94 protein-coding genes, 2 tRNA genes, 1 pseudogene, 1 riboswitch and 1 other annotated feature are annotated in these 115,343 nt (G+C 35.8%); of the genes and pseudogenes, 11 read left to right on the top strand and 86 right to left on the bottom strand.

Features of this window, described 5'->3' with window-relative positions; all coding sequences use genetic code 11:
• Positions 1 to 315: 315 nt before the first annotated feature.
• Together JC2156_RS06600 and JC2156_RS06605 are read left to right on the top strand one after the other, a co-directional pair.
• Positions 316 to 1,506: a restriction endonuclease subunit S gene (locus JC2156_RS06600; RefSeq protein WP_006845851.1), complete on the top strand. Its 1,191-nt coding sequence runs from the start codon at positions 316 to 318 to the stop codon at positions 1,504 to 1,506.
• A 62-nt stretch (positions 1,507 to 1,568) separates the two neighbouring features.
• A complete protein-coding gene (locus JC2156_RS06605; protein WP_006845852.1) occupies positions 1,569 to 2,498 on the top strand; it encodes a site-specific integrase in 930 nt (309 codons plus the stop codon).
• An 83-nt stretch (positions 2,499 to 2,581) separates the two neighbouring features.
• Here the strand turns inward: JC2156_RS06605 and JC2156_RS06610 are convergent, their stop codons facing one another.
• The 33 genes and pseudogenes from JC2156_RS06610 to mreB form a co-directional block, all read right to left on the bottom strand.
• Positions 2,582 to 3,763 carry a restriction endonuclease subunit S gene (locus JC2156_RS06610; RefSeq protein WP_006845853.1) on the bottom strand — a complete coding sequence of 394 codons (1,182 nt, stop codon included), beginning with the start codon at positions 3,761 to 3,763 and terminating at the stop codon, positions 2,582 to 2,584.
• Entirely contained in the window at positions 3,756 to 5,348 is a 1,593-nt protein-coding gene (locus tag JC2156_RS06615; RefSeq protein ID WP_006845854.1) for a type I restriction-modification system subunit M, read from the bottom strand. The genes JC2156_RS06610 and JC2156_RS06615 overlap by 8 nt, the downstream gene beginning before the upstream one ends.
• Before the next feature lie 19 nt (positions 5,349 to 5,367).
• Entirely contained in the window at positions 5,368 to 8,349 is a 2,982-nt protein-coding gene (locus JC2156_RS06620; protein WP_006845855.1) for a type I restriction endonuclease subunit R, read from the bottom strand.
• Positions 8,350 to 8,622: 273 nt separating this feature from the next.
• Positions 8,623 to 10,749, bottom strand: coding sequence for a DUF3329 domain-containing protein (locus JC2156_RS06625; protein WP_006845856.1), 2,127 nt, complete (start codon positions 10,747 to 10,749; stop codon positions 8,623 to 8,625).
• Positions 10,746 to 10,916, bottom strand: coding sequence for a hypothetical protein (locus JC2156_RS08925; protein WP_006845857.1), 171 nt, complete (start codon positions 10,914 to 10,916; stop codon positions 10,746 to 10,748). Before JC2156_RS08925 ends, JC2156_RS06625 begins: the two co-directional genes overlap by 4 nt.
• Positions 10,917 to 11,307: 391 nt before the next feature.
• Positions 11,308 to 12,087, bottom strand: a complete 780-nt coding sequence (gene pnuC / locus JC2156_RS06630) for a nicotinamide riboside transporter PnuC (protein WP_006845858.1) — start codon at positions 12,085 to 12,087, stop codon at positions 11,308 to 11,310.
• 638 nt (positions 12,088 to 12,725) lie between these two features.
• A pseudogene (locus JC2156_RS09135) lies at positions 12,726 to 12,794 on the bottom strand (LPXTG cell wall anchor domain-containing protein); the annotation flags it as partial.
• Between the two features lie 259 nt (positions 12,795 to 13,053).
• Complete coding sequence (locus JC2156_RS09140) at positions 13,054 to 13,140, bottom strand: MucBP domain-containing protein (RefSeq protein ID WP_158664205.1); 87 nt, start codon at positions 13,138 to 13,140, stop codon at positions 13,054 to 13,056.
• A gap of 222 nt (positions 13,141 to 13,362) precedes the next feature.
• On the bottom strand, positions 13,363 to 13,674 hold the full coding sequence (rpmA, locus tag JC2156_RS06635; RefSeq protein ID WP_006845860.1) for a 50S ribosomal protein L27: 312 nt from the start codon (positions 13,672 to 13,674) through the stop codon (positions 13,363 to 13,365).
• Between the two features lie 29 nt (positions 13,675 to 13,703).
• Positions 13,704 to 14,006, bottom strand: a complete 303-nt coding sequence (rplU, locus tag JC2156_RS06640; RefSeq protein ID WP_006845861.1) for a 50S ribosomal protein L21 — start codon at positions 14,004 to 14,006, stop codon at positions 13,704 to 13,706.
• A gap of 27 nt (positions 14,007 to 14,033) precedes the next feature.
• Positions 14,034 to 14,103, bottom strand: a sequence feature (ribosomal protein L21 leader region).
• Positions 14,104 to 14,184: 81 nt separating this feature from the next.
• Positions 14,185 to 15,591 (bottom strand): replicative DNA helicase, encoded by a 1,407-nt coding sequence (gene dnaB, locus JC2156_RS06645; protein ID WP_006845862.1) that lies wholly within the window; start codon positions 15,589 to 15,591, stop codon positions 14,185 to 14,187.
• Between the two features lie 17 nt (positions 15,592 to 15,608).
• On the bottom strand, positions 15,609 to 16,061 hold the full coding sequence (gene rplI / locus JC2156_RS06650; protein ID WP_006845863.1) for a 50S ribosomal protein L9: 453 nt from the start codon (positions 16,059 to 16,061) through the stop codon (positions 15,609 to 15,611).
• A gap of 4 nt (positions 16,062 to 16,065) precedes the next feature.
• Entirely contained in the window at positions 16,066 to 18,087 is a 2,022-nt protein-coding gene (locus tag JC2156_RS06655) for a DHH family phosphoesterase (RefSeq protein WP_006845864.1), read from the bottom strand.
• A gap of 273 nt (positions 18,088 to 18,360) precedes the next feature.
• Positions 18,361 to 19,017: an amino acid ABC transporter permease gene (locus tag JC2156_RS06660; protein WP_013989304.1), complete on the bottom strand. Its 657-nt coding sequence runs from the start codon at positions 19,015 to 19,017 to the stop codon at positions 18,361 to 18,363.
• 5 nt (positions 19,018 to 19,022) lie between these two features.
• On the bottom strand, positions 19,023 to 19,667 hold the full coding sequence (locus tag JC2156_RS06665; RefSeq protein WP_006845866.1) for an amino acid ABC transporter permease: 645 nt from the start codon (positions 19,665 to 19,667) through the stop codon (positions 19,023 to 19,025).
• Positions 19,664 to 20,497, bottom strand: coding sequence for a transporter substrate-binding domain-containing protein (locus tag JC2156_RS06670; protein WP_006845867.1), 834 nt, complete (start codon positions 20,495 to 20,497; stop codon positions 19,664 to 19,666). Before JC2156_RS06670 ends, JC2156_RS06665 begins: the two co-directional genes overlap by 4 nt.
• Before the next feature lie 75 nt (positions 20,498 to 20,572).
• Positions 20,573 to 21,307 carry an amino acid ABC transporter ATP-binding protein gene (locus tag JC2156_RS06675; protein WP_006845868.1) on the bottom strand — a complete coding sequence of 245 codons (735 nt, stop codon included), beginning with the start codon at positions 21,305 to 21,307 and terminating at the stop codon, positions 20,573 to 20,575.
• 113 nt (positions 21,308 to 21,420) lie between these two features.
• The gene (locus tag JC2156_RS06680; RefSeq protein WP_006845869.1) at positions 21,421 to 21,990 is read right to left on the bottom strand and encodes an nSTAND3 domain-containing NTPase; all 570 of its coding nucleotides are present in this window, start codon (positions 21,988 to 21,990) and stop codon (positions 21,421 to 21,423) included.
• Positions 21,991 to 22,102: 112 nt separating this feature from the next.
• Positions 22,103 to 23,533, bottom strand: coding sequence for a dipeptidase PepV (gene pepV, locus JC2156_RS06685; protein ID WP_006845870.1), 1,431 nt, complete (start codon positions 23,531 to 23,533; stop codon positions 22,103 to 22,105).
• Positions 23,534 to 23,749: 216 nt separating this feature from the next.
• The gene (locus tag JC2156_RS06690; protein WP_006845871.1) at positions 23,750 to 25,744 is read right to left on the bottom strand and encodes an ABC transporter ATP-binding protein/permease; all 1,995 of its coding nucleotides are present in this window, start codon (positions 25,742 to 25,744) and stop codon (positions 23,750 to 23,752) included.
• A 304-nt stretch (positions 25,745 to 26,048) separates the two neighbouring features.
• Complete coding sequence (locus JC2156_RS06695) at positions 26,049 to 27,830, bottom strand: ABC transporter ATP-binding protein (protein WP_006845872.1); 1,782 nt, start codon at positions 27,828 to 27,830, stop codon at positions 26,049 to 26,051.
• Positions 27,830 to 29,551: an ABC transporter ATP-binding protein gene (locus JC2156_RS06700; protein ID WP_006845873.1), complete on the bottom strand. Its 1,722-nt coding sequence runs from the start codon at positions 29,549 to 29,551 to the stop codon at positions 27,830 to 27,832. Before JC2156_RS06700 ends, JC2156_RS06695 begins: the two co-directional genes overlap by 1 nt.
• Before the next feature lie 355 nt (positions 29,552 to 29,906).
• Complete coding sequence (gene hflX, locus JC2156_RS06705) at positions 29,907 to 31,190, bottom strand: GTPase HflX (RefSeq protein ID WP_006845874.1); 1,284 nt, start codon at positions 31,188 to 31,190, stop codon at positions 29,907 to 29,909.
• 4 nt (positions 31,191 to 31,194) lie between these two features.
• Positions 31,195 to 31,866, bottom strand: coding sequence for a histidine phosphatase family protein (locus JC2156_RS06710; protein WP_006845875.1), 672 nt, complete (start codon positions 31,864 to 31,866; stop codon positions 31,195 to 31,197).
• Positions 31,867 to 32,129: 263 nt separating this feature from the next.
• A tRNA-Glu gene (locus JC2156_RS06715) sits at positions 32,130 to 32,201 on the bottom strand.
• Between the two features lie 71 nt (positions 32,202 to 32,272).
• Positions 32,273 to 33,091, bottom strand: a complete 819-nt coding sequence (locus JC2156_RS06720; RefSeq protein WP_006845876.1) for an exodeoxyribonuclease III — start codon at positions 33,089 to 33,091, stop codon at positions 32,273 to 32,275.
• Between the two features lie 360 nt (positions 33,092 to 33,451).
• Positions 33,452 to 34,159 (bottom strand): FGGY family carbohydrate kinase, encoded by a 708-nt coding sequence (locus tag JC2156_RS06725; protein ID WP_006845877.1) that lies wholly within the window; start codon positions 34,157 to 34,159, stop codon positions 33,452 to 33,454.
• Between the two features lie 24 nt (positions 34,160 to 34,183).
• A complete protein-coding gene (locus tag JC2156_RS06730; protein WP_006845878.1) occupies positions 34,184 to 34,906 on the bottom strand; it encodes a DUF4811 domain-containing protein in 723 nt (240 codons plus the stop codon).
• 118 nt (positions 34,907 to 35,024) lie between these two features.
• Positions 35,025 to 35,096: transfer RNA gene (locus JC2156_RS06735), tRNA-Glu, on the bottom strand.
• Positions 35,097 to 35,184: 88 nt separating this feature from the next.
• A complete protein-coding gene (locus JC2156_RS06740; protein WP_006845879.1) occupies positions 35,185 to 35,982 on the bottom strand; it encodes a pyrroline-5-carboxylate reductase family protein in 798 nt (265 codons plus the stop codon).
• Positions 35,982 to 37,175: an FtsW/RodA/SpoVE family cell cycle protein gene (locus JC2156_RS06745; protein ID WP_006845880.1), complete on the bottom strand. Its 1,194-nt coding sequence runs from the start codon at positions 37,173 to 37,175 to the stop codon at positions 35,982 to 35,984. Before JC2156_RS06745 ends, JC2156_RS06740 begins: the two co-directional genes overlap by 1 nt.
• A gap of 66 nt (positions 37,176 to 37,241) precedes the next feature.
• Positions 37,242 to 37,454, bottom strand: a complete 213-nt coding sequence (locus JC2156_RS06750) for a DUF2969 domain-containing protein (RefSeq protein ID WP_006845881.1) — start codon at positions 37,452 to 37,454, stop codon at positions 37,242 to 37,244.
• A gap of 33 nt (positions 37,455 to 37,487) precedes the next feature.
• Positions 37,488 to 38,468 (bottom strand): rod shape-determining protein, encoded by a 981-nt coding sequence (mreB, locus tag JC2156_RS06755; protein WP_006845882.1) that lies wholly within the window; start codon positions 38,466 to 38,468, stop codon positions 37,488 to 37,490.
• A gap of 206 nt (positions 38,469 to 38,674) precedes the next feature.
• On the opposite strand from mreB, the gene JC2156_RS06760 reads away from it, so the two are divergent.
• Positions 38,675 to 40,042 (top strand): UDP-N-acetylmuramoyl-tripeptide--D-alanyl-D-alanine ligase, encoded by a 1,368-nt coding sequence (locus tag JC2156_RS06760; RefSeq protein WP_006845883.1) that lies wholly within the window; start codon positions 38,675 to 38,677, stop codon positions 40,040 to 40,042.
• Between the two features lie 158 nt (positions 40,043 to 40,200).
• Here the strand turns inward: JC2156_RS06760 and JC2156_RS06765 are convergent, their stop codons facing one another.
• The 6 genes from JC2156_RS06765 to JC2156_RS06790 all read right to left on the bottom strand — a co-directional run bounded on the left by JC2156_RS06765 (position 40,201) and on the right by JC2156_RS06790 (position 47,943).
• Positions 40,201 to 41,763, bottom strand: a complete 1,563-nt coding sequence (locus tag JC2156_RS06765; RefSeq protein WP_006845884.1) for a bifunctional metallophosphatase/5'-nucleotidase — start codon at positions 41,761 to 41,763, stop codon at positions 40,201 to 40,203.
• Between the two features lie 266 nt (positions 41,764 to 42,029).
• Positions 42,030 to 42,671 (bottom strand): TenA family protein, encoded by a 642-nt coding sequence (locus JC2156_RS06770; protein WP_006845885.1) that lies wholly within the window; start codon positions 42,669 to 42,671, stop codon positions 42,030 to 42,032.
• On the bottom strand, positions 42,661 to 43,308 hold the full coding sequence (thiE, locus tag JC2156_RS06775; protein WP_006845886.1) for a thiamine phosphate synthase: 648 nt from the start codon (positions 43,306 to 43,308) through the stop codon (positions 42,661 to 42,663). Before thiE ends, JC2156_RS06770 begins: the two co-directional genes overlap by 11 nt.
• Complete coding sequence (gene thiD, locus JC2156_RS06780; RefSeq protein WP_006845887.1) at positions 43,305 to 44,105, bottom strand: bifunctional hydroxymethylpyrimidine kinase/phosphomethylpyrimidine kinase; 801 nt, start codon at positions 44,103 to 44,105, stop codon at positions 43,305 to 43,307. Before thiD ends, thiE begins: the two co-directional genes overlap by 4 nt.
• Complete coding sequence (thiM, locus tag JC2156_RS06785; protein ID WP_006845888.1) at positions 44,102 to 44,881, bottom strand: hydroxyethylthiazole kinase; 780 nt, start codon at positions 44,879 to 44,881, stop codon at positions 44,102 to 44,104. Before thiM ends, thiD begins: the two co-directional genes overlap by 4 nt.
• A gap of 115 nt (positions 44,882 to 44,996) precedes the next feature.
• Positions 44,997 to 45,091: riboswitch (TPP riboswitch) on the bottom strand.
• Between the two features lie 143 nt (positions 45,092 to 45,234).
• Positions 45,235 to 47,943, bottom strand: a complete 2,709-nt coding sequence (locus JC2156_RS06790; protein ID WP_006845889.1) for a YhgE/Pip domain-containing protein — start codon at positions 47,941 to 47,943, stop codon at positions 45,235 to 45,237.
• A 497-nt stretch (positions 47,944 to 48,440) separates the two neighbouring features.
• On the opposite strand from JC2156_RS06790, the gene JC2156_RS06795 reads away from it, so the two are divergent.
• Positions 48,441 to 49,199 (top strand): hypothetical protein, encoded by a 759-nt coding sequence (locus tag JC2156_RS06795; protein ID WP_006845890.1) that lies wholly within the window; start codon positions 48,441 to 48,443, stop codon positions 49,197 to 49,199.
• 81 nt (positions 49,200 to 49,280) lie between these two features.
• Here the strand turns inward: JC2156_RS06795 and JC2156_RS06800 are convergent, their stop codons facing one another.
• The 5 genes from JC2156_RS06800 to JC2156_RS06820 all read right to left on the bottom strand — a co-directional run bounded on the left by JC2156_RS06800 (position 49,281) and on the right by JC2156_RS06820 (position 54,998).
• Positions 49,281 to 50,234 (bottom strand): beta-galactosidase small subunit, encoded by a 954-nt coding sequence (locus JC2156_RS06800; protein ID WP_006845891.1) that lies wholly within the window; start codon positions 50,232 to 50,234, stop codon positions 49,281 to 49,283.
• Entirely contained in the window at positions 50,215 to 52,107 is a 1,893-nt protein-coding gene (locus JC2156_RS06805) for a glycoside hydrolase family 2 TIM barrel-domain containing protein (protein ID WP_006845892.1), read from the bottom strand. Before JC2156_RS06805 ends, JC2156_RS06800 begins: the two co-directional genes overlap by 20 nt.
• A 214-nt stretch (positions 52,108 to 52,321) precedes the next feature.
• Positions 52,322 to 53,041 carry a 2,3-diphosphoglycerate-dependent phosphoglycerate mutase gene (gene gpmA / locus JC2156_RS06810; protein ID WP_006845893.1) on the bottom strand — a complete coding sequence of 240 codons (720 nt, stop codon included), beginning with the start codon at positions 53,039 to 53,041 and terminating at the stop codon, positions 52,322 to 52,324.
• Between the two features lie 86 nt (positions 53,042 to 53,127).
• Entirely contained in the window at positions 53,128 to 54,150 is a 1,023-nt protein-coding gene (locus JC2156_RS06815; RefSeq protein WP_006845894.1) for an NAD(P)/FAD-dependent oxidoreductase, read from the bottom strand.
• Positions 54,151 to 54,185: 35 nt separating this feature from the next.
• Positions 54,186 to 54,998 (bottom strand): SseB family protein, encoded by an 813-nt coding sequence (locus JC2156_RS06820; RefSeq protein WP_006845895.1) that lies wholly within the window; start codon positions 54,996 to 54,998, stop codon positions 54,186 to 54,188.
• A 267-nt stretch (positions 54,999 to 55,265) separates the two neighbouring features.
• On the opposite strand from JC2156_RS06820, the gene JC2156_RS06825 reads away from it, so the two are divergent.
• Both JC2156_RS06825 and JC2156_RS06830 read left to right on the top strand, forming a co-directional pair.
• Positions 55,266 to 55,799, top strand: a complete 534-nt coding sequence (locus tag JC2156_RS06825) for a TetR/AcrR family transcriptional regulator C-terminal domain-containing protein (RefSeq protein ID WP_006845896.1) — start codon at positions 55,266 to 55,268, stop codon at positions 55,797 to 55,799.
• A gap of 87 nt (positions 55,800 to 55,886) precedes the next feature.
• Positions 55,887 to 56,711, top strand: a complete 825-nt coding sequence (locus JC2156_RS06830) for an alpha/beta fold hydrolase (protein ID WP_006845897.1) — start codon at positions 55,887 to 55,889, stop codon at positions 56,709 to 56,711.
• Positions 56,712 to 56,883: 172 nt separating this feature from the next.
• Here JC2156_RS06830 and JC2156_RS06835 read toward each other — a convergent pair whose 3' ends face one another.
• From JC2156_RS06835 to JC2156_RS06845, 3 genes are all read right to left on the bottom strand, one after another.
• Entirely contained in the window at positions 56,884 to 57,210 is a 327-nt protein-coding gene (locus JC2156_RS06835; RefSeq protein WP_006845898.1) for a winged helix-turn-helix transcriptional regulator, read from the bottom strand.
• A gap of 35 nt (positions 57,211 to 57,245) precedes the next feature.
• Positions 57,246 to 57,749 (bottom strand): HD domain-containing protein, encoded by a 504-nt coding sequence (locus JC2156_RS06840; protein ID WP_006845899.1) that lies wholly within the window; start codon positions 57,747 to 57,749, stop codon positions 57,246 to 57,248.
• Positions 57,750 to 57,834: 85 nt separating this feature from the next.
• The gene (locus JC2156_RS06845; protein ID WP_006845900.1) at positions 57,835 to 58,602 is read right to left on the bottom strand and encodes a TrmH family RNA methyltransferase; all 768 of its coding nucleotides are present in this window, start codon (positions 58,600 to 58,602) and stop codon (positions 57,835 to 57,837) included.
• Positions 58,603 to 58,829: 227 nt separating this feature from the next.
• Between JC2156_RS06845 and femX the strand changes: the two genes are divergently transcribed.
• Entirely contained in the window at positions 58,830 to 59,843 is a 1,014-nt protein-coding gene (gene femX / locus JC2156_RS06850; RefSeq protein ID WP_006845901.1) for a UDP-N-acetylmuramoylpentapeptide-lysine N(6)-alanyltransferase, read from the top strand.
• A gap of 63 nt (positions 59,844 to 59,906) precedes the next feature.
• Here femX and prfB read toward each other — a convergent pair whose 3' ends face one another.
• Both prfB and secA read right to left on the bottom strand, forming a co-directional pair.
• On the bottom strand, positions 59,907 to 61,022 hold the full coding sequence (gene prfB / locus JC2156_RS06855; protein WP_006845902.1) for a peptide chain release factor 2: 1,116 nt from the start codon (positions 61,020 to 61,022) through the stop codon (positions 59,907 to 59,909).
• A gap of 239 nt (positions 61,023 to 61,261) precedes the next feature.
• A complete protein-coding gene (gene secA / locus JC2156_RS06860; protein ID WP_006845903.1) occupies positions 61,262 to 63,628 on the bottom strand; it encodes a preprotein translocase subunit SecA in 2,367 nt (788 codons plus the stop codon).
• Between the two features lie 297 nt (positions 63,629 to 63,925).
• Here secA and JC2156_RS06865 point away from each other — a divergent pair, with 297 nt between their 5' ends.
• Entirely contained in the window at positions 63,926 to 64,780 is an 855-nt protein-coding gene (locus JC2156_RS06865; RefSeq protein ID WP_006845904.1) for an NAD(P)H-hydrate dehydratase, read from the top strand.
• An 815-nt stretch (positions 64,781 to 65,595) separates the two neighbouring features.
• Here JC2156_RS06865 and JC2156_RS06870 read toward each other — a convergent pair.
• The 19 genes from JC2156_RS06870 to JC2156_RS06960 all read right to left on the bottom strand — a co-directional run bounded on the left by JC2156_RS06870 (position 65,596) and on the right by JC2156_RS06960 (position 88,169).
• Positions 65,596 to 66,534, bottom strand: a complete 939-nt coding sequence (locus JC2156_RS06870) for a Ppx/GppA phosphatase family protein (RefSeq protein WP_006845905.1) — start codon at positions 66,532 to 66,534, stop codon at positions 65,596 to 65,598.
• A 21-nt stretch (positions 66,535 to 66,555) separates the two neighbouring features.
• A complete protein-coding gene (trpS, locus tag JC2156_RS06875) occupies positions 66,556 to 67,572 on the bottom strand; it encodes a tryptophan--tRNA ligase (protein ID WP_006845906.1) in 1,017 nt (338 codons plus the stop codon).
• Between the two features lie 49 nt (positions 67,573 to 67,621).
• Positions 67,622 to 67,999, bottom strand: a complete 378-nt coding sequence (locus JC2156_RS06880) for a type II toxin-antitoxin system PemK/MazF family toxin (RefSeq protein ID WP_006845907.1) — start codon at positions 67,997 to 67,999, stop codon at positions 67,622 to 67,624.
• 19 nt (positions 68,000 to 68,018) lie between these two features.
• Positions 68,019 to 69,512 carry an alanine racemase gene (gene alr, locus JC2156_RS06885; RefSeq protein WP_006845908.1) on the bottom strand — a complete coding sequence of 498 codons (1,494 nt, stop codon included), beginning with the start codon at positions 69,510 to 69,512 and terminating at the stop codon, positions 68,019 to 68,021.
• Between the two features lie 235 nt (positions 69,513 to 69,747).
• Positions 69,748 to 71,361 carry a degradosome RNA helicase CshA gene (gene cshA / locus JC2156_RS06890; protein WP_006845909.1) on the bottom strand — a complete coding sequence of 538 codons (1,614 nt, stop codon included), beginning with the start codon at positions 71,359 to 71,361 and terminating at the stop codon, positions 69,748 to 69,750.
• Between the two features lie 285 nt (positions 71,362 to 71,646).
• Positions 71,647 to 72,924, bottom strand: coding sequence for a UDP-N-acetylglucosamine 1-carboxyvinyltransferase (locus JC2156_RS06895; protein ID WP_006845910.1), 1,278 nt, complete (start codon positions 72,922 to 72,924; stop codon positions 71,647 to 71,649).
• 457 nt (positions 72,925 to 73,381) lie between these two features.
• A complete protein-coding gene (locus JC2156_RS06900; protein WP_006845911.1) occupies positions 73,382 to 74,983 on the bottom strand; it encodes a CTP synthase in 1,602 nt (533 codons plus the stop codon).
• Between the two features lie 185 nt (positions 74,984 to 75,168).
• Entirely contained in the window at positions 75,169 to 75,762 is a 594-nt protein-coding gene (rpoE, locus tag JC2156_RS06905; RefSeq protein ID WP_006845912.1) for a DNA-directed RNA polymerase subunit delta, read from the bottom strand.
• Between the two features lie 115 nt (positions 75,763 to 75,877).
• Positions 75,878 to 76,714 carry a dTDP-4-dehydrorhamnose reductase gene (rfbD, locus tag JC2156_RS06910; RefSeq protein WP_006845913.1) on the bottom strand — a complete coding sequence of 279 codons (837 nt, stop codon included), beginning with the start codon at positions 76,712 to 76,714 and terminating at the stop codon, positions 75,878 to 75,880.
• Between the two features lie 42 nt (positions 76,715 to 76,756).
• Entirely contained in the window at positions 76,757 to 77,794 is a 1,038-nt protein-coding gene (gene rfbB / locus JC2156_RS06915) for a dTDP-glucose 4,6-dehydratase (protein ID WP_006845914.1), read from the bottom strand.
• Positions 77,795 to 77,807: 13 nt separating this feature from the next.
• Positions 77,808 to 78,401, bottom strand: a complete 594-nt coding sequence (locus JC2156_RS08935; protein ID WP_006845915.1) for a dTDP-4-dehydrorhamnose 3,5-epimerase family protein — start codon at positions 78,399 to 78,401, stop codon at positions 77,808 to 77,810.
• 6 nt (positions 78,402 to 78,407) lie between these two features.
• Positions 78,408 to 79,280 (bottom strand): glucose-1-phosphate thymidylyltransferase RfbA, encoded by an 873-nt coding sequence (rfbA, locus tag JC2156_RS08940; RefSeq protein WP_006845916.1) that lies wholly within the window; start codon positions 79,278 to 79,280, stop codon positions 78,408 to 78,410.
• 108 nt (positions 79,281 to 79,388) lie between these two features.
• Positions 79,389 to 80,375 carry a glycosyltransferase family 2 protein gene (locus tag JC2156_RS06930; protein WP_006845917.1) on the bottom strand — a complete coding sequence of 329 codons (987 nt, stop codon included), beginning with the start codon at positions 80,373 to 80,375 and terminating at the stop codon, positions 79,389 to 79,391.
• Between the two features lie 42 nt (positions 80,376 to 80,417).
• Positions 80,418 to 81,407, bottom strand: a complete 990-nt coding sequence (locus JC2156_RS06935) for a glycosyltransferase family 2 protein (protein WP_006845918.1) — start codon at positions 81,405 to 81,407, stop codon at positions 80,418 to 80,420.
• Positions 81,408 to 81,410: 3 nt separating this feature from the next.
• Positions 81,411 to 82,946 carry a lipopolysaccharide biosynthesis protein gene (locus JC2156_RS06940; protein WP_006845919.1) on the bottom strand — a complete coding sequence of 512 codons (1,536 nt, stop codon included), beginning with the start codon at positions 82,944 to 82,946 and terminating at the stop codon, positions 81,411 to 81,413.
• 38 nt (positions 82,947 to 82,984) lie between these two features.
• Entirely contained in the window at positions 82,985 to 84,109 is a 1,125-nt protein-coding gene (locus JC2156_RS06945) for an EpsG family protein (protein ID WP_006845920.1), read from the bottom strand.
• A 54-nt stretch (positions 84,110 to 84,163) separates the two neighbouring features.
• Complete coding sequence (locus JC2156_RS06950; protein WP_006845921.1) at positions 84,164 to 85,168, bottom strand: stealth family protein; 1,005 nt, start codon at positions 85,166 to 85,168, stop codon at positions 84,164 to 84,166.
• A 151-nt stretch (positions 85,169 to 85,319) separates the two neighbouring features.
• A complete protein-coding gene (locus JC2156_RS06955) occupies positions 85,320 to 86,480 on the bottom strand; it encodes a glycosyltransferase (RefSeq protein ID WP_006845922.1) in 1,161 nt (386 codons plus the stop codon).
• A 336-nt stretch (positions 86,481 to 86,816) separates the two neighbouring features.
• On the bottom strand, positions 86,817 to 88,169 hold the full coding sequence (locus JC2156_RS06960) for an HD domain-containing protein (RefSeq protein WP_006845923.1): 1,353 nt from the start codon (positions 88,167 to 88,169) through the stop codon (positions 86,817 to 86,819).
• Between the two features lie 109 nt (positions 88,170 to 88,278).
• Between JC2156_RS06960 and JC2156_RS06965 the strand changes: the two genes are divergently transcribed.
• The gene (locus tag JC2156_RS06965; protein ID WP_006845924.1) at positions 88,279 to 88,680 is read left to right on the top strand and encodes a YwiB family protein; all 402 of its coding nucleotides are present in this window, start codon (positions 88,279 to 88,281) and stop codon (positions 88,678 to 88,680) included.
• A gap of 225 nt (positions 88,681 to 88,905) precedes the next feature.
• On the opposite strand, the gene JC2156_RS06970 is transcribed toward JC2156_RS06965, so the two are convergent.
• The 12 genes from JC2156_RS06970 to purR form a co-directional block, all read right to left on the bottom strand.
• Entirely contained in the window at positions 88,906 to 90,117 is a 1,212-nt protein-coding gene (locus tag JC2156_RS06970) for a S1C family serine protease (RefSeq protein ID WP_006845925.1), read from the bottom strand.
• A 72-nt stretch (positions 90,118 to 90,189) separates the two neighbouring features.
• Complete coding sequence (locus tag JC2156_RS06975; RefSeq protein WP_006845926.1) at positions 90,190 to 90,990, bottom strand: MBL fold metallo-hydrolase; 801 nt, start codon at positions 90,988 to 90,990, stop codon at positions 90,190 to 90,192.
• A 24-nt stretch (positions 90,991 to 91,014) separates the two neighbouring features.
• Complete coding sequence (locus tag JC2156_RS06980) at positions 91,015 to 91,839, bottom strand: two-component system regulatory protein YycI (RefSeq protein WP_006845927.1); 825 nt, start codon at positions 91,837 to 91,839, stop codon at positions 91,015 to 91,017.
• On the bottom strand, positions 91,839 to 93,170 hold the full coding sequence (gene yycH / locus JC2156_RS06985; RefSeq protein ID WP_238530595.1) for a two-component system activity regulator YycH: 1,332 nt from the start codon (positions 93,168 to 93,170) through the stop codon (positions 91,839 to 91,841). Before yycH ends, JC2156_RS06980 begins: the two co-directional genes overlap by 1 nt.
• Positions 93,157 to 95,019, bottom strand: coding sequence for a cell wall metabolism sensor histidine kinase WalK (gene walK / locus JC2156_RS06990; RefSeq protein ID WP_006845929.1), 1,863 nt, complete (start codon positions 95,017 to 95,019; stop codon positions 93,157 to 93,159). Before walK ends, yycH begins: the two co-directional genes overlap by 14 nt.
• 320 nt (positions 95,020 to 95,339) lie before the next feature.
• Complete coding sequence (gene yycF, locus JC2156_RS06995) at positions 95,340 to 96,044, bottom strand: response regulator YycF (RefSeq protein ID WP_006845930.1); 705 nt, start codon at positions 96,042 to 96,044, stop codon at positions 95,340 to 95,342.
• Positions 96,045 to 96,264: 220 nt separating this feature from the next.
• Complete coding sequence (gene rpsR, locus JC2156_RS07000; RefSeq protein WP_006845931.1) at positions 96,265 to 96,510, bottom strand: 30S ribosomal protein S18; 246 nt, start codon at positions 96,508 to 96,510, stop codon at positions 96,265 to 96,267.
• Between the two features lie 38 nt (positions 96,511 to 96,548).
• Positions 96,549 to 97,091: a single-stranded DNA-binding protein gene (gene ssb, locus JC2156_RS07005; protein WP_006845932.1), complete on the bottom strand. Its 543-nt coding sequence runs from the start codon at positions 97,089 to 97,091 to the stop codon at positions 96,549 to 96,551.
• Positions 97,092 to 97,138: 47 nt separating this feature from the next.
• The gene (gene rpsF / locus JC2156_RS07010) at positions 97,139 to 97,438 is read right to left on the bottom strand and encodes a 30S ribosomal protein S6 (protein WP_006845933.1); all 300 of its coding nucleotides are present in this window, start codon (positions 97,436 to 97,438) and stop codon (positions 97,139 to 97,141) included.
• A 276-nt stretch (positions 97,439 to 97,714) separates the two neighbouring features.
• Positions 97,715 to 98,707 carry a ribose-phosphate diphosphokinase gene (locus tag JC2156_RS07015; protein ID WP_006845934.1) on the bottom strand — a complete coding sequence of 331 codons (993 nt, stop codon included), beginning with the start codon at positions 98,705 to 98,707 and terminating at the stop codon, positions 97,715 to 97,717.
• Between the two features lie 89 nt (positions 98,708 to 98,796).
• Positions 98,797 to 100,188 carry a bifunctional UDP-N-acetylglucosamine diphosphorylase/glucosamine-1-phosphate N-acetyltransferase GlmU gene (gene glmU, locus JC2156_RS07020; protein WP_006845935.1) on the bottom strand — a complete coding sequence of 464 codons (1,392 nt, stop codon included), beginning with the start codon at positions 100,186 to 100,188 and terminating at the stop codon, positions 98,797 to 98,799.
• Between the two features lie 40 nt (positions 100,189 to 100,228).
• Positions 100,229 to 101,083: a pur operon repressor gene (gene purR / locus JC2156_RS07025; RefSeq protein ID WP_006845936.1), complete on the bottom strand. Its 855-nt coding sequence runs from the start codon at positions 101,081 to 101,083 to the stop codon at positions 100,229 to 100,231.
• A gap of 462 nt (positions 101,084 to 101,545) precedes the next feature.
• Between purR and glpK the strand changes: the two genes are divergently transcribed.
• Entirely contained in the window at positions 101,546 to 103,072 is a 1,527-nt protein-coding gene (glpK, locus tag JC2156_RS07030) for a glycerol kinase GlpK (RefSeq protein ID WP_006845937.1), read from the top strand.
• Positions 103,073 to 103,177: 105 nt separating this feature from the next.
• Entirely contained in the window at positions 103,178 to 104,638 is a 1,461-nt protein-coding gene (gene zwf / locus JC2156_RS07035) for a glucose-6-phosphate dehydrogenase (RefSeq protein ID WP_006845938.1), read from the top strand.
• Between the two features lie 132 nt (positions 104,639 to 104,770).
• Here zwf and addA read toward each other — a convergent pair whose 3' ends face one another.
• The 6 genes from addA to JC2156_RS07065 all read right to left on the bottom strand — a co-directional run bounded on the left by addA (position 104,771) and on the right by JC2156_RS07065 (position 115,193).
• Complete coding sequence (gene addA, locus JC2156_RS07040) at positions 104,771 to 108,541, bottom strand: helicase-exonuclease AddAB subunit AddA (RefSeq protein WP_006845939.1); 3,771 nt, start codon at positions 108,539 to 108,541, stop codon at positions 104,771 to 104,773.
• Entirely contained in the window at positions 108,542 to 112,087 is a 3,546-nt protein-coding gene (locus JC2156_RS07045; RefSeq protein ID WP_006845940.1) for a PD-(D/E)XK nuclease family protein, read from the bottom strand.
• Between the two features lie 2 nt (positions 112,088 to 112,089).
• Positions 112,090 to 112,599 carry a nucleoside deaminase gene (locus JC2156_RS07050; RefSeq protein ID WP_006845941.1) on the bottom strand — a complete coding sequence of 170 codons (510 nt, stop codon included), beginning with the start codon at positions 112,597 to 112,599 and terminating at the stop codon, positions 112,090 to 112,092.
• 60 nt (positions 112,600 to 112,659) lie between these two features.
• A complete protein-coding gene (locus JC2156_RS07055) occupies positions 112,660 to 113,271 on the bottom strand; it encodes a class I SAM-dependent methyltransferase (RefSeq protein ID WP_006845942.1) in 612 nt (203 codons plus the stop codon).
• A gap of 275 nt (positions 113,272 to 113,546) precedes the next feature.
• Positions 113,547 to 114,473 (bottom strand): site-specific integrase, encoded by a 927-nt coding sequence (locus tag JC2156_RS07060; protein WP_006845943.1) that lies wholly within the window; start codon positions 114,471 to 114,473, stop codon positions 113,547 to 113,549.
• A gap of 252 nt (positions 114,474 to 114,725) precedes the next feature.
• Positions 114,726 to 115,193, bottom strand: coding sequence for a hypothetical protein (locus JC2156_RS07065; protein WP_006845944.1), 468 nt, complete (start codon positions 115,191 to 115,193; stop codon positions 114,726 to 114,728).
• Positions 115,194 to 115,343 lie beyond the last annotated feature (150 nt).

The raw sequence follows: 115,343 nt of genomic DNA on the forward strand, positions 1-115,343 counted from the left end.
TATTTTTTAATCTTTATCTATATATAAAAGATACACTTTTGATTATATAAAACCTAAATAATTACATTATTTATAACGTTCTTTAATACATAATTTAATATAAAATAATCGAGACCTGTAACTCATACCGTAAATAATAATTATCTTCCTCTTCAATAAATTTATTCGTACATCTCAAAAAATGTGTACTTATTAACAAGTTAAATTATATGGAAGTATTTAATAAATAACAAATTATTACATTAATATTATTATTCATCCAAAATACTATTTTTTTAATTAATTACTCCCATAAACGATTGGGAAGAGCGTAAGTTGTCTGATTTTTCGAAAACAACTTATGGTGGTGGGACACCGAAAACGGCAGTTACAGAATACTGGGACGGAAATATTCCGTGGATTCAAAGTTCAAATCTCACAGTTGATGATGTTCAAGAGGTAAATTTGGATAAATTTATTACAGATGATGCCATCAAAAATTCTGCCGCAAAACTTATTCCTGCTAATTCAATTGCAATAGTTACTCGAGTTGGTGTAGGTAAGCTAACCCTTATGAAACAAGAATTTGCGACATCACAAGATTTTCTATCATTGAGTGAGTTACATGTTGACGAGCAATTTGGATTGTATTCAATTTATAAGCTACTTCAAAAAGAATTGAACAATATCCAAGGTACATCAATTAAAGGAATGACTAAGGCTGATTTGCTGACAAAGGATATTATGATACCAGTCGAAAAAGATGAGCAAATCAAAATCGGGTCGTTCTTGAAACAACTTGATCATCTCATCACTCTTCACCAACGCAAGTTAGATCTACTCAAGGAACAGAAAAAAGGCTACTTGCAAAAAATGTTCCCTAAAAATGGGGCCAAAGTTCCTGAATTGCGATTTGCAGGGTTTGCTGACGATTGGGAAGATCGTAAGTTGGGGGAAGTTATAAATTATATAAAAGGTTTTGCTTTTAAATCAAAAGATTATAAGAAAAAAGGAATTAGAATTATAAGAGTTTCAGATTTATCAAGCGACAAAATAACAGAAAGTAAAGATTCTATTTTTGTATCGAATAAAGATTTAGATATTTATGAAAAATATAAAATAAATCATGAAGAAATTATAATTACTACAGTTGGATCAAAAGCGTATATGAAAGATTCAGCAGTAGGTAGACCAATCATAATAAGAGAAAAAGAAACTTATCTACTTAATCAAAATCTAGTTAAAATTACTAGTATAAATAATTACAATAACAATTTTATTTATTATCAATTATTGCAACCAAAATATTCTAATTACATTTCAACAATAGAACGAGGAAATGCTAATCAAGCTAACATAGCTATAAATGATTTATGGGAATATACTTTGCTTATTCCTAAAATTGAAGAACAAGAAAAAATCGGTTCGTTCTTCAAACAACTCGATAACACTATCGCTCTTCATCAACGCCAAATAGACTTACTTAAATTGTCTAAAAAAGGGCTATTACAAAAAATGTTTGTTTAACATTATTTTCTTAGATAATTATTACTGTACATGCAGTAACAATATATCTAGGAGGATTTATTATGAGGAAGAGCAAGAAAACACAACTTTTTTATGAGTATTTTGAAGAATGGATTAATCTATATAAGGTTGACGCAGTAAGGCCAGTCACACTGGATAAATATATGATGACATTAAAATGGGTGAGAAGGTTAGAACCCACGTTAACTTTGGAAAATTTATCCCGTAGAAGCTATCAAGAACTTTTAAACGGTTATGCCATAAGTCATGAAAAACAAACGACACTCGACTTTCATCATCAAGTTAAAGGTACTGTTTTGGATGCTGTTGATGAAGGAATAATAAAAACAAATCCAACACGTAAAGTGATAATCAAAGGACGAACTCCTGGAAAAAAGAAAATAAAATTTCTCAATGAGTATGACAGCCAGCAATTAATTAAACAAATGCAACTAAGTGATACAATCAATTGGGACTGGTTCTTATTACTCATTCTTAAAACTGGGCTTAGATTCTCAGAAGCACTTGCTCTAACCCCCGCTGATTTTGATTTTAATAAACAAATTTTAACAATTGATAAAACGTGGAACTATAAGAATACACATGGTAGTTTTCAAAAAACAAAAAATGAATCATCAGTAAGAAAAGTTCGAATTGATTGGCAATTGGCCATGCAATTTTCTCAATTAATTAAAAATTTGAAGATGAATGAACCAATCTTTGTTGATAAGAACAGAATCTTTAATTCTACTGTCAATAATCATTTAAGAGTTTTATGTGAACAAGCTCAAGTGCCTGTAATTTCAGTTCATGGTCTTAGACATACTCATGCTTCCTTACTATTATTTGCTAATGTTTCAATTGCAACTGTTGCACAACGTCTTGGCCATTCTAGTATGACTACAACCCAAGAAACATATCTTCACATCATTAAAGAATTAGAAGCAAAAGACAGTGAAAAGATCATGCAACAAATGGCTAAATTGGTTTAAGAAATAAATATAAAATAAATAAACGATTGATATATCTTCAAAGACATATCAATCGTTTTTTAATTTATTAATATTTTAATACACTAAAGGAACATTTTTTGAAGCAGTCCTTTTTTCTGTTCTTTGAGCAAGTCTAATTTACGTTGACTAGTAAAGATAAGGTTATCTAGTCCTTTTAGCAAGGAGCCAATTTTATCTTGCTCCTCCAGCACCGGAACGTCAATTGGCATGTCAAAGAAAGTATCAACGTGAATACGTTTTGCTTTTCGTGATCCGTTAGCGATGTTTCCTTGATACAAATAGAAGCTCTTACGCATTACCGTATTCATTAAGAATATGCTGTTTAGGTTGGTAACATCAAATGCTGGAGAATCCAATGTGGACTCATATCCATCAAGATTTTGTGACACAATTCCAAACGCCGCATGAAGAAAATCTAGTTTTCCATACATGAATTGTCCAGATTTTCTAACATAATATTTTGTGGCTTCGCTACCTCCCGTAATGGTTTCTTTAGGTACAACGCCCTTACCCCAAAGCTTAACAGTCAACTTTTTTGAAATGGCACCGTTAGTTCCTGAGATTCGACTCTCGGTTAGAAAATTCCCAATCTTACGCTGTACCCATTCATCATCAAAATTAGCAAATCTTAATTCAGGAGTATTGGATCCATTTTTTGGGAACATCTTCTGTAACAATCCCGTTTTCTGCTTCTTCAGTAAATCTAATTTACGTTGGTGAAGGGTAATAGCATCGTCTAGTTTTTGAAAGAATGATCCAATTTTAGTTTGCTCTATCAAAGATGGGTAAAATGATTTAAAATTTAAAATTTCTTCCTTACTCAAATTTGTTTGACTCACACCATCATCAAATTTTAAAAAGTAACTATTTCTATTCAATATACGTTGAAAAAATAAAGGATTTATATCACTATTTACTTTAAGTGCAGCTATTCGCTGATTTAAAGTATAAATTCCGTCTTCGTTTATAAGAAATGTTTTGGCAATTGCTCGCCCGTTAGGAACGTCGCTTAATACTATTGCAATTTCATTTTTGTACAGTGGTTCTATATCATTATTGCTGTATTTTTTAATTTTACCATTAGTAGAAATGAATTTTGAATTAACTATTATAAATTTCCCTTTATTATCTACATGATTCTCATGAGCTTTTCCATTTCTATAATGTGATATATCCTCCAACTTACGCTGTACCCAATCGTCAGAAAAACCGGAAAATCTAAGCTCTGGTACTAATTTACTCATGAGTACCTCCTAATAAATGCTTCATGGCTTGTATGATTTCTTTACTATCATCTGTAACCGCTAAATCATTAACCATTGCCAATAATTCACTTTCTTGCTGCTTTATTTCGGCCTGAACTGATTCTAAATCAGCACTAACTTGTACTAGATCAACTGGTTCTTCCTCTTCAAATGTATCTACATAACGTGGGATATTTAAGTTAAAATCATTTTCTTTGATTTCATCAAAACTAGCTACATGTGCATATTTTTCTACATCTTCACGCTTCATGTAGGTATCTACAATTAAATCAATATCTTCTTGGCGTAGCTTGTTACTGTTTTTTTGTTTTTCAAAGCCCTTAGATGCATCAATAAATAAGACATCGTCACTAGTCCGGCTCTTTTCTAACACCATAACAATGGTTGGAATTCCTGTATTGGTAAAGATCTTTTCTGGCAAGCCAATTACTGCTGTAATATTATGGTTTTCTAGTAATTGTTGACGGATTCGTCCTTCTGCTGCTCCACGGAACAAGACTCCATGTGGTAATACGATCGCCATGCGACCATCTTGTTTTAGATGATATAATCCATGTTGTAAGAATGCGAAGTCAGCCTTAGACTTAGGAGCTACGCCCTCTTTAAATCGTGGATCATCTTCTCGGCCAGTATTATCCCATTTTAATGAATAAGGGGGATTAGCCATGACGGCATCAAACATCCGTGGATTATCCACACCATTAGTTACACCATCTGGCCAATCTGAACTCAAAGTATCTGCATTATGAATATGAATATCATTATATTCAATTCCATGCATCATTAAATTAATACGACCTAAGTTATAAGTAGTTGTAATAACTTCTTGTCCATAATATTTAACAGCTCCACGGACATTAGAATTTTCCATATATGAAGCAGTAGTTAATAGTAATGAACCAGAGCCCATCGCTGGATCATACAAACTATAATCTGGTTTATTCTCTCGTCCAACAGTTAAAATACGAGCCATAATATCAGAAACTTGGTGTGGTGTATAAAATTCCCCAGCCTTCGCCCCTGAATTAGCCGCAAACATTCCAATTAAATATTCATAAAGGTCACCCAAAACATCAGTATCTTCGTCTAATTCAATTTGATCAATTAAACTAATCCAATCCATCAGCGTCTTAGTCCGAGTTTGCGTATTACTACCTAAACGATTAGAAACCAAATCCATATCATCAAAAATCCCATCAAAATTAGCTTTCGCCCCTTGTTGAATTCCTTGATTAAAATGATTTAGAGCATCAGCAACATTGGTGATATTAAATTGATCAACATTAATAGCATCTTGCCAGTCACTAAACATATCTCCAGGTTGGATTACATAGCCCAATTTATTTTGCATAAAGCTTGCTGCTTTTTCAGGATTTTGTTTCCAAACGTCCTCCCAAGATTCACCACGTAATTGATTATCTAACCATGTTGTCGCCTTCTCAGACAAAAATTTGTAAAACATTAAACCAAAAACATAATTTTTATATTCAGATGGTTCAATCTTTCCACGAGTTTCATTCAATGTTTTCCAAATTAAGTTCTTTTTATCAGCCGTTAGTGCCATTATTTATTCCCAATCCTTACTATTTATAATTAATTTCTGCAAAATAATTCATTAAGTCTTCTTCAAACTCTGCTGTTTCAAAGAAGCCGATATCAAGTTTATTTTCAATTTCTTGTAACATATTATTCAAATTAGGATTATCAACTAATTCAACATTAGGTAAATATAGGCTATAGGCGCCTAAAATATCGTTCCCATTAAAATTATGATCAGCTGCCCATTTATAAATTTTTAGCTCTTGCTTATCATTTCGAATCCTTTTTCGTACAGATTTTAATCTTTCTGTATCAAAATGATTTTGATACTCACCCTGCTCAATGCCATCCAATACTGTATCAATTTCTTCACGACTATTTTGATCTAAAGGTTTGATGTGCTCTTCAACAGCGTTACGATTATCGATGGTAGTGGCATCTATATACTCATTCAATAAATCTACTAACTCATCATAATCAATAATTTCTGTCGCAAATGATTGAATCGCAATTTTTATGTTTGTTAAATCAATTCGTTTTTCTGGTGGTAATAATTCATTTACATCATTCATCCTTGCTTGCAGTGAGCTTAATTCTTCGGAACTTTTAATTCCTAATTGAGCTATAACATCATCTCTTTCAATTACATCCCCAAAATTATAACCTTGTTGAACCAATCTTTGGACCTTTGAATTGACGTCAGCAGCGGTGACCGCAAATTCTAATTTATCTTTTTCAGAACGTGGTACCTGTGAAAAATCATTCCCTGCCAATTCTTGTAACCGATCAATTTTAGGTTGTAAGTCATGAATTTGATCAATCATCTTAGGGGCCAAAATATCATCGTCAAATAATCCCTTTTGATCATCCATACTTGGTAGTTTATCAACATCAGATAATGTATCATTCCCCCCTTTAGTATAAATGACTAAAGCCCTTTTAACGTTCTCCTCCATCAATGCTCCCTTACGATAAAATCGAACTTTCCCATGTGGTTTAGCATTCTTATTAATCGTTCGATTTGTACGTGACATTGCTTGAATTAAGGGACCTTCTGCCATAATTTTATCCATGTAGATTATATTCACAAATTTAGAATCAAATCCTGTTAATAGCTGATCCGAAACGATGATCAAATCCAAGCGATCATTATCATTTCCTTGATTATACGGCTTCTTTCGTGAAATTCTTTTGGTCATATCATTTAAATATGCTCGTTCTGGATCTTTATCTTCTAAGAAATTCCGGGTTCCATAGCGTTCAATATAATCGTGCATACCCTGCTTTAAGGCATATTGAAGGTCTGAGGCTCCTGTACCGTTATCTTCATCACGAGAGTACGTCATCGCTACCCGCAACTCTGGTGCTATCTGTTTGAACAATCCATAATATGCCGCCACAGCTTGTTTACCTGATACGGCAAGCATCCCCTGAAATTGATTCGGTTTACGAACCCCCATCTCAATGGGACCACTGGCATTTGCTTGCCAGTTAGCTTTGATATCTTCTACCACGGCTTCACGGAATGGTAAGCTTGTATAAACTGCTTTTTCTAATTCTTGATCTGTCATCTTTGATTCAGCATTTTTTTCCACAACAGATTCATAATAAGTTACATCAAATCCTAAGACATTACCATCGCCGATAGCATCTTTAATTGTATATCGATGTAGTCTTTCCCCAAAAATATCGTAAGTTGAAACATTCTTGGAAGTTTTAACTTCATTTGTATCATCACTATAAAAATTAGGTGTCCCAGTAAAACCAAACCAAGTTGTTTTCGGTAATGCTTTTTTTATCCGTGTTACTGATTCACCACTAGCTGAACGATGGGCTTCATCCATTAAAATTACCATTCGATTATTTGAGAGAATTCCCGGGTTAAGTGTTTTAGCTACTTTATCAAGTCCTTGAATCGTTATCAAATAAATGTGTGAAGTTTGATTATGTTTTAAGGCTCGTTTCAACTCATTCCCATTCACTACCTTAATTCTATCTTCAAAAGTCTTGTATGCAAAAGATTTAAAATTTTCATATGTTTGATTAACTAGGTCGACCCGATCAACTATAAATAACACATCTTGTACCCGCGGCATTGAAGCAAGTAATTGAGCCACTTTAAATGAAGTTACAGTTTTACCAGACCCTGTAGTATGCCAAATATAACCACCCTCTTTTTCGATCAAATCATTATTACTCATTTCTCGCATTCGATCTAAAATCATCCGCGTTGCTTGAATTTGATAAGATCGCATAACCATTAAGTTGTCATTAGCAGCATCCGGAATCATGTTAACTGTAACTAATCGATGTAATGCTGGAATTCCCATTACAGAATGCATAAATTCCATCGTATTAGTCACATCTTTACCATTTTCATCTCGCCATCCAAAAACAAAGTCACGATTGTAAGATTGAATATCTTTTGGACGAGCAAAATAATGGGCTGAGTGTTGTGAGAGAATAAATTGAACTTGAACGAATGAAAATAATCCGGTATACATTCCGTCCCCATCATATTTTTGAAATTGCTCAAATGCATTCCACTGATTTTGAAGTGACTCATCCTTTTCTTCAATATGTGCCACTGGCAATCCATTGATCAATAAGATCACATCGACCCGTCGTTTTGTACTCAAACTGTTTGTCAAATTATTAAATGTAATTTGATTAACTACTTCATAACGAGAATGACCACCTGCAACTTCATCCCCATAAAATATCTCCAGTTCAATTTGACTACCATCATCTCGCATCAACGGAATAGTCCCAACGCCTCCCGCACCAGCAAGCATCAATTGAGCATCATATGGTGTTTTATTCTTCATCAATTCTAATTTTACTTGCTCGAATTCACCATCAGTTAACATGATTCCATCTAGTCGCTTTATATTATTTTGATTTAAAATATCTCGCCAATGATCGTAAAGCTTAACATCAGTTACTCCTGAATAGTCAGTTAGATAATCCCATCCTTCCACTTTTAGTTTTTCGATGATTGCTTTCTCAAATTTATCTTCTGCCATGCTTTTTATTATCTCTTTCTATGACTATGTTTCATCATTTAAAAGTTATTTTATCATCTAAAATACTATAATTTAAGTTGATAACATCTTCATATTATAGCATTCCTAACTATTGAGAATAAAATTATATAAAGGGGACAAGCTTTAGACCGTCCCATAACTACCGAGCATGAGCATATTTTTATATTATTCTTGAAACAAAAAAACTCATTGGGTCAGCTAGTAACCCAATGAGCCTTATACTTAATAACTTATTAATAACCGTCAGAATAACTACATCCGAAGATGTTGGTCTTTACCCTTAGCAACTGATGGAATAATCAGTAAATCAAACACAAAGAAGATAGTCATCGCAACTAAAGCTACATAAAATAGTTTAAAACGGCCTAAATCATTCCAGAATGGTATCCGCTTCACAGTAACATTCTTATACCATTTACTATTAGTCGAGATATGAATTGTCATCCTATCCTTGCCATCGATCGTATATCCCTTTGGGGCAAGAACTTCTTTACTTTCCCCCGTCACCCCTTTAATTGTTATATTTGATATATCCGTTTTACCCTCAGTTTTAAAATATAAAATAATAGTTTTTGGCTGTGGAGCAACCCTTATATCAATAGTTTGATCATAATCTTGATTGAAGACATAACTTTTCGGATTACCTGCTAAGGTCTTATATCCTGCCGTAGATGCGTTCGAAATATTATATTTTTCATTATAAGGCGAGGTTATCTTCTCGACACCTACAACTTTATTAGAGTCAATATTGATATATCGAATTAACGCATTCCGTAACCACGGTTGTTTGGGTGAAAGATTATCATTATTGGGTTTAATATCATTATGATAAGTTCTTTCATCAATTGGTAAACTTTCATTCCGAATTTTTTTGGACTGTCCGACCTCTTCATTTGGAATTATTTTCTTTTGAAGCTGACCAAAAAATTGTTGATATAAATTCATGATTTCTTCAACAAATGGATTATTTTTTTGTGGAACTTTTCTTAACGGTACGGAATTATCTAAATATGTTTTAGTCAATCCATAGTATTGAGCAAACCAAGTATTAGACCACTGATTTTCTGGATGATCACTAGCCGTTATATATGGCGTCCCATCATACGGATTATATGGATTAGTCGTAGTCTCCATCCCAGGGACACGGGATTCATGCTTCCCCGCAGCTTTCGCTTCTTTTGATATAATTTCATCCGTATAAAAACGCTTATACGAATTTTGCACATCTTTTAAATTAAACGTGTAACTTGCAACACCTGCAAAAATCATCCAAGCAATAAATAAAATGATTGGCAGATATGTCCATTTACTCCAAAGTCTTAGCTCTTGCCAAGCCTCTACAAAAAATAATAAGGCAATTATAAACAAAATATTTGAGGCAAACCACATTCTATTTGGAGTAATTGGTGAAATGATAAGTGCGCCGATTCCAGCAAAACCGGAAAACAAAAAGATCAGCCCTTTAATTGTTAAATCTTGACTTGTTGAATCCAAACTTTTCCGACTAAAGCACAATACAATCAACAACGCTAAAATAATCAGCAGCAGCCAACCAGAATTTTGCATAGTTCCAGTAATTAAATTTTGAATATGAACTAGTAAACTAACTTTTTCTCCATAATTAGAAGTTTCAGAAGATCCAGATGATAAGTTTAGCTGCATTAAAAAGGCAATAAAAACAGCAATCACACCACCTATTTGAGTGAAGATACCAGCATCAGATTCCCTAGCTGTTTTAAAATTATAAATCGTCAACAAAAGAGTAACCAAAATAGCCGTCGACCCTGCAACTTCATTAGTAAATCCTGTTAAAACACCTAAGATAACCAATCCGATCCCCGCAAGTTTGGTAAATCGCATTACCTTGACATTGAAACGATATGGCATAAAAAATAGTAAGACAATAACTGTAGCCCACAAATAGTTAGCCGCCCCACTTACCCAAAGGACTGTGGTTCCAAGACCTGGTAAAAAGAACCACATCATTAAAAATGTCGCACCTAGTTGTAGCGGACGAAATAATACTCTTCGTCCAGAAATCAGCACATTTAACAAAACACCAACTATCACATAAATTAATGAATTTATTATATTAAAAACAGCTTTTGGAACTTGCATCGCCAAAATTTCAAAAATAATGGACGTCATTCTTCCATTCCATATTGTCATATGTGTAATGACTGCGGAAATATAATCAAACAAATGGTGATATTCACTTAATTCAGCAGTTGGCCAGGCTCCACGATAAATAAAATGGTATAAAAAATCATCCCCTGTATAACCAGAAAAATTATTTATATTAAGAATAAAAAGATACGAAATTCCAATTATGACGAAACTTATAATAATAGACAGTAGTTGATTTATCTTTTTACTCATGATTTCAAGGTCCTTACAAAATTATTGACTAAATCTTTGGTATTCTCTTGTATTTCTAAGTCTGAATAGTGCTCTAATTCAGACCTCCAAATGGAAGTGGCGCTACCAATCCATCCCCAATTATTATCACTAAACTGAATATATCCTGGAATAGCTTCATTGCTCATTTTTATTCCTCCTTTAATTCATTAAAATAATTGTGAATAAATTAATTTACATATATATAATACGTTAATGATAGTTATTTTGTAAAATTAAATTATTAATAATATAAAAAACAATTTAACATACTTCTATCTAAATAAAAAACATAGAAGCTCATAAGCATAGCCTTAATATCTTTAAACTGCTTAGTAGAAACAAAAGTACCGCCTAATTGGTATTTAATCTATCCTGCCTATGATAAAAATAAGATTAATGTTAAACCAATCAACTATCATCTCGCTTGATTGCGATACTTATTTTTCTGAAGTATATAAAAATCCCAATATTGGATTTTAGTCCAATATTGGGTTTTAACTTCACTACCATATATAGATAGCTTTTATTTTTAAATGTTTAATCTTTATTCTTATATGACCAAGAGCTGATGGTCAAAGCAAATCCGTCATTCATTAAATACAAAATATAGTTAAAGAATAATACCAAAGAACCAGGATGACCAGATTTCAATGTAATCCCCCATAACACAATCGAAAAGATTCCACTAAAGGTAAACCCAATATAGGCTGACTTATAGCGGAACAAAAGAAGCATTCCTGACATAACTCCCAAGGTTGCTTCAAATGAATCAATCACAGCGCGAGGGCTATGAAAAACATTCATATCCATGAAGAATAAGAAGGCCCATAATAAAATTCCACCAAGTGAGAGCATAGTATATCCAAACTTATCCATATTATGAGTCTCACGTGCTGTCCAACGATCCCCAATCATAAGGGAACCTACATCAAGCGTCATTCCATAAACAAATTGCATAAATGCATTGGCGTAGTTTCCTGTAGCTATAGAAACTGAAGCGATTAACGCTGCAGAAATTAAGCCTGCCAAACCTTGAAGTCGAGAACTGTTCGAAATGGCACATACACAGGTAAATCCAATAATGGATCCCAACCATGACGGAATCGAAAGAGTATTAAATGGCGTCATAACGAATCCGGTATATGTTAATACTGCTAAACCGAAGGCCCAAAAAGCATAGTACGTTTTTGACCATCCAGAAACGCCTCGGACATAAAACTGTGGAGACAATACTTCTTTAAAATTAGCCTTAACTTCTTTCCAAGAAAGGTTACTAAAAATATTGTCTGAAAAATGAGACTTACTTACGTGTTGCATGAAAAAAATTACCTATATCTGCTTCATCTTATATAACGTTCGACTGCAGTTCCTTTTATTGACCATCGCGCAGGCCCGGTTGTTTATTTCTGTCAGAGTTTGACCGTCTGACTTAGCTGCGGTACAGCTAAAGTTCTTTTATTTAATGCGCGCTTACTTCGCCCATAGCTAAGTTTATAGTGACATTCTAGGTCATAATATTATGGGGCACCGTGAAATAAAAATTACCTATCCCTTTATTCTATGATGTCGGTCTTTATTTACCGATCCAAATGATTTATATTCATACCTTTCGAGCATAAGATGATAATTATCGAAAAAAAAAGAATATTATATAATAATGTTTATATATAATATTCAATATATAATATTTAGTTATCTTTAAATTGATACTACTTTTACCTAAGAATTATTAACTGTTTCAGTTTAATAATTGTCTGATTTTACCGTCAAATAAATGCGCAACTAACCCAACATCAAAATAAAATCAACTTAAACTATTATACGCTCGTTTCTGTCTTTTACAACTGAAGTATTCTTCCTATAATTTCAAAAGTATCTAGCCTTCATTCATCACTTAATCGTTGTTTTTTTAATATCACTTAATATCTATAGCTTAAATTTATTTAAAAACATTTTTATTTACGTTTCTTCCAAATTACCAATCCTGCTAATGAAGCAAGGACAGCACTTACAATTCCGGCGAATGTAACTTTTTCTGCTTACGTATTTGGCAAAAATGTTTGAGCACCATTGACTACATTATTGATTGGCGAGTTATTACCATTTGTGTTTGAATTATTATTGGTTCCCGAATTAACTATCATTTGCGCCTGAGTTATTATCATTACCGGAATTATTTGGTTTATCTGGATCAGTAGGAACTACTGGCTTGGTTGGTGTATTTGTTCCAATAGTCTTATACACGTAGGTTACAACTTGGCCATCAGCTGTGTACTTTTCAGTTCATTTACCTTCAACCTTGTCAAAGACATATCCTTGAATATCTTTCTTGTCTGTCTTATATTCTGTTCCAACCTTTCCGATTGTCATAACTGAGTTTGATATTTATTTTCCATAATAGTCTATTGATGGTGTAGCAAAAAAATTTACACAATTTTTCCTTTCAACTTAAATGTTATTCCTGTAACATCATTTTTTTCATTATTAAAAACCATTAAAATAATATCTTCTATATGTTTTCAAAAACAACACAAAAAAGCCCATCAGATCAACTAGTGACCTAATGGGCTTTATTATAATTGATTTTTAGAATTACTTTGCAATAACAGTCTTATACTCTTCACGAGAAATAACTGAAACTTGGCGCTTGTCACGGCCCAAACGACCGAACTTTACCACACCATCAGCTTTGGCATACAAAGTATCATCATTTCCGCGACCAACGTTTGCACCTGGGTAGATGTGTGTTCCACGTTGACGGTAAATGATTGATCCTGCCTTGATGTCTTGTCCATCGGCACGCTTTGTACCTAGGCGACGACCTGCTGAATCACGTCCGTTAGCAGATGAACCTCCACCTTTGTGGTGGGCAAGCATCGTCAAGTTAGTCAAATTCAATTGCATGATTTTATCCTCCTATATTCGATGTACGATTAAGCAATAGTGTCAATGACAACCTTAGTATAAGGTTGGCGATGACCTTGCTTACTGTGTGAGTGCTTCTTTGGCTTGTACTTAAAAGTAACAACCTTCTTTTCCTTACCATGCTTAGCAACAGTTCCAGAAACTGAAGCACCGTCAACGTAAGGTGCACCTACAGTACCATCTGCGTAGACAACTTTGTCAAAGACAACTTTGTCACCTTCTGCAGCGTCCTTCTTTTCGACGTAAATTACGTCACCGGCAGAAACCTTATATTGCTTTCCACCATCCTCAATGATTGCATATGATGCCATGAGTATGAGACCTCCTATTAGATATATTATATAACTTAGACTCACCTTATCCGCAGTCGACGACTTTAAAACGGGGTTCGAGTGGTTGCAGTTTGTGGAAGCCACAAACACAACATTATCATTTTACTTTATTTACTTGAACTTTTCAAGACTTGAATTAATTTTTACATCAAAAATGTTACCTAAATGGATTATCGTCATCATTATGATAGTAATCAAAGTTTGAAAACTTACTATAATTTTTCTGGAATAACATCTTGGCTGTCCCACGTGAACCAGATCGATTCTTTTCAATAATTAATTCAATAGGCCCATCTTCATCTTGTGTACCGGCAGCATTATTATCACCGTTTTCATCTTCTTGGCGATAATAATCTTCACGATACAAGAATCCTACAATGTCCGCATCCTGTTCAATTGATCCAGAATCACGAATGTCGGATAGAACTGGTCGCTTGTCCTGTCGTTGTTCCACTCCACGCGAAAGTTGAGCAAGGGCAATAATTGGCACTTCCAATTCCATCGCCATTTTTTTAATATTCCGAGAAACCGAAGAAACCGCTTGTTGTTGTGATTCGTTCGTAGTTCCTTCAACCAGTTGCAAATAATCGATAATGACTAATCCTAATTGACCAGTTTTCTTTTTTAAGCGCCGTAACTTTGATCGAATCTCTGTAATTTTAATTCCTGCAGTGTCATCGATGTAAAGTTGCGTTCCACTCAAAGAAGCCATAGCAATCGTTAATTTACTCCACTCTTCGTCGGTCAGCGATCCCGTTCGCATATTTTGAGAATTTATGTTACCTTCTGAAGCTAACATCCGATTAACCAAAGAAACAGCTGGCATTTCCAAAGAAAAAATGGCAACCGGTAAGCCGGGATTCATCACCGCCACTTTTTGTGCAACATTTAGAACAAAGGCTGTCTTACCAACTGCTGGACGAGCTGCCACTACCACCATTTCACCAGGATGAAAACCAGTTGTTAAATTATCTAATTCCCGAAATCCAGACGCTAGTCCGGTAATTTTTTCATCCGTCCGTGCATTCCGCTCAATTTGGTCAAAGGATTCGTTGACAACTTGCGAGATAGCTTGAAAATCAGCATCTCCATCATTAATATCAATGTTATCCAATGAACCCGACATCCGAGCAATCAGATCTCCCACTGGCTCAACATCAGAATAACTTGATTCCGTTCCATCAGCTAAAACGTCTAATAATGAACGCCGTAAGGCCTTATCTTTGACAATTTGTGCATAAACAGCCGCATTACTGGCAATCGGTACAATCATTCCCAATTCAGCGAAATAACTAGGTCCCCCTGAATTTTCCAATTGATTCATACTGCTCAACTGATCTTGAAGAACTAATGGATCAATTGGCCGGCCACTATCATCTGCGGCTAACATCGCTTGATAAATCAAACGATTTCTGGTTTGAAAAAAGTCATTAACACTGACAATACTACTAATGGTAGCCAACGTATCGGTGGGATCTGTACTAATTAAAACTGATCCTAAAACAGCCTGCTCCGCAAAACTATCTTGAGGTGCGCTTTTATAATCAACGACTTCATCTGCCATACTTTTAATTCCTATTTTTATTGCTCATCTGTATGAATACGGAGGTTAGCTTCGACGTTCTTATGAAGCTTAACCTTCACATTCCGATACCCTAATGAGCGAATTGGTTCCTTCATGTCCATCTTACGTTTATCCAACTTGATACCTAATTGTTGTTCAGCGGCCACTACAATTTGCTTAGATGAAATTGCACCAAATAAGCGACCATCTGATCCAGCTTTTGCTTTTAATTCAATCACTGAATCTTCTTGTTCTAATTTAGTCTTTAAATCTTGAGCCAGTTTGATTTCTTCTGCAGCTTCTCGATCGGCCGCGCGCTTTTGGCCTTGCAATGCTGAAACATTCGCATTAGTTGCCACTTCTGCTTTTTTATTTTTAATTAAAAAATTATTTGCGTAACCATCTGGGACTTCTTTAACTTCACCCTTTTTTCCACGGCCTTTAACATCTTCTAAGAAAATAACTTTCATCTTTTTACTCCTCCTCATCAAGTGGTGTTTCATCTTTTAAAACAGCATATAATTGTTGTCCAGCTTCGTCAACGGTTACCCCATTAATTTGGGTCGCAGCAAAGCTTAGATGACCACCGCCACCTAACTTTTCCATAATTGTTTGAACATTCTTCTCACCGTTTGAACGAGCCGAAATTCCAATCGTCTTTTCATCCCGACGCGCAACAACGAATGAACGTTCAATGCCTACAATTTGTAATAATGAATCAGCTGCTTGAGCGACCGAAACGGAATCATATGATTTTTTATCATCAGCCACAACAATTGCATCGCTGTCTAAGAATTGAGCGCGCGAAATTAAATCGGCGCGCTGACGATAATCTTCCATTGAATCTTTCATGAAATTTTGAATTAGTTTACCATCAGCACCCACAGAGCGAAGATAACTTGCTGCATCAAAAGTTCTAGTTCCCGAACGGATTGTAAACGACTTGGTATCCAATTGAATTCCCGCTAACAAGGTAGTTGCTTCAATTCTTGATAATCCACGACGATTCTTTGACTGATACTCAAATAATTCAGTTACCAACTCAGAAGTTGATGACGCATATGATTCAATATAAACCAACAAAGATTTCTCAGGAAACTCTTCCCCGCGACGATGATGATCAACAATAACTAAACGTTCCTTCAGCGCATCATAAACTTCTTTACTCTCGGTAATTGAACGTTTAGAGTGATCGACCATGATCAATAATGAGTGACCCGTAGCTCGTGCTATGACATCCGCTGGGCTCATTAAAGCATCCTTAGTTTGTTCATCTTCATGAATTGCATTATATAACATCTGCATATCAGTATGCCGTTTTTCATCTGGATCGCTAACAATCCAAGCTGGCTTATCAACCATCTTTGCAATGCGTCGTACACCTAATGCTGCTCCCATTGAATCTCGGTCACCGCGTGCATGTCCCATGACAAAGACCTGATCTGATGCATTGATTAGTTCACTCAAAGCTTGCGAAATAACTCGGGCCCGTACACGTGTTCGTTTAGCCATTGGATTAGTCGTTCCACCATAGAAACGCGCATCTTGTTGCGGTGATTTAACCACAACTTGATCACCACCACGTCCTAAAGCCAAATCCAATTGCGTTTGCGCAGCTTTCGCCATACTCATGACGTCACCATCATGGTATGAAATCCCAATACTCAAAGTAATTGGCATATTTTGACTTGAAGTATCTTCACGTACACTCTTCAAAATATTGAACTTATCTTTTTCTGCTAAACGCAGTCCTTGATAATAACCAATCAACATGTATTTATCTGGCGATAGCCGTCGCACATAAATTTCATGTTGATCCATCCAATCTGTGAGCATTGTTGTCACGTGTGAACGTAACGTTGATGATTCTGCGTCATTTAAACGTTCTGAAATTTCATCAAAATTATCTAAAGAAACGATTCCCATAAACAACCGACTATTTTCATACTTACGTTGAACTTGTGCAATATCTGTAATATCACGTAAATAAATCGCACGCAAATCAACTTGCACCTGCACTTCAAAAGTCCGACCCAACCAATCAATCGTGCGCCAAGTATCCTGATCTTTACTGGAGGCTGACTTTACGACACGATCCAAAACCGAACTAACTTTATTTAACTTTTGATCCATTAAATTAGCTTGTTCACTAATTCTTTGAATAAAAGGATTCACCCAATCAATTTCAAATTCTTCATTATACAAAATCACCCCTAAAGGCATTTGAATAATGGCTTCCTGTTCACCACGGTTAACCCGGTAAGAAAGCCCTGCAATATATTTTTGTGTATCGCTGCCAATAATTTTTAAAGTGTTAAAGACAAACACCAGGGCACATAAAATAATTATAACCCATACAATCCCAACCACCATATTCGCTTTAAAAGCTAACACCGTTCCAATTACCGCCATCACGGTAACCCAAATTGCTAAGAGTGTTAGACGCTTATTTTGAAAAAAATCTGGCAAAGACTGGAACAGACTAAAATGTTTCATTTTTGGTCTCCTCTTCACAATAATATCTTTATTATTATACCATGAAGCACTAAACATGCGTTTGTTCCCTATAAATAATCGAAATTAATCTTTGAAATGCCAAAACCTTAGCTCCTACACTATTTAGGACTACTTTGCATGTTTAAAGCTAGTTAAAAATTGAATAACCCGTTTGAAATTCAATCATCTTTATCATGAAATAATAAAGAGGCCTAGACATTTCGTCTTAGCCCCTCATATTGATATTTTTAAAATTCAAAATATTTAATTAATTTAAACAATCATTCTTTTATCAATGATTTGACCCGCCTTTGATAGACAGTAATTCAAGATAAAGTACAATAATGCGAGCATTAAGAACATTGGAATGATTTCCGACGGATGCTGAGCGTAAATAATTTGCGCGCGATACATCATTTCGGGCAACATAATAATAGTGGCCAAAGAAGTATCTTTAATTAAAGATACAAACTGCGAAATAATCGGTGGAATCATTTTTTTGTATGCTTGTGGTAACAAAACATGCCAGAGGGCCTGCTTTTTCGTCAAACCATTAGAAAGCGCGCCTTCTAATTGGCCTTTGGGTACCGCCACAATTCCGCCTCGTACAATTTCGGCCAACATTGCTGATTCAAAAATAGTAAGGGCAAAAACCGTACTACCCATGACACTAAATTGAATACCAATCTTTGGCAAAGCAAAATAAGTAAAGAAGATGATCAACAAAAGGGGTAAGTTTCGAATCAGATCAATGATAAATCCTACAACACCTGACAAAATATTAATTTTTGCATAACGAAGCACTCCTAAAATGGATCCAATAACAAAACTTAATATTACAGAAATTACCGCTACTTGGATCGTAACCCACATTCCCTCTAAGAGAAAGCGCATGTTAATCCATGAATACGCTTGAATAAAGTTATCCATCATAATTAGGCCTCCCGTGCAAGTTTATCTTCAAGATAGCGCATATAGTAACTGATAGGCATGGTTATCACTAAGTAGAACAAGCCTACAATAATATATGGATTGAAAGTATCAAAGGTTAATTGTGAAATTTGATTAGCTTGATACATTAGATCAAAACCAGCCACGAACGCCAAAATTGATGAATTCTTAACGAGGTTCACAAATTGATTTCCCAAAGGTGGAATTACATATTTAAACGCCTGAGGCAGAATAATCATCCTCATCGTCTCCCACCAGCTTAATCCATTTGAACGGGCACCTTCATACTGGCCTAGATCAACAGCAAAAATACCGGCTTTGACAGTCTCAGCAATGAAAGCTGATGTGTATAACATCAAGCCAATCGTTCCGGCCATAAAACCATTAATTTTCAAAACACTGGCCATCACAATATAGAAAAACATCGTCACTACCAAAAGTGGTACATTTCGTAAAACTTCGATATATAGGCGTGCTAAGTAATGGGTGATTTTATTAGGAATCACTTCAACAATGGCGAAAAAGGTTCCCAAAATCAATGAACCGATCAAAGCAATGACACTTGATAACAAAGTCCAACCAAAACCAACTAAGAATTCATGACTGTAAGTATTGAATAAATTAATCATAACTTTGCCATCTCCTTCCAATCCATTCCCGGTACATCACTAAACCATTTTTTCATCAAGCGCGCATAAGTGCCATCTTTTTGCATGGCGTCAATCGCTTGATTAACTTTTTTGACTAACTTGGGATTGTTTTTTTCAATAGCGATCCCGTAAGGTTCATTCGTGAAGTTACCACCCACTAATTTCAGACTGGTATCATCTTTAGCCATTCCTGCTAAAATACCAGAATCAGTCGTTAAAACATCCCCTTGCCCAGCTTTTAAAGCTGACAAAGCAGTAGCGTAGTCAGATAAAGCTAATACTCGAGCTTTGGGAGCTTTTTCTTTAACTTCTTCCACCGAAGTAGAACCCTGCACTCCTAATACGGTTACCTTACGATTATTGACGTCAGAAATATTTTTAATATCTGAACCCTTTTTCACCATTAAGGATTGTCCAGCATTAAAATAAGGTTTCGAAAAATCAACGGTTTTAGCCCGCTCCGGTGTAATCGACATTGTCGCAATAATAGCGTCAATATTGTTGTTAATTAACAACGGAATTCGCGTCCCTGAAGTCACTTGTACAAACTCAGTTTTTGCTTGCGGATTAATACGATGGGTAACTTCTTTGGCGACATCAACATCAAAGCCTTCAACTTTTCCAGTCTTAATATTCATCAGACCCATTAAGCTGGTGTCAGCCTTAGTTCCCCAAACCATTTTATTTTTCTGTTCAATCCGATCGAGCACCTGGTTTTTTTGTTGATCAGCAGAAACACTGCTCCCAAACCCTAAACTTAATCCTAAGGCAATTGCCAACGCACTCCCAATTTTTATGAAATTTTTCATAGCCTTCCCCCGGTTAATCTTCCATTAATTAGCTCCTATATCGCTGTTTAAATTATTCTAATACCATTAATTTTATTAATGTTTAATTTGTGACAAGAATTGTTGGGCCCGCTTTTCTTTTGGTTTTTCAAAGAATTGAGCGGTTGGCGTATCTTCTAAAATCTCACCCTCGGCCATGAAAATCACACGATCGGCGACTTCTTTAGCAAATCCCATTTCGTGGGTTACAACTAGCATTGTCATATCAGAATCTTCAGCAATGCTTTTCATCAAATTCAAAACATCATTAATCATTTCCGGATCTAACGCTGAGGTGGGTTCATCGAATAAAAGCGCTTTGGGCTTCATTGCTAACGAACGAGCAATCGCAATTCGTTGTTGTTGTCCACCAGATAATGATGATGGCATTTTTTCAGCTTTATCAACTAATCCGACTTTTTCCAACAGTTTCATCGCATTTTCTTTATTTTCAGCTTCATCCATTTTCAAAACTTTACGCGGTGCTAGCATCAAGTTTTCTAGCACCGTTTTATTGGCATAAAGATTAAAATGTTGAAACACCATTCCGACATCTTTACGAATTTTATTCATATCTGTTTTATTATCAGCTAGATCATAATCATTAACAATTAAGTGACCTTCTTGAATGGGCTCTAATCCATTGATCGTTCGAATCAGAGTTGATTTTCCTGAACCAGATGGCCCGATTAATACAACTGTTTCGCCAGCATCAACTTCTAAATTAATATCCTTCAAGGCATGAAAATCACCATAATACTTACCAACGTGGTTAAATTCAATCATTGACATTATTAAATCCCCCTTAAAATTCATCCATAATACATTGTATAATTTCTCATGAAATTGTTATATTTGTCAAACTTTTCTAAAAAAGCCGAGAACATGCCCCGACTTTACTTACTTTATTTTAGCATATTTTTAATAATTCGGTCGATTTCTTTTTGCGTTTTTACCCAATTATTATTAATAATCATATGCGCATATTGTTTTAATGCATCAGGGACTGATAAATCTCGAATAAATTCAGCACTTTGTATCCGCTTTTGAATCCGCTCTAACTGGTCTCCCCGATCAATCAATCGTTGTGTTAAATCCGCCGCATTCTCAACTGATAGATAGAGCACCTCAACCTTTGATCCTAATTGTTGTGCATAAGCCAAAGCTCCCGCTGTGTCTAAAACAATCGTAATTAATGAGTTTTTCTCCCAAGCCCGATTCAAGCCTTCGTATGAAGAACCATAATGATAATTACTATAGACTACCTGCTCTAAATAATGATTTTTAGGAAAACTAGCCTCCGTCTCAAAATAATAATCTTGTCCATCGACTTCACCTGCTCGTGGTGGTCGTGTAGTGTGCGTTACCACCTGAGGAAAATGATATTTTTCTGCTAAGTACCGTGCTACCGTCGTTTTCCCTGTCCCAGTATTTCCCGTAATTACTAAAACTTTTTGCGCTTCTTCGTTTGTCATACTTTCAATCCTTGACCTTAAATTTTTTCTTAAAAAAGAAACCAAACTAGCCGCAGCGAAACAAAGCTCTACTGACCTAGTCTGATTTCATTCTTTTGATATTTAAACTTAATTATGCTTCATTGGCTAAACGATAAATTGCTTCCGCAAAGATCGCCATAGAACGTGTCAAATCAGCTACTGGGTAAAATTCATCAGGTTGGTGCATTGTATCCGGTACACCTTCAAACATAGCCCCAAACGCAACTCCACGGTCCAACAAACGGCCAAAGGTTCCACCACCGATAACTTGTTCAGCAGCTGGCAAACCAGTATGCTTCCGGTAAACATCCAACAAAGTCGTTACTAGTGGATCTTCTCCTGAAACATAATGTGGGCCTTGAGCATGACCTTCAACAGCCACTGTGGCGTCAAAGTCAGGAGTCAATGCTCCTGTTACGGCCTTTCCAATTTCTTCCGGATTAGTGTTTTGTGGGTAACGGAAGTTCAAGTTAACGAAACCATCTTTATCAGCTTCAAAGCGTTGAATTCCAATATTCATTGATAGATCACCCATCAAATCATCATGCTTCAATGCTCCGATACGGAAAGCAGTTGAATCATCATGAACGGCAGTTCCCAAGAATGTTAAGAATCCCTTAGCATTTCCACCAAAGTCATATTGTTGTAGGAAGTTGGCCAAGAATGTTCCTGCGTTCAAACCAGTTTCAGGTGAAGCCCCATGGACTTGCTTACCATAGAAAGTAATTGTAGCTAAGTGACCTTCTACTTCAATTTCAGCTTTAGCACGCTTTTCACCAGCCAAGTAACGTTCCAATCCAGAAACCAACATTTGTGGATCTTGAACAGTTACATGCGCAACAGCGGTTCCAGGAACCATATTTGGTCGTTGTCCAGCTTTGAAATCGCGTAGTTCAACAGTTCCACCATTGGTTCCGGCAAAACGAACAACTTGTGAAACGTTCCCCTTTTCTCCATTAATAATAGGGAATTCAGCATCAGGTGAGAATCCCATTGTTGGGTAACCCTTGGTGTTGAAGAATTCTTCCATTCCTGTCCATTCAGATTCTTCATCAATTCCCATTACCAAACGTACCCGACGCTTCATAGGAACATTCATATCTTTTAACATCTTCAAAGCATAATAAGCGATCATTGAAGGTCCCTTATCATCAGATGCCCCACGAGCATAAAGGCGTCCATCTTCAATCACTGGAGTGAAAGGTTCTTTAGTCCAGCCTTCTCCTTCAGGCATTACGTCCAAATGCCCAATCACATCAATGGATTCAGCAGTATCTTCATCCCCTAATTCGGCATAACCAACCAAACCTTTGAAATCACCTGTTCGGAAACCATCGCGTTCAGCCATGCTCTCCCAAGTTGTAAGTGCTTCTTTTGTCTTAGGACCAAGTGGTGCATCCGGTGTGGCTGCTTCATCATCACGAACTGATGGGATTGCCAACAATGTCTTTAAATCACGCAATAAGTCATCTTCATATTTAAGCGACTCAGCGAGCCATTCTGATGCATTTTTGTTATTCATTAGTAAGTCTCCTCTAAAATAGATCTTATATTTTATTTTACACTCTTTATGATAATTTTCCAAAAACTTCTTAGAATTAATTCGTTATATTAATAATATTTAATCGTTCTAAAGCCTGTCTAAAAATTAGTACCATACAAATAAGAAAACCCATCTCAGTAAAAAAATTTGACCAAGATAGGTTTAACAAATTAGTTATACATATTTTATTTTAGATTAATCAGCAGACAAAGCATCAATGGGGTTCAAACGTGATGCTCGACGTGCTGGCATCAAAGCGGCTAGGAATGAAATGACCAAAGCTACTACGATGGTAAAGATCACGTTCCCGACACTAACTTGAATCATGTTAAACTTCGCAATCTTATACAAAGCAGCATTCAATGCAAAGCCAAGACCATATGCTATTACTAAGGCCAAGACGGCTGACAACAAACCAATAATAATTGATTCAGATGTAAATAATCGACGAATGTCACGCTTTGATTCACCCAATGCGCGCAAAATTCCGATTTCCTTAGTTCGTTCAGAAACTGACATATACATGGTAACAATAATCATCAAAGCTGAAACAACTAATGAAATTCCAGAGATTGCTGCCAAAACAGTTGTAGCTAAGCTCACAATTGTATTAATTGTGTCTAAGATCGAACCAACTGAGATAGCTAAGAAGGCTTTTTGACCATCTACTTGGATCGCATTAATATCCTTCACCGCAGCCTTAACATTCTTGGTATCATCGATTTTAACTGAAGCATAAGTATAATCAGTATTAGCACCGGATTCTTCCAAAACTTTACGCATGGTTGCTTCGTTGGTTGCAGCCATGGCTCCAGTTTGTGATTCTGCTACACCTGAAACCTTAAAGGTCTTAGTAATTGGCTTAGGAACATTGTTTTGATCATAAGCAATAAAGGTCAAGTTAACATTCTTACCCACAATTGACTTCCAATTATCAGGACTCACCTTTTGCGCAAAGGTCTTCTTATCGACGACAATTTCGCCATCCTTAGGAGTGTGACCGGCCTTAATGATTGAATCACTATAGGCTGGTGTCCAACTCTGATATTGTGGCGTTTGAATATCATTACCATCATATGAAACGGTAACGTTAGTAAACATGTAGCCAGGGTTAACCTTCTTAACATGCTTAACGTCTGCCATCTTGTTCAAGTAATCATTTGACATCGTGGCTTTCTTATAGTCAGTCATCATGGTCTGCATTGTATTTTGCATCAATTCAGATGATTCCTTACCTTTAGCCTCTTTGTTGGTTACAACATTTTTCATAATGGTTGGATAATTTGGATTAGCTAAATCACCCACCTGCTTTTGGATGTAGGCATTAACCCCGTTTCCAATTCCAGAAAAGAGCAAAACGGCAAACAATCCAATCGCCGTTCCAATCATAATCAATGAATTACGCCAGAAATTATGGGCGAAATGCTTCCAAGCGTTTTGAAAACTTGCTGAAAGTGGCATGGCTTTTGATTCAATTTTGGAGGTTCCTTGCCCAACGGGATAAGCATCGTGAATACGGGTATTCCCATCCACTTTTCCATCTGCTAGATGTACAATTCGTGTTCCATGATTAGCAACATCTTGAGAGTGCGTTACAGCAATTACAAGTTTTCCATCTTCCGCAATTTCTTGCAAAAGTGCCAAAACATCTGCTGTATTTTGTGAGTCTAATGCCCCAGTTGGCTCGTCAGCAATAATGACCTCAGGATCAGGAGCTAAAGCTCGCGCAATCGCTACTCGTTGCTTCTGACCACCTGATAATTGATTAGGATGTTTTTTCATTTGGTCGCCCAAGCCAACCCGTTCCAAAAGTTCCTTAGCCCGATCTTCACGTTCGCTATGACTCATAGTTGTCATATCAAGTGAAATCAAAACGTTATCCAAAACCGTTAAATGAGAAATCAAATTATATGATTGATAGATGTAGCCAATGGTTCCCCGACGGTATTCATCTAACATTTTTTCTTTACGGTGATTCAATTTTTGACCAGAAATGGTAACACTTCCATCAAAATTACGATCCAAGCCACCGATGATATTCATCAAAGTTGACTTTCCACCTCCAGATTCACCAAGGACTGAAACAAATTCTCCCAATTCAAAATCTAAATCAATTCCCTTTAAAACTGGAAATTCCTCTTGGCCTAAGAAATATGATTTCTTTATGTCTCTTAGTTCTAAATATGCCATAAACATGCCTCTTTATCTTTATTTTTAATTCAATAAGTTTAGCTTCGTATTATACGTTCTTTTAAAAGCATTGTAAAGTTATCTGCCAAAAACATCGAAATCTTTGTATAATTTTTAGTTGGACTCATTTTAACATTTTTTTATAGTAAAATTACGTTATTTTAAGTAAATAAATTTGTAATTTAGGAATAAATATTGGCTAATTCCAAATTAGTCCCAAACTATGTTTTGACATTGGCTAAATAAAGCGAAAAAGGTCGGGACAAATCGGCTCGACCTTTTCAATTCATTTCAGATTATAATTTTATTCAAATACCATCTGGTTGGTATATAACTCAGCATAGAACCCTTTTTCAGCTAATAGTTCTTGGTGGTTACCTTCTTCGATCACTTCACCATCTTTTAAGACCACAATTTTATCAGCTGACAAAATAGTCTTCAAACGATGCGCAATCACAAAGCTGGTCCGGCCTTGAATCACAGCCTCCATCGCTTTTTGAATTTTAGCTTCCGTCACCGTATCAACGTTTGATGTGGCTTCATCCAAAATTAACAAGTCTGGATTGGTTAAAATAGTCCGAGCAATTGACAATAATTGCTTCTGACCAGTTGAGAAGACTGAATTTTCATCGTCAACCTTCGTATCATAACCATCTGGTAAAGTCTCAATGAATTCATGAATATTAGCTTGTTTAGCTGCACTGATCATTTCTTCATTGGTAGCATTTGGCTTACCAAACACAATGTTATCCCGGATAGTTCCGGAGAACAAAACTGAATCCTGCAAAACAATTCCTACATGATCTCGTAAGCTCTTCAAATCCATATCACGAACATCCACACCATCAAATGAAACTGACCCAGCATCAACGTCATAAAAGCGGTTCAATAAATTCATCACTGTCGTTTTACCTGATCCAGTCGGACCAACTAACGCCACCATCTGACCCTTATCGACCTCAACTGAGACACCATGCAAAATTTCTCGATTAGGTTGGTAACCAAAATGAACATTGTCCAGCTTAACTTGCTTTTCAATTCCTTTTAGCACATGCCCATTTTCAGGTGTAACCTCATCGACTTGGTCAAAGACTTCTGACAAACGATGAGCTCCAGTAATGGCCAATTGTAACATGTTATATGTTGAAGTGATATTGGTGATTGGTTGGTAATATTGTTGTGAAAATGACATGAACATCACAATCAAACCTAGGGCTGTTGCACGTGATAAATCACCATTCAACGCCATAGAACCACCAAAGAAAATTACAATTGCCGTATTAATCAAACTCATTCCAGACATTAATGGGAACAAAATTCCAGACCATACCTGCCCCTTAAAAGTTGCTGTACGGACATTATTATTGTGTTCTGTAAATTGTTCAATTGATTCTTCTTGCAAACCATTGGTAATAATCACGCGTTCCCCATTAATTTGTTCATTAATGTAACCGTTCAAATGCCCAACTTCACTTTGTTGCAAATCAACATATTTTTTAGCTTGGATAATTACCAAAATGGCAATTAATAACGCAACCGGCGTTGATGCCATTGTAACCCAAGCCATTTTAACATTTTGTTGGAACATCATAATAATGATTCCCACCATCAATGCAATCTGTGAAAACAATTGGAAAATAGCTTGATTCATCGCGTTGAAAATATTATCCAAATCGGATGTAAAGCGTGCCAAAATTTCACCGTCTTGGTGTTCATCAAAATAACGAATTGTCATGCGTTGCAACTTAGCAAACAATCCCGTTCGCATATCATTAACAGAATGAGCTGAAATCAGTGATTGAATCACTCCCATGATCAACATTGAAACGGCCATCATCAAAACAAAAGCAATCATCATCCATAATGCATGATGGAATTTGTCTAAACTGGCATTCGCTGCCGTCATTGGATTCAACTTAACAAAGAGATAATTCCCCATCTCTTTAATTGAGTTTCCCATATAAACGGGAGCTTTAACTTGAAGATAGGTTGAAAGGATGGTAAAAACTACCACCAGGAACAAGCCTAACTTAAAGCGCTTGAAATATTGTGCAAAGAACTTAATTGCTTTCCAAAAATCTGCCATTAGTTATTTACCTCCTGCGCCTTTTGTGTTGCGTAAATTTCTTGGTAAACCGCTGAATTCTTAATTAATTCTTGGTGACTTCCCATACCAACTAATTTTCCTTCATCCAAAACTAAGATACGATCAGCATTAATGACAGAAGAAATCTTTTCAGCAATAATAAAGGTCGTTGTGTCCTTTAAATCACGATCCAAAGCTTCTTTAACTAACTTTTCTGACTTAGCATCCAAAGCAGAAGTTGAATCATCTAAAATCAGAATCTTAGGGTCAGCAATAACTCCACGAGCAATCGACAGACGTTGTTTTTGACCACCTGAGAAGTTTGAAGAACGCTCCTCAACCGGATGATCATATACATCTTCATATCGTTCGATAAATTCAGCAGCTTGAGCAATTTCTGTTGCTCGCTTCATGTCATGCTCAGTAGCATCATTCTTACCTTGTCGTAGATTATCGGCAATTTTTCCAGAGAAAAGGGTTGCTCGTTGCAAAACATATGAAACAGTTTGCCGTAATGACTTTTCATTAACCTGCTTTAAATCAACACCCCCAATTTTGACCGTTCCCTTACTAGGGTCAAAAAGACGTGCCATTAATTGAGCTAAGGTAGTTTTACCAGAACCCGTTGCTCCAACAATTCCAATCATTTCACCAGCTTGAGCCTTAAATGAAATATCTTTCAAGACCACCATATCATCATTAGGATAGCTAAATGAAACATCATCAAACTCAACTGATCCAACCAAATCTTGTTCTGGTACATCTTGTTCAAAAGTCATTGTTGGTTCAGTATCAATCACTTCTTTAATTCGCTTAATAGAAACTAATCCACGCGCCGCAAATGACATCACCATTCCACCAATAATCACGGCCATCATAATTTGCATCAAATAATTCGTAAATGATGAAACACTAGCAATCCAAAGTGGGTGTTTACCAACTTGATTTCCAACAAACCAAATTGAACCAGCAATGGCCAATTGGCTAACCATTGTAAATAATGGTGACATTACTGAGAAAAGATAACCAATTTTAACGTTAACATCATTCAATTCACCAGAAGCCGCATCAAAATTTTCTTGGACATTTTTCTCTTGATTAAATGACTTAACCACTCGTACACCTTGGAGATTTTCCTTAGCGAGGTTATTCGTTTTTTCAATCAATCCTTGAATTTTACCAAACAAAGGTCCCATTTTAGCAAAGACAAATGCTGTAATTAAAATTACTGTAATAACCATAATGACAATGATCCACCAAAGATCAGGTAATGTCTTAATGGCTAAATATAAAGCCCCGATAAACAAAATAGGCATTCGAAGCAAAGCTTGAAGTGAGGTCATAACTAATGTTTGAATTTGTTGAATATCATTAGTTAGACGCACAACCAAATTCCCCACGGAAAAACGTTCAATATCCGCAAAAGAGAAGGTCTGAATTTTACGATAAGTTTTTTCACGAACATCTGCTGCAATGTTTTGTGCCACTTTTGCCGCAAAAATTGCATTTACGGTTCCAGCAATTAACCCAATGACAGCGACCACAATTAATTGAATACCAATTGCATTAACACGGCTCATCTTATCTTGAGTGATAGCCGTCATGACTTCTTGTAGTAATCTTGGTTGCCATAAAGCAGCTCCGGCCATAACAATCACTGATATAACAGTGATAGCCAGATCCCCTTTATATTTACCAAGATAAGGTTTTAATAAATCCATCTAATATGCTCCTTATCTAGTTTAGAATAAATAAATAAATAATTGAAAATACACAGTATCGATTAGTCTAACCTTTTTATAAAATTAATTCAAGTTAGTTAGTTATAACCTTTTTGTGAAATTAAATTGCCACCAAATTTTAAATTCACACTCCTTTTTAAATGTAATTAATATAAAAAATGAAGCTCATATAAGGGATTAAATAACGTCCAATATATGAGCTTCATTGTTAACTTTATCAATCCAACCTATATAACGTTTTTAAACGCAAAATTATACATTTACCCTATGCTTCTCGTAAAATTGGTAGCAAAAAACAATGTTCAAGTTTCACTATCGCTTTTGATGCTAAGCACTATTCTTGAATATATTGTGCTAGACGACTCGCTTCTACGGGCGTCAAGATAACATTCATCTGGGTTCCTTCTTCTAAATATTCAGTTGAAGTAACATTTGCGTCATCATTTAATGCGGCAACAATTTGTCCATCAGAAAAAGGAATTAATAATGTGTATTCCTTCAAATCAGCGAATAATTTTTGATGTAAAGTATCAACCAACATATCTAATGATGAAGAATCTAATGCCGACAAAATTAGCGTATCATCAGTACGTTCTGGATATTTAATATCAATCATCCGATCAGCCTTATTATAAACAGTAATCATTGGTAGATCAGTGATTCCAATTTCCTTCAAAGTTTGGGTGGTTGTGTCCATCATCGCTTTGTAATTTGGATCTGAATAGTCCACCACTTGTAGTAATACATCTGCTTGAGCCGCTTCTGCTAATGTTGCTCTAAAGGCCGCCACCAAATTATGCGGTAATTTAGAAACAAATCCTACTGTATCTGATAAGAGGAAAGTTTGGTTATCAGGTAAATTCAATTTACGAACGGATGTTTCCAAAGTTGCAAACAACATGTCAGCTTGGAAAACCGTTTTTTCTTGATTCTCACCATAACGCTTCACAAGCTCATTCATATAAGTGGATTTTCCAGCATTGGTATATCCAACCAAAGCAACACTCTTAATCGCCTGCTTATCGCGATACTTGCGCCGATTTTGATCATCAGCTTCAATCTCAGTAATTTCTTTTTTAATCATTGAAATTTGATGCTCAATTAAACGTCGATTCGTTTCGAGCTTAGTTTCACCAGATCCACGACTGGTAAAACTACCGCCCCCACCACCAGTTTGTTGATCCAACCGTACATTCATACTAGTCCGTAAACGTGGTAGTTGATATTGCAGTTGGGCCATTTCAATTTGCAACTGAGCTAATCGAGTTTTAGCTCGAGAAGCAAAAATATCTAAAATCAAAGCCGTTCGATCTAAGATTGAAGCCCCAGTTTGTGCCTCTAAATTACGAATTTGTGAAGGTGATAGTTCATCATTCGCTACAACCATCGTTACTTCATGAAAAGCAACTGCTTCCTTTAACTCTTCGACTTTACCTTTTCCAAAATAAGTGGCTGCTACAGGACGATCTAACTTTTGAGTTAGCGTAGAAACAACTTCCATCTGATTGGCCTCGGTTAAATTAGCCAATTCCGTCATTTGATAATCAAATTGTGGATCATTTCGATCCAATCCGATTAACAAGACAGCTACACGAGGGTTTTCCTCATTTTCATGCATTCGATCACCATACTTTCTCAATATCGTTAAAAACTTCTAATTTCATCTGGTCGTCATCAATGGCCCATTTTGAAATTGAACCATTATACATACTTGAATAGGTGTACTCCCGACCAGCATACTTTCCAGATAAATTCCGGATAAGCGTTCCATGTGCAACTACTAAAATATTTTCACCATCTTTTGTATGGTCTTTCAAATATTTCAAACCTGCTTCAAGACGTTGCCAGAAAGCTCTGGCATCCTCAGCATCCCCCTCAGCATCAGCCGCCGCAATTGCATCCAGAACTTCTTCTTGTGTCATTGCCTTCATCAAATCCCCATAATCCGCAACATTATCAAGATTGTAACGTTTTTTAATATCAGCCGCTAATTCACTACTTGGTAATCCTTCAAATGATCCGAAAAATTGTTCCCTAAATTCTGGTAATTGTGTAGGAGTCAACTTAGTATCTGTAGCTTTATTGTTCTCCATAATATATTCAGCAGTGTGTACTGCACGTGATAAGTCAGAAGAATAAACATGATCAAACTTCACGTTAGCCAACCGGTTTCCAGCAGCCAAACCATCTGTAATTCCTTTATCAGTCAACGGTGCATCAGACCACCCCTGCATCCGATTATATTTATTTAAATATGTTTGTCCATGTCGGACCAAATAAAGATTAAAGCTCATAATTATTCCCCTAACTGTTACTTTTCTACTATTATATCATGTTCTGATATTCAATCGCATTGTTATACCACAATGCTTAACTATAATTAGTTAAATTCAATATTTTTTACCGATCAAATTTTAAAAAGGTTTTTCGCATTGTTTGGTATATTTTAACAAGTATTCTTTTAGCCAAAGTTTTGAAAAAATTTTTAACCATTAAAATTATAAAAAACCGTTAATCAGAAAGTAATCTGATTAACGGTTTTAAATTATTACTATTATAGCCCAACAGGGAATCGAACCCTGGATTCCGCGCTGAGAACGCGACGTCTTAACCACTTGACCATTGGGCCATTGAGTTGATTACTCAACAACAATATATAAATATACAGGAACATCAAGGTTTAGTCAACACTTTTACCTATTAAAAATCAAAAACAACTTTAATAGGCGCATGGTCTTTCCGTTCACCCGTATCTAGGACTTTAAAGTCTTTTAATTTATCTTGTAATCGATTTGAAGCGAGATAGTAATCAATTCGCCATCCACTATTATTTTGCTTAGACGTCCGACTAATTTGGGCCCACCACGTATACACTTGTTCTACCGTTGGATTCAACGTTCGGAATGTATCAATAAACCCAGCTGCCAAAAGTTCGGTAAAACTAGTCCGTTCTTCATCGGTAAATCCAGCTGAAAGATGATTGCTTTTTGGATTCTTTAAATCAATATCTTGATGTGCAACGTTAAAATCGCCACTAACAATAACAGGCTTTTGTTGGTCCAAAGTCTGTAAGTATTCTTTAAAGGCAAGATCCCATGCCTGACGATCTTCTAGTCGACCTAATTCCGAACCAGAGTTTGGCGTATAAACCGTCGTTACAAAATATTCATCAAATTCCAGAGTGATAATACGTCCTTCTAAATCCATCTCACCTGGTGCACCAATCGTTGGATATTCTACACTTACCGGTTTCTTTTGACTTAACATCATTGTTCCGGCATATCCCGGACGGCCAGTACTAATATTGGCATACTGATAATAACCTGCAAACAATTCTGCCATGATTTCTGTCTGTTTTTTCGTTAATCCCGTTTTTTTGGCCTTAGTTTCTTGAATCGCAAAGACCGCTGGCTTTTGAGCTGCAATTTCTTGCAACACCGCCCACGTCATTTCCCCACGAGCTGATTTATGTTCCACGGCTGCATTTAAACTATCAATATTCCATGATATTAATTCCATAACTATACCTCCTAATTTAACTTTGCATTAAGCATACCAAATTAAATGAGTTGTGCAAGTTAAGTTAATTTAGGCATTAAAAAAAGCACTTCTCACTAAATGAGTGTGTGCTTTTATATAAGATGTCCCCATCTTATTCCACCATATAGTCTAGTTGATCCACCACGACAACTAGACCTTTTTCCATCTGGTCAAGTAATCACACTTGACCATTCTCCCACTAAGCCTGAGTCCTTCACCTCTCAAGCTTAGCCGTTACCGGACAACAGGGCATCGCACCCTTTTGATCGAAATCAAACAATCCTAGGCTCCTTACTTCCTTGACTAATTGCATCCCCGGTAACAATTATATTATACGCTCTACCACTTAATTTTGGTATCCTTATTCAAACCTAATTTTTTAGAAAATTCAGGTATAATCTGATCTTCAAAATCTTCCACTTTCACCACGTCTGGTAACATTTTTTCATTAAATCCAACAAAGGCTAAAGCTTGAGGATCCCATCCATTATGTCTTAAATCATATAAACCAGTCCGTGCCGCTAAATGTGGCATAATTTGATTTTTTCCTGTGAAGAGATAATGTAAATACTCTTGAAAGCTAACAAAATAGGCTAATTTTTCATATTGATCAGCATGCTCATTTTTGAACCAAAGCGCCGCTAACAAAGGCGTATTTACCGAAAATTCAGCGCCTGCTTTACGTTCCAATTGTCCAACAATTCCATTCAAGCGCATCGCTTTTAGATAGCCAGTAAACGTAGGTAATAATTCATTTCTAAAATTAGCACTCTGTAAAGTTTGACCATTTTTATCTAAAAATGCCCACCCATCGATATTATCATGTAACTGTATAGTGGTGATATCAGAACGCTTGGGTAAATGCTTCGTAATTTTCTGAACAAACATTTGAAAGAAACTTCCCATAGCTTTTAAATTCATCTCGTTCAATTGTTCTGACCAAGTCTGTTGATAAAATTCACTAACTTCTTGTTGATTACCATTTTCATCTTCGATAATCCCAACCATCCGTTCGCCGGCCATTCTAATTTCTAATGTGTATTTCATCCTAAGACACTCCCATTTAACTAACTACTTTAAATGCCAATCTTTCAACATATTATTAACATCATTATCAAGATTTTTATCGATATCGCTCGTCACTGATTTAACAATTTCATCTTGGGTCTTTTTTTGGGCCGTCTTATCATTTAAGTAATCCGAATTCTTTTTGACTTCTTCTTTTACAGCTGAAGTAACATCTTCTTTAATTTTATCTTCTAAACCAGATTTTGAATCCTTAACTTTATCTTGGATTTGTTGGTCTTGTTCACTAGAAATGATGTACCAATTATCTGGCAAGACGAACGTATATTTAACATCAGGTTCTGTACTTGTTGGTAATCCAACTAACATGAACTTATCAAAGAAGTTTTTAGCTTGATAATTACTAATATTTTCTTTAATGGCTGCAGTGGAACCCTTCACCACATTAGTAGTGCCCGTTTTAGGCGTAATTCGATAACTTTTATTGTTCCACTTGTAATGATATTCAAACTTTGAATTCTTAGCACTCGTAGTAACAATAAATGATTTATCATTAACGACCGTCTTAGCATCCATCTTAATTGTTTTATTTATAACTTGTTTTTTCATAAACAAATGATGCGAGGGGGCCATGTAAACACCAATCCCACTTGCTACCAATAAAATAATTCCAATAATTAATAAACTCCAACGAATGATTTTACGCCGAAAATACGTAATTCCAGCCAGGACTAGCAAAACAGCCCCAATAAATAATAAAATTAACATTTTTAACCTCTCAGTTTGGGTATGTAGATCTTAATTATAATAATACCATATTATAATTCAATGTATAATTTGTATAAAAAAAACGACATCATTGTTTCCAAAGATGTCGTTTTAATAATAGCTCATCAGGGAGTCGAACCCTGGATGCCGGTGTGAAAAACCGGAGTCTTAACCGCTTGACCAATGAGCCATAATTACTTGTTGTCGCCTTAACAACAAATAATATAATACCAAGAATTCAGACTCATTGCAAGCCTTTTTCCAAAAAAACTTTTATTTTATTCAAATTCGGCATTTTTTTGCATCGTAGCCTGAATCACATCAGAAACTAATCCATTCAAATTACCCTTTTGCATCGTTTCCCAACCAGCAGCAGTTGAACCACCAGGTGTCATTACTAACTGCGCTAATTCATGCGCACTTAGATCAGATTGAACCATTTTATCTAACGTCCCACGGAAAGTTTGTAAACTTAATTTAACAGCTCGCTCTTCGTCCAGGCCAGCAGTCTGACCAGCAGCCGTCAATGCTTCGATGAATCCCGCAACAAACGCCGGTCCTGAACCAGCGACGGCACTAACTGCCCCAAAGTCAGCTTCAGGCATTTCATCAACCCGACCTAATTCAGCCAAAATGGCAAACACAGCGCCTTTTTCTTCAGCAGTAATTTGCGCTCCAGCATGCATTGCAGTATAGCCTTGGCCTACTGCTACGTTGACATTTGGTAAAGCTCGGACAATTTTTGCTTGTTCGCCTAAAGCTGCTTGCAAAGCATCAAGTGAGATTCCACCTAAAACTGAAACAATAATTTTTTGTGGCATCATTTCCAACAGCGGTTTTAAATCTGCACTGATCTTTTCTAAAGCGGTCGGCGGTGTCGCTAAAACTAGCATATCACTGACCATAGCTATTTCAATAGCACTGCCAAATTCCTCAACCTGCCAAGCCTGAGTCGTTTCAGGCAAATGATGTCTAGTATAAGCTCCTTGGCTCACTTGATCAGAATCTAATTTTGACCAACCTTGCATCATGGCCTGCGCCATGTTTCCAGCACCGATAAATCCAATCTTAAGCATTAGGCAAAGCCCTCCCGTTCTGATAAGGTGTATTTTTGATTATGGAAACTCATCGACATAATTAACCCAATCCCAATCATATTTCCAACTAGTGCGGAACCTCCTTGAGAAATAAATGGCAATGGAATTCCAGTCAATGGTACTAATCCAATACTCATTCCAATATTTTCAAAAATGTGGAAAACTAACATCATAATAATTCCAGCTCCAATATACGCATAGAATTGGTTAGAAGTTTCCATCACAACTTGAAAAATACGATAAATCAATAGGAAATACAATAGTAAGACTATTAATGATCCAACAAAGCCAGCATTTTCACCAATGACAGAAAAAATCATATCTGATTCTCGAACTGGTACATTCACGTGGGAAACATTAAATCCAGTCCCAGTTAGCCCCCCAGAACCTATTGCCGTCATTGAATGCCAGAGTTGATAAGCTGAATTAGAGGTATCCCCCTGTGGCTTCAACCAAGCATCAATTCGTGCAAATTGATAAGCTTGGAATCCAAACTTTCCTAGAATCTGACGCCCCGCATCAGAAGCAACTAATGCAATCGCTGCGCCTCCAAGGACCCCAGCTACACCCATCACGCTTCCCAAGATGCGCCATGAAATTCCAGAGACCAAAGTCATCCCAAAAATAATTGCTAAGAAAACCAACATAGTTCCAAAATCGTGCTGTAATAGGACTAAGATAATAATCGGTAAACTCCAAATAATAATTCTACGTAAGAGTAAAAGATCATTCTTTAAAGTGTGTTCACTATATTCAATGTTATGCATCGCAATTACACGCGCCAACATCAAAACAAAAGCCGGTTTCATCACCTCAGACGGTTGAAAAGTTAATGGTCCTAAAGCAAACCAAGATTTACCACCGGTCGTCATGGCATAGGCTCGACTATAAAAGATCAGCACCGCTACCATTAAGAAAACTCCAACAGCAAAAATATAAGGTGAGATGCGCCATAGTCGCTCTGAATCAAACTGCATAATGAATATAACTGCACAAATTCCTAAAATATACCAAATTCCTTGCATTGTAATAATTCGGACAGGATTGGCCCCACTAGAATCGTGGGTAACCGCGACATAAATTGATCCTAACCCAATCAAAGCTAACATCAAAACTACAAAGATTATACTCCAGTCAACCTCACCTTTACCGTCTAAAATTCGTTTGAACATTTCCTTTTACCTCGTATCATCTTCATCTAGCATATGGCACTTAGCTTAAGCCAAGCACAATTCATTTTAGTGATGAAGATTATATTCAGCGATTAAAACTTCAACACCCTCATCAAACGAATTAACAATTTGTTTGTGATTTGGACCTAATTGAACTTGAATTTGTGTACCACTTTCATCAATTTGACCAAGGGTATTTTTATTAATTTTAACTTCACTCAGTTGATCTGTTACAGCTTTAATTTCAACATCGATAGCTTTATTTTTGCGATTTGACATATTATTTTTTCCTTCCTCAATTAAAATGTTATTTTAATTATCATGCATGTGTTCCAACAATTCTCCAGCTCCACGCGCAACATTATCCAAGGGATGATCAGCAATAAAGACTGGCACTCCTAGTTCAGCTGAAATCAATTTATCCATGTTCCGTAGAAGAGCCCCACCACCAGTTAGAACAATTCCACGATCAATGACATCTGCTGCCAATTCTGGTTGAATTTCGGCCAACACATCATGTGCCGCCTTAACAATTTGTTGGAAGGAATCATGCAATGCTACTTCCACTTCATTTGAATTGATTTCAACAGATTTAGGCATTCCATCATAAATATCACGACCACGAATAATCATCGTTTCAGGATCTTCAGATTGAAGAGCATTTCCTAACTGAATCTTAATTTGTTCAGCTGTCCGCTCACCAACTTGCAAACCATGTTGACGCTTAGCAAAACTGGTAATTTCGTTATTCAACTTATCTCCAGCAACACGAATTGAACGGGCTGAAACAATATCACCCAAAGACAAAACGGCAATATCAGAAGTTCCTCCACCCATGTCAATTACCATTGATGAGATTGGTGAGAAAATATCTAGACCCGCTCCAATTGCAGCAACCTTGGGTTCATACTCCAAGTAAACTTTAGCACCACCGACCTTTTCCGCCGCCTGCATAATCGCCTTTTTTTCAATTTCAGTAATATTAGTTGGTGCTGCCACCATAATATTAGGGCGTGACATAACACCCTTCACGTTTAACTTTTTAATAAAGTACGATAGCATTGCTTCAGTCATATCAAAGTCAGAAATAACTCCATCCTTCAACGGACGCACGGCGCGAATATTCCCTGGAGTCCGACCAACCATTTGGTAAGCCTCAGTTCCAACTGCCAAAACTCTATCGGTTTTCATATCAACGGCCACAACAGATGGCTCGTTTAACACAATCCCCTCTCCTTCGACAAAAATCAATACATTTGCAGTTCCTAAATCAATCCCAATTTCTTTAGCCATACCCTTTTTTACCTCTTTAATTTAAAATATATCAATTTTTAGCTGATTAATTCCTATTATAGCAGAATTTACCAGAGTTTTTAGTTATGATCAAAAAGAAACCTGTAAATTATTTATTTTAAATAAATTAGGATCTTTGAAATCTTTTTTAGGCTTTTTTTTGATAAAATAAACTTAATATAAACTACAATCAGGAGATCATTTTAATGAAATATTCTTTAGCCACCATCGCCCAACTCGTGGACGGTGAATTATTAAATTCAACTAGTGAACCAATCACAGAAATTACTTTCGATGGACGTACAGCTAAACCGGGGTCCCTCTTTATTCCCATTACTTGGGGTAATGATGGGCACAATTTCATTCAAGGTGCCATCGATAATGGCGCCAGCGCTACTTTATGGGCAGCAGACCACGTTGAAAATCAGCCTAGTGACTTCCCGATAATTATCGTTCAAGACACCCTCAAAGCTTTTCAGCAATTAGCACAAGCTTATTTAAAAGAAATCGGGCCTAAAGTTATTGCTGTCTCCGGCTCAAACGGTAAAACAACCACGAAAGATTTTATTGCCACAATTGCTAGCACAATGTATCGAACCGTCAAAACACCAAAAAACTTAAATAATGAATTAGGAGTTCCTCTTACGATTTTGAGCATGCCCGCTGATACTGAAGTCTTAGTGATTGAGCTTGGGATGGATCATCCCCATGACTTGGATAGCCTTTCAAAGCTAGTTACCCCCGATATTGCCGTCCTTACCATGATTGGCGAAGCCCACATTGAATTCTTCAAAACGCGTGCTCGAATTGCCGATGGAAAGATGGAAATCATCAATGGCCTAAAATCTAATGGAGTTTTAGTCTATAACGGGGATGAGCCACTCCTGATTGAACGGGCTGCTAACCTTACTTTTCAAACCAAAACTTTTGGTTTATCCACTGATAATCAACTTTTCGCTTCCCAAATAACTTTAACCGACCAAAAGGCTAACTTCACGACCAATCAAATGAAAGAAGCCTTTCAAATTCCTCTCACTGGTAACTATAACGTTAGCAATGCGCTTGCTGCCATTAGTGTCGGACAACTCTTAAAGGTCCCCGCAAATTTGATGAAAACCGCTCTACAAGGAACCATCATCACTGAAAATCGGACGGAATGGATAGCTGGTAACTTTGGGGGGCAAATTTTAAGTGACGTTTATAACTCAAATCCCACTGCCGTTCGAGAAGTATTAAAGAGCTTCTCAGCAATTAAAAAACTCAATCGTAAATTTGTTGTTTTAGGCGATATGTTAGAACTTGGGACAGCTGGTCCTGAACTCCACGCTAGCTTAGCAACAGATGTAATTGATGCTAAACCCGATGCAATCTTCCTCGTCGGGCCATTGATGCAAAACCTAGCAGATAAAATTGCAAATCAAGATTCTCAATTAACTGTACACTCTTTCCTAGAACCAGAAATTGATACACTCATCAAAACGTTACAAGCTCAGTTACAAACTAATGATCAAATTTTAATTAAAGCTTCACACGGTCTTCATTTGGAACGAATCGTTCAAGCACTAACAAAGTAATGCTCAATTCAATTAAACGATTAGGTTCTCTTGAACCTAATTGTTTTTTTATACTTTTCAAGCATCACCGCGCTTTAAGTTATATTAAATTAAATCCTCAAGTCATAAACATTAAAGACGCTCAACATTTTAGAATATTACAAAATATTCGATATAAGCTAACTTAATTTTTGATAGCCGATAATTTTAAGATTATGCGGTTGATCAAAATTCAAAGGTTGATGTTGTTGAATATAATCAGCAATTAAATCGGCCGTTTCAATCTGTACTTCTCGCACAATTTTACTTGCCTGATACATTTTAAAGTTACCGGTTCCATTAGATCGATAACTATTAACCGCTACTTCATATGATTGGTCCAATTTAAGTTGTTTTCCTTGAAACATGACCGCTTTCACCCGTTGATTCATCGGTTTTTGCATATCAATCGTGTAATCAATTCCTGTCCAAAGATCGTAATTATAATGTTGTACTTTAGGAAACAAAAAATGAGGATTGATTGATAAATTATCATTGGCAGTTAGTTTAAAATAGCGAGCACTAACTTCAATGGCATCAATAATTTCTTGTCCCGTTAAGCTTTCCACAACCACTGTATTAGGATAGACATAATTTGTCATAATATCCCGGCGCGTTACATTGTTTTTCAAGCCTCGAACTTCATCATTAAAAATTGTTGTGCTGGCAATTTGCGTCTGACCTGCGTCCATCTGAGCCCGATTAATCAATTCAACAAATGGGTGACTTTGAATTCGGGCTAATTGATGATCAATAATCTCCATCTGATGACCAACTTGACCAATTGATTGATCCATCCACTGATCAACTTTAACTTTTAAAGGAGAAAGGCGCGTAATAATCTTAGAATTTTCGGGAGTAGTTTTAGTAGAAATTAATTTCGCCTCACTATTGATCAATTTTTGTTTTTCGTCAAAAGCAAAGTCCATCACACCCACTGCTTCACCACGATATCCTGGTTGCGTCATCACCAAACCATTGAATTTTTCAGCCAATAACCGATGTTGATGTCCTGTTATCAAAGCATCTACACCTTCCAACTGACTTAATTCATATCCTTGATTTTCACCATTAATGCGTCCCAATGGTTGTCCAGTTTTTAAATCACATTCAAACCCACCATGATAAGCCAAAATCAGTAAATCTACTTGGGGTCGCAGAATTTTAATATATTTTTTTGCGATCATGACGGGATCCGCAAAATATAATCCTTTAATATTTTTTTCTGGTTCCCACTTTGGAATAAATTTAGTGGTTAGCCCAATCACGCCAACTTTTAAATCATTTTTTTGGAAAATACGATACGGACGCCCCAAGAAAGGAGTCTGGCTCTTTTGATCCAGAATATTCGCATTTAAGACATTTTGACTTTGAAGAGCTTTTTCTAAATAGATTCGACCATAATTGAATTCATGATTTCCAATAATTCGAACATCATATCCAGCCAAAGCTGCTAAATCATCATAAAGAGGTAGATCCTTTTGATCAATTTTTTCAATATAATTTGTTAATGGTGAACCTTGAATAAAATCGCCATTTTCAATTTTAAGCACTAAATCTTCATCCGTTAATTTGTCAGTTTCAATTTGCATCACACTCACGGCCCGCGCGAGCCCCATCTCAGTATTATTCAAGGGGCGTCTAAAATCATCTGCATTAAAATATCCGTGTACATCTGACGTCGATAAAACTTTGACTTGCATCAAGTTCCTCCTCATTTACTCCTTAAAAATCTGCTTTGCATCAATTAATATATCTAAGTTAATCCTCAGGAACAAGTTTTTTAATTTGCCACCATTCTATGGATAAATTAAATTATGATCCTTATTTCTTAAAAAACTAAATTAAATTTGTTAATGTTTTGGAAAAATTGTTTTTAAATTTCAATCAAAAATAATTACATGATTTAAAAAAGGCTAAGATAAATCATCTTAGCCTTCAAATAAATATGAAAAAAATTTTAACGACGTTAGTTGAACTCAACTTGATCTAAATCCATTGGCACTGCTTGCCAAAATTTAATTTCATCTTGATATGCCAAATGATAAATGGCTTCCCATTCAGCTAATTGAGTGCTCGATATTTGCTGATATTCAGGAACCAATATATTTAATGATTGCCACAGCCAATTCGTAAAGGCCAAATAATCCGAACTGGTATAATAATCAAACCAAGCCTTAAATTTAGGATCGGCTTGATCCGTAAAATCTCGGGCTAACAAATGATATGATTCTGTACATGGCAATAATGCCAAAATTCCTGCAATAGGATCCGATGTTTTGACAGCATGCTCAATATGTTGTAGATATGCAACATTATGCTCTCCCACTGCAATATTAGATAAATCCGGTGATGGCTTTAAAGCCTCATGTGCCTCAGCCTCAAGTCCATTAGCTTGTGGCTTTTTTATTTGTAATTGTATTGGTAATTTTTGAAAAACTGCTTGAAAAAATTCATCAAATTTATCAACATAAAAATGATCTTGGGCAACATAATAATTACGAGCTTCTTGTGGGAGCGATCCATTGACTAATGCTTGAACAAACTGAGTCTTAGCAATTATTTTTCGTTCATCTTTTGATTGTACTAATAAATATTGATTAAATTCCACGCCAAGCCTCCCTAATTTTTTGAACAGCCTCTGTTGGATTATCAGATCGAGTTAGCATTGATATAATTGCCACTCCATTTAAGCCCAGCTCAGCTAAATCAGATAAAACAGATTCGGTAATCCCCCCAATTCCGACAATTGGTAGATGGTTTTGCGGCAAAATTTCGGCTAATTTAGCCAAACCTAAGGCCGGTGCAGCGTCAGTTTTAGACTGTGTAGCAAAAATGGGACCTATTCCCAAATAGTCGGCCCCGCTATCTTGGGATGCGGCTAATTCGGAGGCATTTGAAACTGAAAGGCCAATCACCATCGGTACAGCTTGGGGTACTTTTAAAGCAGCTTGAATTTGATCACCTTGACCTACATGTAATCCGTCAGCATGAATTTGTTGCGCCAAATCGACATCATCATTAATGATGAACAAAACTTGCCATTTTTTTGCTAAAGATTGTAATTTTAAGACTAAGTCTAAGCGTTCTTCGCAATTTTGGTAATGGGTTCCCTTATCACGAAACTGATAAGCGGTAATCCCCGACTGCATTAATACTTCAATTTTTACGATAAATTCAGTCAAACTCAATTCTGGATAATCTTGTGGTCCGGCGACTAAATAACATTGTAATTGTTCTATTTTCATTTCACACCCGTGACCCAATGATTTAAAGGTCCATGTCCATGCCCGACATTAATCGTGGTTTGAATTGCTTGATTCATAAACTCTTTAGCTGCGGGTATAATTGCTGCTAATTCCTCATTTCGAGCTAAACCGGCTACAATCAAGGCTGCCAAAGTATCACCAGTCCCATGTGTTCGGCTAGTATCAATACGTGGTGCTTCATACCAACTAGTTTGTCCATTTTTAAACAACATCAAATCACGCACCACCATTCCTTGACGATGGCCGCCTTTAATTAAGACATTTTCAGCCCCTAGCCTTTGAAGCTCTTGAGCTGCTTCTATCATTTCAAGGTCTCCTTCAATTGAACGGTGCAAAAGCACTTCAGCTTCACCTAAATTCGGAGTAATCACTTCAGCCAAGGGCAATAATTCATTTTTAAATAATTCAATTGCCGCCGGCTCCAATAATTGGGCCCCACCTTTGGCAACCATTACTGGATCGAGCACTAAATGTTTCACTGGAAATTTTTTCAAGCCATCAATCACGGTCTGAACCCGAACCTCATCAAACAAAGCCCCCGTTTTAGCCGCCGTGATTTTGAGGTCAGTAAAAATCGATTCAAATTGAGCCATAATAATTTCAGGACGCGTTGGTTCAATCGCTTGAACACCAAGGGTATTTTGCGCAGTAATACCGGTAATGACTGTCGCAGCATACACTTTTTGGTTATGAAAAGTTTTTAAATCAGCATTAATTCCCGCACCTCCGCTAGAATCGATGCCAGCAATCGTTAAAACTTGTGGTACTTCAATCATTCTTCATTCACCTCACTGATCTGTTCAATTTGTTTTTCTGTAATGGCATAAAGTTGGTCCATCAATGCGGGCATCAACTGCCCTGGCTGGTTATGCACTTTTGCACTTGCTAATTGCCCCGCTGCTCCCATGAGCATTGTGGCCTCCAGCCCTGCCTGAAGGTAATCTTTCGTCACAGCAGCAAAACTACCGATAATCCCGCTCAATAAATCGCCAGATCCGACATTAACTGCTAATAACGGATTATCATTTTTTACCCGCCAACTTCGTTTTCCATCAGTGATCACATCTGTTGCACCGGTCTGCACGATCACCGCTTCTGTTAATTGGGCGGATCTTTTTGGAATACTAGTCTGAACTTCAATCCGTGTATCTGCATCAATTCCTTGACCCTGACTCGACATTCCGGCAAACCAAGCAATTTCTGCGGCATTACCCCGAATCACATCGAATTTAACTTCCTTCATTAAGCGTTTTACAAAATCACTTCGATATGGCATCGCCACAGCTACCGGATCCAAAATGACCGGAATCTCAGCTTGATTGGCTATTTGTCCCATTAAAATTAACTCTGGCAAAGTCGTTTCCTGTAATGTACCAATATTAATAACGACGGCTTGAGAAATTTTAACCATTTCCGGTATTTCTAGTTGCTCTTGCGACATCAATGGCGATGCCCCTAACATGCTAATTCCATCAGCAACATGTTGCTGAGTGACAGTATTAGCATGGTTTAAAATCAAGGGGTGTTTCTTCCGAATGACTTCCAATAACATTTTTGCTCCTCCTTTTCACTTATAAATTACTAATAACTTTTTCCATATAATTAAAAAGCTCAACTAACCTGCCACGTCGTCGTAACAGATTAATTGAGCTCATTTTGATTTATTCCCAGTTAATATGTCACTTCCCTCCGCAAGTTTTAACTTAATCAGGTTCAAAGGGTCCGAATAAACGTCTCAGCAAAAGCTCCCCTAGTGAATAAATATTTAATTATGCCTTAATTTTAGCACTCCATAGTTCACTTGACAATTTTATCGTTCAAAAAAAGACTGAGATAAAATTATCCCAGTCTTTTTTGAAAACGGATCAAAAATCAATATTTAAACTTTATTATGCCGTTTTATTTTTATTTTTCAACTGCTTGTAAGCTTTGGTTATTATCTAATTGAGATTTACCAGCTTTACCATGCTTTTGCAAGAAGTACATTCCTAACCATGTTAACAGCGTAAATACGACTGCGATGGCAAGTAAGACTCCAACTGAATTCCAGATTTGATCCATTCCTAATCCAGAAGTCATAGCTTGGCGTAATCCAAGAACTGAGTAAGTCATTGGAATGTAAGGATGGATAACATTATAGAAATGATTGGTCATTTCCATTGGGAATGTTCCACCTGAACCACCAAGTTGCAACATCAATAGCAACATTGCAACGAAACGTCCTGGATTATCAAAGACCATTGATAGGAACATAACGATCGCCATCGATGCCAATGAGAAGATAATCGTCATTAGGAATAATTCTGCAGGATGTTCAGCATGCAAACCAGCCAACATCATCAAAACTGGTTCAATGACAGCCATTGCTATTGCTACAATCGCTGCAACAATAGCTTTACTGAAGAACCAAGCCGTAGCTGATTGTCCAGTAGTTGAAATCTTTCGGATTGGGAAAGCAAAGTTAAAGACAATTGCTCCGACATACAAAGCAAGTGACAAAACATATGGTGCCAAGGCATATCCATAGTTTGGTACAGAACTATACTTTGAATGAGATAACTTAGCTGGGGTTACGAATTGCTTGATATTTTTATCAGTAATCTTAATCCCACCAATTTTATCAGATCCAGACTTAAGTCCAGATGCTAAGGTACCGTTTCCGTCCTTCAATTGATTTGCTCCATCAATTAAGGCACCTGAGTTATCAACTAGTTGACTTGTTCCAAGTGCTAATTGATCAACTCCTGAACTCAACGTTGGAATTTGAGCTTGTAATTGGCTTAATCCACCATACAAGATATTTGATCCATCAGCTAATTGACTTACACCTGAAGTCAATGCTGGCACTTGTGAGTTCAATTGACTTGTTCCAGTTGCCAATTGTTGTGATCCGGCAGCCAATTGACTTACACCTGAAGTCAACGCTGGTACTTGTGAGTTCAATTGACTCGTTCCAGCAGCTAATTGTTGAGAACCTGAAGTCAATGCTCCATTGTTAGCAGTCAATTGTGCTGAACCGTTGGTTGCATCTGAAACACCACCAGTATATTGTTGCAAACCAGCTTGCAAGGTAGCAGAACCAGCAGCCGTTTGCTTCAAACCAGCGTTTAATTGATCCATCCCTGCTACTAATCCCTTTTGTTCAAGAGGAGCATTGAAGCTCTGGCTCAAAGTTTGAACCTTAGTCAACAAAGTTTGCGTAGCAGTCAAATCAGCTTGCATTCGTTTTATGTCATCAGAACTGATCTTTGAGTTAAGTTGAGTCTCAACTCCAGTTTTCATGTTATTTCCAACGACTGTTCCATAATCTTTATATGATTGAGCAGCAACTTTTTTAACAGTTACTTTTTGCTCATCAGTCAAAGGCGTTCCCGCCTTTTCCATAGCTGCAACCATTTCATCAACATATGCATCAGGCTTTGCACCAGCTACTGAAATTTTAACTAATCCATTTAGCGTAGTATCAAGATTAGCCAATAGTGGAGTCAATGCATTCAACTTATCTTGCATATACTTAGTTTCACTTGATGATTGGTTATAGTCAACCGCATTTAATTCGCTTTGAATTTTTTTCAAACCGTCATCAAGTTGTTGACTTCCAGCTTGTAATTGAGTTGAACCTTCGCTCAATTGCTTTGCTCCAGAATTCAAAGTCGTGCTGTTAGCATTCAACTTATTGAGGCCACCATTTAAAGTAGAAACACCCTTTGTGTAGCCATCCAAACCTGAATTTAATTGACTAGCACCACCAGCTAATTGATTTGCTCCACTAGCCAGGGTTCCAGTCTTTCCATTCAAGGTTTGTAATCCACTATTCAATTGGTTAGCACCAACAGATAGTTGACTAGCACCACTAGATAGGGCTCCAGTCTTACTATTCAAGGTTTGTAGTCCATTGTTCAAAGTGCTTGACCCACCAGCTAATTGGTTAACACCACTTGCTAATGGAGAAACTCCCATCTTCAAGGTCATAACCCCATCATTAACTTGGGATACTCCGCCAGTATAGACATTCAACCCATCAGAAAGAGCAATTGAACCGTCATTTAACTTTTGAGCTCCAGTAGCAGCCGTCTTGAAGCCTTTTCCAGCTACAGTAACTTGATCAAAGACAACCTTAGTATAGGCCGTTGTGACCGCTTCTTTAACTTGACTGTTCAATGACTCAGCAGCAGTATCACTAACAACTGTAGCGATATAATTCAAAGAATCATTAGTCTTGTATTTGATCTCCATCTTTTTAGGATGAGCATCCAAAACTGTAGCAGCGTTAGCAGAGAAATTCTTTGGTAGAGTCACAACCGTATAATACTTATGATCCTTAATACCTTGTTCTGCTTGCTTCTTAGAAACAAAATGCCAATCCAATTGAGTATTATGCTTCAATTGCTTGACCATATCGGCCCCAGCATGCATCTTTTGACCTTCATAAGTCACTTGTTTATCTTCATTTACCACTGCGATTGGTAAGTTTCCCGTACTTCCATACGGATCCCAAACTGAACGCAAGAAGAACACACTGTATAAAAACGGAATAAACATAATTGCAAACAGTGAAATTCTAATTAATCGGTTTGAGAAGATAAATTTAAATTCATTTTTAATCATCTTCATGATTTATTACACAATCCTTTCCTACACTAAAAATTGATGTTATTTTTCATCATAATCACCAGCTTATTCCATTTTATTACAAATATAAAGTAATAATTATTTGTCTATTATCGTCTCAATTGGTATGACATATATTGAGGTATACCAACCTTTTAAGGATTAAATTGAAACGTTTTATTCGTCGAAATATTTCTTAAAAATACATTTCGATAATAGCATCGTTTTGGTGCAAAAAACGGTGTACTTTTTATGTATTAGCTTAAATGAATGATAAAAAATAACAATAGTTATAATTATAACGCCAAATACCTGAACTTCCTACTAAAAATAAACCTTTTTTTATATATAAATAAGAAGAATATTAATTCTCGTCGATCACAAAACATTAAATAATTATATATTTTTATGAAAAAGATGAGCGCAATGCAGCGAGTACGCTATAATGAAAGTCAGGATTTTAATATTTAATTTAGATTTAAGGTAGCAGGTGATTTGACATGACGGATGAACAATTCCAACAATTAAAAAGGTATAAAGAACTTCTAGATGTTGGGGTCCTTGCCCCTAATGAATACAAACGACTCAAGGATCGATTTTTGCAAGTGGAAATGATTGCCCTCGATGTAGAGCAATCCCAAAAGCCTCAACCCATTACAGAAACTCGAAATAAATCGCAAGCCCGCCAAAAAAGATCATGGAAATGGTTAAAGCCCATACTTTATGTTCTCCTCCTCCTGATCATATTGTCGGGTGGTTATGCTTATTTACAATGGCATCATCAAAATAGTCAAAAAATTATTCAAAAAAATGAGCAGAATGCAATTGTTCAGTCTGACCTTTCATCAACAAAACAACAGACTAAGCAAAGTTCAAGTTCTTCTGAAAAAAATACGAGAACTAATAGTGAAAGTTCCGAAAAGGCAGCCAATTCTACTAATCTAACATCTACTGTAGATGCTTCAAGTGTCCCAGTTGATGATACTGATACGGCTAGCACTAGCACTAGTACCGCAGTAGATGCTTCAAGCGCCGAAAGTGCCCTAACTCAAAATGATTCCACCGGAGTGGCTTGGACTTACCAAAACGCTACTGCTAACGGTTTTGTCTTCGTAGGACCAACAAATGAAGATGGTTCATACGCTAAAGCTTTAGTAACTGACCGATCTGATGGTCAAAATGTCGAAATTAGAACTGGAACTGTTGATACTGATAGTAGTTGGTCAGTTAATGACGATGTTACCGTTCCCTGGCAATAATTAATTTTATATAAAAAAGAGTTTCTCTCGGGCTAATTACTTAGTTACCCGTTTGAAGCTCTTTTTACTAATAATTATTTTTTATTCCAACATAAATTCAAATTCATGATCAATTTCACCCGAAATTCGATAATCAGGTAATACTTCGGCACCCCAGCTATCAATACCCCCAACTCCGCGCACAGATCCCAAAATGCTCAAAACCGTTTTACGTGGTAAAGGCAATTCTTCTTGATGCGTTGCATTTTCTAATTCTGCTGCTGTATATGGTAAACAACTAAAGGCAAATGGCTGTTTAGTTTTTCTGACTGTTAACTCAAATGGATGTACTACCGGCTCCGCATTATTCTTAGTACTCGTTCGTTCTAATGTAACTGTTTGGGTCTCCATATGTACTCCATTATCTTGAGGAATCAAATACGGTGTTACCGGTATTCCTTGGACATGATAAGTTCCGAATTGACCGCCCTGTTTTCGATCAGGATAAGTTTCCCCTGAAAGTCCAGTATAAATAAAACGATTCGTTAAGGTCGGAATCATGAATCGAACTCCAAAAACTGGTAACTCAGGTAACCCTTTTTGTCCAAAATAATGTGCTTTAACTTTTAGCTGACCGATTGCATTCACTTGATATAAAATTTCTACCTTTGTTTGTGGTTGAACTGGTAATTGATATTCATATAAAATTGCAACTTCCTGCGCGCTCTCATCACCATTATATTTATTATTAACAGGTGGTAAGGGTAACTCAAGAATTTGTTGATCAACCCAGATAGTTTTGACACTTCCAGTTTGAAATAAATCGGCCCCCAACCAAGAAGCTACTTTTTGCGGAAACCCTGCTCCTCGATCATTATCAGTCGTAGCTCGCCAAAAAATCGGCTTAACGGGTTCCAACAGCCATTCTCGACCATCAATTCGAATCGATTCCAACCCTTTTTTATCATAACTAAAAAGATACTCATGATCAGGACCATGGACGCCCAAACCCACATCCCCAAAAATTAAATTGAGTTTATTCTGTGTATTTTCCATATTGATAAGCTACCTCCTGCATGGCTGGTTTAACTAGGCGATTTGCAAATAAGAGACCATCTGCACTAAACCCATAATCAGATGGACGATCATCAAAATCGCCACCATAACGTAAGACCTTTTGACCAGATATTTCATCATTGACCCACAGAGCTTGATCAATGTAATCCCAAATAAAGCCACCTGCATAATTATCAAAATCATCAAATAATTGCATATATTCGGCTAATCCGCCCAATGAATTTCCCATATCATGCATGTATTCACAAAGCATGAAGGGCTTTTTCGGATTTTGTTCTAAATATTTTCGCACCTCAGCTGGGCTGGCATACATCCGACTTTCAAAATCAGAAATTTGATCTTCGAACTGACGGTCCCATACAACGCCTTCATAATGAACTAGACGAGTTGAATCGACCTTATGAAAATATTCCTGCATCTCAGATAGATTAATTCCTGCGTATGATTCATTTCCCAAAGACCAAAAAAGAACTGAAGGATGATTTTTGAAAGTTTCATAATTGGTCTTGGCTCGGTCTAATACTGCATCTTTCCAACCAGGTAGACTACCTGGTACATTATATGAAGGTTCAAGTTGACCCATTTTTTGCCATGAACCATGTGATTCCAAATTAGTTTCAGCCATCATATAGATTCCATGCTCATCACAAAGTTGATACCAACTCAACTGGTCCGCGTAATGTGAGGTTCGTACAGCATTGATATGATGTTCTTGAAAAATTTTCAAATCAGTCAACATATCATCTCGTGTAATGACCCGTCCATTTTCAGGATTCCATTCATGCCTGTTTACTCCCAATATTTTTAAACGCTCACCGTTCAATTTCAAAACTTGGTGATCAAGTTCAATTTTACGAAAGCCAAAAGTCGTTGTAGCAACTTCAATTAATTGATGCTCTTGGTTTTTAACTATTAGTTCAATATGATAAAGTTGTGGGTTTTTATGACTCCATAACTGCATATCATAAAATTTAATTTCAGGTAATCTAATTTCGTGATTTAGATTAGGCTGACCTTGGAAGATAATTTCACCTTGCGGATTAATAATTTTGATTTCTAATTCATATTGACTAAATTCTCCCGTTAATTTAAACTCACCTGTCAATTTACCCATCTGATAATCGGCACTGACTTGTGGCTTTAAAGCAATGTCAGTTACATGAACCCCAGGTTGTAGTAAAAGTGTGACATCTCGAAAGATTCCAAAAAAGCGAAAAAAATCTTGGTCTTCTATAAAACTAGCTGTACTATGCTTAAATACCTGAACGATAAGCTCATTTTCACCATTATTTTTTAAGTATGGCGTTAAATCGAATTCCGATGGCGAAAAACTATCTTCGGCATATCCTACGAATTGGCCATTCAACCAAAGATAAAAAGCCCGTTCAACTCCCGCAAAATTAATATGAACCTTTTGATCCTGCCAATCAGGATCTAATTTAAAAATTTTGCGATAAGTGCCAACCGCATTATCATCAGCACGACTAAAAACCCCTGGAATTTGTTCATCCTGATTCGTAAAAGGTGGTCGACGATAGGTTCGCGCATCCCATGGATATTGGGTGTTTACATATTGAATTGGGGCAAAATTAGCTAATTCAATATGTTTTGGCACCTCAATGGTCGTAACTGCTGTATTTTTTTCAAAATCAGGCACCTCAAGTTCTGAATTGAAAGTTTCCATTTGATCGGTATAATAAAAATCCCAAGTCCCATTCAAACTTTTTTCTAGTGAACTTTGTTTTTGATGGGCCTCAATTAAATTACGATAAACTTGATGATCACTATGGGCAGGAAGTTGATTTACCCTAAAAATTTTTGGATCATCTAACCAAGCTAATTGTGGTAGCATTTGGAGCCTCCTCCTAAATTATCTAAATAAATGCATTTGAATAATGTAAGCGCTTACTATCGCTTGCCATTAGTTTAGCACGCTTTTTTACATTTGTATAATTCAGTCTTTAGTTCATTAAACTATCATATTGTTTGAGTAATTAAAAAACATCCCACAGTAGTTTGCCTACTGCGGGATGTTTCTGAATTATTTTTAATACTTTAAGCCTTAATTAGTTTTCACTAGTCAAAACGTTCTTTGAAAGGACCTTCAAATCTTGGTCAAAATCGTAAACCAATGGTTGTCCATTTGCAATTTCAACACCCAAAATATCATCATCTGAGATATTTTCAATATGCTTAACCAAGGCACGTAATGAATTACCATGCGCAGCAATCACAACGTTCTTACCTGCAGCCAAATCCTTTGAAATGTTTGATTCCCAGAATGGCAAAACGCGTTCCAAAGTTACCTTCAAGTTTTCACCAAATGGTAATTGACCTTCAGGAACATCAGCGTAACGACGGTCAAAGGCAGGATAAGTCTTTCCCAAAACTTCAACGGTCTTAGCTTGTTCAGTCAAAAGTGGTGGCAATACATCGTATGAACGACGCCATTGGTGAACTTGTTCATCACCATACTTAGCTGCAGCATCAGCTTTGTTCAAACCTTGAAGAGCACCGTAGTGTCGTTCATTCAAACGCCAAGACTTAGTCTCAGGAATGAACATTTGACCAGCTTCTTCCAATGCATAGTGCAAAGTAGTGATGGCACGTGTCAAAACTGAAGTATATGCTTGATCAAATTCAATGCCTTCTTTGGCCAACATTTCACCAGCTGCTTTAGCTTGTGCAATACCCTTATCTGATAACTTGGTATCAACCCAACCATTGAACAAATTCAATGCATTCCACTCTGATTGACCATGACGAATCAAAACTAACTTAGCCATTATATATTACCCTCTTTCAAAAATTAATATGTGAACATTATAGCAAAATTTCACATCGAATGCGAATTATTACATTTGAAACCCTTTTATTTTTCAGATTGAACTTGACCATCTTTAATTTTGACGCTGGAAGAATGTAACACTCCCTGATGGTTTTGGATATATTGATCAATAATCGTATTAATCGCCACCGGTGCATCCCCAAAGCCAGTTACAATGAGCTCTGCTTTATGCTCAAATTCAGCAGCATCCCCAATCGCAAAAACGCGTGGCACCGAAGTTCTCATATTTTGATCAACCGCAAACTTTTGACGAGACATGGCAGGTTTGATTGACCACCCCTCGACAATCTTATTCTCTGACTTAAAACCATAGCTAACAATGATTGCATCAGTAGTTAAATGCTCAATTTCTTCACCACGAGTGGCTTTAAGTTCTAAATTAAAGGTTTGATCTGAATTTTTATTAATAGCTTGCACCACATAAGGTGTTAATTTTTTGACATTGGATTGCTCTAACGTTAATAATGTATGTTCCAAAGCTCGAAAATTATTTCGACGATGGACCAATTGTACGTCTTTAGCAACTGTTACTAATTGATTCGCTAAATCCACTGCTGAATCCCCACCACCCAAAATGGTAACTCGCTTGTCTTTAAATTGTTGAAGATCTGGCACGAAATAATATAATCCATGATTTTCAAAATCTTGTTCCAATTCATTATCTAATCGACGCGGTTCAAAAGCACCTTTTCCAGTCGCAACTAGAATCGCATCTGCTTCAAAATTAATTGCACGATCGGTTTCAACTAAAACGGCTTCATCGGTATTTTTAACATCGATCACTGTGGTGTCTAGATAAATTTCGGGTTGCAGTTGTTGTAGCTGTTCAACCAAGTTTCCGGTTAACTCGACCCCATTGAGTCCAAGCCATCCTGGAACATCTAAAATTTGCTTTTGTGGATACAAGTTTTGTGGTTGACCTCCTGGAATGGATAAACTTTCTATTAAGACAACATTTAATTCTCGTAAACGAGCATAAAAATCTGCAAATAAACCAACTGGTCCTGCCCCAATGATGACTAAATCAACTTTCTTGGTGGTTACCAATATAGTCACCCCCTTTTATATTTAATCTTAATTTATTACATTTGATATTGGTAGAAAGCCTGGAATTCACTTAAATCCAAGCCCGCAATTTCTTGCTTCAAAACGACTTCACCCATCATTTCTTCACCCATTGTTTCAGGGAAAATAGCTCTAAAATTATCAATTTGAGAATTTAATTGCTCATCATCTCCATCCAAGATAAGCAAGAAGCGTCCTTGTTGTCCACCTGCTCCTTGCATCCAAAGAAGGTACATTTCTGATACTGCTCCATTAGTATCATCAGCTAACCCCATTAAATTAGCTTGTAATTTCGTTGGTATTTCATCAGGGACCCGAATCTCAATCGATTGGTCAGTTTCATTTTCTGTTTCATTCCCATCAACTTTTTGTGGTTCTCCTTGATAATCATAATTTTGCATTAAATATTCAACATTGTCTCGACCAATTTGCAAAGTCTCTTCAGGAATGAAAGGATTCATGATCAAATTTTGCAAATTTTCGTCTTGCTTGAACATTTCAATAAATTGGACAAAGGGGAATTCCACTACCATAATATTTTGGCCCCAATCTTCAGGGTTACTTTGATAATTTTCATTATCGGTAAAGATTGGTAAGAAGTTACTTTCATCTGGTCCAATTAAAGTCACAAAAGCTAATTGTTGGCCTGCGGAAACATTCAAATTACCTTCTGCATCAGGAACCAAATCTTCTGGAACTTGAACTGGAACTAAGAAATTGGCATTTAACAATGCAAGCTCAAATTTAGTTTGTAATTCTTCATTTTGAACAGCTTTAAAGTTAGCCAAATCTTCCTTTAAAACAGTATTATCTATATTAATAACAGTCATTATTATCTCCTAATTTTCGTTTTAAGTTTGTTTGATGTGGAAAATTTCAAATCATTTTTAACCCTTAAAATCTAGGTAATCTTACCATTTTTTTACCTAGTTGATCAATTAATTAAATCCCTTTGCTTTGTTACACCGCTTCTGATAATCAACAATATCAAATTTTAAATTACCAGAAAAAGCATTAACGTTCGCTTACTTTATTGAAAAGGTAATGAGCTATCGTTTATACTCAAGAGAACTACAACTAAAGGCGGAGTAAATTTTATGAATACCCGAGAACAAATTAAAATCGAGTTTTTGAAGTTAATTGCTTCTAGTTCTTTTGATAAAGTCCGTATCAGTACCATCTGTAAAAATGTAAATATCCAAAGAAAATTATTTTATTATTACTTTGAAGATAAATATGCTTTATTAAACGATATTTATCAAGATGATTTATCCTTGAATTTCAACATTTCAGAGACTAACAAAATCAATTGGAAAAATGGAGCAAAACTTTTATTAGAAACTTATAAAAGTCGAGGCGCTTTTTATAAAAATTCCATTACAGTAGACAATAACCAATGGCATAATATTTTTCTAACCCATATGCGAGCACTTTTCATTAGACTCTTCAATGAATTATCCGCCAATGATGATAAAAATTTTTATTTTAATGCCACTTTTTTCTCGAATGGCTGGACTGGAATTATTGAAAACTGGATTATCAATGATTTTGATATTGATATTGCGGTTTTAATTGATCAATTTTATGCTTTAATTCACTTCACGAAGTTTAACATTTCCAAATGGGAATAATTATCTACTACCCAAAAAAGCTATTTTGGGTAATTAAATTTCTTCTGGAAAAAGATATAATTTAATCTTGAAAAGAGGTAATTATTTATGCAACGACTTGAAGTGCAACTATCAAATGTAAAATTATCATATTTTGATGAAGGAACCGGTGCAGTAATTTTCTTACTACATGGTTTCCCTGACTCTGCTGATGTCTGGCGAAATATTATTCCTGGATTAGTTTCCGCCGGATATCGAGTAATCGCGCCTGACTTAAGAGGATTTGGACAATCAGAATTAAAACCAAATAAAGACGATTACAAGATCAAATTTATCATGCAAGATATTTTGGAATTAAAGGCCAGTTTGAATTTAACTCAACCTGTCAAACTAGTGGCTCATGATTGGGGTGCTAATATCGGTTGGATGCTGATCAGCTTTTTCCCAGACCAATTTTCCTCATACTTCCCTATTAGTGTTGGTCACCCTTATGCATATGCTTTAGATGGTGGTTTTGAACAGAAGAAAAAAGGTTGGTACACCATGGCGTTCCAATTCGAAGAAATGGCCGAAAAAATGTTCTCTCAAAATGATTGGGCAGCCTTTAGAATCTTTACTGAAAATAATAGCGAGTTAGATACCAACTGGTTACCAGATTTAAAAAGAGCTGGTCGATTCACAGCCGCCCTTAACTTATATCGCGCAAACCTAGTTCCTAGTGACAATGATTCCAAATTAGCGCCTACTCCTGTACCAGTCCATGGTTTATACGGTAAAAATGATCTATATCTTAGTCAATCCCAGATGGAACAGTCCGGAAAGTATACTTCTGGCCCCTTCAACTTTTCACTGATCGATGGTGGACATTGGCTCCAAATAGAAGCACCTGAACTTGTCTTAAACAGCATTTTAAATTTCTATAAAACTCTATAAGCGGTCATCCCATTTAGTTTTTATGAATAAATTTAAAATATTTTGTTTACCGCAATTCATCCAATTAAGCTTCTCAAACATTTTTAATTAATCAACTCAGTATTTTACTGAATATATAACAAAAAAGACCGGAACAAAAATTGTTCCAGTCTTTTTTTAATAATTTCAATTGTTAATTGTATTGATCTGCCCAGGTGTGAATAGCTGACATCATTGGTCGCATTGCTTCACCACGTTCAGTCAATTGGTAGGCCCGTCGAGATGAATCAGAAACTGGTGTTCGCTCAATAATGTTTGCTTCTTCCAATTCCTTAAGACGCTCTACCAAAACCCGATCAGAACAGGTCTCAATTGTAGCAGCTAGATCTTTAAAACGTTTTGGTCCATCGATAAGAAGGGCCTCCACAATCAGACCATTCCATTTTCGTCCTAATATTTCAAAAGTTGCAATAAATTTCGGGCAAAGACTAGCCGCTGTTTTAATTTCAGTGGATGCCATGCTATTTTCCTCCATGCACTTCATCAAATTATAAGTTACGATTCTCGATTAATCCAATGTAGGGTCTTAAGCGCCTTAAAACTATCCAATACTGGATTAAAGAAATCCATTACTGCTGTTTCATCATCGACCAAGTTCAGCAAAAGGCTTTCCCAGTAATGAGGCATGGCCCAAGTTGATCCCCACATATGTTTTAATATAATGTCTTTCTCCATTTCTGATAACGAGGTGATTTTTTCAGCATTACGTAAGCTTACCCGGGGATGAATAAATGCATGTGTCCCCAATTCAAACTTAGTATCCCGCCAATCATAATAAAATAAATCGTGTAAAATTCCGGCTCTGGCAAGTGCTGTAGCATTTAATCCCAGACGAAGTCCTAAACGATAACTCCAATATGAAACCATAATCGAATGCGTCAAACGATCCGAATGATGGTGTTGAGTGTAATTTGCCAACTCTTGTACGGCCGGCTGCTGTAATAAATCATCGACAATGTCGCGATAAGCGCGATCATTTTTCCAGGCATCTTTTTGCACGGTTTGCCTCCTCGTTACCAATGTTGAAAATCAACATTGTCATCTTAAACTATCATCTTCAATTAAAGTCAACTAATAATATAAATTAATGATTAAGGGTAAACATAGCTACTCCTGCAGCTACCCCTACGTTCAAAGATTCAGCATGTCCCTTCAACGGAATATACAAGTTTTGGTTTGTCATCTCAGCTAAATCCGTAGCCATACCTTGACCTTCATTTCCCATCACCAAAGCAAAGTTTTGAGCTGGGATAATTTCAAAGATATTGGTTGCTTCTGGATTTAATTGAGTTCCATAGACTTGGAATTCATTACGTACGAATTCTGGAATCCATTCGTGCAAGTCTCCATTTGCTAATTGCAAATGGAATTGTGAACCTTGCATTGCACGAACTGCCTTAGGAGAATATGGATCTACAGACCCTTGTCCAAAGACTACTCCAGCAAATCCAGCTGCATCAGCAGTACGAACCATTGTTCCAACATTTCCAGGATCTTGAATCGCATCCAAGAATAGCCATGCTCCTTCATGAATATACTTTGGTGCGCGATTGAAGTTTGGTAATGAAACTTCCGCAAAAATACCTTGCGGGGTAACTAAGTCTGATAACTTTTTAGCGATGTCGTCATAAATTACAAAAACGGGAACTCCTAGAGGCAATTCATCTTGATGTAATTCGTATTGATCTTCAGTTGCGATAATAGCCCGAATTTTTCCATCAGAATGAATTGCTTCTTGAACCAGGTGCCAACCATCTAACAAATATGTTTGACTAGCTTGACGCCCTTTTTTCGTTTGTAACTTGGCCCATGCTTTAACACGAGCATTTTGATTTGAATTTATTTTTTCCATAACTACATTATACGCTATTCCATGGATAAACCCTAGTATTACTTACATTACATTAGTTTTACTATCATTATTAGTTATCAAAAAATAACGTTTTCATTGTCATAACTACCCCAAAATGATCATTAAATATTCGCTATTAATTCTTTCAAAATTTATAAAAAATCCCGACTTAATATTGATATTATGCTAAAATTAACTACTATAAATACAAAAGAAAAGAGATTATCATGCCAGTTTTAGATTTAAATGATAGTACTGCTGTTGAAAAATACCAAAATTTTGTTCAAAATTCTGAATTTGGAAGAATCACGCAAGACGTGCGCTGGTCACATGTTAAAAACAATTGGGAACCTCGCTATGTTTATTTAAAAAATGAAGCTGGTGAAATTACCGCTGCCATGTCAATGCTCTTAAGCACTTTAAAGAATGGTAAAAAATTTGCATACGCCTCAAAAGGACCCGTTGTTGACATCAATAATACAGAAATGCTGATGGCTTTAGTTGATGAAGCTAAAAAGGCTTTGGCTGATGACAATGTCTATCTACTTCGTTTTGATCCAGAAGTCGACTTTTCAGAAGAATTGAATGACACCCTCAAAGCCAATGGCTTTGTAACTCGTAACCGCAACGTTGATGCTTTAGGAATGCACGGGACCATCCAACCTCGTCGTAATATGGTGATTGATCTAACCGAATGGCCCGACGCTAAAGAGACATTTGATCTTTATTCTTCAAAGATGAAGAGTAAGCTTCGCCGTCCAATTCGTGATGGGGTAACTGTTCGCTGGGGAAATACCACCGAAGAACTTGATTCATTCTTCACATCATATTCTGAAATGGCAGAACGTCATGGTATCTCTTATCGCCCAAAGGATTATTTTGAACGCTTATTGGCTTCCTTTGGTGATAGTGATATCATGCGGATCTATTTAGCTGAACGCGAAGGTGAACTATTAGCAACCGGAATTGGTTTCAATTATGGAAATAAAATCTGGTACATGTATGCTGGTTCTGTTGATGGTAATACTTACTTTGCACCTTATGCCGTACAAACAGAAATGATTCAATGGGCTCTAGACAAACACTTAGCTGGTTATGACATGGGTGGTATTGAAGTAGCCGATAATTCCGATGGCTTATATGCCTTCAAACGTAACTTCGTTAAAGCTGATCCACGCGAGTACATTGGCGAGATTGACGTCGTCTTAGATGAAGACACATATCATGAAATGGGCTATTAATTATAAATAGATGAATTAAAAAAAGAGACTAGGGTAACATCCTAGCCTCTTTTTTTAATTCATCTATTCAGGGTTCAATAAACCAAGTTTCCATTGCAAATAGGCATTCATGAAACCATCAAGATTCCCATCCATCACCCCTTGTGGGTTTCCACTTTCAAAATTAGTTCGGTGATCTTTAACCATTCGATATGGTTGAAAAACATATGAACGAATTTGTGAACCCCATCCGTTTTCGAGATGATCACCTGAAATTTCGGCCCGTTCAGCCTCTTTTTTATCCATTTCCAATTGATACAACTTAGCTTTTAACATTCCATAAGCGGTATCCTTATTTTGAAATTGTGAACGTTGTTGCTGTGAAGCTACAACAACCCCCGTAGGCAAGTGCGTCAACCGTACCGCTGAAGAAGTCTTATTAATATGCTGTCCTCCTGCTCCAGAGGCGCGATAAACATCCATTTTAACGTCTGCGGGATTAATATCAATTTCAATTGAATCATCTAATTCAGGCATAATATCAACGGACACAAATGAAGTATGCCGACGACCAGCTGAATCAAATGGTGAGATTCGTACAAATCGGTGGACGCCTCGTTCTGAACGCAAATAACCAAAGGCATTATGTCCTGTAATTTTTAATGTTACTGAATCAATTCCGGCCACATCCCCCGGGTGATAATCTAAAATATCTACCTTAAAGTTATGTTTTTCCGCCCAGCGTGTATACATTCGTTGTAAGTTGGCACCCCAGTCTGCTGACTCCGTTCCCCCTGATCCCGGATGAATTTCCAAAATGGCGTTGTTAGCATCATAGGGTTCATTCAATAATTGTTCAAGTCGGTATTGTTCTAACTTTTCTTGTAGATTTTGAAACTCAACATCAAGTTCAGCTTCCATCTCATCATCGGGCATTTCATTCAACAATTCAAGAGCAGTTTCGACCGATTCGATCCCATTTCTTAACTGTAAATAATTATCCCGCCGTTGCTTTACATCATTGTTTTCATCAATTAAGGCTTGTGCCTTTACATTATCATTCCAAAAATCTGCTTGTCCCATTGCATCTTCATTGGCTGCAATTTGATCATTTAGGGCTTCCAGATCCAAATTTTCTCCAAGATTGGTAACTTCTTTTTCTATTTCTTCCAAATCATGGCGAATTTCAACTAATTCCATTTCAAATATTCCTTTCTTATTACGTAGAGACGATATGATAAGAATTGATTCAATATCCCAAACTATCTTTTTATAATTCATCCTACAAAATTACGTTTCAAATAAGATTAATTCAAAATTGAGTTTTGAAATATGACTTTTTCACAGTAATAGAGAGGCCGGTACAATTTTGTCCCAGCCCCTCTAAATTTGATTTAGTCAGTCTCAACAATTACCATTATCAACTAAATAATCCGAGTTTAAACCGTCAAATTTTGACGAATTTCGGCCTTCATAAAGAGTCGTGTCACTTCATATTCAATACTTGAAATCATTTCTTCAAACATGGCGAAACCTTCATTTTGATATTCAATCAAAGGATTCAATTGACCATAACCTCGTAATTGGATTGCATCACGTAATTGATTCATAGCTTCCATATGATCGGTCCATTGTTCATCAAGTACTCGTAAAATAACAACCCGTGTAAATTGCAATAATTGCTCTTCATCACGTAAGGCACCAACTTTATCAGCGTAAACTGTCAAAGCCTGATTATACAAGTATTCTTTGAGCTCATCTTTACTCTTACCTGCTAACTGATCTTCATTAACCATATCTTCAGGCATCAAGACAGAACGCATGAATTGAGCAAGTACGTCGAGATTCCATTCCTTAGATGGGCCCAGTGTATTAGCATCTATCACTCGATCGATCGTCCGTTGAACCATTGGTAACAAAACAGGTTCTAAGGATTTTTCTTCATCAATCACAATGTTACGATCACGGTAGAATACTTCTCGTTGTTGTGACATTACATCATCATATTGCAAAACATTCTTACGAGCATCATAGTTATTACCTTCAACTCGTTTTTGCGCTGATTCCACTGAACTTGTAATAAATCGGTTTCGAATAACTGCTTCGTCATCTTCAATGTTCAATCGATCCATCATAGCTTTAATCTTTTCACCACCAAAGCGCAGCATCAAATCATCTTCCAAAGACAAAAAGAATTGAGAATAACCTTGATCACCTTGACGGCCTGCACGTCCTCGCAACTGATTATCAATTCGACGAGATTCATGTCGTTCAGTTCCGATCACAGCCAAACCACCTAATTCAGCTACCCCAGGGCCTAATTTAATATCAGTTCCACGACCAGCCATGTTAGTAGCGATTGTCACAGCGCCACGTTGACCAGCATTAGCGATAATTTCCGCTTCTTTGACATGGTTTTTAGCATTCAAAACATTATGTGGCACATTTAACCGATTCAATAATTGTGATAGCAGCTCAGAAGTTTCAACTGCTACGGTTCCAATCAAAATCGGCTGACCCTTCGCATGTAACTTCTGAACTAATTCAATTACAGCCTTAAATTTAGCTTGTAAACTAGGATATAGTAAGTCTGGCTCATCTACTCGAGCATTAGGCCGATTGGTTGGAATGCTGACAATTTCCATATTATAAATTTCGCGGAATTCTTCAGCCTCGGTTTTAGCCGTTCCAGTCATCCCAGAAAGCTTCTTATAACGACGGAACAAATTTTGATAAGTAATCGAAGCCATTGCTCGATTGTCCTCTTGAATTTGAACCTGTTCTTTAGCTTCTAAGGCTTGATGTAATCCATCTGAGAAACGACGACCATCTTGAATTCGACCAGAGAAAGCATCAACTAACATGACTTCTCCATTTCGAACCACATAATCCTTATTATTTTCCATCGTGTAATTTGCACGTAGCGCTTGATCAATATGATGCGTCAGCGCAATGTTATCAGATCCATATAAATTAGGTAAATTGAAGTAACTTTCAGCCTTAGTTATTCCTTCATCGTGCAACAATACTGCCTTAGCTTCTAAGTCCACTTCAAAATCAACGTCCCGAATTAACGATTTAACAAAACGATCAGCTCGCACGTACAATTGGGTTGATTCTTGAGCTGGAGCACCTGAGATAATCAAAGGTGTCCGAGCTTCATCGATCAAAATTGAATCAGTTTCATCGACCAAAGCAAAGTTCAAAGGTCGTTGCACACGATCTTCACGCCGCGAAACCATGTTATCTCGCAAATAATCAAAGCCAATTTCTGAATTAGTTGAGTAAGTAATATCAGCTTGATAGGCAGCTCGTTTTTCGTCAGCTGATTGTTCAGATAAATTAATTCCAACCGTTAGTCCCAACCATTGGTAAAGTTCACCCATTTCAAGCCCATCTCGTTGTGAAAGATACTCATTAACCGTCACAACATGAACCCCTTTTTGTGGCAAAGCATTTAAGTAAACAGCCATTGTCGCTGTCAAAGTCTTTCCTTCACCAGTCTTCATCTCGGCAATATTACCTTGATGTAAGGCAATTGAACCCATAATTTGCACAATAAATGGATACAATCCCAAAATTCGTCGTGCTCCTTCGCGAACAACGGCGAAAGCTTCTGGTAAAATTTCATCTAAACTTTTCCCATTAGCTAATAATTCACGAAAGTAAGGTGTTTTTGCTTGTAATTCTGAATCACTCAATGCTTCCATTTCACTTGCATATGAATCAACTTTAGTTGCGATTCGACGCAAATGGCGGAGAGTTCCCCGATCACTTTCTATCATTTGTCGTACTGGATTTGCCATTTTTTAATTCACCTTTTTTAATTATTTATATTTAGAAAACTTCAATTTAAGGATTCCATAAATTACTATAAAGCCAATTTACGTCCCAATTAATCACTAATTATAGAGTCAATTGTAACACACCACTACATACTTTGACACTGTATCTAGAACCATAAAAAAGTGTAAAATTGAATATTTTCATGGTCAAATATTGTTAATATTCAATTATATAAATTAAAATCGTTAAGACTGAAATTTTATGTGATAAAATTAGATAATAGTTTATTACATTTATGACTTGGGAGGGTTTTGGCAATGGTTACTGAACTTAAAGCTGATATTTTACATGAGGTCATCCAGAAGCGACCGACCGCAACCAATAAAACTAATTTTGGAAAATTACTCTTAATTGGTGGCAATCAACAATATGGTGGTGCAATTCTGATGGCTGCCTCAGCCGCAGTCAACTCAGGAGCTGGATTAGTCACCGTTGCAACCCATGCTGATAATATTACTGCACTTCACGTTCGGAATCCGGAGGCTATGGCCTTAGATTGGAGCGATCAGGGAGCCGTTTTAGATCACGTTCGTAAAAGTTCCGTGGTTTTGATCGGACCAGGTTTAGGCAACTCAGATGCTGCTGTAGAGTTACTTCGATCAACAATGCGTGCAATGCGCGAGAATCAAACGTTAATTTTAGACGCAAGTGCTTTAGGCATCATCGCCGATAAACATATTATGATTCCAAATAACGTCTTTACAATTGCCACCCCACATCAAGGGGAATGGGCAAAACTTTCCAGTGTTATGGTTGCATATCAAGATTCCATGGAATTAAATGATTTACAACGTAAAACTTTGAATATTGATGTTTTAGTTTTAAAAAAGTACCACACAGTAATTCTCAGTGAAAATCGCCAAATGCAATTATTGATTGGTGGTCCATACCAAGCTACTGGTGGAATGGGCGATACACTCGCTGGATTAATTGCCGGTTTTGTTGGTCAATTCGCCGAACCACGTCGTGCAACTGAAGCAGCTGTTTATGCTCATAGTGCGATTGCTCAAGAGCTAGCAGAACATAATTGGGTGGTTCGACCAAGCTTCATTTCCGATTTCGTTCCTAATTATATGGCACGAATTAATACCAACCTACCAGACATTATCTAAATTAAGTATATAATAAAAACCTCCTCTAATTCATAGAAAAGGCATGTTTGCTTTAATTTTTTATGAATCGAAAAACAGCTCGATCAAAGTTCAATAATTATGACATTATGCAATTTTCAAGGCATATCGATAAGAAGCTAGGATTTATTTCCTAGCTTTTTTATTGAACTTAATTTCAAAAAAAAGCACGCCGATACATTGATCCGCGTGCAACTTTAGAAAAACATATTTTCATGTTATTCAAGGAAGGACTATTTACCACCCTATATTCAATTGTCATTTTGTAATATCAAAGGTCTAAGCTGCAGTCTTAAACACCTGTCGTTGATATTACATGAACCAAATCATACTTCAACAAGTCCCACACAGACACATCTTAATTAACAATAATTAAGTCATATCAGGAGCAGTTTATTATCGAAAACATATACTTACATCCATTTCAGCCTAGACTGAATGATTATGATGTTTGGTAATAAATCTGATTGCTAATGACATTAGGTTGGCCTTCTCATGGCCGAAATGTTTATCATCAAAAGATACGCTATATTCCTAAGTCACTACTGTGATATGCTCCTGTGCAAGAATGGTTCAGTTAAAGTAAATTCAGTTAATTTTTTAGATTCTTCCAAATTACTCACCTGCCTTTCTTTTGGAATATCTATATTATAGCACCACATGTAATCGCTTACAAGCGTTATCTCATTTTTATTTTATCGTTTTATCATTTGCTTGTAATTAAACAAAAAGGCAGCCTACATTAGACTGCCTTTAATTAAATGCGATAATATTACATTAAATTTATTATCCCATTTTTAATTATCATTTTGCTCTAAACGATATTCTTGCAAAATTCCTTCACGTACACCAGAAGCTGAAAATATAACTTCCTTGGTCCCTGTGACATCTACTAATTGCATTAGAGGCAATAACCCACTGATAATGATATCAGCTCGGTTAGCTTCGGCGCCTAAGATAGCTGAACGTTCTTGATGACTTAAACTACGTAATTCATCAAATAATGCTTGAACATGTTCAACTGGCATTTGATAACCATGAAAATTACTTAGATCTTCATAAGCTTGTTTACTCCGGTGTAACCGTGCCAAAGTACGATTAGCTCCTCCTAATAGAATAATTGGTTGCTGATCACACTCAAGCCAAGGTAACTCATCATATTCTCGATCAATATATTGTTCTGCTTCCGATAAAGATTCGTCTGTAATCGGATCTGGTCCATTCAAATTAAATCGTTCGGCTAAATTAACCGCACCAAATGGTAAGCTAATAAAATTGACTGCCATTCTATCTTCAATTCCAACTAATTCAATACTTGCACCACCAGTATCTAGAAGCCAGGCGTTATCAATATGATCTAGGGCTGACATTGCGCCCAAGTAATCATAATAGGCTTCTTGATCACCAGTTAAAACACGAACATCAATTTGAAATTTGTCGCTTAATTGTTGGACAAAAGCTGTCTTATTTTTAGCTTCTCGCACTGCAGCAGTTGCAATCCCAATGACTTCCAAGTCTTGATAGGATTGGGCTATTTCTTTAAACTCACTAACCGCTTCAAAAACCCTTTGCATCGCCGTTTCAGTTAAATAACCCTCATTTTTCCCCATTCCTTCAGCTAAACGTGTATCTTTTTTTACCCGCTCAAGTTCTTGAAATGTTCCATCCGCTTGTAATTTTTCAATTACAAAACGAGTTGAGTTTGAACCTAAATCTACAATTGCTAAATAACCCATGATATTACCTCAAAATAAAGTTTAATTCCAGTATTCAATACCCATTGCTTCGCGAATTTCGTGCATTGTCGCCTGAGCTGTTTTTCGAGCATGGGCTGATCCTTCAGCCAACATTTCCAAAACGGCGCCTCGATCAGCAGCAAATTCAGCGCGCCGATCCCGAATTGGTGTTAATTCAGCATCTAAGACTTCAAAAAGATACTTCTTTAACTTCATATCTCCCAAACCACCATGTTGATATTGTGCCTTCAATTCGTCCACTTTATTTTGATCTGAATCAAATATATCAAGATATGTGAAGACCATATTACCTTCAACATGACCTGGATCATCAACTTTTACATGGGTGGGATCTGTATACATTGACTTAATTTTATTCCATAATTCATCTTTTGAATCACTCAAATAAATTGCATTACCCAAAGATTTAGACATCTTAACCCCATCTAATCCAGGAATACGCCCCTGACCCTTTGGTGGGAAAATACCTTGAGGTTCTTTTAAAATATCAACATCATAAACTCGATTAAAAGTTCGAATTAATTCTCGTGTCTGTTCTAACATTGGTTCTTGATCATCCCCAACTGGCACTACTTCACCTTTAAATAATGCGATATCAGCAGCTTGTGACACCGGATAAATAAAGAATCCCGCTGGAATTGATTCACCAAAACCTTTTTGTTGAATCTCAGTCTTAACAGTTGGATTACGTTGCAGACGCGCAATTGAAACCAAATTCAAGAAATATTCCGTCAATTCTGATAATTCTGGAATTGCAGATTGAACAAAAATAGTAGTTTTTTTAGGATCAATTCCAACCGCTAGATAATCCAAAGCTACTTCTAATAATGAATTATGTATTTTTTCTGGATCGCGAGCATTATCCGTAAAGGCTTGCTTATCCGCAATCATAATATATGGGGTATATTCTCCAGAATTTTGCATTGCTACCCGATTTTTAAGTGAGCCCACATAGTGCCCAATATGTAATTTACCTGTGGGACGATCCCCCGTTAACAATACTTTTTGCTCAGTCATATCTTCCTACCCTTCAGACATATTTTATGTCTGCTTTCAATTTTTATTTTTAATCAAAGCCTAAACTAACCGATAAAGCTGAACGAACTTCAACCATTTGCGGCTCAGGCAGACGTCCTAAGCGATCTTGGAGTCTTTTTTTATCAATTACCCGAATTTGTTCCAATAACAATGTAGAATCACGATTAATTCCCGTCCCATCTAATTCAGCATCTAATTTCACATGGGTTGGTAACGTTTTTTTTATCTTTTTGGTCGAAATCGGTATTACGATGGTAGTGGGTGCATAAAGATTACCTACATTATTTTGGACAATCAGGACTGGACGAACGCCGCCCTGCTCAGATCCAATTCTTCCATTCTCTAAATTGGCATACCAAATCTCTCCCCGCCGAATTTCTTTTACTTTCTGCTTATTATCTTGCATTCTATCCCTCATTTATTAATTAATCAACTAAATACCGGGGCAAACGTACAGATAAAGTGGTCGCTACTTCATATGGAATAGTTTCCAAACGTTCAGCTAAATCTTCGAGAGTTACATGTTGCCCACCTGCCGAACCAATTAACGTGATAACCGTTCCAACAGGTATTTCTTCTGGTAACGCTACCATACATTGATCCATGGCGATACGACCTATAATTTCTACATGTCGCCCATCTGGTAAAAGGCCATATCCGCCTTGAAGTTTGCGCAAATATCCATCCGCATATCCCAATGGAATTGTTCCAATCCAGGTTGGCTGATCAGTTGTGTAAGTTGCTCCGTACGAAACTGATACATCAGCCTCTACTTGCTTTACTTGAACCAATTTAGCTTTCAAGCTCAAAACTGGTTGTAAGTCACGTTTTTCCAGAGCCCCTTGAGAAGAATCAATGCCATACATAGCTGCTCCAATTCGAATCGCATCAGTTGAAGGATTCTTATGCCACAGAGCTGTACCTGAATTAGCCAGATGACGCCAAACATCAGCCGAAATTTCTAGCTCATCAGTTAACGTATGCCAACGTTCTAACTGTTGCTCAAAGTATGCTTCATTGTTAGTATCAGCGGTTGCAAAGTGCATGCCAATACTATGTAATTTGAATCGCGGATCCCTATTGATTGCATTAAAGGTCTCTTGCAATTCGTTCTCTGTTCGAATACCAATCCGAGTCATTCCAGTATCAACAGCCAATGCCACTAATAAAGGTTTGTTCGTTGATTCCATCGGAAAAACTTTTTGAGCAGATTTTAGCCAAGCTAAATTTGCAACGGGTACAATAATTTGGTGCTTCCAAGCTAGTTTAACTTGTTCTGCTTCCACAATCCCCAATACTAAAATCGGCTCTTTAACCCCAAAATGGCGTAACCAAATAGCTTCATCTAAAGTTGCAACACCAAAGGCATCTGCTCCACCTTCACGTGCTGCTTCCACCATCTGTGGTAATCCATGACCATAAGCGTTAGCTTTTAAAATAGCCATAAATCGCTTAGCACCACTAAATTCCCGCACAAATTTAATATTATGCGCTACCGCTGACTTTGAAATTTCAATCCAAGCAGGACGATTAACACTAACTGGCATTTCAGTATTTGGCATATTTTCAAGAATAACTTCAGTTTTCACCATATTACCTGAATGTGAAATTGAAATGTGAGCAATGAGATCATTTTGACGGGGATGTTGTTGAAAATATGGTCTACCCTGTTCATCATTTGCAATTTCTAATTGTTGCCAATTTAAATCAGCCCCGAGGCCTGTCCCCAATGCTTTACTATAAGCCTCTTTTGCGGCATAACGACCGGCTAAAAATTCACCTTGATGTTTACCAACCTTTTGGTCATAAGTCTGTTTCTCAGTATTCGTTAAAATTTTAGTAATAAAATTTGGTTGTCTTGCCGCCAAATCCTCTACAGCTGATATTTCTTGAATATCAATTCCATTCCCAAATATCATGAAATACTCCCCTTATTTCTCGTTTTTCACGTGACCATTAAAATGAAATCAGGTCATATAATCAATCGGATTTAATTACTCAATTTTATCATATTTTTAGCGTAATATTAGGCTTGAATTTTTTGTTCAACATTTTAATTATATTATTTAGTTGCAAATAAAAAATGCTCAATCATTTTCAATGTAAAACATTGAAGTGATTGAGCATCTTACTAGTATTTTAGCCTAGTAAATTTTATTTATCATTTTCGCGGATCACAAACTTGCGACGTCCGGCTGGACGTGAACCACGTTGTGAGCGATCCCCTGAACCAGTACGTGCACCACGATCGTATGACTTACGACGTTCTGAATCATGGCCACCACCATGGCTACCATTTTCTTCACGTCGACCACCACGTGCAGCACCACCATTACCAGAACCAGCAGAGCGTGAACCTCCACCACCGTTACCAGAACGTCGGTTTCCACCACGGTAATTACCGCGTGATCCACTACCACCACGTGATCCACCACGACCAAAGTGTTTGTTTGGTAATGGACGTTCGCGGGTCAAATCGAATTCAGCATCGATTTCAGAAATATTAGCTGAAGCAGCCAATGCAGCAGCAGCTAATGTCCGAACATCATACTTTTCTAATAATTCATCAACTTCAGCTGAAACCAAGTTAGCATCTACAGTTTTAACAACTGCATCTACATCTTGGACTGCAGTCTTCATTCGAGCTGCAACAGCTTCTTCGTGTGAGTAAGGCTTTAATGCCAACATACGCTTCTTAGTAAGCTTTTCGATATCTTTTAGATAATCTAGTTCAGCATTTGTTACAAACGTAACTGAAGTTCCGTGAGAACCGGCACGACCTGTCCGACCAATTCGGTGAACATATGATTCGGATTCTTGTGGAATATCAAAGTTATAAACGTGAGTAACTCCTGTAACATCCAATCCACGAGCAGCAACATCAGTTGCCACTAAGATTTGGATTTCACCAGCTTTGAATGACTTCAAAACTTGTGTACGCTTTTGTTGAGTTAAGTCTCCATGAATTCCTGAAGCCTTAAATCCACGCAATTCCAAACCACGAGTTAATTCATCAACTCGGCGCTTAGTACGCCCAAACAAAATTGCTAACTTTGGTTGTTGAACAGCCAAAATGTTAGTCAAAGTATCAAACTTTTCGGGTTCACGAACTCGAACGTAGTATTGATCAACCAAGTCTGTCGTCAATTCTTTGGCGGCTACTTGGATGTGTTCTGGTTCAGTCATGAATTGAACACCAATCCGCTTAATTGCAGATGGCATTGTTGCTGAGAACAATAATGTTTGACGTTCATCTGGAACGGCCTTCAAAATTGACTCAATATCTTCCAAGAATCCCATGTTTAACATTTCATCAGCTTCATCCAAAACTAATGTCCGAACATGTGAAAGGTCAATGGTTCCTCGACGGATGTGGTCAATTAAACGACCAGGTGTTCCAACGACGATATCAACTCCGCGCTTCAAACCATCAATTTGGCGACGAATATCTGCCCCACCAAAGACGGCTTGTACGCGAACGCGCTTATCACGTCCTAATTTAAATAGTTCTTCTTGAGTTTGAATCGCTAATTCACGCGTTGGTGAAACTACCAAAGCTTGAACTTGACGACTGCTATCAATCATCTCTAAAATTGGCAATCCAAACGCAGCTGTTTTACCAGTTCCGGTTTGAGCTTGACCGATGACATCCTTACCGGCAAGCGTTAAGGGAATTGTTTCGGCTTGAATTGGTGTTGCCTCGACATAACCATGTTTTTCAATGGCTGTAAGTAGGTCTTTTGTGAGACCTAATTCTGAAAACTTCAAAATCTTCCTCCAATTGCGATAAATTTCGTATCGCGTACTAAATGAAAATACTTTGAACAAAGCGCCAACCTGGTCACAATCCGGTGACTTAATAACGAATTGACTTCTGGCAAAGTATTTTTTACAACCCATTTAGCTTACCTTTTTTATTAACAAATTACAAGCTATTTTAAAATTTAGACTTAGGATAATAGATCATTTTAAATTGAATATCCAGCCACATTTGCGTTATATACAAAAAGAGACCGTTTCCAAAAATAAACAGCCTCTTTTTTTATTTATTTTTTATTGCATTGGTTCATCTGTTTCTACAATTCGAATATCCCCATTTAATTGAGTTATTTTATGAATCAAACGATCGTAACCACGTAAAATGTGTTCTGAGTTATTAATGACTGTTTCACCTTCTGACATTAATCCGCCAATAACAAGTGCTGCTCCAGCACGAATTTCAGCAGCTGCAACTACATTTCCTGATAATTGTGTACTAGGTCGAATTGCAATCAAACCATGCGCATAATTATCAATATCCATTCCCAACTTGTTCAATTCTGGAATATGACGAGTCCGTTCTGGATAAATCTCTTCCGTAATCAGACTTTCTTCATCAGCTAATGTTAACAAAGGCGTAATTGGTTGTTGCAAATCAGTTGCAAACCCTGGGAAAGGAGTTGTCTTAATTTTAATTGCATTAAACTTTTCCGTCTTAGGAACATAAATACTATCTTCTCTTACATCTAGATCAACCCCTGCTTCAACCATTTTCGCAATAAAAGCCTCTAAATGTTCTGGAATTATATTTTTAACTAAAACTCCATCCCCTTGTGCAGCTGCCATTGAAAGATAAGTCCCTGCCTCGATTCGATCTGGAATAATAGTATGAACGTTGTTCGAAATTAATCGTTCAACTCCTACAATACGAATTGTATCCGTTCCAGCCCCCCTAATTTTAGCACCCATATTATTTAAAAAGGTTACCAAATCAGTAATTTCTGGTTCCTTAGCGGCATTTTCTAGAATCGTAGTTCCTTCAGCTTTAACGGCTGCTAAAATTGTGTTAACCGTAGCTCCTACCGAAACCATATCCATATAGATACGTGTCCCATGCAACCCATTTGGAGCTGTAATACGTACAGTATCATTGTCATATTCGACTTCCGCACCTAGAGCTTCAAATCCCTTAACATGCTGATCAATTGGACGAGGGCCAATATTATCGCCACCAGGGAACGTTACAACGGCACGTCCAAAACGACCTAACAATGATCCCATGAAATAATATGAAGCTCGGAGACTTTTAATCGCCGTTGATGGTAACTCAGCTTCTACAATTCCTGTTGGATCAATCATTAATTCTCCATTAGAAAAACTTGATTGTACATTCATTGAACGCATAATAATTTGGAGATTATAAACATCCAAAATATCTGGTACACTATCAAAATTAACAACTGAATCCGCCAAAATTGATGCCGGAATCAAAGCAACGGTTGAGTTTTTTGCCCCACCAATCGTTACTTCCCCACTTAATCGGCGACCGCCGTGAATAATTAACTTTTTCATTACAAAACCTCAAGACATTTAAATGACTACTACATCAATTAAATAATTCATTATAATTTTTATTTAACTGGCCAGTTTCACTGCGATCCTTAACCATCTTTATTTTAATTCAACTAATAATATTAATGTTGTTATGAAACATGTTGAAAATTATTAACACACATCAGTATTTTAAATAATCACTTTCATTAGAAAAGCGTGTTTTACACTTATCTTATTCAATTACTCGTTTCTTATTTTACAATATAATTACAATAGTAACAACCTGTAACTTAAAAAGTAATATTACAATATTTTCAATCAAAATCTATTAATGTCAATAATAATATTCATTTTATATTAATTAATCTTGTTGTTGCCTTAAATATCTCTGCAAATTCTTGCTATTGAAAATTTTCATATTTATATAAAAAAAGGCGAATCATCAAAATTCATCGCCTTTTTAAAAATTTTAATATTAATGATTATTCAAAGCAGCTTTAATAAATGCTGCATACAATGGCTCAGGTCGATTTGGACGTGAGATAAATTCTGGATGATATTGAGCAGCAATGAAGAAATCATTGCTTGGTAATTCAATAACTTCCATCAAACGATCATCAGGTGAAACCCCCGCAAAAACCATTCCGGCTGCTTCAAATTCAGCACGATATTGCGTGTTGAACTCGAAACGGTGCCGATGACGTTGTTGTACTTCATCAGTACCATAAATTTCCCGAGTTTGAGTTCCTTCCTTCAAAGCAGCTGGATACAATCCCAAACGCAAAGTTCCACCACGTTTTGTGATTTCCTTTTGGTCGTCCATCAAAGCAATAACAGGTGTATCAGTGTTCTCATCAAGCTCAATTGAATTTGCTTGTGAATGTCCTAGTACGTTACGGGCAAATTCAACAGTTGCCAACTGCATACCTAAACATACTCCTAAGAAAGGTACGTTATTTTCACGAGCATATTGAATCGACAAAATCTTTCCTTCAGTTCCACGAGGACCAAATCCCCCAGGTACTATGATTCCATCAGCATCACTCAAAAGCTCTTTAACATTATCTTCATTTACTTTTTCAGAATTCAAAGCGTTGATCTCAACCTCTGTATCAATCGCATATCCACCTGAACGTAAAGCTTCATTTACTGAAATGTAGGCATCCTGCAAATCAGCATACTTACCAACCAAGGTAATTTTGATGTGGTTTGATAAGTTTTTAATCTTATCAATCATTTCCGTCCAATTAGTTAAGTCAGCTGGTGCAGCTTGAAGTCCAAGATGATTCAAAACCACATCATCCATTCCTTGAGCTTGCATATTATTAACAATTTCATACAAAACATCAACGTCCAATGACTCGATTACTGCCTCAGGTGCCACGTCAGTAAACAAAGCCAATTTTTCACGCATTTCTTGTGAAATAGGTTGTTCAGTCCGTACAACCAACATATCAGGTTGAATTCCCAATGAACGCAATTCTGATACAGAATGTTGTGTTGGTTTAGTCTTCATTTCACCAGCTGCTCGCAAGAATGGAATTAATGAAGTATGAATATAAAAGACGTTTTCGGCTCCAACTTCACGCTTCATTTGGCGCAAAGCTTCAATAAATGGAAGTGATTCAATATCACCAACAGTACCACCAACTTCGGTAATCACAATGTCAGCATCTGTTGTTTCAGCAGCACGCATCATTTTTTCCTTCAAAGCATTAGTAATATGTGGAATTACTTGAACCGTAGCTCCATCATAATCACCATTTCGTTCTTTTTCCAAGACTTCAGAATAAATTCGACCTGAAGTAATGTTTGAATATTTATTCAAGTTAATGTCAATAAATCGTTCATAATGACCCAAATCCAAATCAGTTTCAAGACCATCTTCCGTTACGAAGGTTTCACCGTGTTGATATGGTGACATTGTTCCAGGATCAATATTGATATACGGATCAAATTTTTGTACCGCAATTTTGAATCCGCGATTTTTCAATAAGCGTCCTAGTGAAGCTGCTACAATTCCTTTTCCTAGCGATGAAACCACACCACCAGTCACAAAAACATATTTCGTCGCCATAATTCCCTCCGTCTAAACGCAATTTCTACGTACTAATTCGTGTGCCATATTTTTTATTGTTAAATCAATAAAACTCCCGTTGCTATGTTAGCATTAGGAGTCTAATAGTTAATTTAACCGTTCTTGTAAACAAACAAGAGCCCGGGACTTTATTATACATGATAATAAATCAAATGTCAAAGACATTACTTTTCAATGTCCCCTGATCCATAATCATCATCGACGTCTTTGCCAATTCCAGAGATATCGTCACCAATACCATTTGAAACTTCAAATTCATCACTTTTGGCGACCGCGTCGTCATCGTCGTCATCATCTGTCTCAACTTCAACATCAACAGTTGCAACAGTTTCATCAGCTGGTGTTGGTTCTTCTTCGAAGTCATCTTCTTCAGGATCATCATCCCAGCCAACAACATCATCGTCATCGGTATCCAACAAAGCCGCAGCTTTCTTAGTTGCCTTCTTTTTCTTCTTTGTGGCAGCTTCTTCTTCAAGGTCCAAATGGATTTCTTCATTAATTGAATCAAATGGATACCATGAACGAAGTCCCCAAACATTATCACCCAAAGAAATAAAAGATCCGTCGATATTTAAATCTGTATAAAATTGTGATGTTCGCTTTTCGAGCTCATCGGCGCTCTGACCAATATATTCTGATACTTGTTTCAATAAATCATAAAAATCAACAGTCTCATGACGCTCGTGTAGTATCTCACGTGCCACTTCGATCATTGAAAGTTCTGATTTTTTCTGATTGTCAAATTTTGATAATGCCAAATCACGCACATCCTTTCAAGGGTTTACTATTAATTAATAGTACTTTATTTCATTAAATTATTCAATGATTAATCCTAAATTTAAGAATCAATTCCTATCAAAGCACCATTATTATTTATATCTCAGATAAGAAAGTTGCTAATGCATCACGCCAAGTTGGTATCTCAAAACCAGTCAACTTCGCTTTCTCTAAACTCATTACCGAATGCTTTGGGCGATACGCTTTTTGTGGAAACTGATCACTAGTAACCGGCGTAACTTCAACTGGCAAATTTTTCAAAATTTCTTCAGCAAATTCAAACCAAGTGGCAGTATCATCATTTGATAAATTATAAATACCATATTCTGATTTAGAGTTAATCAAATGTAGCATAAATTCTGCTAGTGTCCTTGTCCATGTTGGTCGCCCCAGCTGATCATTTACCACTGTTAATTTAGGATGGTTCTCTGCCAATCTCTTCATTGTATAAACGAAATTAGGCCCAAACTCACCAAATACCCAACTTGTTCGAACTATATAAGACGAAGCACCACTCTCAATAACAGCTAATTCACCAGCTAATTTAGCACGTCCATAAGCGTTTTTGGGATTTACTGAATCCGTCTCTTGATATTCATCATTATTCATTCCATCAAAGACATAATCTGTAGAAACAGCAACCAATTTAGCATTATATTGTTTAGCAGCGTCAGCAATATTTTTTGTACCTTCTACGTTAACTTTCCAATTAAGAGAACGTCCTTCATCTTCTGCCAAATCAACTTTTGTATAAGCAGCAGCATGTAGTACTACATCTGGTTTTTCTGTTTCAAAAACACTCATAACTGCGAGACGATCAGTAATATCTAACTCATTAGAATCAAATGCCACAAATGTCAGGTTTCGCTCCTTCAAAATTTTTTGTAATTCTTGGCCTAGCTGTCCATGAGCTCCTGTAATTAAATACTTCATATTAATTCCTCCGAAAAAAAGTCAGCTTTCGCTGACTTTAAATTATTGATTATTTTGTGCGTATTTAGCCTCAACTTCGGCCTTTTCAGCTTCCCACCATGATCGATTATTTTTATACCAATTGATAGTATCAGATAATCCAGTCTCAAAGTCGGTAAATTTAGGAGCCCACCCTAATTCTTCACGAATTTTAGTAGCATCAATAGCATAACGTAAATCATGTCCTGAACGATCTTGCACGAAATCAAAGTCATTTTCATCTTTGCCCATGTCTTTTAAAATCGTATGTAATACAGTAATGTTATCCTTTTCGCCATCGGCTCCAACCAGATAAGTTTCTCCAATCTTTCCGTTGTTCAAAATGGCCCACACAGCCGTAGCGTGATCATAAGTATGAATCCAATCACGTACATTTTTTCCAGAACCATATAATTTAGGCTTAATTCCTGAAATAATATTTGTCACTTGACGTGGAATGAATTTTTCAATGTGTTGATAAGGTCCATAATTGTTAGAAGTATTAGAGATTGTAGCTTTCAACCCAAACGAGCGAACCCAAGCGCGAACAAGCAAATCTGAGCTAGCTTTTGTTGAGGAATACGGACTTGAGGGCCGATATTGTGATTCAGGAGTGAATTTTTCGCCAACACCTTCTCCTTTACCTGGTAAATCTTCACGCAAAGGTAAATCACCATAAACTTCATCAGTTGAAACATGATGAAAACGTTTATTATATTTCCGTGCTGCTTCAATTAAAGTATAAGTCCCAATAATATTGGTCTGTACGAATGGTGATGGATCTTTCAATGAATTATCATTGTGACTTTCTGCAGCATAATGAATAACTGCATCTGTTTCAGCCACTAATTTATCAACTAATGGTGCATCTGCGATATCCCCAATCACCAATTTAACTCGATCTTCAGGTAATCCAGCAAGATTTTCCTTGTTTCCAGCGTAAGTTAATTTATCAAGAACGGTTACAACCACATCTGGATGCTCCGCTACGATATAACGTACAAAGTTCGCTCCAATAAATCCAGCTCCCCCTGTTACTAAAATATTCTTGTACTCAGTCATCAGTCTTCTCCAATTATAATTGTTCTCTGTTAAGCGGCACAACATCCTTCAATAATGGATGATTCTTATCGGCCTCACTTACTTCAGCATTATCAACATCATCCCATACAATACCAAGTTCAGGATCAGCATAGTTAACAAAGGCATACTTTGGCTTTAATTCTAATGCCCAGTAATCATTGACCAAATAAGCATATGAAACTGTCTCACTTAAAACTTGGAACCCATTAGCGACACCACGGGGAACATAAATTCCCTTACTAGCATCAATTACTGTTTGATATACGTGACCAAATGAGTCTCCTTCACGTAAATCAACCCAAGAACCAAGTACCCGTCCATTATCAGCTATTGAGATATACTTATCCCAAGGTTCAGCATGTAATCCTCTCAACACTCCCTTACGTGATAAAGAAATATTATTTTGAAGTTTATCTTCTTTAAAAAATTTCTTTGGGAACCCTAAAGGTATCATTTTTTCCTTCTGAAAGTTTTCTTTAAACCAACCACGATTATCACCATGGACCGGAATATCAAACTCGATCATACCAGGTATTTCTTCAATTGGATGACCTGCTAATGCTTTTTCAAAAAAGTTGTCAGTCATATATTTCTAACCCTCTTCCTCAACAATTTTTAACAAATATTGTCCATAATCATTTTTCTTTAACGGTTGTGCCAATTTTTCTAATTGAACAATATCAATATAACCCATGCGATAAGCAATCTCTTCAAGTGAAGCCACTTTTAAATTCTGTTGCTTTTGAATCGTTGCAATAAATGATGAAGCTTCTAACAATGAATCATGGGTTCCAGTATCTAACCAAGCATACCCACGCCCCATTACCTGAACTTCTAGGTCACCTCGGTCAAGATAGGCTTGATTAATATCAGAAATTTCAATTTCTCCACGATCTGATGGCTTAACCTCACTAGCAATTTTAACAACGTCATTATCATAGAAATATAGACCAGTCACGGCATAATTAGACTTTGGTTGATCCGGCTTTTCAACAATTGATAAAGCCTTCCCGTTTTCGTCAAAATCTACTACCCCAAACCGTTCTGGGTCTTTAACCTGATATCCAAATACTGTAGCCCCTGATTTTTTAGTAGCTGCTTCTTGTAATTGCTTTGAAAGACCAGCACCATAGAAGATATTGTCTCCTAATACCAAAGCAACATTATCATTACCAATAAAATCTGCTCCAATAATAAAAGCGTCTGCTAAGCCGCGTGGCTCATCTTGAATTGCATACTGAATATCTAAACCGATATTATGACCATCACCGAATAATTCTTGGAACTGGTCAACGTATTCTGGTGTCGAAATTAATAATATCTCTTTAATTCCTGCTAGCATTAACACTGATAGTGGATAATAAATCATTGGTTTGTCATAAATAGGCACAAGTTGTTTACTTGTTGCCTTAGTAATTGGATAAAGACGTGTTCCGGATCCTCCGGCTAGGATAATACCTTTCATCAGTTCTACCTTTCTTAACCTCGTAAGATAATTCTTGTTAGCAATCATCTAAATAAATGACATAAATATACTGAACATAATTTTAATTATGTATGATAGTTTTAATTATCAATTAACCTTTAATTCTTCCTTAGAAAATTTAATTAAAAAAGTACAATTAAGCAAACTTAAATTCGGATTATTACGCGACAATACTTTTCTAATTGGTAATAATACTTTCATTTTTGTTATATAATTTTTACTATTTACATATTTATCAATAATCATCACTAATTTTTTGTTTTTATCTGTCACATTATTTTTAAATAATGTTCCAGCAAGATAAAAGTTTAGTATTTGTTGCTTCTTACTCGTTCTCATTTTATTTAGGTGCAATAATTTATATACTATACTTATAGGTTTAAAATGTGCTCCCACAACATTATTTCCATGTTGTCTATAATTCACTAATGGCTCATCAATAAATTCTAAACTACCAGTCATAGCTACTAACAAACCTATAAATGAATCATGCATATTTACCTTATCAAAAATTTTTTCATTTACTTCATTAACATATTCTACTGTTTTTTTATTTATAGCAAAACTAGCTCCAGTTACCAAATATCGATTTAATAAGTTTGGTAATACGTCTTTATCTTGACCAATAGATGTATTTTCCTTCATTCTCTTACCAATGCTAACACCGTTAGCATCAGCCACCCATAAGTCAGAGTAGACACCGACTGGAATATTATTTTCATGAAGGCTAAATACTTCTAAAAACTTATCCAATTTATTTGGTAGCCATATATCATCTTGATCAGAGAAAAAATAATAATCTCCATCAACTAATTTAAGTAATTTAAAAAAAGACTGTTTAACTCCTATATTAGGATTGTTTTTATCTACTTGATTTACAATATCGGGATAATTATTAACATATTTATCAATAATATCTTGTGTATTATCTTTAGACCCATCATCCCGTATATATATTTTTAAATCAAATTTTTGATTATCAAACTTTTGATTTAAAATACTATCTAATTGATTTTCTAAATAACGATCTCCGTTATAGGTAGACATAACAACAGATACTTTTGATCTATTCATCAACTTAACCTTTCCAATTACCTAATTATTTTATTCGATATATTATTTAATACTTATATCTGATCGATCATCTTCACTTATATTTAATCTTTTGTGTAACATATCACTATATTTATTTATAACTGTGTCTGTTACATAATTTTGATCATGCTCATGAAACGCATCCATATCTCTAGCCAATCTATCAGAACTACCATTATCGGCATATCCACGTTTACTTTTTTTTATAAATTCTTCCAGTGATTTAGAGTAATAATGATTTATTCTAATTTTATTTTTAGAAGCAGGTAAAGCATAAATTTTTGTGTGATAAGGATAGCTCCATATTCGTTTTCCATTTTCATCAATAGTTTTCCCAATTACGTTAGCCCAGTGAGGTAAAACAACATTCATAACTAATCTTGGATTTAAAATGGGTTTATAGTCTGCTATAAAATCTGATCTAGCATGATATTTGAAATTATCAGTTACTAAACCTTCTTGCTTCTTTTTAAAACCATTTGATCCATATATCAACCAACCAACTAAAATTTGGGAAAACGATTTATCCAAGGAATTAATCATGTCTAAAATATTTTCTTTCTCAACAGGAACAATAAATTCATCGGCATCAATAATTGCCAACCATCGAACATCATTTTTATATTGATCAATAGCTTCGTTATAAACAGATAATTGTTTCTTTTTTCCTTTTATAAACTTATATTTTACTAATCCCTGATCAATATACGGTTGCAAAACTTCTATAATGTTATCACTTGATTCGTTATCATATAAATAGAAAACGTCAACACCAACCAATTTATGAAATTCAATCCATTCCTTTAAGTAAGGTGCTTCATTTTTAATTATTGCTACAACGCCTAACTGATTTTCAAATTCTTCAAATCTATTATTCTCACGAACACGTTGATGAACTTTATATAATCCATATTTTTTTAAATGTTTTAAATGACGTAAAAAACCTATACCATCACCTATTCTCTTTAATATAATTCTCTTAACTTTGGGCATTTCTTGTTTATATCTCATACTTTATCGAAACTTCCTCCACATATCAATCATTAATGTTTTAAAGGTATGATTGCCTATATTGATAATAAAAAATATCCCAATTGATGAAATTAAATTTATTAATACTAATATTATTATAAAAATTATACCATTCCCAACCAATGAGTGCGTCACCATCCAAACAACAATAGTTGCAAATATTACGCCCAGTGCTCCTCTGATATAATCAAATATATAGTGATCAACCTTGACTTTTATACCATATTTCAAAACTATATAAGGCTCATACCAGCTAACTGTTATTAATGTTGAAATAATTGTTCCCAATAATATTCCTTTCAAGCCAAAATTAAAGTGAATTAAAAATACCAACGATAGTATCATATTAATGGCAGATTCAAACACAGATTTCCATTTTTGTACCCATTGCAATCCATATGCATCGATGAAAGTTAACGATGGTAGCCGGAAAATTTGAATTGTTAAATTAATAACAATTAACAATGTAACCTCCTGGGAAAGAACGTAATCTTTTCCCAACCACCATTGAATAAATGGACGTAACAAAATAAAAAGTTGAGGTGTTATAAATAATGTTAGAGAGTAAATCACCAAATTGAATTTCTTAAAGAAATCAACTACTTCCTTATTTGAATCCTGTATCATGCTACCAATACTTGCCGTTATTGGTTGTATCATTTTATTAACTAATCCCTTCAAGTTGTTAGTTATCATTGTATAGTTAGAATACAATCCAACAGTAGAAAGGTTAACAAATATAGATAATAAAATATTATCTGAGGCAAAGACTACCATTGAGCCTATCTTATTTGACAAGCCACCAATTGAATTTTTTATTAATATTGTCTTGGTCTCATTGTCTAATTTCAATTCACTTTTTTTATATTTTTTGAAAATAAAAGGATAATATTTTTTAACATTAACATTTATTAAAAAATTAGATATCAACGTTATACAAACCATTATAAACGCATATATAACAGGATTTTCAAAATATATTAAGGTTATAATTTGTAATAAATTACCAATAAAAGTTACCATAAAGGTAATCAATGTTATGACATAGTTACGTTGATCCGAATTTAATATTGTTCTGTTATATGTGAAAAAGTAGCTACCTACTGAGTTTGCTAAAAATAACAAGTATATTAGTAATACATTATCTAAATTGTTACCTTGTTCGCCAATAATGCTAGGTAAAAATGGTATAAGACATAGTCCAATAATTAATACCAAAAAGCCAACAGTTTCATATACTTTTTTAAAGGTTCTGATAATTTTCACTATACCGAATTGGTCATTATGAGCAATAGGTTTATATAAAAGAAATGAAAAAGCTGTCTCCATTCCTAAATCTGTCAAAGATAGCATTTGAATAACACTACTAAATACACCATTTAGTCCCAAATATTGTTCACCTAAATTTTTAACGAAAAAAGTTCTCACAACAAATGAAAGTATTGTAGTTAAAATAAATGTCATTCCAGCAATAGACCCATTTTTGAAAATGTTTTTTGAAACTGATGTATTATTCATTACTTGAAATCGCCTTTACTTTTTATAAAAATTTATTTTTAAAATTTTAAATGCACCAAAAACGGAATACTTTGTGCAATCTGACTGTTTGGTATACCGTAAAATATGAAACTTAGAAATAAGACAAACACGAGGGTAACCAACATACCTATGAATCTATCAACAATTTTAATTTTATGTTCAAAATATAACGCAGTCAGTATAATAACCGTTTCTAGACCAAATCGTGGAAACCTTTGATACTGAAATGACATAAATAGTAACGGTAAACTCAGCATACCAGAGTAAATTAAAGACATTAAGGAATTCACTTTACCAGTTATATTATTATTGTTATTGTTTTCAATTAAACTAACAATATATACTGCCATTTTTTTAGCTAATACAGTTATTAAAGCATATGATAAAATCATCATCAACTTCTTAGTAAATGATCCCTCACCCCCAACAAAGTTGGTAAGTATATTTTCGTTAGCACTTGCATTCCCAGTTAGTGAACCAATGATTTGAGCTATTTTTTGACCAGCAGATGTTGAACCAGTTAAAAATAAAATAATACTATTAACAATAGATATTATAATTATCATTGAATTTATTTTTATATTTTTATGCATCAACAATCTTATACCAATAAAAACAAGATAAAAGTATCCTGAACTATGAAAGCCTGTTGCCAGAAAAATAATTAATGTCGATATTATAATATTTTTTTTATTAACCTTAATAAGAAAACTTGCTGCTAACAATATCAAAGTATACATTGCAAAACTTCTGATTTGATCTATTTCATTAAAAAAAGGGAAAATAGCAAATATCCCTACAAAAAAGGCCAAATTATTAGTGAATCTTCTTACCGCTATTAATAAAACAATAAAAATAATAAAACATAATATTAATCTAAATTGTGCGTATGTCAATCCACTATTATATGCAACTTTAGCTAAAGACAAGTATCCCCATTCAAATCTAGAATTATAGGTTGATGAAAACATTGCATTATAATTTTCTTCATAATTATGATAATCTAGTACCGAAATCGTAACAGGATTTGGTGCACCTCCCAACCACGCTAAGTATAGTAAACTAAGCACAGGAAACACTATTGATTTTTTTTTAATTACCTCTTCAACCCAATTAAAAATTAATATTCCTAAATAAATCATTTTCCCTCACTAAACTATTCTATAATATATATTTCTTCAAAAAAATAAATCATACTATTTTTCGTATTCAGATTTTTTTGAAAGATGAACGTTAAAAGCTTTATACAATTGACTTACCCGTTCTTGAAACAATATACTATCGACGTCACTTGAATCATTAATATCAATCACTTTATGCTTAGAACGCTTAATATCTTGAGTAATTTCTTCAATCTGAGTTAAATTATAAAATTTACCAAAATTAAATTTTCTAGGTTTGAAATTACCTTTAGCAATTTGCGTGTAGCGTACACTCCAAATGCTAATATCTGATGTTGATCTGAACTTATTACTACTTGTTACTTCAAAAAAGTCTTTATTTTCTTTCATTACATTAGTAAATTCAGATTTCAGATTAGAATATGGAATATGTAAATCATAAAACCTAGTAAACCTAGGCAAAAAGAGCAATAATAATGTATATATATTTAAAGGTCCATTTTTTAAGTTGAAAAATTTAAAAAAATTATGTTTAATAACATTCATCTTATTAAATTTTTTATTTATAATAGTTATATTGTTTGCAGTTATATGATCAAAATCTTCAACTGGCATAATAGCATTTAATCCCGCTGTATCTCTGGGCCTACCATCAAACCAAAAAAAGTCTGATGGCTCTACAGGTGCATTCAAAAACATATCATCATTGAATATAACGAAATGTTCTGATAATTTTTTTATTTTAAATAAATTAACTTCTATTGCATTAGAATTAAAAGTTGGAAGATTGTCTTTTTCTATGATATCTTTATGGTCAATTAAAACTAATTTTTCATGATCAACATTTAACCACTCAGGTATTTGATTATCAGTCACTAAATATATTTTATTTACCCAAGGAGCATATTTTTCAACAGCTCTAAACCAGTAATTAAATAGATTATAATCTCTAAACCTAGTCTCACTCTTATCATCCATGTTTCCGTCTTCAAATATATTTCTTTTTTTCAACCATTTTGGATCAGCACCATCAACCCAAGTAACAACAAAATCAATTGGAAATTCCAACTCTTTAGCCACTTTTCATATACCTCCCATGTTATTTTATCAAAATATCCCATCTAAATATCCAAAAAATATCAAGTTTCAATTCATATAAATCGCGCTCAATCTAAATCATTAACAAAAAAAGAGCACTATTGTACTTAATTAAAATAGCATATACTACTTATTATTTATATGCAGCATAAGTGTTTTTCATGACTTCATCAACAACACTCATATCAAACTTATTTAAAAATTTGATATCATCTACACTAACCTTTGGCCTAGTTTCAATACATTTTTCTAATATTTCTTTAAGCTTAATATGATCATGTGGATCAATTAGCTCCCCATTAATACCTTCTTTAACATACTCTGAAACGCCACCTTTATTGGTTCCAATCACATAAGATCTATCAATCGCAGCATTTAGTCCTGCAACACCCAATCCCTCTCTCAAAGAAGGGAAAACAAATAAATCACAAGCATAATTAAGAACATGAACGTCTGTACGATATCCTAATAATTTAAAATTATTTTCAAATCCAAAACTATTTGCTATGTCTAATAATTCTTCACCTTTATTACCAGTCCCTGCAATAATGTAGTATATGTTTTTTTGTAGCTCTGGTGACATCTCTTTTACAGCTTCCAAAACTAATTTATGATTTTTAAGATCACTTACTTCACCAACTGATAGTATAAGAAATGCATTTTCAGGAATATCTAATTCATCCCTAATAGTTTTACGAGCTGTACATATTTCATCATCAGTTGCAACCCCAGCTCCCTTAACATCTACCCCAATACCATTTATTTTTTCTAACTTATTTGCATGCATATGGTGTTTAGCTAAAGCATAGTCAGCATCATTTATTGTAATTAAAGTATCAGTTATAAAGGAAAAGATCCATTCTAAAGGATAAAAAATCATCCAACTACTTTTTGGACCGCCTTTAAAGAAGTGAAAACCATGCGCAGTGTATATGACTGGTACATGAAATTGTTTAGCAACAATGCGTCCCAAAATTCCACCTAAAGGTGAATGTACATGAATAAATGAAAATTTGTTATTACTAAATATTTGTTTTAGTTGTTTAATAGAATGTAAATTACCCTTTAAAGATCCCATTCGTCTTTCAAAATCAACTTGATGAGCAATTACATTATTTTCATCCATCCATATTTTTAAACGCTCATTTTCTTCTGCAGACATTGATCCAAAATCAATCATGTTAGTAGCAACATGAACCTCATACCCCATACTTTGTAATATTTTTATATTTCTATGGTTAAATTGTTGGATCATATTAGCCTTGGCTGCCAGCATCAATACTTTATTACCCATATCACTCCTCTTTTATCGAATTTAATTATTTTAAACAGTTATATAATTAATATTATTTAACAATTCCATTAAAGTGTCCCTAATATATTATATAGAATTACTTTTTATACTATATACATATTTTTTAACAAATCATATAACAAATGTATATAAAAATATAAACATGATAATTTTTATATACTAAATATCTTATTTATTCACAAACTCTAAGTCTACAAATAGTCAAATTATATGTTTGCCTTTTGATTCATACAATATTTTTAACCAAAATATCCTATTAAATATAGGGACATACCAACAAATAATACTACTTTATTTCACTAGTTTATTCAATGATTAATCAGAATTTCTAGGGTAAATTCCAATCAAAGCACCATTATGAACATATTTTTGGAATTCTTGATAAACTGGGGCCATTAAATCACCCGTTGTTTGTTCCATCAACATTTCAGCTGGGAAAAAGTAGCGAGCATTCCCATAACTACGTCCAGTCAGGGCTTTTACCAGTGAACTTTGCGTTGATAACTCTGCCAATGATCCATCTGGTTGTAACATTTCAATTTGTGTTTTTGCATGTTTGGCTTCAGGATGGTATAAATCATAAGCTGTATCAAAACTATCATTTTCCGCCGTATAATATTTAACATTAAAGCCCGCTTCTTCAATTAGTGGCCTTATTTTAGACAGATAGTGCCTAGTTTTAGGACTAATCTCAATGGATTTAAGTGGCTTTCGATCTAAGAAACGCATTGATAACTCTGCCAAAACCTTATCGCTGGAATGACGCCATAAATTAATATTTTCCAAAATTGATGCATCGTCTAAATCTAAATACTGTTCAATACTGACACTATATTCAAAAAGTGGCTTTAGATCAGGCGTTACAAAATTATCAATGGATATTTGCTTCTTCTGTTGATCTTGATACAATTCCATGGCTCGATCTAATAAATGTGTTAAGACGACTTCAATCCCACGTGAGACAGGGTGAAAATAAACTTGCTCATACATTTGATACCTAGAAATAATGTAATCTTCAACAGTAGCCATACCTTTTTGTTCAAATGCAATTCCATCGACCACCGGACGCATTAGATGAATAATTCGTGCTAAGTCAAAGGTTCCATAAGTTGCACCAGAATAATAAGCATCTCTTAATAAATAGTCCATTCGATCTGCATCAATTTGTGAAGAAATCAAAGCCACAACTTGCTTATTATCATAAGTCTTTGCAATTACACTGGCGACTTTTGCCGGTAATTTTTCATCATATTTCATTAAAACTTGATGAACTTCAGTTGTTTTGTTCAAAATAATATCTTGCGTAAACTTTTCATGGTTAGTTTTAAAAATGCTTTCAAAAGTATGTGAATATGGTCCATGGCCTAAATCATGTAGTAATGCGGCCACTAATAAAACACGACGTTCTTCAACTTGCCAACCACCATCACCAGGTGCTTGACTCGCAAAACGTTCTAAGTGATTAGCAATTTGTCGGGAAACTTCATACACCCCTAACGAATGACTAAATCGTGAATGCTCCGCCGTGTGGAAAACCGTATTAGCAACCCCTAGCTGTTTAATTCGCCGCAATCTTTGAAATTCCCGTGTATCAATGAGTTCCAAAATTAAAGGGTCATTCACGTGAATAAAATTATGTACCGGATCCCGAAAAACTTTTTCTCGCACTTTCTCCACATCCTTTTCGTATATTTTTATCAATTATACCGTAAATTAACGGTATAATTGATAAATAAAATCAATCAATTATCAAGGGCCAGACGCCAGAGGATCTATAATGCAACAAAATATTCAAATTAATCTCACAAATATCATTCAACAAGATGACACTTCCGAGACCTTTCATTTCAATGAAACAGGAACATTAGCAACTATCAGAGAGATATCATATATTCGTTTTACCGAAACTACATCAGTTGAAACTCCTGTCACCGTTAAAATAAATACTGATCAAACAATCGTAATCACCCGTAATGGGCAAAGCAAACTGCAACTTTTATTGGACTTAAAAAACGACAGTATAACTCATTATCAAACCCCCATCGGTGTGATTGTAATGACTGTAAAAACTAACCAGCTCAAAATTGATTTATCGAAAGGAATCATCTTAGCAAAGTATCAACTATGGCAAGCCAATACGATTGTCGGTCAATATACTTTCGATTTAAATTTCAAATAACAAAAAAACACGATCGCAAGAGGGGGACGCGACCGTGTTTTTTTGATTACAGCTGTCATTGACAACCATAAAATTAAAAAGAATCTAATTCATAAAACCGATTCTAATTTTTCATGTACTTTGGGGAGTAATGAAGTCCACCATTTCTTGTAAAAAAACACTCCCAATTAATACGCTTTCATTTTTGATATAATCAGGTTTATTTACCTAAATAATCAATCTATTTTAACCGTTATCATTAGCCTTAGCTGTTAGCTTAATTTCTGTTGTATTTTCGTGACCTTTACGATAATAGGTAATATTTATCGTATCACCCACTTTATGTGAATTCAATATTCCTCTTAAATCACCGATATCATCTAGATCTTGTCCATCGGCCTTAGTAATGACATCATACTTTTTCAATCCAGCTCGATCAGCTGGAGTTCCATCTGTCACATTGACAATAATCACACCACCTCTATGATCATCTGATAATTCCAAGACATTTTTTTGGTCATCAATTGAAACTCTTGAAAGATCTACCATTTTAATTCCCAATGCGGGCCGGACCACTTTTCCATCTTTTTCTAATTGATTAATAATATTCACTACCGTATTTGAAGGAATTGAGAATCCCATCCCTTCCACACTAGTTCCACCACTTGAATTGGTTAGCTTCATAGAATTAATTCCAATGACCTGACCACTCAAATTAATCAAAGCACCTCCTGAATTTCCGGGGTTAATGGCCGCGTCAGTTTGAATAACGGTGGCTTTTCCTAATGAATTCCCATCATCATCTTCCGATTCCACTTCACGCTTAGTAGCAGAAACGATTCCTTCTGTGACTGATGTTGCATAGTCTGATCCCAATGGTGATCCAATGGCTAAGACCGATTCTCCTGTTTGAACCTCATTAGAATTAGCAAATTCAGCAACCTGTTTAATTTTACTACTTTTAACTTTTAAAACTGCTATGTCCGAAATTTTGTCAGTCCCAACCAACGTAGCATTTAGCTTGGTTCCATCACTCAATAATACTTGTAACGCCTTAGAACCAGTCACCACATGATTATTAGTCACAATAAAGGCTTCACGACCAGAAGTTTTATAAATAACACCTGAACCTTCAGAAGCAGTTTTAAGATCATCGTCTTGGCCTGCTGTATCAAACAAACTCCAGCCAGAAGACTGCTGTTGTTGTAAATTAATCACTGATACAACCGCAGGTGCTGTTTGTTGGAAGGCCTTAGTAGCAGCACTAGTCCCTTTAACCTTTGTGTCAGAAACCTTCACAGTCTTTTTCGTACCTCCGACTGAAGTCGATATTTCATTGGAATATTTCTGTACGCCCAGAGACCCAACCACTCCGCCAATCAAACCAGCAACCAGTGCTAAAACAATAATCCACCAAGAGACGGAAAAATTTTTATTTTGCTTTCGATTAAATTTCATCGCTCTTACCTCATTATTTATATTTCACTTAAAAATATAGACGATTTAACTTAACATCCACTTAAAGATTTCTTATATCTTTGATAAGGGAGTAGCCCAATCTGGACTAGTATCTAACAAATTAAAATCATGATCAACAGCAAAATCATGATCCTGTAAAATCTGTTCAACAGTTAGATGTGCCAAAGGAATTTGATTATTCTCTTGGCTTAGATGACCGAGATAAATTTTTTTGGTATTACGGCCAATCATCTTACTTAAATTTTCAGCCCCGTCCTCATTAGATAGATGCCCTTCATCTCCCAAAATTCGTTGTTTTAAACTCCATGCATATGAACCATAACGTAACATCTCAACATCATGATTAGCTTCCATTAAAATAGAATCCGCATTAGTTAAAACACTAGCAATATGGTCATTAACATATCCAGTATCGGTTAACATCGCAAAAGTTTTATTATCATGATGAAATGCATAAAATTGAGGATCAGCCGCATCATGTGAAACAGCATAACTTTCGACATCTAAATCACCAAAAAGTTGGGTACTATCACGATCAAAAATATGCTTTTGTGCTATATCAATTTTACCCACCTTACCATCAATGGCATCCCAAGTTTTTTCATTAGCGTATAAATCCATTCCATATTTACGTGCTAATACCCCCACTCCTTTTAAATGATCAGTATGCTCATGAGTAATAAACAATTTGTCCACATCTTTCAATGATTTTCCAATTGATTGCATCAACTCATCAATTTTTTTACCACTTAACCCAGCATCAACTAATATTTTATGCTGAGGGGTCTCGATATAAGTCACATTTCCCGTACTGCCTGAAGCTAACATTGAGACTTTAAAATCATCTGTCATATTGAATTAGTCCTCTTTCATTTATCATTTAGCTTGATCCATTAATTTACCATCTAATGCATTAATCCGTAGTAAATTATAATTATTTCCATTTTTTATTTGTACCAACCAAGTTGGAACTAAAACTACGCTATCATCGACATACATTAGGGAGCTATAACCCAATTTCGTCCATAAAATTTTAGTGTTATTAGGAATTTCATTATATTGATATAACGTTGCCACTGCCATCTGCTCAGAGATCAATGCAGCTGGGTCTCGCAATTTTTGTACATGTTCAATATACGTTTGCGTATAACCGACTAGCTCCCCCGCGTGATTAATTTCTAAAGTCAATTTACCATCAGAACCAACACTTTGATCATTTGCTAATTTTTGTTGATAAATCACATAGGTCGTACTAGTTCCGCCTAAATTAGCCTGTTCTGTCAATTTATCATTATAAATATACTGTTTAGCATGTAGTACATAATTATTCTGATAAATAATTTTTCGCAATTGCGTCTTGCGTTTATTATCGTCATTCACCAACAAGACTGGTTTCTTTAAACGTCCTTTCAATTGCTTCTTACTATCATCCAAAGTCACATTAACCTTGTCTAATTTTTCTATCTGATTATTAGTAGCCCAATTTTTTAAATTGATATTACCACCTAGATAATAACCAGTTAATTGTTCTGTTTGTAATTTATTAAATTCAATATTATCGTCTCTCATATTTGTGACCAAAGTATTGGGCGTAATCTGAGCTTGATTATTTTGTTTATTTTCCGTTAATTGAAAAATCAAGAACACGTTAATTCCAAAAAAAAGATAGATAAAAATCGTTAAAATCTTTTTTAAGTCCATTACGGTGTCCTGCTTTCTATATATTTATCAACGATTTTCCACTTACCATTATCGATTTGAATAAACCATGCTAGTTTTAAGGTTGCCAAGTCATCATTTTCACTAACCCATTGATACCCAATTGTCCAATTAGTGATCTGATTAGTATCAAAATCAGCTTGTTTTAATTGCTTCAAAACCGTAGGCCAAGCTGGTAAAACAATCTTCTTATTATCCGAAATTGGTAATGGCACTTTAAGCGAATCTGATGAAAAATTTAATCTAATATGTTTCTCAGAAGATTGTTTAAACGTTACCACCCCTAACCCTTGATCATTGAAAACTGGAAAATTATCAACATAAGGTTGAAAATAAAGTTCGCGTCCTTCGCCCTTAATTTGCAAATATTCAAGGTTATCATCCCCTGCGTAAACCTCATGAATTAACTTAGTTGCATAATCGATTCTGCGGTTAAAGCTATCCAATTTAAGTCGATTTGGGTAATAATCATACACATATTGATTCTTTGATCCTTTTTGAACTAGTTGTCGCTGGCTTCCATCTGTATAAACGGTTTGTTGATCATTTTGAGTCCGTTGGTTTTGATGATTTCCATCAAATAAGCGTTCTACAATTTCTTCAGCATCCTCGTGCGCGACCACATATGATCTTTGTGACAAAACCATCGGTGCTAACCGTGTGATTTCCAAGTTATCATGTTGATAACCAATTTTAATAGGAATCCGTTTCGTTGATAATTTTATTTTTTTCAAATCCTGATCCGCCTGAATTTGTGGAAAATGATATATCACCCGATGTTTTGTATCAATAAAATTAATTCCTTTAAACTGATTATCTTTGGAAATCTGAACCCAACTAATGCCACTTTCATCTTTAAATTGATATTGCATACCAAAAGTATCCCACAAAACTTGTTTAGAGACAGGATTACCATAACCCAATAAAATTGTATTATTGCGCTTAATTTTTTTTGTGAAATCAGCCTTATTATAAGCAGTGATGGTGGGCTTCCCAACTTGATATTTTTGAACAACTTTGATGATTTGATTTAAATTAGCTCTATTTTCGGTCACTAATTCTGCTTTGTTGTCTGCATTAATAGTTACTAATTGATTTACATTATAATTTATTTGTTGGCTGAGGTTTAAATTATTTTGACTAACATTATTAGATTGACTAATCCCTTGATTTTGAGTTACAACCTGTTGCACAACTAATCCCGTCAGAATCAAACTAGTCAAAACCAAGATTGTTAAGACTAGCGAGCGCCAATCTTGACGAAGACGTTCTGGAAGAAACGATAATAATTTAAGTATCCTATTCTTCATCATCACTCCAATCATCTTCTAAGTCCGCTTCCAAACTATATGGCAAAGAAATTTTAAACGTTGATCCTTGTCCTTCTTTAGACTCAGCCCAAATTCGGCCACCAAATGACTCTACGATCTCTTTAGCAATTGCTAGTCCTAATCCAGTACCACCTTGCGCCCTTGAGCGTGCCTTATCAACTCGGAAGAAACGATCAAAGACATGTTGAACATCCTTTTGGGGGATTCCCAAACCTTGATCCTGAATACTGATAACTACCTTTTGATCAATCAAATTCAAGCGTGCCATAATCGTTCCACCATCAGGGGAATATTTAATTGCATTATTCATAATATTATCAATCACTTGAGTAAATTTAGATGTATCTATTTCAACCCAAACCGGTGTCGGCTCGACTTCCCTAATAATTCGATAATCTTTTTGTCCTGCTTGATCGGAAGAAATAATCATGTCAAATCGATTTAAAATATATTCGAAGAGAGCACCTAAATTCACCCATTCTAATTCAAGATTTCGAACTCCCCGATCCATTCGTGAAAGCTCTAGTAAATCATTGATCATATTAATCATGCGTCCAGTTTCGGCTTGAACGACCGCCAAAAATTGGCCAGTTAACTCTGGATCATCAGTCGCTCCATCTTGAAGCGCATCAATATATGATTTGACTGAAGTCAGAGGCGTTCGTAATTCATGCGAAACATTGGAAACGAATTGCCTTCGTTCTTGATTAATTCGTTGTTCCTCAGTTACATCATGTAAAACTACAACCATTCCCGAAATAAAGCCAGATTCTCGTTGAATTTGTGCACTGTTGACCTTTAATGTTAATTCTTGATCCTCGTTACTAAAATCCAACAATAAATTATCAACATTTCCAAAGAAATTCCTTAGTTGATATCGATCCTCTAACCGTAAAACTTTTAATACATACTGCCCCAAAACTTCATGTTCATCGTCTATTCCTAAGAAACGCAAGGCTGCTGGATTAATCAAATTAATCGAGCCCCGTCGATCAGCTGCAATCACACCATCAGTCATATGTTCCAACACAGAATCCAAACGTTGACGTTCTAATTCTTGAGAGCTGGTTGTCTCTTCAATTCGTTGTGATAACAAATTAACATTCTCTGCTAGTTGACTAATTTCATCATGTCCCCGAACACTAATAACCCCAGAATAATCACCTCCAGCAATCCGCACTGTACGTTCACTAATATCCATAATTGGCTTCGTTAACGTTCGAGACATGATAAAAGCCATAATAATCCCTAGAAAAAGCGCAACTAAGGTCGCTGAGGCGTAAATCAAAGCAACTTCTTTTAGACTATCATAGACGCTTTCCAAGTTCGCTTTGACTTTAACTGCTCCAACCACTTTGTTTTCACCATCAGAAGTATCAATTAGTGGCTTCACTACAATTTGATATCTAGTATGATTATCCTGCTCAATATTATTTTTAACATAATTTTTACTAAGTGCAGCATCTCGAAGATTTTCATCGGTCGTCTTTTGCCCTACTAATTCTTGTTTATTAATATCAACAGTTCCACGAACTACACCTTTAGTATCAATAACTTGAATGTCTGAGATCAAAACATTGTTAATTCTTGATAAAGTGGCGTGAACCTCAGCGTTACTATCAGCTGAACTACCCTCTATTAATTGTTGTGTTAATTGGTCTGAGACATAGGCCGGTAACCCAATTTGTTGTCTAAAAGTCACTAAATTTGATCGTTCCAATTGTTTAATAAAAAAGACTCCAATAATTTCCAACGTTACAAGTAATGTTAAAGCGAAAACGATTGCGTTTTTAAAATAAATTGATGAAAATATATTTTTGTGTTTTTTCAAAATGGGCTCCTCATTCGTGGGATAATTTTACCTATCAAATCAGGATAACCGAATTAATCCATCATTCTTCCATATTAATTTAATTATACCGCCTTATCGATTCAAAGTTTTGCATTTATCTAACATTTTTTGATAATTTATACATGCAATAATTTTCAATTAAAATAATATGAAATACAGTATAACATTTATCAATCACAACGTTTTTTAATCCGCATATCCTCCAAAATATTCTTCAAATATGTTGTTTACAAATTTTTAATTGTAATCAAAAAGAGGCTGAGATTAAATTATCCCAACCCCTCCTTTATAAATAAAAATTATTCTTCTGAATTCTTCAAATAGTAACCAACACCACGACGAGTCATCAATATTTTTGGATGACTTGGTGTGTCTTCAATTTTTTCACGAATTCGACGGACGGTCACATCAACAGTCCGTACATCACCAAAATAATCAAAACCCCAAACCGTCTGTAATAAATCATCACGTGTCATAACTTGGCTAATATGCTTAGCTAAATGCGATAACAATTCAAACTCACGATGAGTCAATTCAATATCCTTACCATTTTTAGTTACCATGTAAGCTTCCGGATGAATCACTAAGTCACCAATCTTAATATCATCGGAATTATTTTCATTTTCGCCATTATAGTCTTTACTATCGCGGCGCCGTAAATTAGCTTTAACTCGAGCTAATAATTCTCGATTTGAAAAAGGCTTAGTGACATAGTCATCCGCACCCATTTCAAGTCCCAAAACTTTATCAATCTCAGAATCTTTTGCCGTTACCATAATGACTGGGATTTGCGAGTTCGTTCGAATTTGTCGTAAAACTTCCATCCCATCGACTTCTGGTAACATTTGATCTAACAATACTAAATCAGGATTTTCAGCCTCAAATTGGTCTAAAGCTTCCTGACCATCCATTGCAATGACAACATCATAACCTTCTTTAGTTAGATTGAATTTAATAATATCTGAAATCGGTTTTTCGTCATCAACGACTAAAATCTTACTCATCTTCACAGTCCTCCACAGAAAACATTTATGGCTATATTGTACCATATTGGTAAACAATTCAGAAATCCTGAATTTTATTTTAACTTTACAAAATTCGGACTGACTATACCTTAAATCAACTGACTAATATTTTATATATAAAAAAGAGACTGAAACAAAAATCAGTTCCAATCTCTCTTAAATCACAACATATAGTTAACCATATATTGAAATTTAATTTTTAGTCTTCAACAACGAAAGGCATAAGTCCCATGATACGGGCCCGCTTGATAGCAGTTGTAACCTTACGTTGGTTCTTTGCTGAAGTTCCAGTCACACGACGAGGCAAAATCTTACCACGTTCTGAGATGAAACGTTCCAACAATTCAGTATCCTTGTAATCCACATATTCGATATGGTTGGCTGCGATAAAGTCAACCTTACGACGACGGCGTGGTCCGCCACTACGACGTTGTTGTTGTGCCATGTTAAATTCCTCCTGATAATAATTTCAAAAATTTAAATTTAGAATGGAAGATCATCATCTGATATGTCAATTTCTTGACCACCAGAAAATGGATCGTTATTAGTTGATGCACTTGCTGTAGAATTATTATTCCCACCAAATACATTTCCCGAATTATTGGTATTATTAGGCGTTCCAAAAGGATTACCAGCCGGTGCAGCATTAAAGTTGTTTTGGCTGTTATTTCCAGTATTTCCCGCACTTGCGCGACGAGCCTCAGACTCAGCACGTGTTTCTAATAAATCGAAATTCTCAACGATGACTTCAGTACGATAGACCGTTTGTCCTTGTTGATTTTGGTAACTACTAGTTTGTAAACGTCCATCAATAGCAACTCGTGAACCTTTTGAAGTGAAATTCGCAAAATTCTCGGCCGCCTTTGACCAAATCGTAGCGTTAATAAAATCAGTTTCACGCTCACCATTTTGGTTAGTCCGACGACGATCAACGGCAACACTAAATGATGCCACAGCTGTCCCCGATTGGGTATAACGTAATTCAACATCGCGGACTAAACGTCCAACAAGTACTACACGGTTCATACAAAGTCTCCTTTCATTCAAATCAAATTAACAACCATGCTCACTAATTACTTAGCTTCTGAGCGAACTTCGCGGGTAACAACCATGTGACGCAAGATATCTTCTGAGATCTTAGCCAAACGATCGAATTCCTTAATCGCTTTGTCATCTTCAGCAGTGAAGTTAACAACGTGATATGTTCCTTCATGGTATCCAGCAATTTCATAAGCAAAGCGACGTGTTGCCCAATCTTTTGATTCAGCAATAGTTGCTCCGTTGTTAGTTAAAATCGCATCAAAACGTTCAACCAATGCCTTCTTAGCATCAGCGTCGATATCAGGGCGAACAATATAAGTCATTTCGTACATAACATTTCCTCCTTCTGGTCTATGGCCGGTCCAAAATGCCGGCAAGAAGTCGCACTATTTGTGCTACTCACATTTGATTAGTCTAGCATTTTTAAATTGTAAAAACAAGTCTGAATAATCTGAAAAAGAAACTTATCTTCTATCAAATAGGTTAAAAGTTCAGCTCTATTTATATTTTAAATATTTTGATAATTTTTGTGAAAATAGATCATCTCAATTAATCAAAAAACAACCATCTATTTTTCAAAACCAGAAAGTTGTTTAGTTGATATTTAATTATTTGGTAATCTCATCCACGGTAAAACGCTTCCTAAACATCGGTGAAACTGCCCGATCTTCATTAATTCGGACAATTGCCTCTGCCATCATATCCGCAATTGTGACTTGCACCAATTTAGGGAATTTCTTTGATTCAGGTAAGTCAATTGAATCAGTTACAATAACTTTTTCAAAGACTGAATTCTGCAAATTATCAACCGCTTCAGCTGAGAACACAGCGTGAGTTGCAACAACATAAACTTCTGCTGCCCCTTCGTCTTTTAACTTTTGAGCACCCTTAGCAATCGTACCACCAGTATCGATCATATCATCAATCATGATAGCTCGCTTACCTTTAACATCCCCAATGATATTCATAATTTGTGCTACGTTAGCTTTAGGACGTCGCTTATCAATAATAGCAATTGGTTCGCTAGAACCTAACAATTCTGCCAAAGCCCGTGCACGAGTCACACCACCATGATCTGGCGAAACTACAATGGTATTATCATTGGCAATTCCACTCGTAATCAAATAGTCTGCTAATTTTGCAGCCCCTGCCATATGATCAACCGGAATGTCAAAGAAGCCTTGAATTTGTGCTGCATGCAAATCTAATGCTAGCACACGAGTTGCACCGACCGTCTCTAACATATTTGCTACTAATTTAGCTGTAATGGGCTCCCGTGAACGTGCTTTACGATCTTGGCGAGCATATCCATAATAAGGCATAACCACATTAATCGTTTTTGCACTTGCACGTCGTAACGCGTCAATCATAATGAGAAGTTCCATCAAATTGTCGTTTACTGGAGCAGATGTGGATTGGATGATATAAACATTATCGCCTCGAACAGATTCTTCAATGTTAATTTGAATTTCACCATCCGAAAACCGAGAAATATTAATTTTTGAAAGTTCTACTCCAATCGCCGTAGCAACCTTTTGTGCTAACGGCTTATTACCACTTAATGAAAAGACCTTTAAATGCGGATCTGCATATTTCTCCATTTTTTCCTCCAAAGCCGATTGTCATCGTTTTTAACGTATTTATTATATTTAATTCTAGCGTTTTTTATGCTTTTTCTCAACGTGAAAATTTATTTTTTAAGCGATTTAAATTTATCGGCAACTGGTAAGCGTTCCCAAAAATCAGGCTTGTTTTCTTGACGGGCACGAGCAATTCCCATTGCATGCTCTGGAATATCATCGGTAATGGTTGATCCAGCTGCTGAAATTGTTTCTGCTTTCATTTCAACTGGACCAATAATTTTAGTATTTGAACCAATAAAGGCTCGATCGCCAATCGTGGTATGATGCTTATTTTGACCATCATAGTTTACAAAGACTGTTCCAGCACCAATATTAACATCTGATCCAATAGTGGCATCCCCAATATAAGTTAAGTGTCCTGCCTTCGAATCAGTTCCCAATTGGGCCTTCTTCATTTCAACAAAATTACCAACATGCGCGCGTACACCAACTTCTGAAGCTGGTCGTAAATGTGCATAAGGTCCGACCGTAGCTTCTGGGCCGACAACTGATTCTTCGATAGTAGAATTATCAATCACACTAGCGGTTTTAATTTCTGAATCAATGATCCGTGTTCCTGCCGTCAAAACTACATTACTATCAATTTTGGTGTGACCCTTAAGAACCACATTATTTTCAATGACAGTATCTGAACCAATTTGAACATCAACATCGATATAAGTTGTCTGTGGGTCAATCAAAGTAACCCCATTTTTCATATGTTGAGTATTAATTCGTTGTCGCAAAATTTGATTGGCTTGAGCTAAGGCGACTCGATCATTTACACCCATTGATTGATTGAAGTCATCAATTTGGTAAGCGCCTACCACCTGATCTTGTTTACGTAAAATTTCTAGAGTATCTGGTAAATAATATTCACCTTGAGCATTATCATTAGTGACTTGTTCTAAAGCCGCAAACAAAAGTTGATTGTCAAAAACATAAACACCGGTATTAATTTCATCAACACCAGCCTCAGCTTCATTCGCGTCTTTTTGTTCTACAATTCGCAAAACTGCACCATCATCAGCTCGAATAACCCGACCATATCCAAAAGGATTGGCTGCTTTGGCTGTCAAAACAGTTACAGCGTTACCACTCTGTTCATGATAAGCAAAAGCATTTTCATAGGTCGCTTTCGTAAACAAAGGTGCATCACCTGAAGCAATCAAGGTTGATCCTTCTTGTTTCGCTAAAATAGGAGCTGCCATCTTAACCGCATGTCCTGTTCCCAATTGCTCCGTTTGAACAACAACGGAAGAACGATCTTCTACTTGAGCTCGAACCATTTCTGCTTCATGTCCAACAACCGTTACAATCTTTTCAACACCTACCGCTAAGATCGTATCCAAAACTAAATCTACCATAGTTTTACCGCCAACTTTGTGCAAAACTTTTGGCAAAGTTGATTTCATCCGTATTCCCTTACCTGCGGCCATAATAATACTATAACGTCCCATTTCAATCTCACTTTCAGCCCGAAAATATCGGCTAATATTTTTATTTTTTCGTTAATTGTTGTAATTGTGAATTATCCTGATAAATTTCTGTCTTGAAGTTACCAGCCCGTACATCGAGTAAACCACCTTCTTTATCCGTGTTAACATGGATCAAAGCAGAATACTTATCAATCACGCGATGTTCAACTTCGCCTTCAACTACCACAGCCACTCCAGCCACAGTACCTTCAAATTCACGCACCAACGATTCCATTCCGCGAATTGTACCGCCAGCTTTCATAAAATCATCGACAATCAAAACACGTGAACCCATTGGCAAAGACCTTCGGGATAGTTCCATTTTCTCTAATCGCTTGGCCTGACCTGTCACATAATTAACCGACATAGTTGGACCTTCCGTTACTTTTGTATCATTTCTTGCGATCACAAACGGCACATTTAAAGCTTCAGCAACTGATTGCGCTACCGGTACACCCTTTGTAGCTGCAGTAATTACCGCATCAATTGGTTCTTTAATATACTGCGTTGCAATTAGACGACCAATCTTTTCTAGAATCCAAGGTTGCCCTAACAAATCTGACAAATAGACATAACCACCTGGTAAAACCCGGGTCTCATCACTGATTTCATTTACTAATCCATCAACAAAATTTTCAGCTTCTGCTTCAGTCATAATCGGAGTAAATTTTGCTCCGCCGGCTGCACCAGGAATCGTTTCTAAAATTCCCGTCCCATTTTGTAAAAATGTTCTTTTTAAAATTGCTAAATCTTCTGAAATTGATGATTTAGCGGATTCATATTGATCAGCAAATTTAGTTAATGAAATCAGCGTTCTTGGATGTGCTAATAAATAACGTGTCATATCCACTAGTCGGTCACTGCGCCGTATTTTCATGGTCCGCTCCTTTTCATTGTTCGTGTTTTACAAATATTATACTTTAATAATAACACGAAAACACGAACGTTTCTTCCTATAAATTAACCTTTCACAATAAATTGAATTACATTCCATACACAGTACATTTTATATCACTACACAACTATATTTATATTCTTAATAATACATATAAATAATGTAAATTTTTCATAACTTTTACAATTCAATTTATCAACATTTATAACCTCAAACCACAATAAATTAGCAATATTTTTTGAAAGATTGTGATACATCTATTTATATCGTGTGTGTGTGTTTGAAATATTTATTAAAATTAATCACATTTTCAATCATGGCAACAATGTTTAATCATTCATTTTAATTATTTTCAAAAGCAGTTTAGCACAATCTAAAAAATTGGTATACTGACTTTATAATTAAAAAAATAATGTAACAAATTATGCTTCAAAGGAGTGTTGTATGGCAATTAAAAGACCAGAATATATTTTAGCAATCGATCAAGGTACGACTGGGTCACGAGCTGTGTTATTCAATAAAAACGCCCGGCGTGTCGCCAGTACTGCCATCCCACTCACCCCTATTAATCCTCATGTTGGTTGGGAAGAACAATCACCTGAGGCCATTTGGCGAACCACTAAAAATGCAATTACAGATACGATGATCGAAGCCGGTATTCAAGCTCAATCAATTCAAGCGATTGGAATTGCTAGCCAACGTGAATCCACAATCGTCTGGAATAAGAATACCGGCCAACCAGTTTATAACGCCATTATTTGGTCTTCAACTCAGACCCAAGCAATTGTGGACCAAGTACGAGCAGATGGTTATGAAGAAATTATCCGTGAAAAAACCGGCTTACCTCTTAGTGCATACTTCTCAGCCACAAAAATTAGATGGATTTTAGATCATGTTGAAGGCGCTCAACAAGCAGCCGAACAAGGCGATCTATTATTTGGGACCGTGGACAGTTGGTTAGTATGGCAATTAAGTGATCGAAAAACTCATATTACAGATATTTCTAATGCTTCCCGCACCATGCTTTTCAATATCAGAACTCATGATTGGGATGATAAATTATTAGATATTTTCAATATACCTAAAATCATGCTGCCAAAAGTAACTAAATCAAATGGAACCATTGCCAAAACTGGACCACTCCGTTTCTTTGGCGCCGAAGTCCCCATTGCTGCTGTAATTGGTGATCAAAATGCTGGCTTGATTGGTCAACTCGGTTTCAAAACCGGAACTGTGAAAACTACATATGGTTCCGGGGCATTCTTGCTTCTTAATACGGGTGACCAATTAATTAATTCTAATCATGATTTAATCTCAACCATTGCCTATCAAATTGGCGACAAACCAGTTTATGCTCTTGAAGGTTCCGTCTTTACTGCTGGATCGGCCATTCGTTGGCTAAATGATGGTCTCCACTTAATTGAAGAAGTCCCGGATTCTTTTGAAGCAGCTGAAAAATCAACTAGTAATGATGAACTATACGTTGTCCCAGCTTTTTCCGGACTCGGAGCACCCTATTGGGACCCCAAAGCTCGTGGTGCGGTCTTCGGGATTACTCGTGGTACTAATAAAAATGATTTCATTAAAGCAACTGTCCAATCTATTGCCTATCAAATTGCTGATATTTTAAGAACGATGCGAGAAGACAGTGGAGCCAAAATAGCAGCTATTAAAGTTGATGGATCTGTTTCAAGGAATCCCTATTTAATGCAATTTCAAGCTGATATTACCGGTCTTACAATTGATCGTTCAATGTATGAAGATACTACCCCCTTGGGAGCAGCTTTTCTTGCAGGGTTAGCTATTGGTTATTGGGAATCACCTGAAGCTTTAGTTGGCTTATCATCACGCGGCCGTGAATTCACCCCACAAATGTCACTTCAACGGCGAAAAGAATTAAAAAAAGGCTGGAAAACTGCTATTGAAGCAACTAGTTATTTTTCAAGTCAAAATAACAATGAAAACGGTTAATGTAAAAGTTTTACATTTTTAAAGCGATTTCTTGAAAGATCTGTTATACTTATTATTATAGAATTCAAAGTAATGGAATTGATTAATCAAAAGGAGTACACTATCATGCCACAAGAGATCACAACCCTCCTAACTTTCTTTGGTGGAACCGGAGATTTAGCTAAGCGCAAACTTTACCCATCTGTTTATAACCTTTATAAAAAAGGTTTCCTACAAGAACATTTTGCGATTGTTGGAACTTCACGTGCCGATTTAACTAATGCCGAATTTCACGACATGGTTCGTGAATCAATTAATCACGTGGTTGAAGATGAAGACGATGCTAAGCATTTCATCTCCCACTTCCGTTATCTCAAATTAGACGTTAATAATAAAGATGGCTATCAAGAACTTCTTAAACTTAATAATGAATTGGACGCCCAGTATGAATTAAAGGGCAACCGTATTTTCTACATGTCAGTTGCTCCACGTTTCTTTGGAACCATTGCTAGTTTCTTAGATAGTGAGGAACTAGTTACTAAAAATGGTGAATTTAATCGCTTAATGATTGAAAAACCCTTTGGTGTTAGCTATGAAACGGCCTTGGAATTGAATAATCAATTAACAAAAGTTTTTGATGAAGATCAAATCTTCAGAATCGATCATTATCTAGGAAAAGAAATGGTTCAAAATATTTCTTCAATCCGTTTTGGAAACCCAATTTTCGATGCTACTTGGAATAAAGATTATATTGAAAATGTTCAAGTTACCCTTTCAGAAGTATTGGGCGTTGAAGAACGAGCTGGTTATTATGATGATGCCGGAGCCCTTCGTGATATGATTCAAAATCACACCATGCAAATCGTGGCTTGGTTAGCAATGGAAAAGCCCGCTTCCTTCACAGACAAAGATATCCGGGCTGCTAAGAATGTAGCCTTCAACTCACTCCATATTTACAAAGGGGCTGAAGTTGGTGCTAACTTTGTTCGAGGCCAATATGGTGAAAACATTGACGGAACTCAAGTTAAATACTTGGATGAAGACGGTGTCCCTGAAAATTCACAAAATGATACTTTCGTGGCAGGCCGCCTACAATTCCGTTCTTCTCGTTGGGATGGTGTCCCATTCTATATTCGAACTGGAAAACGTTTGAAGTCAAAACAAACCCGCGTAGATGTGGTATTCAAAAAGGGCTTAAGTATCTTTGGTAATGACATCGAATTAGATAACCCTGTCCTTTCAATTTTGATTGATCCTAAAGGAAGTATTGAATTCCGAATCAATGCAAAAGATACCACTTCAGAATTTAAGACACGAACTGACATCATGAAGTGGGAAGTTTCATATTTGGATATGGAAAGAACCCCTGAGCCATACGAACGCATGATTCAGGATGCCATGAACGGTGACGGATCGAACTTTGCTGATTGGAACGGTGTATCAATTTCTTGGAAATTCGTTGATGCCATCCAAAAAGCTTGGGATACTGAAGTTGCTGAATTCCCGAACTACGTTTCTGGAACCATGGGACCTAAGGCTTCTGACGATTTGTTAGCCGAAGATGGTAACCACTGGATTTATCGTTAATATTTAATTATTAATCTAAATAAACACAAAAGGAGAAGCATTTCAAATAATGCTCCTCCTTTTTTACAATTTTTTTGTGATTTAAACTATTTTAAGCCGTCATCCTTTGTCAAAATAAATCATTCATATTATTTAAAATTCATAAACTTGGTATGTATTTAACGCAACAATAAATTTACGAATATTACCATAACCCATCGCCGTTAATGCTTGAGCATATAAATTAATTTGTCCACTATAGCGCTGCTCTAGCAAAGTCTGTCCATCTACTCCAGGAGCAATATAATCAGTTTTATAATCAAACAGCCAAATTTCATCATTAACACGAATATATCCGTCCATAATTCCATGCACTAAGACATATTCTTCATCGTCAAAATCACGATAAAGCTGTTTTGCATCAATTAACATCGAAAATGGAACTTCACGTTCTACCGATTGGGCATGCCTAACCAAGTTTTTTCCCAATTGAGAATGTTCAAAAAATTCACTCATAGCCTGGGTTGGTAATAAGAACTCCAAGTTAGTCTCAATCAATTCCTCTTGTACTAATGTATGAATTAATTGTTGAATATGTTCCGGTGTAGGTGTTCCTGCTTTTAAATCAATCTTTTGCAAAACCAAATGTACCGCTGTTCCTCGAGCGGCACCGGTTGAATTAGTTTGCATTTCACTCATAAACGATGGCTCACTTAATTCTTCATTTACCAGACGCAATCCTGCATCAGCTTCAGTTGACAAACTCTGATCGCCCATCGTTCTTCCATCTTTTAAATCGGGATCTTCAAAAATACGTTTAATTTCTGAGACTGATTGATAAGCAGTTGTCCGAGTAGATACCTCATGGTCATATTGAAACGCAAAAGATTGTTTAATTTGATCAAGTTTCTGTTCCACGGTTACCGAGTTGAATACTGTTTTATCATCATTTGATGTCAAATTATCACTATTTGAAACTAATGGCTGTTGCATTAACTCATCATGCTGATTAAAAGTTATTTTAAATTCAAATGGAAGGTCCGGATTATACATTGATGTTTGATCTAATTCGACCCCATACTTATCTAATAATACATTAGCCGTAGCTTGAAAATTAGGATGCCGGCTAATCGCCATTCCCATCAGGTCCATGAATGAGTGTCCTTGCAACCGAATTGATGATGATATCATGGCGTGTTGTGAATCCATAACTTGACTCCTTTGCCATTGTTTAACTAATGTTTTAGGAGATTTATATGATCCAACCAAAAACAATTGTTGTTCAGCCCGTGTTAGCGCCACATAAAGCACCCTTAATTGTTCTGCAAAGCTAGAACGCAATAAAGCAGCCCGAACGGTTTCATATTGCGGTGGCGTTAATTTCAAAGCGAATTCTCGATCAATATATTGCAATCCTACCCCAGCTTGACTATCGATAATTAATTGTCCGACTTGATCTTGCGTATTGAATTTTTTTGTAGTGTTCAACATAAATACAACGGGAAACTCAAGCCCTTTTGAACCATGAATGGTCATTAATTGAATCGCTTCATTTGCTTCATTCGCATCAACTTCCCCAATATCGTCAGATGCATTTTTCTGAAGTTGTTCAATATAATAATTAAACTGGTAAAGTCCCGTAAAATTAGTTTGTTGATAGGCATCAGCTCGTTCATACAAGGCATGTAAATTAGCTTGACGTTGCATCCCACCCGGTAAGCCCCCTACATAATCTAACCAATCCGTAGTTTGATAAATTGACCAAATTAAATCAACCAATTTATTTTGAACCGCTAATGTTTTAAATTGATCAAGTTCTCGTAAAAACTTATCAATGATTCTTTGCGTATTTTCAACTAAATCTAAGCCATATTCCACCATCTTATTAGGATCCTGTTGGTAAAACGCCTGAACTGCAGTATAAAAATCACTATTTAAATTTTGGGTTCGAATAAGTGCTAAGGCATTTTCACCCAATCCATAAATCGGTGAACGCAAAACGGCAACTAAAGGAATATCCTGATGTGGATTATCAATAACTTTTAATAGATCCATCATAATTGAAATTTCCATCGTCTGGAAATAATTCCCCGCATCCTTCACAATCAATGGTAGATTTAAGGTTTTAAAGATTTCAATTACTTGAGGATTTTGGGTTCGTGATGGAACCAAAATTGTAATATCTGAGTATTGAATAGGGCGTATTACCTGTGCTTCACGATCATAAATTTCAAATCCATCTGCTATTAATTTCTGAATTTTTTGACCCATCATTTGAATTTGGCCTGTAGTTGAATTCAAACTTAAATTTTCAGGATATATTGCATTATCTTCGCTCTCATTATCCTCCGTTTGATTTTCATCAAAATAGATCATAAATTCAGCTTTTTTAGGCAAATCGTCTGGATAATATTTCGCTCCGGCTACCAATTTTGCCGAATCAACATAATCGACATCCCCCAATTCACGACTCATCAATTGTTGAAACAGATAATTAATAAAATTCGTTACATTTGGTTGTGAACGAAAATTTTCAGCAAGAGTAATTAAACGATCCTTTGATTGATCATGACCATAATTTTCCATTTTTTTAGCAAATAATTGCGGATCAGCCTGTCTAAACTTATAAATGGATTGTTTGATATCACCCACTTGAAAAACATTATTTGATTTGGCCAAAGCTTGAACAATTGCCTCCTGCAAATTACTTGTGTCTTGATATTCATCAACCATAATTTCTGAATAACGCTCTTGTAATTTTTTGGCAATATCTTTTTTTTGTACAATTTCTAGGGCAAAATGTTCTAAATCATTAAAGTCAAAAGCCTTACGTTGAATTTTATCTGACAGATACGACTGTCGAAATTGATTTGTAACTCTCACTAGTTCCTTCAAAGTTCTTTGAGCTCCACTAATCGCAAATTTCAAACCCGCTTCATCTAAAGTAAAGAACCGTTGAGCCAATTTACCCGCTGCTTTATGTAGTTCTTTCCGATCATCGCCAATTTGACTCCAAATTTCTTTCAAATCTGGTTCAAGACCTCGCATCCCCCGACCCTTAGCATTCCAGGGCGTTGGTTTTTGTTGAAACATTGTTTGACGCAAGGTCTGCCAATCAACCTCCGCCGTCAAGATATTTAACATTTTTTGTATGTGCTCATCTTCTTCGACCAAATCTTGCCGCCGATTCTTAGCAGCATCAATTTCATCATTAGGTACGCGCGCAATTAATTGATCATATTGCTGATGTAAGTCGAATAAACTATCCCGTAATTCGGGTAACACCGTTTCAACATATAACTTTGATCCCAGAAAATCACCTTCAATAATATAATTTTCACTAAGTTGATTTAACCAATCATCGGTATCTGGTCGGGCCATTGCAAAATCAAATAATTGAAAAATAGCCGTTTGTAGAGGAGTATCATTCCCATTTTTATCAATAAATTGTGTCGATAAATCTAAAAAATCTTTATTATCAACAAGATTATAATTTTGTTCTAAAACCTTGGCTAAAATTTGCTGCATTGCTAATTTCTTCTCAGCATTATCAGCGATCCGAAATTGTGGATCTAAGTCAATTGCATAATGATATTGCTCAATGAGTCTCAGCGCAAAGGCGTCCACAGTGGAAATATTAGCAATTTTTATCAATCTTAGCTGTTTCATTAAATGACCACGTTCTGATCCTTGCATGTTTTGCAGACGGTTACGTATTTCTTTTTCTAAACGCTCTTTCATTTCTGCTGCTGCAGCTTCAGTAAAAGTCACAATTAGAAATTCATCAATATTATCACCATCTAATAAACGTGTTAAAACACGTTCTACCAACACCCTAGTTTTACCAGAACCAGCTGATGCTGAAACTAGAATATTTTGTTCTCGTGTCTCAATGGCAGCTTGTTGTTGTTTAGTAAATTGCATCTACTTACCCTCCTGCTCCAATAATTTGGCTTGCATTTGTTTCAAAGCTTCTGGTGCTTTCAATGATTTTAAATCCCGATACTTATTATTTAACATAGCATCAAATTGAATTACATCCCGATAATCCGTATATTGAAGTCCATTATGGGTTCCTTGTCGATATGGTGCAATTGGGAATTTACCTGCCAAAATTTTACCAGCTAATGTCTTAATTTGGGCTTTATTATATTTTAAAAGTGTCTCTAATTTTTCCGAAGTTACTACATCCGAATTTGCTTTGAATTTTCCGTCTGCCTTTCGCTCAATTCGATAGGGAGTGTCATCATTCATTTCTAATTGTTCAATAAATCCTTCATCATCTTCAATCAATCCTTGATATTTAAGTTCCTGTTTGGATTCTTGAACAGCCGTTTGTTGTTGGAATTGATATGTTTCTTGGCCTGTTTGGACAAAAGGCTCATGAATTTCCCGTTGTAGTTCCATAAAATTAGCAGCTTGCACTTTCATACCATTAGTCTGATTTAGATTCATTGCCTCCCAATAAGTGAGGAGTTGTAATTCTAGCCCATTAAATGCTTCTGTATAATTGAATTTTCGTTGTTTAGACTTATAATCGATAATTGCTAAATAATTTTGATCACGTTGGCTATTATGAACCATATCATATCGATCAACTTTTCCTCTAACTGTTACCAAATTTTCACCCATCTTAAACTGTAAAGGTTTCAGTAACCCCTGACCAAATGTAGTTTCAGTTCCTTGAGTTATAATACCAGCATTTTCACGCTGACCACGTTGCATATTCACTAAGGCATAATGCACCCGTTCGGCTAAATTACGCGTGATAAATTCAAACCGCTTACTAGTTGTAAAAATTTCAAATGTTGGATCATCAGCTGCTAAAATCGATTTCAATGTTTGTGTTTCTAATTGCTCCAAAGCCTCATTTGATAACGCGCCCAATGGTTCCTTTTTTAGCTGTATGAATACTTTTTCTAAAATGGCATGCATTAATGAACCTTGTTCACCAGCCGTTAATTCCATTTCAGAACGTGGCTGTAATTTCAAACCATAATGTAATAAAAATTCATATGGATTTTTAGCATACGTTTCTAAACGTGAAATGGAAGTTTTCAATTCAGTCCCAAAGAGAGCTTGAACTAAAGTCTTCTCAATTTGTTCACTTTGATTTCGGTAATTCAAGGAAGTTAATAATTTTTTGTATTTTTGAATATCACTAGTATCTGGATAATTTTGTTGAACTTCATCTAACGCCTTTTTCACCAATTGCCAACCAGCTGCCAACGGTTGCTGATTTTGTTGTGCAATTCCAGCCGCTAAAATAAATTGAGCCCGAGCACTGGCGATCGTTCCGGTTAGTTGATCTAATTCTATTAAGTCTTTTTGTTCATCAGTTAAATAACTAATCTGTTGTATGGGTAACTGAAAAGCACGTTGAAGACGCTCAACATATGTTGAAGGTTTTAACTTACTATTACCATCTGATGTTGGAAACGACCAAATAATTTTTCGTTCTCCAATCATCATCGCTTGATATAGATTCAAACTATCCTGAGCCATCAAAATGTCAGTGGTATCTCGTAGCTTTTTACCATCTGGTAGCTGTTTTTGTAATTTTTTACGATCTAAGTCCTGCAAAAGTGACTTTTGATGAACAGTCGCTGGTAAATTAATATTGGTAGCACCAAAAATAATCACATTAGGCACTCCAACCAACTGAACCATTCCTGTTTCCGTTACTAACACTTGATCCATTGCAGCGGGAATTCCAGAATACTTAGCATTACTAAACGCGGCCATCAAGGCTTCATTTAGTTCTGATATCGTTAAACTTTGTTGATCAAAAACCGTTACAGTATCATCTAATATCGCCATTAATTGATTCCAAACTTGCTCCATTTGTTGTGCTGCAGACATATCACCATTAGCTACGGCTTGGTCTCGCCAAACCAAAATTCGCTGATCCACACCTTGATCTTTCAGGAATTGATACAATTGCTGCACCATCTTTCGGACGTTAGGGCTTTGGGATAATTGAGTTAAAAATGGCGCAATCTTTTGAGAGATTTGATCATGAATCAATGCTAATTGCGCATCATTTTCACTAGCCCGCTGGCGTAAACTTTCTTCACTATTCTCGTCGATTTGATAATCATATTTCCAGACTTTTGGATCAATCCATCGTTGACCAAAATAATTCTTTGAAAGAGCAAAATTCTCAGTAATTGCCAGCGCCTCTCGATAAGTTTTTATATCTGTATCTTTTGGAATTAATAACTCCGTTTTAAGCAAGTTTAAAATTGAATTTAATGAATATTGAGGACTCAAATTAAGCAACTGTTTAACAAAAGCTATCAACGGATGATTCGTCATCATCTGATCATTATCAAGATATAGAGGCAAATTATATTTAGCAAAAATAGCCGGTATTATATTTTGATATTGCCCCAGATCTGGTGTCATCAATACAAAATCACGGTAACGTGCTTTTTCATTGATAATCTCGTTATGAATTTTTTGAGCAATTTGCTCAATTTCTTGATACTTAGAAGTCGCCCCCCATAATTCAATATCATCATTTTTAGTTGGGACTGGAATCCCATTATGTTCATATTCAATCCAAAAATCAGAAATACCTTTTAAGCCTGATTTAACCGGACGTTCTTGATCAATCGCCTGAATAACAACTGTTTGAAGATAGCTTTGTGCAGCCGCTTGTAGTTGTTGTGCCAATCTTTTAGGAGCAAAAAACAATTCATTTTCATCTAAATTCTGATCAAGATGTGATGCCGAACCATTTTCACCAGGCAAAGCAATAGTGACCTCGGCGCTCATAGCAATTAATGCTTCAACTACGCCCACTTCTGATGGAGTCATTTGTGAATAACCATCGATATAAAAATATTGTGATGACAAATCTACCTCGCCCCGCAATAAATATTGTTTTAGAACGCCTAATAAATCACTATTCAAAAATTGATTGCGCTGCCCTAATTCATCGTCTAAATTTGTACCAATCAAAACTAAGTCTAATAATTTATTTTGCAGAACAGGCTCATCATCAAGGTTATCGGCCATTGCCTGGACCTCATCCCATGTTAGCCCAGCCTGCTTTATTTCTTGGATTTGACTTGCCATTTGGCTAATAAAACCTTGCTTATTCAATAAGTTACCATATAATTTCAACTCAGTTTGGTGTTCATTCAAAAGACTTTGAATTAACATTACTAGCGCTTCAGGTGATAAATTTGCTCTTTGATATAACTTGGTTTCGTTCATATAATACCAAGCTAATCTTGACAAGGAGAAAACTTGAACCTTAGGAGTTACCAAAGCTGATCCACTCCTATGATCGAGCTGCGCCAAACGCTTTAAAACATTAATTTCAGTTTTGAATTTTATTTTATTTGGTACTAAATAAAAAAAATGACCATCTTTTTTTGATTGCCGTGTTTTTTTAATCTTTTCTAATAAGGCTAATTCTCGGTCTTTAGTACCATCACCAAACAAAATTGTTAATCCCATAATTAATTTTGATCCTCTCTTTGACGTCGCGCTTTTTTAGCAGCCTTTTGTCGTATCCGAATAGCTTTAAAAAAATCTTTCATTAAGGTACTGGCCTCTGTTGCCCTAACCCCTTGATGCACCTCTACCTGATGATTTAATCGATCATCTTCCAATAAATGATACATTGAATGTACTCCACCGGCTTTATAATCTTCAGCTCCATAATATACCGTCTTAATCCGCGCTTGTTGCAATAAACCTGCGCACATTATGCAAGGTTCAACGGTGACAAACAACTCTACTTCGGGCAGCCGCCAACTTTTTTGTTGCCGGCTAGCTTCTAAAACAGCTTGAAATTCGGCATGTTGACTTGGATCTTCAAACCGTTCACGTAGATTGAAACCACGCCCAATAATTTGACCATCTAATACCACCACCGCTCCAATGGGGACCTCACCTAAGGCATAAGCTTTTTTAGCTTCCACTAAGGCAGCCCCCATGAAAGTATGAATTTGTTGTTCTGTTAACATTAACATTTCCTCCATCAATACCTGGTAAAAAAGCTAGGCCAATTTGACCTAGCCTTTATATTATTGATTACGTATACTTTCCAAAATGTAGTAACCTTTATTTTTCGCAATAGTTTGAACATTTCCAAAAACATTTTCCATGAGCTTTTTAGCAGATGGCGCCCCTTGCTTTTTCTGTAAAACAACAGTCAAAGTTCCACCTATCACCAGATGTTCAATAGCATGAGTTAACATTCCATTTACCACCTCTTTACCAGCACGCACCGGTGGATTAGTTAAAATAGCTGCATATTGGTCTGTTACATTTTCATATTGATCCGATTGAATTACTTTAATTTGAGACATTACTTGGTTTTTTGCAGCATTTTTTTGTATTAAAGCCGCTGCTCGCTCATTAATTTCAACTGCATCAAACTGCCGATCAGGTAAAATTTTTGCTAAGCTAATTGCTACTGGTCCATAACCAGCACCTAAATCTAAAATTTTACCTGCTGGTAAATGATCACGATTAAAGCTCTCCAACATTGTACGAGTCCCAAAATCAACGGTCTGACGTGAAAAAACGCCAGAATCAGTGGTAAAAGTTAGGTTATGTTGAAACATCGGAAATGACCAAGTTTTTTCGTCATGTTCGATCGTAGGATTCTTTGTATAATAATGTTCTTCTGTCATATTTATCCACTCTCATTTAGTTATAAACGTTATTTATAAATGGCTTAATACCAACGTTTAAAATAGTTTGACAATCGAATAAGCACGGTCAAAATCGTGTTTATTTAAACCTAACCTAATAATTAACATTGTTATTAGGTATAACTTACTCAATAATTTTCTTTAATATCGCCCATAATATTGCTAAACACGTCCGCTACTTCTCTTTTCGCTTTTGGTGTTAGTTCTGCATATATCTGATATGTCCCTATGTCCAAGCCTGTCGGACACTTTCTTTAAATCCCCATGCCACTAGATATTAACAGACTAGCGTGTGTGTGCCTGAGTCCGTGAATATTTAAATATGGTAATATCGTTGAATGATTATTATTATACCACTCGTTAAATTCTTTCAATTGATGAAATGGCGAATATTTTAACGTTTTAAATACAAAACTATCATTATTAATAGGCTTACCTTTTAGCATTGATCGTTGTGCCTGAACGTAATGCCACTTTTTCAATTTATCAATTACAACATCATCAATATCAATGTATCTAAAAGCATCCCCATTTTTAAGACCTTTTAAATAATGACCCTTTCCATTACCGTCCATTGATATACGCCCATTTAATAATATTTCGCGTCTCTCAAAGTCAACACTACTCCATTTTAAACCAAGTGCTTCACCTTTACGCATTCCGGTTCGTAGCAATGTAATAAAGTACGTTAAAAAATCCACATCATTCTTAAAATATTCATTCAGTCCCACTTCAAACATTTTGGCTTGTATTTCATCATAGAAACGAACCTCACGGCGTTTGGTTCTTTTTGGTCTAACCATTTGAATATGTTCTAATGGGTTGCTATCGCAAATAATATGTTCACTATCAACTGCGTATTTAAACACACGACTTGCATAACCTAACATTGCTTTTGATTGTGTAAGCTTTGGTAGAAATATATTTACTTTCTTTTGAATATCCAGCCTGTTAATTCTATCTAGCCTTAAATTTACAAATAGTTCAGTTTTTAATAGATGACCATTAAAATATGCCCTTGTTTTATCTTTAGTTGCTTGTGTTAACTCTTGGTTACTATAAAACATCCACCACTCTTTATACGCCTCTTCAAACGTGTAGGGTTGAGGTTGTAAGTATTCTAATTCCTTTATAACAATATCGCCACGACTAAAGGCGTCATTTAATTGTTTCTCGATCATAATAGCACTGGTTTTACTGTCAGTGTTCCTATACTTATATGTTGTATGACAAGTTACTTCATCAGTCCCAACGTATACACAAACTTGATATTTATCATTTTTTAATTTTCTAATACTTATAATTTTTTAAGTCCTTTTCCAGACATGCCCGCTAGCTATGTATTGGATTAGGTTTCTTCTATGTGTAGTATTCTGCTCTAAATTGAGCAACCTTATTGAGCATTAAAATGAAACTGATTATTATATTTGTTTTTATTTATCAAAAATAAATTTAGGCTTTTTACGATTATTTCTATTAGAGTTCCCATAATATTCATTTATGATCTTGTTGTATGCCCCTAAATATTCAGGACTCATATCATAGACAATTTCCATAATATAAATTCTTAATGCACAATTCTTAATGCGTCCAAAACATTTAGTATTAAATTTTTCTGTTGCACTATATCCATTATTTAATTTATCTTCTATATAGTTTTTAAGGTGAAATTTTTGTGTATACATATGATCATTCTTATTATCGGCATCATCCTTCCAAGAAAAATAACTTTTTAAATTACCATTTTCATCTTTGCAACCTTCTTCTATATTAAATATTTTTTCAGAATATTCTGTGTCATTTACTATATTTTCATTAGTCAATTTATTTAAAATATCAGCCAATGTAATATCGTTATCTTTAATTTTCGTTTCTTCTTTTTCTGCTTCTTCAATTTTCATATTTAACATCATCCTTTTAATTTTTTCTTTATTATTTTCAGCATACACGTTAGATAAATCGGAAATCCTGCTTAAAAATATAGAAAATCCATGAATTTTAGGAAGTATACATTGAAATTATTGTTAATCATCATAATTTCTGTTATTGTT

The sequence above is a fragment of the Weissella koreensis KCTC 3621 genome (assembly GCF_000277645.1).

What these genes read in the sequence shown, in the direction of transcription:
- JC2156_RS07055 (WP_006845942.1), bottom strand. Translation starts at nt 113,271, where the DNA reads ATGACAGAAGAACATTATTATACAAAGAATCCTACGATCGAACATGAC.
- JC2156_RS06750 (WP_006845881.1), bottom strand. Translation starts at nt 37,454, where the DNA reads ATGTCAAATCGCAAAAATAAAGCTATCGATGTTGAAATTAAAGCTGTA.
- JC2156_RS06610 (WP_006845853.1), bottom strand. Translation starts at nt 3,763, where the DNA reads ATGAGTAAATTAGTACCAGAGCTTAGATTTTCCGGTTTTTCTGACGAT.
- JC2156_RS06835 (WP_006845898.1), bottom strand. Translation starts at nt 57,210, where the DNA reads ATGGCATCCACTGAAATTAAAACAGCGGCTAGTCTTTGCCCGAAATTT.
- JC2156_RS06965 (WP_006845924.1), top strand. Translation starts at nt 88,279, where the DNA reads ATGCAACAAAATATTCAAATTAATCTCACAAATATCATTCAACAAGAT.
- JC2156_RS06680 (WP_006845869.1), bottom strand. Translation starts at nt 21,990, where the DNA reads ATGACAAACGAAGAAGCGCAAAAAGTTTTAGTAATTACGGGAAATACT.
- rfbB (WP_006845914.1), bottom strand. Translation starts at nt 77,794, where the DNA reads ATGACTGAGTACAAGAATATTTTAGTAACAGGGGGAGCTGGATTTATT.
- JC2156_RS06620 (WP_006845855.1), bottom strand. Translation starts at nt 8,349, where the DNA reads ATGGCAGAAGATAAATTTGAGAAAGCAATCATCGAAAAACTAAAAGTG.
- pnuC (WP_006845858.1), bottom strand. Translation starts at nt 12,087, where the DNA reads ATGCAACACGTAAGTAAGTCTCATTTTTCAGACAATATTTTTAGTAAC.
- rplU (WP_006845861.1), bottom strand. Translation starts at nt 14,006, where the DNA reads ATGGCATCATATGCAATCATTGAGGATGGTGGAAAGCAATATAAGGTT.
- JC2156_RS06660 (WP_013989304.1), bottom strand. Translation starts at nt 19,017, where the DNA reads ATGGATAACTTTATTCAAGCGTATTCATGGATTAACATGCGCTTTCTC.
- JC2156_RS06700 (WP_006845873.1), bottom strand. Translation starts at nt 29,551, where the DNA reads ATGGATTTATTAAAACCTTATCTTGGTAAATATAAAGGGGATCTGGCT.
- rpsF (WP_006845933.1), bottom strand. Translation starts at nt 97,438, where the DNA reads ATGTACGAAATGACTTATATTGTTCGCCCTGATATCGACGCTGATGCT.
- JC2156_RS06795 (WP_006845890.1), top strand. Translation starts at nt 48,441, where the DNA reads ATGACGGATGAACAATTCCAACAATTAAAAAGGTATAAAGAACTTCTA.
- secA (WP_006845903.1), bottom strand. Translation starts at nt 63,628, where the DNA reads ATGGCAAATCCAGTACGACAAATGATAGAAAGTGATCGGGGAACTCTC.
- JC2156_RS06805 (WP_006845892.1), bottom strand. Translation starts at nt 52,107, where the DNA reads ATGCTACCACAATTAGCTTGGTTAGATGATCCAAAAATTTTTAGGGTA.
- femX (WP_006845901.1), top strand. Translation starts at nt 58,830, where the DNA reads ATGCCAGTTTTAGATTTAAATGATAGTACTGCTGTTGAAAAATACCAA.
- JC2156_RS06970 (WP_006845925.1), bottom strand. Translation starts at nt 90,117, where the DNA reads ATGAAATTTAATCGAAAGCAAAATAAAAATTTTTCCGTCTCTTGGTGG.
- JC2156_RS06675 (WP_006845868.1), bottom strand. Translation starts at nt 21,307, where the DNA reads ATGTCAATGATTGAATTTAACCACGTTGGTAAGTATTATGGTGATTTT.
- JC2156_RS08935 (WP_006845915.1), bottom strand. Translation starts at nt 78,401, where the DNA reads ATGACTGACAACTTTTTTGAAAAAGCATTAGCAGGTCATCCAATTGAA.
- JC2156_RS06930 (WP_006845917.1), bottom strand. Translation starts at nt 80,375, where the DNA reads ATGAATAGATCAAAAGTATCTGTTGTTATGTCTACCTATAACGGAGAT.
- JC2156_RS06980 (WP_006845927.1), bottom strand. Translation starts at nt 91,839, where the DNA reads ATGGACTTAAAAAAGATTTTAACGATTTTTATCTATCTTTTTTTTGGA.
- JC2156_RS06745 (WP_006845880.1), bottom strand. Translation starts at nt 37,175, where the DNA reads ATGTTCAAACGAATTTTAGACGGTAAAGGTGAGGTTGACTGGAGTATA.
- JC2156_RS06740 (WP_006845879.1), bottom strand. Translation starts at nt 35,982, where the DNA reads ATGCTTAAGATTGGATTTATCGGTGCTGGAAACATGGCGCAGGCCATG.
- JC2156_RS06830 (WP_006845897.1), top strand. Translation starts at nt 55,887, where the DNA reads ATGCAACGACTTGAAGTGCAACTATCAAATGTAAAATTATCATATTTT.
- alr (WP_006845908.1), bottom strand. Translation starts at nt 69,512, where the DNA reads ATGATATTTGGGAATGGAATTGATATTCAAGAAATATCAGCTGTAGAG.
- JC2156_RS06695 (WP_006845872.1), bottom strand. Translation starts at nt 27,830, where the DNA reads ATGGCAGATTTTTGGAAAGCAATTAAGTTCTTTGCACAATATTTCAAG.
- dnaB (WP_006845862.1), bottom strand. Translation starts at nt 15,591, where the DNA reads ATGGCAGATGAAGTCGTTGATTATAAAAGCGCACCTCAAGATAGTTTT.
- JC2156_RS08925 (WP_006845857.1), bottom strand. Translation starts at nt 10,916, where the DNA reads ATGAGCAATGAAGCTATTCCAGGATATATTCAGTTTAGTGATAATAAT.
- JC2156_RS06655 (WP_006845864.1), bottom strand. Translation starts at nt 18,087, where the DNA reads ATGAAACATTTTAGTCTGTTCCAGTCTTTGCCAGATTTTTTTCAAAAT.
- JC2156_RS06665 (WP_006845866.1), bottom strand. Translation starts at nt 19,667, where the DNA reads ATGATTAATTTATTCAATACTTACAGTCATGAATTCTTAGTTGGTTTT.
- JC2156_RS06845 (WP_006845900.1), bottom strand. Translation starts at nt 58,602, where the DNA reads ATGGAAAAAATAAATTCAAATCAAAATGCTCGTGTTAAAGCATGGGCC.
- glmU (WP_006845935.1), bottom strand. Translation starts at nt 100,188, where the DNA reads ATGGGACGTTATAGTATTATTATGGCCGCAGGTAAGGGAATACGGATG.
- thiE (WP_006845886.1), bottom strand. Translation starts at nt 43,308, where the DNA reads ATGAAAATAGAACAATTACAATGTTATTTAGTCGCCGGACCACAAGAT.
- JC2156_RS07045 (WP_006845940.1), bottom strand. Translation starts at nt 112,087, where the DNA reads ATGGGATTAACAATTTTGTTTGGTGATGGTACTAAAGACCGAGAATTA.
- JC2156_RS06790 (WP_006845889.1), bottom strand. Translation starts at nt 47,943, where the DNA reads ATGAAGATGATTAAAAATGAATTTAAATTTATCTTCTCAAACCGATTA.
- JC2156_RS06940 (WP_006845919.1), bottom strand. Translation starts at nt 82,946, where the DNA reads ATGAATAATACATCAGTTTCAAAAAACATTTTCAAAAATGGGTCTATT.
- JC2156_RS06955 (WP_006845922.1), bottom strand. Translation starts at nt 86,480, where the DNA reads ATGGGTAATAAAGTATTGATGCTGGCAGCCAAGGCTAATATGATCCAA.
- JC2156_RS06615 (WP_006845854.1), bottom strand. Translation starts at nt 5,348, where the DNA reads ATGGCACTAACGGCTGATAAAAAGAACTTAATTTGGAAAACATTGAAT.
- addA (WP_006845939.1), bottom strand. Translation starts at nt 108,541, where the DNA reads ATGCAATTTACTAAACAACAACAAGCTGCCATTGAGACACGAGAACAA.
- JC2156_RS06935 (WP_006845918.1), bottom strand. Translation starts at nt 81,407, where the DNA reads ATGAGATATAAACAAGAAATGCCCAAAGTTAAGAGAATTATATTAAAG.
- JC2156_RS06710 (WP_006845875.1), bottom strand. Translation starts at nt 31,866, where the DNA reads ATGAGCTTTAATCTTTATTTGGTCCGACATGGACAAACATATTTAAAT.
- trpS (WP_006845906.1), bottom strand. Translation starts at nt 67,572, where the DNA reads ATGACTGAGCAAAAAGTATTGTTAACGGGGGATCGTCCCACAGGTAAA.
- thiD (WP_006845887.1), bottom strand. Translation starts at nt 44,105, where the DNA reads ATGATTGAAGTACCACAAGTTTTAACGATTGCTGGCATCGATTCTAGC.
- JC2156_RS09140 (WP_158664205.1), bottom strand. Translation starts at nt 13,140, where the DNA reads ATGACAATCGGAAAGGTTGGAACAGAATATAAGACAGACAAGAAAGAT.
- yycH (WP_238530595.1), bottom strand. Translation starts at nt 93,170, where the DNA reads ATGATGAAGAATAGGATACTTAAATTATTATCGTTTCTTCCAGAACGT.
- JC2156_RS06800 (WP_006845891.1), bottom strand. Translation starts at nt 50,234, where the DNA reads ATGGAAAATACACAGAATAAACTCAATTTAATTTTTGGGGATGTGGGT.
- JC2156_RS06725 (WP_006845877.1), bottom strand. Translation starts at nt 34,159, where the DNA reads ATGAAATACACATTAGAAATTAGAATGGCCGGCGAACGGATGGTTGGG.
- JC2156_RS06820 (WP_006845895.1), bottom strand. Translation starts at nt 54,998, where the DNA reads ATGACTGTTATTAATATAGATAATACTGTTTTAAAGGAAGATTTGGCT.
- prfB (WP_006845902.1), bottom strand. Translation starts at nt 61,022, where the DNA reads ATGGAATTAGTTGAAATTCGCCATGATTTGGAAGAAATAGAAAAAGAA.
- rpsR (WP_006845931.1), bottom strand. Translation starts at nt 96,510, where the DNA reads ATGGCACAACAACAACGTCGTAGTGGCGGACCACGCCGTCGTCGTAAG.
- thiM (WP_006845888.1), bottom strand. Translation starts at nt 44,881, where the DNA reads ATGTTATTGGAAGTCATTCGGAAGAAACACCCCTTGATTTTAAACCAT.
- rpmA (WP_006845860.1), bottom strand. Translation starts at nt 13,674, where the DNA reads ATGCAATTGAATTTGACTAACTTGACGATGCTTGCCCACCACAAAGGT.
- gpmA (WP_006845893.1), bottom strand. Translation starts at nt 53,041, where the DNA reads ATGGCTAAGTTAGTTTTGATTCGTCATGGTCAATCAGAGTGGAATGCA.
- JC2156_RS06765 (WP_006845884.1), bottom strand. Translation starts at nt 41,763, where the DNA reads ATGCAAGTCAAAGTTTTATCGACGTCAGATGTACACGGATATTTTAAT.
- JC2156_RS06945 (WP_006845920.1), bottom strand. Translation starts at nt 84,109, where the DNA reads ATGATTTATTTAGGAATATTAATTTTTAATTGGGTTGAAGAGGTAATT.
- JC2156_RS06895 (WP_006845910.1), bottom strand. Translation starts at nt 72,924, where the DNA reads ATGAAAAAGTTAATTATTCACGGCGGTCGCCGATTAAGTGGGGAAGTA.
- JC2156_RS06730 (WP_006845878.1), bottom strand. Translation starts at nt 34,906, where the DNA reads ATGTTAATTTTATTATTTATTGGGGCTGTTTTGCTAGTCCTGGCTGGA.
- JC2156_RS06880 (WP_006845907.1), bottom strand. Translation starts at nt 67,999, where the DNA reads ATGCAAGATAATAAGCAGAAAGTAAAAGAAATTCGGCGGGGAGAGATT.
- JC2156_RS06865 (WP_006845904.1), top strand. Translation starts at nt 63,926, where the DNA reads ATGGTTACTGAACTTAAAGCTGATATTTTACATGAGGTCATCCAGAAG.
- JC2156_RS06690 (WP_006845871.1), bottom strand. Translation starts at nt 25,744, where the DNA reads ATGGCATATTTAGAACTAAGAGACATAAAGAAATCATATTTCTTAGGC.
- JC2156_RS06870 (WP_006845905.1), bottom strand. Translation starts at nt 66,534, where the DNA reads ATGGGTTATTTAGCAATTGTAGATTTAGGTTCAAACTCAACTCGTTTT.
- rfbA (WP_006845916.1), bottom strand. Translation starts at nt 79,280, where the DNA reads ATGAAAGGTATTATCCTAGCCGGAGGATCCGGAACACGTCTTTATCCA.
- JC2156_RS06900 (WP_006845911.1), bottom strand. Translation starts at nt 74,983, where the DNA reads ATGGCGACGAAATATGTTTTTGTGACTGGTGGTGTGGTTTCATCGCTA.
- JC2156_RS07060 (WP_006845943.1), bottom strand. Translation starts at nt 114,473, where the DNA reads ATGATCGAGAAACAATTAAATGACGCCTTTAGTCGTGGCGATATTGTT.
- JC2156_RS06605 (WP_006845852.1), top strand. Translation starts at nt 1,569, where the DNA reads ATGAGGAAGAGCAAGAAAACACAACTTTTTTATGAGTATTTTGAAGAA.
- JC2156_RS06720 (WP_006845876.1), bottom strand. Translation starts at nt 33,091, where the DNA reads ATGGAATTAATATCATGGAATATTGATAGTTTAAATGCAGCCGTGGAA.
- rplI (WP_006845863.1), bottom strand. Translation starts at nt 16,061, where the DNA reads ATGAAAGTTATTTTCTTAGAAGATGTTAAAGGCCGTGGAAAAAAGGGT.
- hflX (WP_006845874.1), bottom strand. Translation starts at nt 31,190, where the DNA reads ATGCATGAAAATGAGGAAAACCCTCGTGTAGCTGTCTTGTTAATCGGA.
- yycF (WP_006845930.1), bottom strand. Translation starts at nt 96,044, where the DNA reads ATGAGTAAGATTTTAGTCGTTGATGACGAAAAACCGATTTCAGATATT.
- JC2156_RS06825 (WP_006845896.1), top strand. Translation starts at nt 55,266, where the DNA reads ATGAATACCCGAGAACAAATTAAAATCGAGTTTTTGAAGTTAATTGCT.
- JC2156_RS06625 (WP_006845856.1), bottom strand. Translation starts at nt 10,749, where the DNA reads ATGAGTAAAAAGATAAATCAACTACTGTCTATTATTATAAGTTTCGTC.
- rfbD (WP_006845913.1), bottom strand. Translation starts at nt 76,714, where the DNA reads ATGAAGTATTTAATTACAGGAGCTCATGGACAGCTAGGCCAAGAATTA.
- zwf (WP_006845938.1), top strand. Translation starts at nt 103,178, where the DNA reads ATGCCACAAGAGATCACAACCCTCCTAACTTTCTTTGGTGGAACCGGA.
- pepV (WP_006845870.1), bottom strand. Translation starts at nt 23,533, where the DNA reads ATGAATAACAAAAATGCATCAGAATGGCTCGCTGAGTCGCTTAAATAT.
- JC2156_RS06975 (WP_006845926.1), bottom strand. Translation starts at nt 90,990, where the DNA reads ATGACAGATGATTTTAAAGTCTCAATGTTAGCTTCAGGCAGTACGGGA.
- ssb (WP_006845932.1), bottom strand. Translation starts at nt 97,091, where the DNA reads ATGAACCGTGTAGTACTTGTTGGACGTTTAGTCCGCGATGTTGAATTA.
- JC2156_RS06760 (WP_006845883.1), top strand. Translation starts at nt 38,675, where the DNA reads ATGAAATATTCTTTAGCCACCATCGCCCAACTCGTGGACGGTGAATTA.
- glpK (WP_006845937.1), top strand. Translation starts at nt 101,546, where the DNA reads ATGGCAATTAAAAGACCAGAATATATTTTAGCAATCGATCAAGGTACG.
- mreB (WP_006845882.1), bottom strand. Translation starts at nt 38,468, where the DNA reads ATGGCTAAAGAAATTGGGATTGATTTAGGAACTGCAAATGTATTGATT.
- JC2156_RS06670 (WP_006845867.1), bottom strand. Translation starts at nt 20,497, where the DNA reads ATGAAAAATTTCATAAAAATTGGGAGTGCGTTGGCAATTGCCTTAGGA.
- JC2156_RS07015 (WP_006845934.1), bottom strand. Translation starts at nt 98,707, where the DNA reads ATGGAGAAATATGCAGATCCGCATTTAAAGGTCTTTTCATTAAGTGGT.
- purR (WP_006845936.1), bottom strand. Translation starts at nt 101,083, where the DNA reads ATGAAAATACGGCGCAGTGACCGACTAGTGGATATGACACGTTATTTA.
- JC2156_RS07065 (WP_006845944.1), bottom strand. Translation starts at nt 115,193, where the DNA reads ATGAAAATTGAAGAAGCAGAAAAAGAAGAAACGAAAATTAAAGATAAC.
- JC2156_RS07050 (WP_006845941.1), bottom strand. Translation starts at nt 112,599, where the DNA reads ATGTTAACAGAACAACAAATTCATACTTTCATGGGGGCTGCCTTAGTG.